Genomic DNA, 115,343 nt, shown 5'->3' on the forward strand with positions numbered 1-115,343 from the left:
CAGTTGCAAAACCCGGATCCGGCGACTGATTCCCTTCGCAAAATGCCGCCCACCGGCATTCCATCACCGATGACCAAGAGAGGAGGAATACGAATGTTCACAACGTCCGCCTATGCCTGTGACGATGGTTCATCGCCCTTGAAGCTGGCGACGATCAAGCGTCGCGATCCCGGCCCGCACGATGTCGAGATCGAAATCGAGTTCTGCGGCGTCTGCCACTCCGACATTCACACCGCCCGGGCCGAATGGGCGGGTTCGCTCTACCCCTGCGTTCCCGGTCACGAGATTATCGGCCGCGTCGGACGGACTGGTTCACAGGTCACGAAATTCAAGACCGGCGACCGTGTTGGCGTGGGCTGCATCGTAGATAGTTGCCGCGAATGCCCAAGCTGCGCCGACGGGCTGGAGCAATATTGCGAAAACGGCATGACCGGCACCTACAACTCACCGGACAAGGCCATGGGCGGCGGCGCCCATACACTTGGCGGCTACTCCGCGCACGTTGTTGTGGATGACCGTTACGTGCTCAATATCCCCGAAGGGCTCGATCCGGCAGCAGCAGCCCCACTGCTCTGCGCTGGCATCACCACATACTCGCCGCTGCGTCACTGGAGTGCAGGTCCCGGAAAGCGCGTTGGCGTCGTCGGCCTGGGAGGCCTGGGTCACATGGCCGTCAAGCTTGCCAATGCCATGGGCGCAACGGTGGTGATGATAACCACCTCTCCCGGCAAGGCGGAAGATGCCAAGAAGCTCGGCGCCCATGAGGTCATCGTATCCCGTGATCCCGCGCAGATGAAGAATGCGGCATCCAGTCTTGACCTGATCATCGATGCCGTTGCTGCCGATCACGACATCAATGCCTATCTCGCCCTCCTGAAGCGCGATGGTGCACTCGTTCAGGTTGGCGCGCCGGAAAAACCCCTCTCCGTGCATGCTTTCAGCCTCATCCCCGGCCGCAAGACCTTCGCGGGCTCGATGATCGGCGGCATTCCGGAAACGCAGGAGATGCTGGATTTCTGCGCTGCCAACGGCATAGCCGCAGAGATCGAAATGATCGACATCGATCAGATCAACGACGCTTATGAACGCATGATAAAAAGCGATGTGCGTTACCGCTTCGTCATTGATATGAAGAGCTTGCCGCGCCAACAAGCTGCCTGAGCCACAAGGCTTCAGCAGAGAGGAGGCGCCGGTTGGCGCCTCTTTTTTTGCAACGTCCCGGCAGACCCCCCAAGGCAACAGATGACCACAAATTCCGGCTTCAGCGAAACGGTTAGAGGCATGATGATCATGGCCGGCTGCATGATCGTGCTGCCCGTCATGGACGCCATCGCCAAATATATGGCGGTCAGCGGCGGCATGTCGCCAGCCCAGGTGACGTTCTACCGATTCTTCTTCCAGCTGCTTTGCACCCTGCCCTTGATTCTGGTGGTGTCGCCGAAAGCGCTCTTCACCGCCAAGCGCCCATGGATGAACTTTCTTCGCGGTATCCTCCACGCCGCCGCCAGTCTGACGTTCTTTGCCGCCGTCAAATACATGCCGCTGGCAGACGTCTTCGCCATCTATTTCGTCGAACCCTTCATGCTGACCATGATGTCGGCGATTTTCCTAGGCGAAAAAGTCGGCTGGAAGCGCTGGACGGCCATTGCGGTCGGCTTTGGCGGCGCAATGATCGTCATCCAGCCGAGTTTCGCGATCTTTGGCTGGACATCGCTCCTGCCCGTCGTCTGTGCCTTCCTGTACACGCTCTATCTGTTCATGAACCGCGCCATCGGTGATGCCGACAGCCCGCTCACCATGCAGACGATGGCAGGCATCGCCGGTACGGTTTTCATGGGCGCGGCCCTGCTGATCGGCGACAGCTTCGGTGACAAGGATTTTGCGATCTCGCTTCCGCAGACAGGCTGGCATCTTGTCCTGCTCGTGCTGCTGGGTTCGATATCGGGCTACATGCACCTGCTGATCGTTCAGGCGTTCCGATTGGCGCCGCTGTCTCTGCTGGCGCCGTTCCAGTATTTCGAGATCATTTCCGCAACCGTGCTGGGTTACGTCTTTTTTTCCGACTTCCCCACCCCGTCGAAGTGGCTGGGTATCCTCATCATCGTCGCATCGGGCCTGTTCATCATCTGGCGCGAACGCAAGCACGCTGGAGTGCCTCAGCCGCTCACCACCCAATAGGCTGACGGCATGGCGTCAGGCGTGCGGGGGCGGAAGATCATGCGCATGCTGATCCTGCGCCTCTACGAGGCTGCCCAGCAGCCAGAGCGAAACCTCGGCGGCTTCGCCGGCCGATTTGAAGCGATAAGCACCGCTGTGTTTCGGCGTGTCTTCGAAGGTCACAACAAAACCGTCGCCACTTTCGAGGCTTTCCACACGAATACGCTCAGGATCGATGAGGAGGCACGCGTAATGTGATCCCATGTTGCGCAGGAAGCCTGCCTTGTTGTCGTGCAAGCGGACAAATGCAGCCTGCCCGTCAATTGTCATGTGCAGGCTGCGGATCGCCTCGTTCGGAAAGGCCCGGGCGAAATCAATGATGGCCTGCCCGACATCGTGACTATTGTCTTCTTCTGTCGCCCGCGACATCCGTAGCGCATAAAAAGCGAAGACTGCAAGCAGTACGAAGACGATGATCCAGATCGTCAAACTCATCCGCGACGCTCCTCCTGGCAATTGTCCAATGCGATTCGCGAGTCTGAACGCACGAACCCGATGCCCGGTTCATACCAGCCGAGGCTTGCGTGGAGTTTGGCTGTGAAAAGTATTCCCTCAGAATCTCTTGAGAAAGGATGCCTTCGCGAGAAGCCATTGCCGGCGCAACTGAGACAGCTGCACTCCGCCATCCAGCAGATCGGGGCCGGCCTTCCTGGCAACCGCGATCACCGGACCGGCCAGCGCGACGGGCAGATACGCAGGAAGAACCGGGCGTGGGATCTGCTGACGCCTTGCCTTGGCAAGATGATCGAGCGCGTGAACGGCAAACAGTTCGATCGCTATGCCGATGCGCTGTTTGTCGTCGCCTTCGAGGAAGGTCTCACGGTTTAGACCCGCCGCAGCCAGCATGTCGGCGGGAATATAGACCTGTCCACGACGACGATGCAGCGGCATGAGCAGCAGCAACCCTGCCATGACCTGAGCCACACCGGCATGACCGGCGGCTTCTGCGCTGGCAACGGCATCCTCCGGCGAAAGAACAAGGCTCGCCAGCTGTATCAGCGCAGACGCGGTTTCGCCCGCATAACCCTCAAGCGCATTGCGATCCTCGAAAACGTCGTCGTAGAGATCGAAAACGCGCGCCTCGATCATGTTGATGAGAACCGGACGCGGCAGACGATGTTTTTCGACGGTTTCGAGAAGTGCCGATGCAACCGGATGGGACTGGCTGTCACCATGCGGGTTCCCCTCCAGGAGATCCCTCCACCACTGCATGCGTACCTCGCCGGGCAAGGCTTCACGCACCAGATCGCGGATACGGGCGATTTCGGCATTGAATGCGTAAAGAGCCGCCAGAGAGGGACGCTTGTCCTCCGGGGACAGCAGGCATGCCAGATAGCGGTCACGGTCTGTGTCGCGCAGCGTCGCAAGGCAGATGTCGAGATTTTCTTGGCGCGCCATCATTCCCCGCGAGGTCCGTCTTTAGACCCTGATCTGCTTTCTTGGGAAAAGCGGATCATGTTCTTTATTTTGTTTCACGCATATCCGGACGAAAAGCCGGATTACGCTTCTCCTGGAAACGCACTAACCTTCGACTGCGATCAGAGCAGCCGCCACGGCGCGCGATTCCGAAAGCAGAATATTGTAGGTTCGCACTGCGGCCCCCGTGCTCATTGGGTCAACAGAGATGCCCGCATCCTTGAAGACGGCGCGCAGTTCCTTCGGAACCACCCGCATGCCATCCCCCATGCCGATCAACAGTACCTCGATGTCCTGAGCTTCCGCCAGAACCTTTTCGAAATGCTCAAGCGTCAGGTCATTGTACGTCACCGGCGCCCAGCCGTTGATGCCCGAAGGTAGACACAGAAGCGAACCGCGATGCGACATGTCGGCAAAGCGAAATCCGCCATTGCCATAAGCATCGATGGGCGCCCGGCCGGGAAAATGGGCCGGGCGTATTTCGATCCCGCCAGCCATCAGACGGCAGGCTTGCCGCCGATGGTGCCACCCTTGGCAACATCTTCCTTCTCGTCTTCGGCGTCAGCGCTTGCAGGACGCAGCTTGAAGGCGATCAGGACCGGAGCGGCGATGTAGACCGATGAGAAGACACCGATACCAATACCGAACAGCATCGCGAAGGTGAACGACCGGATGACTTCGCCACCGAAGAGATACAGCGCCAGCAGGGCCAGAAGAACCGTCAGACCCGTCAGGATCGTGCGCGAAAGCGTCTGGTTCAGCGACACGTCGATAATCATCGACAGGGGCATTTTCTTGTAGCGACGCAGGTTTTCACGGATGCGGTCATAGATGACGACCGTATCGTTCAGCGAGTAACCGATGATCGTCAGGATCGCCGCGATACTCGTCAGGTTGAATTCTATTCCAAGGAACACGAACAACCCGAGCGTGAACACCACGTCATGCACCATCGAGATGACCGCACCGAGCGCGAACTGCCATTCGAAACGGAACCAGATGTAGACCATGATCGCCACCATCGCGAGCACGATACCCACGGTGGACGTGAACGTCAGGTCGCCCGAAACAGCCGGACCCACAACTTCGACACGGCGGAAGTCGTATTTGTCTTCCAGCTCGCCACGCACCATGGTGATGGCGGACTGCTCTGCATTTTCGCCGCCTTCCTGCGCCTGGATACGGATCAGGACGTCCTGAGGCGTGCCGAAGTTCTGCGCCTGAATCTCACCAAGGTTGAGCTGGCTCAGACGGTCGCGAATATCCGCGAGATCCGCATCGCCCTGCTTGGCGCGTACTTCGATGACGGAGCCGCCCTGGAAGTCGATGCCGAGGTTAAGGCCCTTTCCGACGAAACCGCCAACGCATGCAAGCATGATTGCACCGCTGATGATGAACACCACCCGGCGATAACGCATGAACGGGATATCGCGACCATCGAACATGGCGGTGCGAACGCCCTTCGGCAGATGCTTCGGACGGCTGCGACGAACCCAGAAGCCGAACATCCAGGCCGTCAGCGTGTAGGCTGTGAAGACGGTGGTGATGATACCGACAGCCAGCGTGACCGCGAAGCCCTTGACCGGACCCGTACCCATGTAGAACAGCACGCTGGCGACGATAAGTGTCGTTAGGTTGGCGTCGATGATCGTCGCGAAGGCTCGTGAGAAGCCGTTCTCGAGTGACGATATCAGTGGTTTTCCGCTCTTCACCTCTTCACGTATGCGCTCATAGATCAGAACGTTGGAGTCAACCGCCATACCGATGGTCAACACGATACCGGCGATACCCGGTAGTGTCAGTGTCGACCCGATAATACTGAGCACCGCCAGAAGCATCACGATGTTGACGATGAGGGCGATGTTCGCCAGCAGGCCGAAGAAGCCGTAGAAAACGAACATGAAGAGCAGGACGCCGACCGCGCCGATGGCGCTAGCCGTCAGACCGGCGGTGATGGAGTCGCTACCGAGGCTCGGACCGACGGTGCGTTCCTCAACGACCGTCAGCGTTGCCGGAAGTGCGCCGGCGCGAAGAAGCACGGCCAGATCGTTTGCACCCTGAACGGAGAAATTGCCGGAAATCTGACCCGAACCGCCGATGATCGGCTCACGGATGACCGGAGCGGAAATCACCTGGTTGTCGAGTACGATGGCGAAGGGCTTGCCGACGTTCTGCTGCGTTGCCTGTGCGAAGCGCTGAGCACCACGGCTGTCGAACCGGAAGGTGACGACCGGCTCGTTGTTCTGCTGGTTGAAGCTTGCCTGCGCATCGACCAGGTTGTCACCCGAAACGAGAGCGCGGCGTTCGACCAGATACGGAACCGGAGGATCGTCCTGGGAATAGAGAACTTCAGAGGTTGCGGGCGGACGGCCATTCATCGCCTCCTGCACCGGCATGGTCGTGTCGACCATGCGGAAAGAAAGCTTCGCAGTCTGGTTCAGAAGCGATTTCAGGCGCTGCGGATCCTGAAGACCTGGCACCTGCACGATGATGCGGTCGCTGCCCTGCCGTTGGATGAGCGGCTCGGTCGTGCCGACTTCATCGACGCGGCGGCGTACAACCTCGATCGACTGCGATACAGCCGACGACAGACGGTAATCGATACCCTCGTCGGTGAGGTTGAGACGTAGGGAATTGTTGTCGCCGTCGTTCATCGTGACTTCGGTCACGGTGCCGCCGACAAGTGTCCCGTGGGATACCGGCAGCGTCAGGTCACGAAGCGCGGTTTTCGCGGCCTCGTACTGCGCCGGATCGCTGATGCGAACCAGAACCTGCTGGCCGTTACCCGTCAGACCGGAATAGCGGATGTTGGCGTCGCGGAGCTGCGTGCGAACATCACCCACGATGGTTTCGAGACGTTCCTTGACGATGTCGGAACGCTCGATCTTGAGCATGATGTGCGAACCGCCCTGGAGGTCGAGACCGAGCGTTACCTTGTTGTCCTTGTACCAGGCGGGCATGCTGGCCAACTGCTTGTCAGTAAACAGGTTGGCGGAGGCGATGACGACGCTTGCCAGAACAAGCAGCCATATAAAGACTGTTTTCCAACGGGAAAAATGAAGCATTTCGATCTCGGTCAGGGTTGGGGTCGCGGAAGCCGCAACCCGTCAAAGGTTCGTTATTCCGGCGGGATCAGGAAGCGGCTTCCGTCTTGACCACTTCGCCCTTTACACGCACTTCGGCGATATAGGCACGCGCTGCGCGGATCTTCACGCCTTCGGCGATTTCGACTTCGAGTTCGTTGTCGTCGATAACTTTTGTCACCTTGCCGACGATGCCGCCACCGAGAACGACCTGATCACCACGACGAATGCTGGTGAGCGTTTCCTGACGCTTCTTCATCTGTGCGCGCTGCGGGCGGATAAGGAAAAAATACCAGACCACCATGAGCGGCGCAAACAGGAAAAGCATCTCGAGGCCGGAGCCGAGTGCCGACGTGCCGCCTGCTGCATCCTGGGCAAAAGCGTGACTAATGAACATATAAAACTCCTCAGATTACAGCACCGTCTATGGATGCGCCCCAGCTTTCAAGTCGCCGGAATATAGTGGGGAACGCCGTGAATGCAACAGATGCAAGGAACACGCCGTACCGATTCCGGACCTCTTAACCTTTATGCACTGGAAACGCCATGCTAGGCGGGGCCGAAAACATCGTTTTGAACATGGCAATACCGGGAGAAACATCATGATTCAGGAAGAAACGGCATCCCTTCTTCTTGCCGAACTGCGCAGGCTGGCAACGGCCGTCGAGCGGCTTGCCGGGCCTGCCCCTGCCGTAAACGACTGGAATGCCGCCGACTGTTTCGTCTGGGCGCCTGCCAATGCGTGGCTCCAGCCCGTCGCCCGCCCGAACCGCGTAGCGCTGAAACTCATCCGCGGCGTCGATCACGTACGCGACATCCTGCACGAAAACACATTGCGTTTTGCCGAAGGTTTCGCCGCCAACAACGTGCTGCTCTGGGGCGCGCGCGGCATGGGAAAATCCTCTCTGGTGAAGGCAGTTCACGAAGATGTGCGCGCCGCAAGCAGCGTGGCGCTGAAGCTCGTGGAGGTTCACCGCGAGGATATCCACACCCTGCCCGCCTTGCTCGACATTCTGAAATCGACGCCACACCGCGTCATCGTTTTCTGTGACGACCTGTCCTTCGACCACGATGATACCGCCTACAAGTCGCTGAAGGCAGCGCTCGATGGCGGCATTGAGGGGCGGCCAGACAATGTTCTGTTCTACGCCACCTCCAACCGCCGTCATCTGCTGCCCCGTCACATGATGGAAAACGAGCAGTCGACGGCCATCAATCCGTCTGAAGCGGTCGAGGAGAAGGTTTCGCTGTCGGATCGTTTCGGCCTGTGGCTCGGTTTCCACAAGTGCGGCCAAGAAGACTACCTGACGATGATCGACAGCTACGCTGCGCATTTCGATCTCGGCCTCGCGAAGGAAACGCTGCACCACGAGGCGCTCGAATGGGCGACAACACGTGGGGGACGTTCCGGCCGCGTAGCGTGGCAATATATTCAGGATGCCGCCGGTCGTCTGCGCAAGCCGCTGGATCGATAATGTCACCGACGAGGTGACACCATTCCGACCAGATAAAAAACCGCCCGTAACGACATCGCTACGGGCGGCTTTTTCTATCAATATTCTATTGTCACCTTACGGAGACAATCAGAGATCCACGTCGAGGATCGCCATGGAAAAATTGTAGGAACGGTCGCCGTCTTCGTCGTCGATATAGACAACACCCAGAAACTCGTCGCCGAGATAAACTTCAGCGGAATCGTCCTTGCGGGGACGCGCCTTCACAACCATCTCCGGATTGAAGGTACGCTTGAAATAGGCGTCGAGCTTTTTGATTTCGTCGGCTTTCACCACTGTTCTCCTGTGCGGTTTTCACGGCGCCGCGCACCTATTCAAGGCGCGTCGCAGGGACGCCGTGCTTCTAAAAATCCACGCCGCTTTTGGCATGGCTTAACGGCGAAAGTAAAGTGAAAGCGGGATGAGCGTCCGCATGTTCCACACAGACGTTCATCAAGACAGCGAGATCAGATATCGGCGCCGATGATCTGGTCCATGATGCGCGACGGCTCATTGCAGCCAGCCTCACCAACCACCTTGGCGGGTACGCCTGCGACTGTCGCGTTGGGCGGAACGGGCTTGAGAACGACCGAACCGGCGGCAATGCGCGAGCAGGAGCCGATCTCGATGTTGCCGAGGATTTTTGCACCTGCGCCGATCAGCACGCCGCTGCGGATTTTCGGGTGGCGATCAGCCCCTTCCTTGCCCGTACCACCGAGAGTGACGCCGTGCAGGATGGAGACGTTGTCGCCGATAACCGCGGTTTCGCCCACCACAAGCCCGGTAGCATGGTCGAGGAACAGGCCCTTGCCGATCCGTGCCGCGGGGTTGATGTCCGTCTGGAAGACGCTCGAGGCGCGGCTCTGCAGGTAGAGCGCGAAGTCCTTCCGTCCCTTGTGCCACAGCCAGTGCGCCAGACGGTGTGTCTGGATGGCATGGAATCCCTTGAAATAAAGCACAGGCTCCATGAAACGGGTGCATGCGGGGTCACGGTCATAGACCGCCTGAATGTCGACACGCAGAATTGCGCCCCACTCCGGCCAGTCTTCCAGCATTTCATCGAACGTCTGGCGCAGCAGCACGGCCTGCATGTCCGGGTGATCCAGAAGCTCGCAGATGCGGTAGATGACACATTCTTCAAGCGAATGATGGTTCAGGATCGTGGAATAGAAAAAGGCGGACAGCAGCGGATCCTGCGATGCAGCTGTGCGTGCCTCGTTCTGCAGGCTTACCCAGATCGGATCGACGATGGACAGCTGATCCTGCTGACGGGCCTCGGTACGTGCGACCATGAATGGTGTCCTCACTTGCGGTGGTCGTTCTTTATACAGAAAAAGACGTCGCTTAGAAATGGGATTCGAACGATGACTTTAAAGGCAGGAAAGCATCAGTTTTTCTTCATCACGGATGAAAAAACGTTTCGCTCTCGGCAATCAAAGGCCCGCGTAAAATTCGAGAACCGCCGCCTTGAACACCCTGTCGCCAACGGCAAGCATGTGATCGCGGCCGGGAATGTCGATTGCCCGCGCATGCGGCATGATATCGGCAAGTTCCTGACCGGAACCGGCGATATCGTCTCTGGTGCCAACGGCAATCAGTGTCGGGGCGTCGATTTTCGCCGCCTCTTCCCGGCTGACGAGAACACGCGAGGTTTCGATACAGGCGGCCAGCGCCAGCCGGTCGCTTTTCGTCTGATCGGCAAAGGCCCGGAACATGCGGCCGCGTTCATGGGTCACCACATCGATCGAAGGCGCAAGCAATGCCTCGGCGATCGGGTCCCAGTCGCCAACACCGTCGACCATGCCGATGCCAAGACCGCCGAACACGAGGGAGCGTACCCGTTCAGGATGCGCCATGGCAAGAAATGCAGAGATGCGCGCGCCCATGGAATAGCCCATGACATGCGCTTCGGGAATGCCGAGATGATTGAGCAGAGCAACGGCATCTTCCGCCATCACCGGCGGGTAATAGGCCTCTGAATCATGCGGTTTGTCGCTCGCGCCATGTCCGCGATTGTCGATGGCGATCACCCGGTAGCCTGCTTCGCCGAGCGTCTTCAGCCAGCCGGGATGAACCCAGTTGACATTCGCACTGGAGGCAAAGCCATGGATCAGAAGAACCGGATCGCCCGCAGGATCACCTTCATCGAAATAGGCCAGACGCAGGCCATCGTGAAAAAAATCGGAAAATTGTGGCGTATTGAGATTCATGGAAGGAACTCTTGTCAGTTGCGCAGGTGCCTCATTGATCTTCATCAAAGACATCCGTTTTGCCGGACCATATGGCAGGAAATCGCAAGGTTGAACATGTTTTCCTGACGATTTTTATGGAGATGCAACGCGTTTGAGGCTACATATCCGCAACAGTGAGCCGGGTCGCGATGACGACGCAGCGCTCAATCACAATTTCGCATTTGGAGACAAGCATGGCCGGGCATTCCATTCCCCACTTCCAGAACGACGGCGGACACCGCATGATCGAGATCGGCGTCAAGGAATTCATGTGCACCGGCGCTTCGGTTCCTTACGACCACCCCCATATCTTCATCGACATGGGCGATGATAATGAAAAGGTCTGTTCGTACTGCTCCACGCTGTATCGGTACAATCCGTCGCTGAAAGCCGAGCAGACCAACCCTCCGGGTTGCGTCTTCCACGTGAAGGCGGCCTGATCCTCTTTTCTGATTTCTGATCGGGGCGGCCAATGCCCGTAAATTCCGTTGCAATCATCGGCGCCGGCATAGCCGGCCTTGCCGCCGCTCTTTCTTTTGCCCGCAAAGGCGTCAGATGCGACATTCTCGAACAGGCGCCCGAACTCGCCGAAGTCGGCGCCGGTCTGCAGGTATCGCCGAACGCGGCACGCATTCTGGCCGAACTCGAAATCCTGCCACGCCTCGAAGAGCGCTGGACCGAGCCGGTCAGTATCGATCTCGCCTCGGGAAAATCCCTGGCCACGCTTCTGTCCCTGCCGGTCGGCAGGGTGGCACGCGCGCAATGGGGCGCTCCCTATGGCGTGCTTCATCGCGCCACTCTGCAGCGAACACTTTATGAAGCGGTGATGCGAAATCCACTTTGCCACCTGCATCTTGGCAAGAGGATCGAAAGCGCACGGCCGGAAACGATTTCCGCCATCACCTTCCGCGATCACGACCTGATTGTCGGGGCTGACGGCGTCTGGTCCGCCGCACGCTTTGCGGTACCGTCCGCGCCATTGTCGACCTTTTCGGGAAATGTCGCGTGGCGCTTTACGATCGATGACCGGGATGTACCGTCTTCCATGAACAAAAGCGCCGTGACCGCCTATCTAGGGCCGCGCGGGCATATCGTCGCCTATCCGGTCAGAGAGGTCGGCGGCCTCAACATCGTTGCCATCGCACTCGGGCCCGATCCCGGCGCAACCTGGCGGGCGGAATCGAGCGGGCAGCAAAAGACCATGCTGATGCAGCAGTTCCGCGACTGGAATCCCGAAATCGTGCGATTGCTGGCATCGGCGCAGCAGCCCACCTTCTGGCCACTTTATCAGGCTGGCGAAGGGCGCTGGCATAACGGTCGCGATACGGTGCTGATCGGCGATTCGGCCCATGCCATGATGCCCTTCGCCGCACAGGGCGCGGCCATGGCTATCGAGGATGCATTTGAACTGGCAGGCATCGTGACCGGCGCCCTGCCCTTGCCACAGGCGCTTGCCGCTTTTGAAGCAAGACGATTGCCGCGCATTGAAAAGGCCCGCAAGCGGGCCTCCATCAATCGATTTGCCTATCATGCGCGTGGTCCCTTCCGTCTTGGAAGGGACTTTGTTTTCGCCACGCGCCCGACGCAGGCCTTTCTCAAGGACTTCGACTGGCTTTACGGCTACCGCGCCGAAGGTTGACGGTGGCGGTCAGACCGCCGCCGCTGCCGCAAATCCGATCTCGAGATCCTTCTTGAGGTCGGCAATGTCCTCGAGACCGATCTGCAGGCGGATAACCGGCCCCTCGGTCGGACCTTTGGCGATGGTCCTGTCGGCGAGCGACACTGCGACGGCCAGAGATTCGTACCCGCCCCAGGAATAACCGAGGCCGAAGAAGGTCAGCGCATCGAGAAATGCCTGCGCCGTCTCCTTGAACTTTCCTTCGCGCGCCTTCAGCACGAATGAAAACACGCCGCTTGCACCCTTGAAGTCGCGTTTCCAGAGCTCATAACCCGGAAATCCCGGCAGAGCCGGATGCAGAACCTGCAGCACATCCTCGCGGCCTTCCAGCCATGTCGCGATGTCGAGTGCGCTTTTTTGATGGTGTTCCAGCCGCACCCCCATCGTGCGCAGGCCGCGCAGGATCTGGTAGGCGTCATCGGACGTCACGCAGATGCCGAGATTGGCGTTCGCCTGATAAAGCGCCTTCCAGTGCTTTTCGTTGGCGGAGACGAATCCCATCAGAACGTCCGAATGACCGGACGGATATTTCGTCGCCGCATGGATCGACACGTCGACCCCGAAATCGAGAGGCTTGAAATAGAGCGGCGTGGCCCAGGTGTTGTCCATGGTGACAACGCAGTCATGCCTGTGAGCGACCGTCGTGATCGCACGGATATCCTGAATATCGAAGGTATTGGAACCGGGCGCCTCGGTGTGGATCAGCTTTGTGTTCGGGCGAATGAGTGCCTCGATACCCGCACCAATCGCTGGGTCGTAATAGTCGATCTCCACGCCGAGCTTGCGCAACATCACATTGCAGAAACGCCGTGTCGGGAAATAGACCGAATCTACGATCAGGGCGTGATCACCCGCCGAAAGGTAGGCAAGAAACGGAACAGTGACCGCAGCCAGACCCGACGGCACAAGAATTGTGCCCGCCGAACCCTCCAGCTCGTTGACCAGATTACAGAGTGCATCAGTAGTGGGCGTGGCATGCGTGCCGTAGGTGTATTTCTGGTCCTCCGTGGCAAGCGTCTTCGCATCGGGAAAAAGGACCGTGGAACCACGAACGATGGGTGGGTTGACGAAACCGAAGCAGTCATACGGGTCGTTGCCGCCATGGGCCAGGCGGGTATTCACACCTGCGCCCGCGCGCAGGTCATTTTTCTTGGTCATTGCGGATCAGCTTTCGAAGATGTTTGACGCGAGCGACAATGCTGAGCGCGAAACCCGAGGTCAAGCCCTCAACGAGGAGGCCAAACGGTGCCGTTTTTCCACAATAACAGCACGCAAAAAGTATACAAAAAATATGCAGGTGTAAATTTTTGCCAAAACCTGATTACTTTTTCAGCCTATGCACTGTTTGAAGTCAAATTTTGGAAAATTCCTTTTTGTAGGCACAATTATTGCTCGCAAGTCTTGACCCAAGCCGGAATGTCGACTGTGATGTACAAGGCGGATCAAAAAGATACGTCGAAGGGGGAACTGGGGGACACAATCACGCAGACCCTCTTCCAATTAGATGAGAACAAACAAAGGTTGGGAAAAATGAAAAAGGCAATTCTGTCAGCCGCTGTTGGCGCTGCGGTTTTGGGGGGAGCGTCATTCGCTTCGGCTGCGACTCTGGACGACGTTAAGGCAAAGGGTTTCGTTCAGTGCGGTGTCAACACAGGTCTTGCAGGTTTCGCATCTCCGGATTCCGCAGGTGAATGGACTGGCTTCGACGTCGATTACTGCCGCGCTGTCGCGTCTGCCATCTTCAACGATCCCAAAAAGGTAAAATTCACGCCCACAACCGCACAGAGCCGCTTCACCGCTCTGCAGTCTGGCGAAATCGATCTCCTGGCACGTAACACCACTTGGACCATCAGCCGCGACACCGCGCTCGGCTTCAACTTTCGTTACGTCAACTATTACGACGGCCAGGGCTTCATGGTCCCGAAGAGCCTGAACGTTAAGTCCGCTCTTGAACTGTCCGGCGCAGCCGTCTGCGTTCAGTCCGGCACGACCACCGAACTCAACCTCGCCGACTACTTCAAGGCCAACAACCTTCAGTATAACCCGGTCGTCTTCGAAAAGCTCGAAGAAGTGAACGCTGCCTACCAGGCTGGCCGTTGCGACGTTTACACCACCGACCAGTCGGGCCTGTATTCGATCCGCCTGTCGCTGAGCAATCCGGATGACCACGTCGTTCTGCCGGAAATCATCTCCAAGGAGCCGCTTGGCCCGGCCGTCCGCCAGGGCGACGACAAGTGGTTCGATATCGTCTCCTGGACCGGATATGTACTCGTACAGGCTGAAGAATTCGGCATCACCAAGGCCAACGTCGACGAGATGAAGAACTCGACCAACCCGGACATCCGCCGCTTCCTCGGCGCGGAAGCCGACACCAAGATCGGTACGGACCTCGGCCTGACCAACGACTGGGCCTACAACATCATCAAGGGCGTCGGTAACTACGGCGAAGTCTTTGAGCGCAACATCGGTACAGGGACCCCGCTCAAGATCGAGCGCGGTCTGAACGCGCTGTGGTCGAAGGGCGGCCTGCAATACGCACCGCCGATCCGCTAAGCGATCGCATAAAAAACCAAGCAAGGCGGCCGCTGGCCGCCTTGTCTGCCTATAAAAACAAAACAATAGGCCAAACCAGGCCATATCTTTCGGGGACCGGGCAAGCATGACTGATCAGGCTACAATTGCGCCTTCCGGCGGGCGAACGACCCGCTCATTGATCTACGATCCCAAAATTCGTTCTATCGCCTTCCAGATTCTCACCATCGTGATCCTGGTGATCTCCATATGGTGGATCGGACACAACGTGGCGACGAACCTCGCGCGCTCCAACACCGCGTCCGGTTACGGCTTTCTCGCTGGCCGCTCGGGTTTTGACATCGGCGATACGCTGATCGAATACAGCAGCAACTCCACCTACGGCCGAGCGCTTGTCGTCGGCTTCCTCAACACCCTGATGGTCGCCGCGATCGGTATCGTGACGGCAACGATCATCGGCTTCATCGTCGGTATCGGTCGCCTTTCCGGCAACTGGCTGATTGCCAAGCTGTGCACCATCTATGTTGAAGTATTCCGCAACATCCCGCCGCTGCTGGTTATCTTCTTCTGGTATTCGGGTGTCCTGAGAGCGTTGCCGAACGTGCGCGACTCCATCGCGCTGCCATTCGATGTTTTCCTCAACAACCGCGGACTGGTGTTCCCGAAGCCGATCTGGGGTGACAACGCATGGATGATCGCGGTCGCGATCCTCATCGGCATTCTGGCAACCGTCGCCGTTTACAAATGGGCAACGAAACGCCAGATGGCCACAGGCCAGCGTTTCCCTGTTCTCTGGACGGCGATCGCACTGATTGTTGGCCTCCCGCTCGTCACCTTTCTGGCGCTCGGCGCACCCATCACGTTTGACGTTCCCGTAGCCGGACGTTTCAACCTGACGGGTGGCGGCACGATCCTGCCGGAATTCTTCGCGCTTTACCTTGCGCTGTCGTTCTATACGGCCGCCTTCATCGCGGAAATCATCCGCGCAGGTATTCGCGGCGTCTCGAAAGGCCAGACGGAGGCATCAACGGCACTCGGCGTTCAACCTGGATTGACAACGCGTCTCGTCGTCGTTCCGCAGGCGATGCGCATCATCATTCCACCTTTGACGAGCCAGTATCTCAACCTTACGAAAAACTCCTCGCTTGGCGTTGCAATCGGTTATCCGGAACTCGTTTCCACCGGCGGCACGACCATGAACCAGACCGGTCAGGCCGTCGAGATCGTCTCGATCTGGATCATCGTTTATCTCAGCATCAGTCTCGCGACATCGCTGTTCATGAACTGGTTCAATGCCAAGATGGCTCTGGTGGAGAGATAAGACATGGAAACCAGAAACATTCACTTCGTTCGTTCGAACATGCTTGCGCCGGAACCGCCGCCGCACAGCGAAAAGAACATCGTCGGCTGGATCCGCGCCAACCTCCTCGCAACGCCGAAGGATGTGGTTCTCACCATCGTCGGGCTTCTGATCGTGTTTGCGATCCTGCCCGGTGCGTTGAACTGGCTCTTCCTGCAGGCAAGCTGGTTTGGTGCGGACCGTACGGCATGCCTCAGCGTCTCGCAGGGTGGCGTCCAGCCGGATGGCTGGAGCGGTGCCTGCTGGGCCTTCGTGCAGGATCGCTTTTCGCAGTTCATCTTCGGCCGTTATCCGCTCGATGAGCGCTGGCGCCCGATGCTGGTCGGCATCCTGTTCATCGCCCTTCTTGTACCCCTGCTCATCCCCAAGCTGCCGCACAAGGGTCTGAACGCCCTTCTGCTGTTCGTCATCTTCCCGGTCGTTGCCTTCTTCATCCTGCATGGCGGCTTCGGGCTGGAAGTAGTCGAAACCCCGCTCTGGGGCGGCCTGATGGTGACGCTGATCCTGTCTTTCGTGGGCATCGCGGTATCCCTGCCCCTCGGCATCCTGCTGGCGCTCGGCCGCCGGTCGAACATGCCCGTCGTGAAGATGCTGTGCGTCACCTTCATCGAAGTGGTGCGCGGCGTGCCGCTCATCACCGTGCTGTTCATGGCCAACGTGATGTTGCCGCTCTTTCTGCCAACCGGCTGGACGATCGACAACTTCCTGCGTGCACTGGTAGGCGTGGCTCTTTTCGCCTCTGCCTACATGGCGGAAGTGATCCGCGGCGGCCTGCAGGCGATCCCCAAGGGACAGTCGGAAGGCGCCGATTCTCTCGGCCTCGGCTACTGGCAGAAGATGCGCCTCATCATTCTGCCTCAGGCGATCAAGCTAGTCATTCCGGGCATCGTCAACACCTTCATCGGCCTGTTCAAGGATACCTCCCTCGTGTCGATCATCGGCATGTTCGACCTGCTCGGCATCGTGCGGCTGAACTTCACCGATACGACGTGGATCACGCCTGTCACGCCCATTACCGGCCTCATCTTCGCCGGTTTCATTTTCTGGATATTCTGCTTCGGCATGTCGCGTTATTCTGCCTTCATGGAACGGCACCTCGACACCGGACACAAACGATAAGGGAACGCTCAAATGGCAGAGACCCAAGCAAAAAAACTGGCCGTTTCGGCAACCGACGTGGCAATCGAAATCGTCGGCATGAACAAGTGGTACGGTGATTTCCACGTACTGCGTGACATCAACCTCAAGGTCATGAAAGGTGAGCGCATCGTCATCGCCGGCCCGTCGGGCTCCGGCAAGTCCACGATGATCCGCTGCATCAACCGCCTCGAAGAGCACCAGTCCGGCAGTATCGTCGTGGACGGTATCGAACTCACCAACGATCTGAAAAAGATCGATGAAGTTCGCCGCGAGGTCGGAATGGTGTTCCAGCACTTCAACCTCTTCCCGCACCTGACCATTCTGGAAAACTGCACCCTTGCGCCGATCTGGGTCCGCAAGATGCCGAAGAAGGAAGCCGAGGAAATCGCGATGCACTACCTGAAGCGCGTCAAGATTCCTGAGCAGGCGCACAAATATCCAGGCCAGCTCTCCGGTGGTCAGCAGCAGCGCGTGGCGATTGCCCGCTCGCTCTGCATGAAACCGAAGATCATGCTGTTCGATGAGCCGACGTCGGCGCTCGACCCGGAAATGGTCAAGGAAGTGCTCGACACGATGGTGAGCCTTGCCGAGGATGGCATGACCATGCTCTGCGTCACCCACGAAATGGGCTTTGCCCGTCAGGTGGCAAACCGGGTTATCTTCATGGACCAGGGCCAGATCGTCGAGCAGAACTCTCCGCAGGAGTTTTTCGACAATCCGCAGCACGAGCGCACCAGGCTCTTCCTCAGCCAGATCCTGCACTAGGATCGAAGACAATCCAACAGTGATCAGACGGGGCCTCTACGGCCCCGTTTTTTATTGGCCAATCGCAGTTTTCAGCGATTTTTCTGGAAGGCAGCGATTCCGAAAGTTCGAATCCGATGAGGCGATTCAAGCCGGAAGACGGTCGCAACACCGCGGAAACTCACCTCGGCGGCATGAATTAACTATCTGTTACGAAACGAAAATCCTTGTTTTTCAGGGGTTTTGGAGTGCCTTGTCATTTTTTTGTCAAATCATGCAATTTTCCGCTTGCGGACATTCAAGAGCCTGACTATAAGGGCGCCACACCACAAGCGCACGCGCCCTTCGTCTATCGGTTAGGACGTCAGATTTTCATTCTGAAAAGAGGGGTTCGACTCCCCTAGGGCGTGCCACTTGTGGGGTTAGACTCTCTCCCCGGACAATTTGATATCTCTTCAAACATCGCCCTGATGTATCGATTTACGTCGGCGGTTTCTTGCATATCTCCAAGAATGTCGAACGGCAGGGACAACGCGCCGCAGTCACCTCACGCAACGTAAGTATTCTCCATGGCGTGTTTCGCCGGATCGCAGGCTATAAATGTGGCCGTGCGGAAAATATATGCGCCTTCAGCAGACCCGCACCCTTCTGACTTCAATAAATATCCACATATTTTCAACGATTTACCGCTTGAAGAGCGAGTTTTCCACAGGCTTGGACGACCAATTGAAAAAAACATCGTTCAGAAGAAAAAAATGCATTTTCCCGCTTGCGGAGAATCCGGAGCCTGACTATAAGGGCGCCACACCACAAGCGCACGCGCCCTTCGTCTATCGGTTAGGACGTCAGATTTTCATTCTGAAAAGAGGGGTTCGACTCCCCTAGGGCGTGCCACTTGCTTCCCTCATAAAATCATAGAGTTACAGCAACGTCTTGAACGTCGCGACATACGTTTGCGATCAAACGTAACGTGAACCGTATCGCAATATTTCGGTCCTCCTCCCCTCCGCTTGAATACCTTTTCAGACGCAGACCAGCGCCGCAAAACCGCGCAGCGGTTTGGCGTGTCAGGCTCTCTGCAGGAAGAGTGCAATCTACGGGCCTTGCGGCCCGTCAGGACACCGCCGGAGCGCTATCAGGCTGACTTGTCAGGGAGACAGAGCGGCATCCAGAAGGCGAAGCTGCACCCGCCTCTGTCCCTGCCACAGATCCGCGCCAAGCGTACCTGCAACGTGCAGCAGCTTGCCGCGCGAATTGAGCAGCAATTGACCCAGAGGCGCTTCTGCGGCGCGGAATGCGATACCATCCAGCCGTGAGCCATCCATCGCCTCCAGCGTCACCTTGACGTGCGAGGTGCCAACCAGGCGCACGTCGCGCAGACGATGGGCCGGAATGGCAAATATGGGCTGCGAGTGGCCGGAACCATAAGGCCCCGCCTGCTCCAGCTGGTCGATCAGCTGCAATGTCGCACCGGAGGCACCGATGGCACCGTCGATCTTGAGAACACTGTTTTCCACCAGCGTACTGACAGTTTTTGCCGCCGCTTCCTCAAAAAACGCCCTAAGCTTGCCGAGATTGGCGCGCTCCACCGTCAAACCGGCAGCCATGGCATGCCCGCCGCCCTTGACCAGCAGACCCGTTTCCACCGCCGTGCGTACCATCTTGCCGAGATCGAACCCGTTGATGGAGCGGCCTGAGCCGGTGCCCATGCCAGACGGATCGAAGGCAATCGCGAATGCAGGACGGCGAAAACGATCCTTGAGGCGCGATGCCAGAAGACCGACAATGCCCGGATGCCAGTTTTCCCGTGCCGTGACGATCACTCCGGCACCCGTGCCGTCTCCATATTCGAACAGCGCCTCGGCCTCGGCTTCGGCCAGCATGGCCGCCTCCATCGCCTGACGCTCGCGGTTGAGTTCGTCCAGCTTCTCCGCAATGACCTCGGCCTCCACCGTGTCGTCCAGCGTCAGAAGCCTGCTGCCGAGGGCAGCGTCGCCGATACGGCCACCGGCATTGATCCTCGGACCGATCAGAAAACCGAAATGATAGGGTGTGACTGGCCCGCCAAGCCCCGCCTTCTTGAACAGCGCGGCAAGTCCGGCGTTGTTCATATGGCGTGCAGCAATAAGTCCCTTGACCACGTAAGCGCGGTTCAGCCCCTTCAGCGGCACGACATCGCAGACCGTGGCCAGCGCAACGATATCCAGATAGGACAGGAGGTCGAGCGTGAAGGCCTGCCGGTGCTTGCGCTCTTTCAGCAGACGCAACGTTGCGACGAGCACGAGAAAAACCACGCCCGCAGCACAGAGATGCCCCTGCCCCGACAGATCGTCCTCCCGGTTCGGGTTGACCAGCGCAACGGCATAGGGCAGTTCCGTGCCAACCTGGTGGTGGTCGATGACCACGACATCGGTCCCGGCCTCACGGGCAGCGGCAAGCGATTCATGGCTGGTCGAGCCACAGTCAACGGTGATTATCAGCGTTGCGCCATTGGCGGCCAGCTGCTGCATGGCAGCCGGGTTCGGCCCGTAACCTTCGAAAATACGGTCGGGAATGTAGATTTCCGGCGTCAGGCCGAAATGATGCAAAAAGCGATACATCAGCGCCGAAGACGACGCGCCGTCCACGTCGTAGTCGCCAAAGATCGCAACCTTTTCGCCGCGTTCGATGGCCTGTACGATACGCTCCGCCGCCTTGGCGCAGTCCGTGAGGCCATGCGGATCGGGCATAAGAGAACGGATGGTCGGATCGAGAAACGCCATGGCGTCATCGACAGCCACACCGCGCCCGGTCAGAACGCGCGCGATCAGTTCGGGAATGCCATGAACCTGCGTCATCGCAAGCGCTCGGTTCTGTCCGGCCTGATCGAGCCGCGACACCCAGCGCTGTTCCGTCGCCGATCGCTCCACGCCAAGAAACGCGCGGGCTACTACATCGACCGGCTCATTCATCGACATTCTGTCCATTGTCCTGCCCTGCGCCTTTCCATCAAGGCGCATGTTGTCTCAACAATGGGCTAGAGCGCAGACCGGCGTTTTTCAAGCAAAAATGCCGGACGCCGGTCTTACAAAGCCAGAATCGACAAAAACGGACTTGCTATCGAAAGCGTGCCGACCAGCAGCAGCGACGAGAAAACCGCCAGCGAACACCAGTTCCGCTCCTGCACGACGACATCGAACTCCATGCTACGGATATTGTCGTTGGCGCCATGACGCGCCTTGCAACGGCTGGCAGCGACATGAGTCGGATTCGTATCCTTGAAAAGAATGATGGATGTCACGGCCGCGCCTCCCTCGCTTTGGTGAACGTCATGAACGCTATTCCGAAAGCCGGGTATTTTCCAGTGTCTTCATTCGTTCACAAACGGAGATTTTGCAGAAATCCCGTCATTCGAAGGCTACGGTCGACAATAGGGACAAAAACAAAAAACGGCGACATCTGCGCGATGCCGCCGTTTTTCTGAAATTCATCCGTTTGCGACGGGGACTTACGTCCGCTCGATTCGGATAACCTGTGGTTCGCTGACGAGATACTTCTCGTTCTTGATCGCCTTTACCGCCTTGCGGATCGCATCTTCCATCGTCGCATGGGTCACGAGGATGATGGTCTTCGCACCGCCTTCGTCGGGAACGCGCGAATGCTGGACGATCGATTCCAGCGAGATGTTGTTGTCCGCCATGCGGGTGGCGATCGAGGCGAACACGCCGGCCTTGTCCTTTACCGTCAGCCGGATGAAGTATCCGCCCTCGTGGCTTTTCATCTTGGCACGACGATATTCGGTCAGCGACCTGGCAGGACGGCCGAGCACCGGCACCTGCTGCGCACCGGGGCGGCTCTTGGCAATGTCGGCGATATCGCCAAGCACGGCCGACGCCGTGGCGTTGCCGCCAGCACCGGGACCAACCATCAACAACTCGCCGAGAATATCGGACTCGACGGCAACCGCGTTGGTAACGCCATCCACCTGCGCGATGACGGAATCCAGCGGCACCATCGTCGGATGAACGCGCTGTTCGATACCGGATTCGGTGATCTGCGCCACGCCCAGCAGCTTGATGCGGTAACCGAGGTCGGCCGCTGCCTGAATATCCTCGATGGAAATATTGGTGATACCTTCGAGATAGATGTCGTCAGCCGAAATCTTGCTACCGAACGCGAGCGTCGTCAGGATCGCCAGCTTGTGCGCCGTATCGTTGCCCTCGATGTCGAAGGCCGGATCGGCTTCGGCATAACCGAGACGCTGGGCTTCCTTCAGGCACACCTCGAACGAGAGGCCTTCCTTCTCCATCTTGGTAAGGATGTAGTTGCAGGTGCCGTTCATGATGCCGTAGATGCGCGACACATGGTTGCCGGTCAGCGATTCACGCAGCGCCTTGATGATCGGAATGCCACCGGCCACGGCCGCTTCGAAGTTCAGGAGCGCGCCCTTTTCTTCCGCCAGAACCGCCAGCTCGACGCCATGCTTGGCAAGCAGCGCCTTGTTGGCCGTCACCACATGCAGCCCCCTCGCCAACGCCGCACGAACGGCGTTTTCAGCCTGCCCGGAAGCGCCGCCGACGAGTTCGACGAACACGTCGATATCGGCTTCGCTGGCCAGCTGCTCCGGCGTGTCGAACCAGGTAATACCCTTGAGATCGATGCCGCGGTCGCGCGAACGGTCGCGCGCGCTGACGGCAATAATCTCAATCGCACGTCCGCAGGTAATCGCAAGTTCGTTGCTTCTCTGCTGGAGGATGCGCACGAGCGAAGCGCCGACAGTGCCGAGCCCCGCTATGCCGATTCTCAATGAATCTGCCATGGGTATGTTCCTGATTTGCTGGTGATGGTGGCGGCCGGGACCGGCCGCCTTCGGGTGCCCTTATCTGTGGGCGTTCAGCGAAACGACGTTGTGCATCGTTTCGTCTGCAGTCGACAGGAAGCGCTTCAAATTGCGCGCTGCCTGGCGAATTCGATGCTCGTTTTCAACAAGCGCGAGGCGGACGTAATCATCGCCCATCTCGCCGAAGCCGACGCCGGGAGCGACGGCGATATCGGCCTTCTCAATCAGGAGCTTGGAGAACTCCAGAGAGCCGAGATGGCGGAATTTTTCGGGAATTTTTGCCCATGCAAACATCGTCGCGGCCGGCGGCGGAACCTCAAAACCGGCCTTGCCGAACGTATCGACCATCACATCGCGACGGCGGCGATAGACGTTGCGGACTTCCGCGATGTCGGACCCGTCGCCGTTGAGCGCGTGTGTCGCGGCAACCTGGATAGGCGTGAACGCGCCGTAGTCGAGGTAAGACTTCACACGCGTCAGCGCCGCGATCAGGCGCTCGTTGCCCACCGCAAAGCCCATGCGCCAGCCGGGCATGGAGAAGGTTTTCGACATGGAGGTAAATTCCACCGTCACGTCGATTGCGCCCGGTACTTCCAGAACGGAAGGCGGCGGATTGTTGTCGTCGAAGTAGATTTCCGAATAGGCAAGGTCGGAAAGCACGATCAGCTCATGCTTCTTCGCGAATGCGATGACGTCCTTGTAGAAATCGAGCGATGCAACATGCGCTGTCGGGTTGGACGGGTAATTGATGATCAGCGCCAGAGGCTTCGGAATGGAGTGACGTACGGCGCGCTCCAGCGGGCCGAAGAAGGTTTCATCCGGCTCGACATTCATCGAACGGATAACACCGCCAGCCATCAGGAAGCCGAAAGCGTGGATCGGATAGGTTGGGTTCGGGCAGAGGATGACATCGCCCGGCGCAGTGATGGCCTGCGCCATGTTGGCGAAGCCTTCCTTGGAGCCGAGCGTCGCAACGACCTGCGTGTCCGGGTTCAGCTTCACGCCGAAACGGCGGGCGTAATAAGCCGCCTGCGCGCGGCGAAGGCCGGGAATACCCTTGGACGAGGAATAGCGATGGGTGCGCGGGTCCTGAACCACTTCGCAGAGCTTGTCGACGATCGCCTTCGGCGTCGGCAGATCCGGATTACCCATGCCAAGGTCGATGATGTCCGCGCCACCCGCTCGCGCGCTCGCTTTCAAACGGTTGACCTGTTCGAAGACGTATTGCGGCAGACGCTTGACCTTGTGAAACTCTTCCATCTCTTTCCTCATGGAAATGGACCGGATCAGCCGGTCCATAACGAAGGTTCGTTTTTGTTGGTAAACGTCGCCGACACGAACCCAACCGGCAGACGTTGTTCATTGTAACGCAAAGCACCGGAAAACATAAAAGGGTTTTCTTCCGCAAAGCGGTTGTGCGATTTCCTGCCCTGCCCGAGTGGTACCGGCGCTATCCGCCGATGCGAGCCACATGGACATAGATGGAAAATCGAAGAACCTGCATAACGCCAGATTCTTGGAAAATGCAAGGCAGGCCATGCGCAAGGCCGTCGCAACGATTCAACTTTTATTCCGCGACACGCGAAATCGTCACGACGGGCCTCGAACCGACGTTTAAAGCCTCAGCCGCGCTCGCCACGAACGATGACCGTCCTGATGAGATCAAGCACGCGTTCCGGCTCGATATCGGTGCAGATGAGCTGGCTCGGATGCCCATCCCAGTGGCCCGGCGGGAAACCACGTCCGTCCGGCTTCTGAATGGTCTGACCATCGGCAATACCGCCGCAGACGACACGGATAGGACCGCTTCGGGTCTGGAACAGCTCAGGAGCAACGAGGTAGACGCAGGCGCAGCTGTCATGCACCACCATGCCGTCACCCGTGCGGGTCTTGTAGAAATCGATGTAGAACTGCGACAGATCGGAAAGAAGCTGAACGGGCTTGCCGCCTTCCTTCGCCATATCGTCGAGAAACGCGCTCGTCATGACCGTTTTCGTGGTCACGTCGAGGCCAACGACCGTGACGCGCCAGGGGGCGGTGAAAACCAGGTCGGCTGCTTCCGGATCGCCGTGAATGTTGGCTTCCGCCGCGGGTGAAACGTTGCCGTTCATGTCGAACGCGCCGCCCATGATGATGACGTCTTTCACAAGCGCGGCGAAGTCCGGCTCCTGACGCAGCGCGAGTGCAAGGTTGGTCATGCGTCCGACGGCGATCAGCGTTACCTCGCCGGGATTGGCCTTCACCGTTTCGATGATGAAATCATGCGCCGGACGAGGATCAAGCGGAAGGTCGATGGTTTCGGGAATATCGATATCGCCAAGGCCGTTCTCGCCATGAATGAACGTCGGCCAGTGGCGCTCAGGCCGGGTCGGGTCGAAGGTCACGCCGGCACCTTTGGCCACCGGAGCGTTCATCTGCCATTCCCTTTTGAGGAAAAGGGCGTTGCGCGTCGTGATATCGATCGGCGCGTTGCCGAAAACCGTCGTCACGCCGATGAGGTCAATATCGGGATGGCGATGCAGGAACAGCAACGCCATGGCATCGTCCACACCGGGGTCCGTATCGAAAATCACTTTATGCATTGTCGTCCTGCTCCAGAATTCCAGCACGGCCGGAACCGTCCGGCGGCGCGCCTCGCACCATAGCCATAAGCGACGCCTCTGCAAGCCGGGTAGGTTCCGAATATCGATGCCACTGCCGTTATAAAACCGTTGCACGGGGGTCATTTAGGTGAAAAGAAGAAACCTCCTCCCGCCCGCCCGAATTCCGGACTTCTTCAGTGCAAGACATCGCCCTCCACGTTTTCCTCATCCTCATTCTTGTTGCCGTTTTTGCGGGGTTCATCGATTCAATCGCAGGCGGCGGCGGCCTCATCACCATTCCGGCCATGCTCATCATGGGCATCCCGCCGCTGGATGCGCTCGGGACGAACAAACTGCAGGGCCAGTTCGGCTCCGCCTCGGCGACCATCGCCTATGCCCGTCGTGGATACGTGGACCTCAGACAACAGTTTCCCATGGCGTTCATGGCCTTCCTCGGTGGAGTACTGGGGGCTGTCACCGCGTCCTACGTACCGTCTGACGTCCTTCGTGCAATCATGCCGTTTCTGTTGATCGCAATCGCTGTGTATTTCGCGTTCAAGCCGAACCTCAGTGATATCGACAGCCATCGGCGCATCACGCCGTTTATCTTCGGCGTGGTGGTGGCACCACTGGTCGGCTTTTACGATGGCGTGTTCGGGCCAGGCGCCGGATCGTTCTACATGCTTGCTTTTGTCGCGCTCGCTGGCTTCGGCATGCTGAAGGCAACCGCCCATACCAAGCTTCTCAATCTGGGATCGAATGTCGGCGGGTTTGTCGTGTTTGCGCTGGGTGGCGCGGTTATGTGGAAACTCGGCCTCGCCATGGGCATCGGCCAGTTCATCGGTGCGCAGATCGGCTCGCGCTTCGCCATGAAGAATGGCGCGAAGATCATCCGGCCGCTGCTGGTGTGTTCATGCATCGCCATGGCAGCAAGGCTGATGATGGACACGTCATCCGCCTATTCCGTTGCGGCAATGTTCAGGACGATTTTTTCAGGTTGAGAGGCGAGCTCTTCAAGCCATGGCGCGGCGTCTGCGGTCGGCGATTTCGCGTATGACCACCATGGCACCAACCAGCTTGTAGGACGACGAATAGCACGGCGACATCTGCAGCGACTTCACGACGGTATGGCCGTTCGAATCTTCGGCATAGGTGTATTTAGACCCATCGCCCTTGAAGCAGTTATCGAGCTTTTCGCGCAGATCGTTCTGGAAACGATGGACACCGACGAGTTCCGCGATATGACAACCGACAAGCCCTTCGGGCGCGTTGCGCTGGAACGAATCGAGCCCGTTTGCATAGGCAACCCTGTAGCCGGGAGACACGACAACAACGGGTTCCCCGAGATCGGACATCATGTCTTCATCGAAAATGAGATGACGGTGCTGCCACTCGAAGCTGCTCGTGTCGCCCTCATCGTCGCCCTTTGACTTCGATTTCACCCGCGACAGGCCAACGTAGCGATCCACCAGCGTTCTGAGGATTTCGGAGTTGCGCTGCACGCAACCAAGGTCTTCAGCCTCGTGGTTAAGAAGGTCAATCGCAAAACGGAACTGTTCGCGTATCTCTTCAGAACTCTCCGTCTGACGCCCGGCGATCCTGTCAAGAAGCTGCTCCAGTTCGCGCTCCAGCACAGCAATCTTGTTGGCTTCGTTGTTGCCGACAGCAGATTGCAGTTCCGTGTAGCGCAGCCAGAACAGCTCGATCAAATCTTTCAACCCGACTCTCCCTGAACGGGCAAAAGCCCATTCTCAAACCGAACGCATATACCCTGTTCTCCTCGTTATATCAGCCGGTCCTTTAAAAATGCCGTAACGAGATACGAGAACGCCATTCAGAATATCAGCCAAAATATCACAGCCTCGGCGGTTGTTTCAATTTCGATAATCCACGAGCAAAAAATCAGGTTCGCCGCAACCGGCGAACCTCACGGAAAATTGGTATTTGTCAAAAAATCATACAAGACAGACCGGCCAAACGCCTATTCGGCCGGCACGTCACGCTTGATGTTCCAGCGGTCGTGATACCAGAGCCATTGCCCCGGATATTCGCGTACCCAGCTCTCCACCTTGTCGTTCAGCATCTGGGCGGTTGCCTGGACATCGACGTTACCTTTTGCATCGCGCGGAACCGCGATCTTGGGCTCGATCTCGAGACGATAGCGATTACCCGGCAAACGCACGCAGCGCGCAGGATAGACATCGCAGCCGAACTGCCGCACAAGCTTGGCGAGCAACGGATTGGTGCGGACCTCGAGGCCGAAAAACTCGGTCGGCAGCCCCTTTGCAAATTTCTGATCGACGAGAACGCCGACGCCGCCGCCTTTTTCCAGCTGGCGTGCCAGCGCGAATGACGAGCCCGCATGCGACGGCACGAGGTTCCCCATGCGCTCCTTGCGGAAATTGAAAACTTTTTCCGCAACATACGGGTTATTCGGCGGTCGGAACAGAACCGTCACCTCCAGCCCGAAGGCCGAACCGGCGACCGGCAGCAATTCGAAATTGCCGGTATGGGCGGTAAAAACGATGAAAGGACGCGGGTTGTCACGCAGTTCGAGGAATGACGGGATACCCACCACCTCGATGCGGCCTGGCGTCTCGTTTTCCGGATCGAAATCGAACAGGCGGTCGAGGAAGACGTATTCCGCCGCAAGGCGGCCCATGTTGCCCCAGCTGTCCATGGCGATCGCAGCCCGCTCTTCATCGGTCTTCTCCGGGAAGGCCCGTGCCAGATTGTAGAGCATCAGCCGGTGGCGCCCGGTTTTCGGGCCCACCCAGCGCGCAAGCCTGTCTGCCGCATTGATCCCCGCATCGGCGGGAAAAAGTTTCAGCAGATTAAGAAAGCCGAAGGCCAGTGTCGCTATCAGCCACAGCCGGAAGTGCTCCAGCTTCAGGACGATGCGCGTAATGAACATCTTCACGGGCTTCAGTCCATCCTGAGGACGATTTTGCCGAAGACCTGACGGGTTTCCATACGCTCCAGGGCCCGGTCGATGTCATCGAACGTCACTTCGGTGTCGATCACAGGATGAACGATGCCACGCGCCATCTTCTGCATGGCGTTTGCCATGTTCTCCATGCGGCATCCGAAGGAGCCGAGCAGCTTCAGCTGCTGCTGGAAGAGCATCATCAGGTTGATATCGGTCGAAACGCCCGAGGTGGAACCGCAGGTCACGAGACGTCCGCCACGCTTCAGCGAGAACATGGAACCTGCCCAGGTGTCCTTGCCGACATGTTCGAAAACGACGTCGACGCCCTTCTTTTTCGTCAGCTTGCGCACGACGCCCTCAAAGCGGTCGACGCGGTAGTTGATGACGTGATCGGCACCAAGCGCCTTGGCGCGCTCGATCTTGTCGTCGGAGCCGACGGTGGTGATGACGGTGCAGCCCATCCGCTTGGCAAGCTGGATCGCCGCCGTGCCGATACCGGAACCGCCTGCGTGAACGAGGATCGTTTCGCCCGGCTGGAGTTTGGCGTTGTCGAACAGCATGTGTTCCACGGTTCCGAAAGTCACCGGTGCAAGTGCAGCCGCAACGCCGTCCACGCCCGGAGGCGCAAGAACGAGCTGACGGGCCGGAATGTTGATCTTTTCCTGCGCAAAGCCGTCCAGATGGAAACCATGCACGCCTTCGACGTTCTCGCACAGATTGTCACGACCGGCCACGCAGTGATGGCAGCGGCCACAGATGCGCGCGCCGTAGATAGACACGAGCTGGCCGGGAAGGACGTTGGACACGCCGGGGCCGATGGCCTCGACCACGCCGGATGCCTCGGCGCCGATGGTAAGCGGCATCTTCCGCTTGGCAAACGCCATGCCGCGCCAGCCCCAGACGTCGATGTGGTTCAGCGCGACGGCCTTGACGCGCAGCGTCACCTCACCGGCAGCCGGTGCTTCGGGTTCCGGCAGGTCCACTTTTTCAAGCTTACGGTCATCGACGAGTTGAAGAGCGCGCATAATAAAAGTCCTTCGCCATTCGGCGTTATATCGTTTGAAGTTGGGGAACCGATTAAGCCGGTTCCCGCGTCATGACAAGGCTTGCGTTCTGTCCGCCGAATCCGAAGGAATTGGACAGCACGGCGTTGACCTGGGCGTCGCGTTTCACATTCGGCACCACGTCGAGCACGATGGCCGGGTCGGGATTGGTGTAGTTGATCGTCGGAGGCAGCGTTCCCGTCAGCATCGTCTGCAACGAGAACACGGCTTCCACGGCACCTGCTGCCGTCAGCGTGTGGCCGATCATCGACTTGTTGGATGAAAGCGGAATGTCCTTGAGCCCCTCCCCGAAAACCGCCAGCATGGAACCGTATTCCATCTTGTCGTTTTCCGGCGTCGACGTGCCATGCGCGTTGATGTAGCCGATATCGCTTTCAGCAACACCTGCGTCTGCAAGCGCTGCGCGGATCGTCGCGATTGCCGGGCCGCCATCCGGCGAAGACCGGGTGCGGTGGAAGCTGTCGGCCTTTTCGCCTGCGCCCTTGATGATGCCCAGAACCTTTGCGCCACGGGCAACGGCGGCCTCGAGCGATTCCAGAACGAGGGTCGCGGCGCCTTCGGCGATCACGAAACCGTCGCGATCCTTGCTGAACGGCTTGGATGCCTTTTCGGGCGGGTCGTTCTGTGTCGAGAGAGCCGACAGAAGCGAAAAGCGGATCAGTGCCTCGGCGCTCACCGAACCGTCGGTCGCAACGGTCAGTGCACGGTCAGTGCGGCCCTGACGGATCGCCTCGACACCAAGCTGAATGGCCGTGGCGCCGGAAGCACAGGCCGTCGAAAGCGTAACCGGCAAACCGCGTGTGCCGAAGCGGTCGGAAAGACGCTCGGAAATCGCGCCGAACAGGGCCGCTTCCTGAAACGCCGGGTCCGGACGCTGACGCAGAGCCGCCATGAACCGGTCATAGGCGTCGCCCGGTTTTGCTGCGGGCGGAGAACGGTCGCCAAGCTCGAATCGGGCGCTCCATTCCGGCTCGATGGGAGGCGCGGCCAGAAACAGCGGGCCTTCAAAATCACCGGAGATACTGGCCTGCGCCAGCGCTTCGATGGTCGTTTCACGGGCAAAGGCGTAGGAACGCTCGACCGAATTCGGCACGGGAATATCGATGAAATCGACCGTGCCGCTGATGCGGGTCGAAAGCTTGTCGGTCGGGAAACGGGTGATCGCATGAATGCCCGACTTGCCGGAGGTCAAAGCCGCCCAGTTATCCTGAAGGCCCTGCCCCAGCGACGTGATGATGCCCATGCCGGTAACGGCGACGATCGGGCGACCGAGATGATCCTTGAAACTGGAAGTCATACCTTCACTCCTCAAACGTCGCGCGACAGCACGGCGACACCTTCGCCGCGTACATGACCGACGGTCGTCACGACCGCTTCGCTGGCGGACTGCGCCATTGCCTTTTCAGCCTTCGCATCGAATACCGGAACCTGGGCGCCGCTTTCGAGCGTCAGCGCGGCGAGCGCCAGCCCGAGCGGGAACTGCGCCTCAAGTCCGTGACCGGTGACACCACCGAAACCGCGGATAACAGCCTGCGGCAGAACCTTTTCCAGAACATCCTTCTCGCGTGCCGTCACGGCGTCGTAGCCGCTGGCGCCTGAGAAAACGACCGTCGACGCGCTGTCAGTGGCGGGAGCCAGCATCCGCTCGAGACGCTTCTCCATACGCCCCTCGTCACGACTGCCGCGATCACCTTCGATGGCGTCGATACGGGCATAGATGCGCGCACCGCGCTCGGTGGCGCGTTTGCGCGATTCCAGAACGAGGAATGCACCGAGGGAACCGATGACGATGCCGCCGCCTGCGGCCTGCGAACGCGACCACAGCGGCTGCCAGTCACCCTGCGCATGTGCGCCGATGGCTTCGAACAGCAGGATCATGTCGGGGCGCTCGGCGGAAAACGCGCCGCCCACCAGAGCGTGGGTGGATTCGCCGGAGCGGATGCGATGGAACGCCGTCTCGACGGCGGAAATGCCTGCCGCCTCTTCGCCCATGAAGGTGCGCGACGAACCCGTGACCTTGTGCACAATGGAAATGTTGCCGGCCATCAGGTTTGAAAGCTGCGCCAGGAACAGCGTCGGGCGCAGTTCCGTCGTCAGCTTTTCATTGAGCATGACTTCACGGTCGTTGCGCTTCAAACCTTCGTCGACGATCTGCGTATCGACATTGATATCGCGCTCACCGCCACCGGCGGCCACGATCATGTCCATGGTGCCGCAGGCGTCTGCGTCTTCCTTCAGGCCCGCATCATCCAGTGCGACGCCGGCGGCATATACGCCAAGACGCTGCCAGTTTTCCATCTGGCGCTGATCCTTGCGGCCGATCTGGGTAGACCAGTCGATTTCCGGCAGCGGATGGATCGGGTATGGCGCAAATTTTTCGGTTTCGACAATCGCGTCCGGCGCGGAACCGGCGGAAAGCAATGCAATATGGGCGTCTACACCAACACCATGACAGGTCACGATACCGACCCCGGTAATCACCACATCATTGTCAGACTTCATAATCCGTCATCCTTCGTCGCTTGCCCGTAACGGAATGGAAACAGGCCAGCTTTCCAAAGCGGCCAAATGACCGCACTTGCCATGCGGAATAATGCGCGCGATGCGGCTTTGCAATGGCGAAGGCTGCAAGACCCGCCGCAATGCATGACTTTTCGTCGTTTAAGGTGAGTACGCCGCGGGGATCAGGCCGAGGTGTCCGCCGCAATCGCCGCCATCAGGCCAACTTCCTCGGCCCTCTTCTTGACAATGGGACCGAGCGGAATTTCGCTGAACGGCATGGTACGCAGCTTGAGTTGCGCATCACAGACCTTCTTGCCGCCGGACGTGATCTTCGCCTTGGTCACAGCAAACCCCGAACCGTCGTGCTCCAGCACCGCCTCGATATCGAGGACCGCGCCGGGCTCCACGAAGGTACGCATCTTGGCGCCGTCAACCGACATCAGGAACGGCATCGCCGCGAAATCGCTGAACGCCAGAACCAGCATGCCGGAGGCCTGCGCCATGGTTTCGATCAGAAGCACACCCGGAACCAGCGGCATGCCAGGGAAGTGGCCTTCGAAAACCGGGCTTTGATCCGGAACGACAGACTGCGCCTTGAGCGTGCGCGTCGCCATGTTCACGGCTTCGACCTTGTCGATCATCTGGAAATATTCAAGCAACATTCGTCCGGCCTGTCTCTGGTCGGTTGGTTCTGGCCCCGCAAGCGTGGCGTCCAACAAGAAAAATGCCCGCCGAAGCGGGCATCTAAAGCAATCAGCCCTTGGCTGCGCGCAGTTCGTCGATCTTGGCGCAGAGGTTCTTCAGCACGAAATATTCTTCCGTGGAAACCTTGCCCTCGTTGACTTCCTGCGTCCACTGCTCGAGCGGAATCTTGATGCCGAATTCCTTGTCGATCGCGAAAACGATATCGAGGAAGTCGAGGCTGTCGATACCCAGATCGTCGATCGTGTGGCTCTCCGGCGTAATGGTTTCGCGGTCGATTTCGCTGGTTTCAGCGATAATGTCGGCAACCTTGTCGAATGTAGCTGTCACGCCCATAATCCTTATTGTCGTTGTATAAAATTTCTTTTCTGACGCTCCACATAGGCAAGTCGTGTGAAAAAGCCAATGGTTTCGTGAGGTGACAGTCGAATTTGGCGCAAAACTGTTGCCTAAACAGCAACCGAATGGCGCCCTCGCCCGCTTCCCAGATAACTGTCAAAGGTTGCCGCAACGCTTCTGGCAAAAGGCTTGCCGATATCCGTCAGGCTGAAAACGTCGCCGTCGAGCACAACAAGACCGTCCCGGTCGGCTGCGGCAAAAAGCTGCGCCTCCACGATCACCGCATGGCTCGCCCGCCCGAAGGCATTTTTCAGATCGACAAGATCGAGCCTGAACTCGCACATGATGCGCTCTATGGCAGAAGCGCGAACCCGGTCGTCATCGGAAAGGGCGATACCCTTAGCGACGCATAGCCCTCCCTCACCCACGATCCGCTGGTATTCTCCTGTCGCCACCGTGTTCTGCACATAACCCTGCGGCAACTTGCCGATGGACGATGCGCCAAGCCCGATCAGCGCGTCCGCCGTATCCGTTGTATATCCCTGAAAGTTCCGCCGCAGACCCCCCCCCTCCGCAGCCCTCGCCAGCGTATCGTCCGGCTTGGCGAAATGATCGATTCCGATTGCCTTGTATCCCGCCTGCAGGAGCAGGTCAGCCGCGAGCATCATCTGGCGATACCGCTCCATGACATCCGGTAGCGCGTCCTCCGGTATCATCGTCTGGTGCTTCTTCATCCACGGTACATGCGCATACCCGAACAGGGCAATGCGGTCAGGATCGAGGGAAACGATCTGGTCGACGGTCCGCTCCAGCGTCTCAAGTGTCTGATAAGGCAGGCCATAAAGAATGTCGCAATTGACCGAGTTGACGCCCCGCACCCGCACCGACTCCACAACGGAACGCGTCTGCTCGAAGGTCTGGATGCGGTTGATCGTCCTCTGGACCTGTTCATCGAAGTCCTGCACCCCAAGGCTGGCCCGCGTCATGCCGATGGCGGCCAGCGCGTCGTAACGCGCCTCGTCCAGGTCGTTCGGGTCCATCTCGATGCTGACTTCCGGTTCGATGCCAAAGGTGAAGTGCTGTTTCAGACAGTCCATCAGCCCGATCATGTCTTCGGGCTTCAGCATCGTCGGCGAGCCGCCGCCGATATGCACGGCGCTGACCACCGCATCGGGCGATACGCGATCCCCAATAGCGGCAATCTCGCGTTTCAGCGCCTCCACATAAGCGGCGATCGGCTCGTATTTCAGCGTATGCTTCGTGTGGCATGCGCAGAACCAGCAAAGCCGATCGCAGTAGGGAATGTGCAGATAAAGCGACAGCCGGTTCGTTCGCCCGAGTGTCCCAAGCCAGTCCGCATAGGTTTCTGATGTGATTCCCTCATGAAAATGCGGTGCGGTCGGATAGCTCGTGTAACGCGGCACGGCACCCGAATATTTTCTGAGAAGTTCGCCCGTCATGTTCGTTCTTGCCTTTTATCAAGAAAATGTCGATTTCATTCCCTTGAGTAGCGGCTGCGACAGTTTGCAACTTTGACTTCAATCAAATAGCGACTTAAGTTCTATGCAAATTCGTTGAGGGGCGGCGACGATGGACAGCAGCCCGAAACAACGCACTTTTTGCACGCACGGTTTGACGTTTGCAAAGCCATCACGGGAAACATCGGCTTATGGATACGCTGCAGAAAACCATCCACAATTCGGAAGAACCGGTGGTCTGCCGCTCCTGCGAGGCGCGTCATGGCGGACTTTGCAGCGTGTTGACCCCGCAGCAGCTGTGTGACCTGAACCGCCATTCCACCCGCAAGAAGCTCGAAGCCGGCATAGAGCTGCTCGGCCAGGGCGAGCTCGTGACCTCCTACGGCAACATCCTCAAGGGCGTCGTCAAACTTTCCAAGATGATGTCGGACGGTCGCCAGCAGATCGTCGGCTTGCAATTCGCCCCGGATTTTCTTGGCCGCCCCTTCATGGCCGAAAGCAAGATGACGGCCGAGGCCGCCACCGACCTGGAGATCTGCCTCTTCCCGCGCCGTGTGGTCGATCGTATGGCCGCCGAAGTCCCCGGCATGGAACGCAAGCTGCACGATCAGTCCCTCAAGGAACTGGACGAGGCGCGTGACTGGATGCTTACCCTCGGCCGCAAATCGGCGCAGGAAAAGGTGGCGAGCTTCCTTCACATGATCGCCACGCATATCGATCCGGAAAACGACGACAAGTCGTGCTTCGACCTGCCGCTTTCACGCGCCGATATCGCCGACTTCCTTGGCCTGACCATCGAAACCGTCAGCCGTCAGATGACCAAGCTGCGCAAGGACGGCATCATCCGCATCGAAAACAACCGTCATATCACGGTCCCCGATCTTCAGGCGCTCAGCGAAGCGGCCGGCAACGACTGATCTCGTGCCTCAACGTGCCTGAAACGCGTGCATGCCGCCGTAGATAAGCGGCGCACGCGCCTGCGCGGGATTCAGCGCAAAACCGGCAAGAACCAGCAGAGCGGCGATGCATTTCATGATATTTCACCCTGAACACCGCTTTTTCGGCGGCCTGTTTGTTATGGCCACACCATAGCGGACAAACAGCATCCATCCGCTTAAGATGTTGGGTAAGCGGATGGTTGAGCGACAGGGTAAAGAAGGCGTTGCGAAACATAGCGCTGGGAAAGACTGACGTCAGGCGCGCAACGTCACCTTGGGGCTAGACGCGAGACTCCGTTCCGCCGCCACTCGTGCGGCAGAAACCTACGATATCAACAGAAAAATGCGTCGATCTTACTGCGAAGCGGCAGGCGTCGGAACCGGCTTCTGGTTTTCGGCAATGGCGCGCAGTTCGGCCACGCGGCGATTGTATTCGGCTTCCGAAATCTGGCCGTTGCGGCGGGCCGCGCCCAGACGCGAGAGACTGGTTTCCATATTGGACGCCTCGTCATCGGTCATCTGGCTGCCGGCGGCCGTCAGGGGCTGGCTGAATGTCGGATAGCTACCGGTATCACGCTTCTGGCTGACGGCATCACTGTTGACCGGTCGCGGACCGACGATTTCGGCCGTTGGCCGGCGCATGTGCTCTGGCGCGACGATCGGCTCCGGCGCCTTGCAGGCGGCCAGCACCACGGCGGAAAGGGACAGGACAGCGATTCCTCCCATGTATTTCCCGTACTTGCCCATCTGCTTGCCCATCCGTATGTTCCGCCTCTAGAGATATCTGCCGATACCGAATTCCAACGTGAAGGGGCGTTCACCGCCTCACCCCTGCTGGTGGAACTTGTATTCGTTTTCATGCAGAATGTGCAAACACAAAGATAACAAAAATGTGCAGGAAGGACGGGTGCATGGCAGGCGTTGATGGCACAGGCGAGGACAAGGACGGAAAAGCGTCCGGCTTCGATGCCAGAAGCGCCGAGGCCTACCTGATCCGCGACCCGCAGGAATTTGCGCTCAACATTGCGCGGGCGCTGGAAAATCTGGGAAAGGCAGCATCCGAATGGCTCGCCCCGCGTGAACGCGGCGACATTCCGCAAAACGGCGCAAGCCCGATGACCGATCTGGTAAAAACGCTCTCCGATGTCGCGGAATACTGGATGGCGGAGCCGAAACGGTCGCTGAAAGCCCAGACCCATCTGCTTTCGACCTATTACGATCTGTGGGCGAAATCAGTCGCACAGTTTTCCGGCACGACGCCGCCAGACGCACAAGAAAAACCGGCCCCCGGCAACACGGGCCGGGGCAACCGGCGTTTTGCCGATGAGGACTGGCACGCCAATCCGTTTTTCGATTTCCTGCTGAAGACCTACCGTACAACCGTCGCCTTTGCCGACAAAATGGTCAACGAAGCCGAAGGGCTGGACGACCACACCCGCGAAAAGGCGCTTTTCTACATGCGGCAGATGACGGACGCGATCTCGCCCGCCAATTTCGTCTTCACCAATCCGCAGGTCTTCCGCGAAACGGTGGCGACAAGCGGTGCCAATCTGGTCAAGGGCATGGCGCAGCTGGCGGAAGATGTCGCCGCCGGCAACGGCCACCTGAAACTGCGCCAGACCGACTACAGCAAGTTCGTCATCGGCCAGAACATCGCCATCACACCCGGCAAGGTCATCGCCCGCAGCCCGCTCTGCGAGATTATCCATTACACACCGGACACGCAGGAGACATTCAAAAGGCCGCTGCTCATCATCCCGCCGTGGATCAACAAGTTCTACATTCTCGATCTCAACCCGCAGAAATCCTTCGTCAAATGGTGTGTCGACCAGGGACACAGCGTGTTCATGGTGTCCTGGATCAATCCGGACGCACGCCTCGCGGACAAGGGCTGGGAACATTACATCCGCGAGGGCATCGGATTCGCGCTCGATACGATCGAAAGCGCAACCGGCGAAACGGACGTCAACGCCATCGGCTATTGCGTCGGCGGCACCCTGCTCTCCTCGGCGCTGGCGCTTTATGCGCAGGAAGGTGACGAACGTATCCGCACCGCCACGCTTCTGGCGGCTCAGACGGATTTCGTGCACGCTGGCGACCTCAAGGTCTTCATCGACGAGAACCAGCTTGCCGCACTCGACCAGCACATGAAGGCGGTCGGTTATCTCGATGGCTCGATCATGGCGACCGTCTTCAACATGCTGCGCGCCTCGGATCTCATCTGGCCCTACGTGGTGGACAACTACCTTCGCGGCGAGCAGCCGTTGCCCTTCGACCTGCTGTACTGGAATTCCGACTCGACCCGTGTGACGGCCGCCAGTCACTCCTTCTACCTGCACAACTGCTACCTGAAGAACAATCTTGCCCGGGGCCTGATGACGGTTGCCGGCAAGCGTATCAATCTCGGTGACGTGAAAATCCCGGTCTATGATCTGGCGACGCGTGATGATCATATCGCACCCGCAAGATCGGTCTTCACCGGCGCTGCTTTGTTCGGTGGACCGGTTGATTTCGTACTTGGCGCCTCCGGTCATATTGCCGGTGTCGTCAATCCGCCCGAGCTTGAAAAATATCAATACTGGACCGGACCATCACCGTCCGGAGACTTTGACGACTGGCAGGCATCAGCCACGGCCCACAAAGGTTCCTGGTGGGTGCATTGGCAGAACTGGATCGAAAGCCATGACAGGCAGAAGGTAAAGGCAAGAACACCGGGTGACACGGGCAAGCCCGTGCTCGGTGATGCGCCTGGCACCTATGTTCTGGGATGATTTTTCGCAAATCCTGGATGCGCTTGCCATCCGCGTCGCCGAAGCTCAATAAGTCGCCATGCTGTTTTCGTCTCCCCTGATCCCCGCCACCCTGATTGCCCGCTACAAGCGGTTTCTCTTCGATGCCGTGCTGGAAGATGGCACCGCTATTACCGGCTCGTGCCCCAACACCGGCTCCATGCGTGGTTTGACAACACCCGGCTCCCGCATATGGCTGTCCGAACACGACAGTCCGACCCGCAAATACCGGCACATGCTGGAACTGGTCGAGGCGGACGGAACCGTCGTCGGCATCAATACCGGCATGCCGAACAGGCTGGCGGAGGAAGCGATCCTCAACGGACGCATCGAACCGCTGACCGGTTACACGACGCTGAGGCGCGAACAGAAATACGGCAGGAACTCCCGCATCGATTTCCTGCTTTCAGCCCCTGATCGCCCCGACGCCTATGTCGAGGTCAAGAATGTGCATTTCATGCGCCAGCCTGGCCTTGCCGAATTTCCCGATACGGCCACCAAACGCGGCGCAAAACATCTTGAAGAACTCGGCGATGCGGCTGAAGCCGGTCACCGGGCGGTGATGCTCTATCTGATCCAGCGAAGCGACTGTGACCGCTTGCGCATCTGCGGCGATCTGGATCCGGTTTACGCGGTTGCCTTCAGGCGCGCCATGCAGCGCGGCGTCGAGGCTTATGCGGTGAAATGTGATGTTTCTCCGGCACAAATTGCAGTCAGTGAGGCAGTTGCGATGGACGAAGGCCACCTCGCTGTTTTATGAACGGAGATAAGAAAGAACAGAAAGTACGATCATGGTCACCTATATCGACGCAGCCTCGGCTCCCCTGAAGAATACCGGCGTCATCCGCCTCTACAACGCGGATGATTTTGCCGGAATGCGCAAGGCATGCCAGTTGACGGCCCGCTGCCTCGACGAGCTGGCGTCCATCGTCAAACCTGGCGTCACGACCGATACCATTGACCGTTTCGTTTTCGAGTTCGGCGCAGACCATGGCGCGCTGCCGGCAACGCTGAACTATCGCGGTTACACAAGGTCCGTCTGCACCTCGATCAACCACGTGGTCTGCCACGGCATTCCCGATAACAAGCCGCTGCGTGAGGGCGATATTGTCAACATCGACGTGACCTATGTGGTTGATGGCTGGCACGGAGATTCGAGCCGGATGTACCCCGTCGGCCAGATCAAGCGCGCCGCCGAGCGCCTGCTGGAAGTCACCTACGAGTGCCTCATGCTCGGCATCGCCGCCGTGAAGCCCGGCGTGCGCACCGGTGCCATCGGTGCCGCGATCCAGGCCTATGCGGAAGCCGAGCGCTGTTCCGTGGTGCGCGATTTCTGTGGCCACGGCGTCGGACGCCTTTTCCACGATACGCCGAACATCCTGCACTACGGTCGCCCGGATGAAGGTCCTGAAATCCGTGAGGGCATGATCTTCACCATCGAGCCGATGATCAACCTCGGCAAACCGCATGTGAAGGTGCTGTCCGATGGCTGGACGGCGGTCACACGCGACCGCTCGCTGTCCGCCCAGTACGAACACGCCGTCGGCGTCACCGCGACGGGTTGCGAAGTCTTCACGCTTTCGCCCGGTGGCTTTGACCGTCCGGGTCTGCCGCCCCTTCCCCAAGCTTGAGGCAACGACCGCCCGATGGCAAAACGCCCCGCCCCGCCTTCCGCTGATGCATCGACGATATCAGGCACCAGGGCGGGCGAAGGTGACCTGTTCGGGCAGAACGACGAGCGCGGCTTCTTTGCCGAACAGCGTCCAACGGCGAAAAAGGTCGTTCCGGCTCCTCAACAGGAACAGGAAGAAGCGCATTATCATGGCCATCGGGACCGCCTGCGCGCCAGATACCGTGACGGCGGCGATGGTGCGCTTGCCGACTACGAACTGCTGGAACTTCTGCTGTTTCGGCTGATCCCCCGCCGCGATACGAAACCGATCGCCAAGGCGTTGATTGCCCGTTTTGGGACACTCGGCGGTGTGCTGGGCGCGCCGCTTGCGCTTTTGCAGGAAGTCAAAGGCGTCGGCGAGGCCGTAGCGCTCGACCTCAAGCTCGTCGCTTCCGTCTCGCAGCGCATGCTGAAAAGCGAAATCCGCAACAAGCAGGTTCTTGGCTCCTGGTCGTCCGTCATCGATTATTGCCACGCGGCGATGGCCCACGAAGCGCGTGAGCAGTTTCGTATTCTGTTCCTCGACAAGCGAAACGTCCTGATCGCGGATGAGATACAGGGGCGTGGCACGGTCGATCACACGCCCGTCTACCCGCGCGAGGTCGTCCGCCGCGCGCTTGAGCTTTCCTCTACCGCTTTGATCTTGGTCCACAATCACCCGAGTGGGGACCCGACCCCTTCGCGTGCCGATATTGAGATGACGAAGACCATCATCGATACGGCAAAGCCTCTCGGGATCGCTGTCCACGACCATATCATCATCGGCAAGGACGGCCATGTCAGCTTCAAGGGATTGCGTCTGATCTGACGACCCATCCTGACGCAAGAGCGGGAAAATTGACTGACGCGCAACCTTTAGGCGTCTCCGCAACCAAAAATTAACATCTTAAAATTAGCATTTCCGAAAATAATAATATCAGGCGCCTAACAATAGCGCCGACAACACGGGAGTGTGCAATGCGTAAGGGGGTACGTTTATTCCGTGACCGGTCCGGCTCGTCAGCTGTCGAGTTTGCGATTGTCGCACCGATATTTTTCCTCGTTCTTCTGACGATGATCGCCTACGGCATCTATCTGATGGCCGCTTATTCGGTCCAGCAGGTTGCTGCCGACGCGGCACGAACAGCCGTAGCGGGGCTCAACACCGCGGAACGCCAGAAGCTGGCACGCGATTTCGTCACCCAGAGCAACCTGAACTACGCCTTCATGGACAAGAACCATTTCACCATCAGCGTCGATGGCGATCCGGGCAATGCCAACCAGTTCACGGTGAAGGTCGAGTACGACGCTCGCGATCTGCCGATCTGGAGCCTCTACAGCTACACGCTGCCGGAACCCGTTATCCGGCGTTTCTCCACCATCCGCATCGGAGGAGTTTGATATGAAAAACACGTCTCCGCTCCTTACCCGCCTTTTCAGCGACCGCTCGGGCAATATCGCCATTACGGCAGGTCTGACCGCGCCCTTGTTTGTCGGCATTCTCGCGCTCGGCGTGGATTACGGATATCTGACCCTGCAGAAGCGTCAGTTGCAGCAGACCGCCGATCTCGCTGCCATCTCAGCCGCCGCCGCGACCAATCCCGAACAGGCCGTACAGCAGTATTTCCAGATGAATGGCATGAAACTCGGCGTAAAGACCCCGCAGGGGCTGCTGACCGAAAACGGCCTTGAGCCCTTCGACCCCTTGAAGGCCTTCACCAACCGGGATGGCTACGCGGAAGTGGTCAAAGGCCGCTACGAGCCGGATGCCACCCTCGCCGTTGACAAGCGCTTTGTCGAAAATGCCCTGCCCACCAATGCGGTGAAGGTCAACATCGTCGAAAAGGGCAAGATCTTCTTCGCCTCCGCCTTCACGACGCCGCCCACGGTTGGCGCTGTCGGAACGGCAGCATCGCAGAGAATTGCCGCCTTTTCCGTTGGCTCGCGCCTTGCAAGTCTCAATGACGGCCTGCTGAACAGCCTGCTCGGCGGCCTGCTTGGAACCACAGTCTCGCTCAAGCTGATGGACTACCGCGCCCTCGTGGACGCCGATATCAACGCGCTTCACATCATCGAGGCGCTGGCGCTGGATCTCGGCCTCACCGCTGGCACCTACAAGGAAGTGCTGAAGACCGAAATTACCTACGGCAAGTTCCTCAATGTGCTGACCAAGACCACAGGCATTCAGCCTGCCGTCGCCAACGTCTTGAAGACGCTTGAAAAAACGGCCAACAAAACCAATGTGAAACTGCGTCTGGAGGAAATCGTCAATCTCGGCCCCTTCACGGAGAAGCTCATCGGTAGCGGTGAAAACCTGAAAGTCACCGCAGGCGTCTTCGACCTCATCTCCGCAGCCGCCGTCGCGGGCAATGGCGGCAACCAGATCGCTCTTGATGCAGGCGCGGTTATCCCAGGCCTTGCCGCCGTGAAGATAACGCTTGCCATCGGCGAACCGCCCGTCGAAACGCCGCCTCTGGCCGTTGGCGGTCAGGGAACGGTCGTGCGCACCGCCCAGACCCGCCTGTCGGTCAATGTCACCGTCGATGGACTTCAGGCAATAGCCGGGCTGAAGATCAACCTTCCGCTTTATGTGGAGGTCGCCAATGCCGAGGCACGGCTGGCTGACCTTCGCTGCACGGGCGGCGGACAGGGAAGCGTCGATGTCGAGGTCGTTCCGGGTGTTGCGGAAATCGCCGTCGGCAAGGTCGATATGGCGGCCTTCAATCACTTCGGCCAGGACCCGCGCGTCACCAAAACCGCACTGATCGATTCCGCCCTGCTCAGCGTCAACGGCAAGGCGCAGATCAACGTCGGCAACATGACAAAAACCAAGCTGACCTTCCAGCAGTCGGATATCACCCAGGCGAAGATCAAGAACGTCTCCACGAAAAACACCGTGACCTCGCTCGTCAGTTCGCTGCTCACGAACCTCGATCTGGAGATCAAGGTGCTGTTCCTCAGCCTCGGCACCCCGACGCTGATCCAGCAGGCGCTCGCCAATACGCTGTCGCTGGTCACCGCGCCCGTCGATACCCTGCTCTACAACACGCTTCTGGTGCTGGGTGTGAAGATCGGCGAAGCCGATGTACGCGTCACCGATATACGCTGCCAGCAGCCAGCACTGGTGCAGTGAACCTGCCCCTCCCCGAATGCAAAAAAGCCGCCGGATATCGATCCGGCGGCTTTTTCGTTTTTATCGACTGACGAAATCAGGCGTTGGCGATTGCCAGACGCTTCTCGTCGCGGCCGCTCTTCATGCGCTCGGACAGCAGGAACGCCAGTTCCAGCGCCTGATCGGCATTAAGGCGCGGGTCGCAATGCGTGTGGTAACGGTCGGACAGCGAGTCCGCCGTCACGGCGCGCGCACCACCCGTGCATTCCGTCACGTCCTTGCCGGTCATCTCGATGTGGATGCCGCCCGGATGGGTGCCTTCCGCACGGTGAATCTGGAAGAAGCTCTCCACTTCCGACAGGATGCGCTCGAACGGGCGCGTCTTGTAGTGGTTGAGCGTGATGGTGTTGCCGTGCATCGGATCGCACGACCAGACAACCTTCTTGCCTTCCTTTTCGACGGCGCGGATCAGCTTAGGCAGGTTTTCGGCAACCTTGTCATGCCCGAAACGGCAGATCAGTGTCAGGCGCCCGGCTTCGTTGGTCGGGTTCAGCGCATCGATCAGCTCGATCAGGTTGTCGGGCTGCAGGGACGGGCCGCACTTCAGGCCGATCGGGTTCTTGATGCCGCGGAAATACTCCACATGCGCGTGATCCAGCTGGCGCGTACGGTCGCCGATCCACAGCATGTGGCCGGAGGTGGCGTACCAGTCACCAGAGGTGGAGTCGACGCGAGTCAATGCCTCTTCGTAGCCGAGAAGCAGCGCTTCATGGCTGGTGAAGAAATCCGTCTCACGCAGGCTCGGATTGTTGTCCGCAGAGATACCGATGGCCTTCATGAAGTCCATGGTTTCGGAGATGCGGTCGGCCAGCTTGCGGTAACGGTCCGCCTGCGGGCTATCCTTGATGAAGCCGAGCATCCACTGATGCACGTTTTCAAGGTTGGCGTAGCCACCCATGGCGAAAGCGCGCAGCAGGTTCAGGGTCGCGGCCGACTGACGATATGCGTCAAGCTGGCGCTCCGGGTTCGGAATGCGCGACGCTTCGTTGAACTCGATACCGTTGATGATGTCACCACGGTAGGACGGCAGTTCCACGCCGTTCTGCGATTCAATGTTCGAAGAACGCGGCTTGGCGAACTGACCGGCGATACGGCCAACCTTGACGACGGGAAGCTGTGCGCCATAGGTCAGGACAACAGCCATCTGCAGGAACGCGCGGAAGAAGTCGCGGATGTTGTCCGCGCCATGCTCCAGGAAGCTTTCGGCGCAGTCACCGCCCTGAAGCAGGAACGCGTTGCCTTCGGCCACGTTGGCGAGCTGCTTCTTCAGACGGCGCGCCTCACCGGCAAACACCAGCGGCGGATAGCTTGCGAGCTGGGCTTCCGTTGCAGCGAGAGCCTTAGAATCCGGATATTCAGGAACCTGCTGGATCGGCTTGTGTCGCCAGCTGCTTGGGGTCCAATTCTGTGCCATCTTGTTCACCTGGTGTTAACGCCCACTCCATCCCGGGCGGCGATCTCGGAAGTTGCGCGGCTTATAGCTCCAAGGATCGGCTTTGCATAGCCGATCCTTCGGCGGCCCCTTGCTTTCAGCCCGTTTTGTGCCTCATGAGGAAAGAAAAACGAATCTAAACGATTTAAATTCGGCTGCCTTCCGTTAGAGCATGTACCGCGTCTGAAAGCGCCAGGATACCACGCCAGAGTGCGGACTACACGCGCTCGCCGTTTACCACCCGGTAGCTCGGCGAATACATCGTCACGAGTTCTTCCGCAGCCGTCGGATGAACGGCCATGGTGCGGTCGAAATCGTCCTTCGTGCAGCCTGCCTTCAGCGTGATGCCGAGAAGTTGCGCCATCTCTCCAGCCTCATGACCGAGGATATGCGCGCCGACAACCTTGCGGTCCGCCGCATTGACGATCAGCTTCATGATCGTCTTTTCCGTACGGCCGGAAAGCGTCGCCTTCATCGGCCGGAACTGGGCGCGGTAGACTTCGAGTTCCGGATATTTCGCACCCGCCTCTTCTTCCGAAAGACCGACGGTGCCGATTTCCGGCTGCGAGAACACCGCCGTCGCGATCAGCTCATGGTCCGGCTTGGTCGGGTTGTTCTTGTATTCTGTTTCGATGAAGCACATGGCCTCGTGGATGGCCACCGGCGTCAGCTGTACGCGGTCGGTGACGTCGCCAAGCGCGAAGATGTTCGGCACGTTGGTCCGTGAATAATCGTCGACGATGATCGCGCCCCGCGCATCCAGCTTCACACCGGCGTTCTCGAGCCCCAGACCCTTGGTGTTCGGATCGCGGCCGAGCGCCAGCATGACGGTTTCGACGGAAAGCGCGCCATTGTTCTTGGTGCGCGCCTGCAGAAGACCATCCTCGCCCTTCGTCACTTCTTCGATAACGTCGGTGAGCAGGATCTTGATGCCCTTGGCTTCCATCGCCTCATGCAGCCCGCGACGCATGTCGTGATCGAAACGCGACAGGATTTCCTTGCCGCGATAGATCAGCGTGGTTTCAACGCCGAGGCCATGGAAGATGTTGGCGAATTCAACGGCAATGTAGCCGCCGCCAGCAATCAGGATGGACTTCGGCAACGCTTCCAGATGGAAAGCCTCGTTGGACGAGATCGTCAGCTCGTGGCCTGGCAAAGCCTTGTGTTCGTTTGGCGTGCCACCGACCGCAATCACGATCCGTTCGGCGGTGAAGGTCTGCCCGGTCTTGGTCAGCTTTACCGTATGCGCGTCGACGAGTTCGGCACGGCTGTCGAAGATATCGGCCTTGGCGTTGTCCAGTCCCTTGCGGTACAGCCCTTCAAGGCGAGTGATTTCCTTGTCCTTGGCTTCGATCAGCTTCTTCCAGTCGAAGGTGCTTTTGCCCACGCTCCAGCCGAAACCTTCCGCATCCTCGAAGTGCTCGGGATATTGCGAGGCATAGACGAACAGCTTCTTCGGCACACAGCCGCGTATGACGCAGGTTCCGCCGTAACGGTATTCCTCGGCGATTGCGACGCGCTTGCCGAGCGAGGCAGCCACGCGGGCGCTGCGCACACCGCCGGAACCACCACCGATGACGAAAAGGTCATAGTCATAAGCTGTCATAGTCAAAACCCCTGCTCAAAATAACTGGCCGGCCGCCTCCAGACGGGCAGCGGCGCATTCGTGGCACATATAGGTGCTGCGACGCACAAATGAAAAGCCCGGTCTTGCGACCGGGCTTTGAATATTTCTGAACGAAACGTCAGCCGATTATTGCTTCGGAGCAGCAGGCGCACCGCCCGTGGCGTTCTGGTCCGCGGGAAGCGGCGTCAGATCGGCGCCGGCAACTTTCTGCAGTTCGGCCATGCTGGATGCGTTGAGATCACGGTTGATGCCGGCAGCCCAGATGTCGGCAGCCTTCATGAGTTCGCGCGTGGCGATCGGGCCGTCCTTGAGGAGCTTCTTGCCTGCTTCGCTGCCGTAGAATGCAGAGATGGCCTTCAGTTCTTCCACGGTGAAGGCGCGTGCGTAGGTCAGAGCAGCCTCACGCTCTAGATCGGCGCGGCGCGGTGCAAGCTCGAGCGCCTTGGCGTCGACGGTCGCGCTGATCGCATCCTGAACGTTCGGGGAAGCCTGAATCAGCTCGGCCTTCAGGCGCTCTGCCAGACCCGGCAGAATGCCGTCGAAACGGTCGGTTACGCCAAGCGAGGCGATTGCCTGCCGTGCGGCAGCGATGTGCTCTTCCGAAATTTCCTGCGCCCGTACGGCAGTACCGAATACGATACCGGAAATGAGGATCGAAGCAGCGGCAGCCTTGCCCAGTCCCGCTAGTTTGACCATGAAAATCTCGCTCCTGTTATACTGCCTGCATCACGCGGGCGCCGTCCGGGCCTGCGATGATGGCAAGCGATGCCAAATTGATGAAAAGTCCGTGCTCGACGACACCGGGAATCGTGTTCAGCTCGCGTGCAAGCGCTTCTGCATCAGGAATACGGCCAAAAGATGCGTCGAAAATAAGGTGGCCGCCGTCCGTCATGAAAGCGTGGTCACCCTTTGAGCGAAGCGTCAGTTCGCCGGTCAGACCGAGACGCGACGCCAGTTTTTCGATGGCAATCCGTGTCGATACCTGCCCGAAGGTGTTGACCTCGATGGGCAATGGAAAAGCACCCAGCGTTTCCACCACCTTGGTCTGGTCGGCGATGACGATCATGCGCGAGGAAGCCGCCGCGACGATCTTTTCACGCAAAAGCGCGCCGCCGCCGCCCTTGACCAGCCGCAACGCGTGGTCAACCTCGTCTGCGCCATCGATGGTCAGATCCAGTTCCGGCAGTTCGTCGAGGGATTTCAGCGGTACGCCAAGTTCGACGCAAAGACGCGCCGTCCGCTCGGAGGTCGGAACGCCCTGCACCTTCAGACCGCCTGCAACCTTCTCGGCCAGCAACCGGACGAATTCCTCCGCCGTCGAGCCTGTACCGATACCGAGACGCATTCCGTCTTCCACGTAGGACAACGCGGCCTCGGCGGCCTTGATCTTCATCTGGCGGGCATCCATGTGCCTGAAACTCCGTCCTCTTTATCGTCGGGTGCTGTTTACACGGGTCGAAAGCCAAACGAAAGCCTTTTTGCGCAGAAGAAACAGAACACTTGCCCCACGATTGCAAAGAGGTCGGCGATTGCCTACGGTTCGAGGCAGCAACACATCAGTACAATACCGAAAGAGGCGTTCTCTTGACTTCCCCGCTTGCCATCTTCGATCTCGACGGCACCCTGGTCGACACCGCCGCCGATCTTGTCTCAAGCCTGAACCATACAATCGCGACGGCGGGGCTTGCTCCGGTCACTTACAACGACCTTACCCATCTGGTCGGTCAGGGCGCGCGGGTCATGATAAAGCGGGCTTTCGCGCTGCGCGAAACCGAATTGCCGGACAGCGAGGTCGAACCGCTCTATGAGCGCTTCATCGTGCACTACAAACACGAAATGCCCGGTGACAGCCGCCCCTATCCGGGCGTCGTCGACGTGCTCGAAAACCTCTCGGCGGCAGGCGTGACACTCGCCGTCTGCACCAACAAGACAGAGGTTCTTGCCCTGCCACTGCTGGAAAAACTCGGCATGACAAAATATTTCGCGGCGATTACCTGCGGCGATACCTTCGAGTTCCGCAAACCTGACGCGCGCCACATCCTCGGCACCATCGAGAAGGCGGGCGGAGATCCGCTGCGTTCGGTTATGGTGGGCGACAGCATCAACGACATTCTGGCGGCAAAAAACGCCGACGTGCCATCAATCGGCGTGACCTTCGGCTACACGGACGTGCCGATGTCAGACCTGAATCCGACCGTCATAATTGATGACTACAAGACACTGACGCCAGCCCTGTTCAACAAGCTGATTGTGAGCCGCGCCGCGGCCTGACGATCGGCTGCATCAAACATGCAAAAAGCGCCGTTTCCGGCGCTTTTTTTCTCTCTGACAAGCAGCTCAGATCGAAGAGCCACGGGCTTTCGTCGTTGCGGCAAACGCCTTCTGCACGTAGCTGTCGCGATCGTAGACATCGTTGAAATATTCGACCTTGCCGTCCTTGTTCGGCCAGGCGGTGAAATAGGACACGTAAACCGGGATCTTCTGCGGTACCTGAACAGCGCGGTTTTTGCCCGATGCGATCTGCTCGCTGACCTTGTCCACGCTCGTTCCCAGAACGGCGGCCGCCATCCGGCGCGGATCGACGAGACGGATACAGCCATGGCTGAGCGCCCGGTTGTCGCGGTTGAAGAAGCTCTTGGCAGGCGTGTCGTGCATGTAGATCGCATGCGCGTTCGGGAACAGGATTTTCAGATCGCCCAGCGCATTGTCACTACTCGGTGGCTGACGGACGGAAATGGCGTTCGTCGAGCCGTACCAGTCGACGTTGCTGGAGGAAACCGCCCGGCCACCAACCTGAACCTCGTAACCGAGACGGTCGAGATAGGAAGGATCGCGACGCAGCTTCGGCAGCATCTCATTGACGATGATCGACTGCGGAACGCCCCAGTACGGGTTGAATTCGACCGTCTGGATTTCGTCCTGGAAGAAATAGGTCTGGTTCGCCTTCGAGCCGACGACCACCTTCATGCCGAACTGTTCCTGACCGTCATTGTGGTAGTAGGCCATGAAAGCAGGCTGGTTGATGAACACGTAGCGCTGGCCAAGATCGGCAGGAAGCCAGCGGATCTGCTCCAGGGCAACCTGAACCTTGGCGATACGCGCATCGTTGCTTTCGCCGACCATGGCGCGAACCGTTGCCGGACCGATGACGCCATCCGCCTTCAGACCCTGCTCGCTCTGGAACGCCTTGACCAGATCGACCAGTTCCGGAGTGTATTCCGCTGTCTGCTGGTAGCCGGAAATGATCGCGGCATGCTCGGTCTTGAACGACGGTGAGGCGCGATGTTCGATTGCCTTGACCACATTCGCCAGCTCGACGCTGCTGTTGCCGGGCTTCAGCACCAGATTGGCGGGAATGGAAACCGAATGCGCCGGGTCCGTTTCGGCGCGCAGCCTCGCAAGCTCCGCCTTCAGGGCCTGATATTCGGCGCTGGACGGCTCACGGCTGCGCAGATAGGCGGCGATATCAGGGCTTAGCGAGGAGAGCTTCAGCACCGGTGCAAGGTTCACGGTCTTGCGCTTGAAATCGTGATACCCCGAAAGACGGTTCGGATCGACACGGCCGCGGTTGATATCCTGCACATAAGCCAGAACCTTCGCCGAAAGCGTCAGTTCGAACTGCATCAGGCCGCGCTGATAGGCATCGGGCGTCGAGGAAGAAGCAGCATCCTGTGGCTTTGCCGCAGCTTCGGTGATGCTGGCTGTCACATCCCTGGCTGGAACGGAAACGGAATAGTCGGCTGGATCGAGGCCGCTGTCACCAACCATTTCGAGGAATGCCATAGCAGCGTTGGCGCGGTCCGTAAGTGCACCTTCCGAAACCCACAGCGGCTTTCCGCCTGCCGCATAATAGCCTTCCAGCGCCTTGGCGATCTCGGCCGTCGCGGTGAACTTGACGCCGGCAAAGGCGTCACCGAACCTGCTCGTATCGACAGCGCGCGCAGCATCGGCCTTGTAGGTGTAATAACGAGGGCCGGAAACGCGCGGCAGAGGCTCGGGATCGGAGGCGTCGGCGCTCATCGATCCTGACGGAGACGTGACGATGCCTGCGGGCGGCAGCTCGCCACGGTCACGGGCGATCTTGCCCGGACCACCGCGCAGCATATCCATGAGAGTGATTGCGTCCGCAGTACCGGGAAGGGCTGTGGAGAAGGAAAGACCGAGAGCCAGCATGACTGCTGCTGATGTTTTTCCAGATGTAGCTTGCAATTTGATCCTCGTAGCACCCGGCATGTCCATCGACAGACATGCGCCAGTTTCATGCTTTGTCTAGCCGATCGGCGGCCTGTTGAAAAGAAAACGCGCGAAGCACAGACCGACGGCGGAATGAACTTCATGTTACAGCCGAAACCATAAAAGCGTAATTTCCAGAATTGGTCAGAACGGTTAAATTTTCATTTATTTCATTAAGTTTAAGACAACACTTCGAAGATTGGCAAAGCGTGTCCCAATGGCTTTTTTACGTCCGACGGCCGCGTAGTAAAAATGCCACTGCGCCTCCTTTTTCTCAAAGTCGGGAAATATATGCCGCAGCTCCACGCAACGCTTTCATTGGCGGCACGATGATTCTATATATCGGCGCGCGCGAAGCGGGCAGAGGCGCCGTCTTGGCGGAGGAAACGAGTAAAAAAGGCAAGATTGATGACAGCCACACGCACGGAAACCGATACTTTTGGACCCATTGAAGTTCAGGCCGACCGCTACTGGGGCGCGCAGGCACAGCGCTCGCTCGGCAACTTCAAGATCGGCTGGGAAAAACAGCCAGCTTCCGTCGTTCGCGCGCTCGGCATCGTCAAGCAGGCAGCAGCCCGGGCCAACATGGCGCTCGCCGGCCTCGACCCCAAAATCGGCGACGCAATCATTCAGGCTGCGCAGGAAGTCATCGACGGCAAGCTGACCGAACATTTCCCTCTGGTCGTCTGGCAGACGGGCTCGGGCACGCAGTCCAACATGAACGCCAACGAGGTCATCTCCAACCGTGCGATTGAAATCCTCGGCGGCGAAATGGGCACCAAGAAGCCTGTTCACCCGAACGACCACGTCAACATGAGCCAGTCGTCGAACGACACCTACCCGACTGCGATGCACATCGCCTGCGTCGAGCAGATCGTTCACCACCTGCTGCCGGGCCTCAAGCACCTGCACGCGGCGCTCGAAGCCAAGGTCAAGCAGTTCGAACACATCATCAAGATCGGCCGCACCCACACGCAGGATGCAACGCCGCTGACGCTCGGCCAGGAATTCTCCGGCTACGCAGCCCAGGTTGCTTCCGCGATCGCCAACATCGAAACCACCCTGCCCGCGCTGTCGAAGCTCGCACAGGGCGGCACGGCGGTCGGCACGGGTCTCAATGCGCCCATCGGTTTTGCCGAAAAGGTTGCCGACGAGATTTCCAAGATCACCGGCCTGCCTTTCGTGACCGCGCCGAACAAGTTCGAGGCGCTCGCCTCGCACGATTCCATGGTCTTCTCGCACGGGGCGATCAACGCCGCGGCGGCAGCCCTGTTCAAGATCGCCAATGACATCCGCTTCCTCGGCTCCGGCCCGCGCGCCGGTCTTGGCGAACTGTCGCTGCCGGAAAACGAACCCGGCTCGTCGATCATGCCGGGCAAGGTCAATCCCACGCAGTCGGAAGCACTGACGCAGGTCTGCGCGCACATCTTCGGCAACAACGCGGCGCTCTCCTTCGCTGGCTCGCAGGGGCATTTCGAGCTGAACGTCTACAACCCGATGATGGCGTACAACTTCCTGCAGTCGGTCCAGCTTCTCGGCGACGCAGCCGTCTCCTTCACCGACAACTGCGTTGTCGGTATCGAGGCCCGCGAAGACAACATCCGTAAGGGCGTCGAAAACTCCCTGATGCTCGTCACCGCGCTGAACGGCAAGCTCGGCTACGACATCTGCGCCAAGATCGCCAAGACCGCCCACAAGAATGGCACGACCTTGCGCGACGAGGCGGTCGGTGGCGGCTACCTCACCAACGAGGAGTTCGACCAGTACGTTCGCCCGGAAAACATGATCGGCCCGAAGTAAGACGGTCAGGATTTTGTTGAGAGTTAAGAACGGGCCTTCGGGCCCGTTTTTTGTTTGTCGATGGAACAGACTGGGAGGGCGCCCCTTGAGGGATAATCACGTCTCTCCGCACTCGGCGTCATCCTCCGGATCGACCCGAGGACCCAACAATCCCGCCGCATGGAGCCTCGTCTCAAGGGCGAGAGTGACCGCAGAGGGGCGCGCACGCAACAACAAAAAAAGGGCCGCTGTCGCGGCCCTCTTCATCTCATTCAAACCATCAAACCAGACGGCTCTGTTCCAGCGCCGCTTCAACGAAACTGGCAAACAGCGGATGCGGATCGAGCGGGCGGCTTTTCAGTTCCGGGTGGTACTGCACGCCGATGAACCACGGATGGTCGGGATATTCCACCGTTTCCGGCAGAACGCCGTCCGGGGACATGCCGGAAAACACCAGACCACAGCTTTCCAGACGGTCCTTGTAGTCCACGTTCACCTCGTAGCGATGACGGTGGCGCTCGGAAATATCCGTCGAACCGTAGATTTCGGCAATCTTCGTGTCCTTCTTGAGCGCCGCCTTGTAAGCGCCAAGGCGCATCGTGCCGCCGAGATCGCCCTTGGACGACCGCTTTTCCAGCTCGTTGCCCTTCACCCATTCGGTCATCAGACCGACAACCGGCTCCTGCGTGGGACCGAATTCGGTCGACGAAGCTTTTTCGATGCCGGCGAGATTACGAGCTGCTTCGACGACGGCCATCTGCATGCCGAAGCAGATACCGAAGTAAGGCACCTTGCGCTCACGGGCGAACTGCGCCGCCATGATCTTGCCTTCGGAACCGCGCTCGCCGAAACCGCCCGGAACGAGGATCGCATTGACCTTTTCAAGATACGGAGCCGGATCTTCCTTTTCGAAGACTTCCGATTCGATCCACTCAAGCTTGACCTTGACGCGGTTTGCGATGCCGCCGTGATGCAGCGCTTCGATCAGTGACTTATAGGCATCCTTGAGGCCGGTATATTTGCCGACGATGGCAATGGTCACTTCGCCTTCAGGCGTATGGATGCGGTCGCAGACCTCTTCCCACTGATCCAGACGCGGCTTGGGCGCAGGTTCGATGCCGAACGCTGCCAGAACCTCGTTGTCCAGTCCTTCCTTGTGGTAGGCCATCGGCACATCGTAGATGTTCGCCACGTCCAGCGCCTGGATGACGGCGGATTCACGAACGTTGCAGAAAAGCGAAAGCTTGCGGCGTTCCGCTTCCGGGATTTCCCGGTCGGCACGCACCAGCAGGATGTCGGGATGGATACCGAGCGCCTGCAGTTCCTTGACGGAGTGCTGCGTCGGCTTGGTCTTGAGCTCGCCGGCTGCCGGAATGTAAGGCATCAGCGTCAGATGAACGAAGATGGCCGTGCCACGCGGCAGGTCGTTCTTCGTCTGACGAATGGCTTCCATGAACGGCATCGCTTCGATGTCGCCCACGGTGCCGCCGATTTCGCAGATGACGAAATCATAGTCGTCATTGCCCTCGACCACGAAATCCTTGATCTCGTTGGTCACGTGCGGGATCACCTGAACGGTCGCGCCGAGATAGTCGCCGCGGCGTTCCTTGTCGATGATGTTCTTGTAGATGCGTCCGGTGGTGATGTTGTCGGTCTTGGTCGCCGAACGCCCGGTAAAGCGTTCATAGTGGCCAAGATCGAGGTCCGTCTCGGCACCATCGTCCGTCACGAACACTTCACCGTGCTGTGTCGGGCTCATTGTGCCGGGATCGACGTTCAGATAGGGGTCGAGTTTACGAAGTCGCACCCGATAACCACGGGACTGCAACAACGCTCCGAGTGCTGCGGCCGCAATGCCCTTCCCAAGAGAGGAGACCACGCCGCCTGTGATGAATACATATCGCGCCATGGGATTCACCGGTTACCTTTTTACGATTGATTCCGCCAGCCCAAATTTCATTCAACGCTCCATTACTGTTGATAAATGGAGCGGGCCGGCCGGAATACGGACAAAAGAAAACCGGCAGGCTTTTGGCCTGCCGGAGCGTTAGATCAGGACCGGTCTTATTGTCCGGTCGGAACTGCGTTCGGATCCGTCTGCGGAGCAGGTGCCGGAGCCGGAGCGGCCGCGCCGCCAGCGGCCGGAGCCTGGCTGGTGGAGGGAACGCCATTGTCGGCCGGAGCCGGTGCAGCAGGCGTCGTCGTTGCCGGGCCGAGCGTATCGAGAATGCCGTTACCCTGGCCCTGCGTGGCCGGAATACGGTTCAGGATGTCGGTCGGACGTGCCTCGTAGCGGGTCAGAAGACCAAGGCCGAGCGACGTCAGGAAGAACAGCGCGGCCAGAATGCCGGTCGTACGCGTCAGCGCATTGGCCGTTCCGCGTGCCGACATGAAGCCCGATCCGCCGCCGATACCAAGGCCGCCGCCTTCAGAACGCTGGATCAGCACCACGCCGACGAGCGCCAGCACGATCATGAGGTGAATAACAATCAAAACGGTCTGCATGACAATCCATTCCATGCCCCGAAAGGAGCACCATAAAGAAGGTTTTGCGGCTCTTTACATGAGGTGGCGGCTTATTCCAAGCCCTTTCCAGTCATCGGGGACAGGAAAGCTTGTCTCAAGCCGTCAGTTGCTCGTATGCCGCATAGATGGAAAGGAAATCCGACGCTTTCAAGCTCGCCCCGCCAATCAATGCACCATCGACATTTTCGACGCCCATCAGCTCCAGCGCATTGGAGGGTTTTACCGAACCGCCATAGAGGATTCGCATCTTGCCGCCTTGGCTGCCGAAGCGCTTCGTCAGCTCCTCGCGCATGAAGGCGTGTGCTTCGCGCACGTCCCCGACCGTCGGCGTCAGGCCGGTACCGATCGCCCAGACCGGCTCATAGGCGATGACGGTGTTTTCCGCCGTCGCGCCATCCGGCACGGAACCGGCAAGCTGGCGCTTGAGGATATCGAGCGTCTGGCCTGCCTTGCGCTCGTCCGCCGTTTCGCCAATGCAGATGATCGCGATCAGTTCGGCCTCATAGGCGGCAGCCGCCTTGGCGCGCACCAGATGGTCCGTTTCGGCGTGGTCGGTGCGGCGCTCCGAATGGCCGACGATGACGTGGGTGCCGAAGCAGTCGGCAATCATCTCGGCGGAAATGTCGCCCGTATGCGCGCCAGACACGCTCTGATGGCAATCCTGCGCGCCGATCATCAGCGGGCTGTCGTCGCAAAGCGCCGTCGCCACGTAAAGAAGCGTCGAGGGCGGGCAGATCAGCGTTTCCACCTTTTCGGAAAGCGCGCCCTTGACGCCCTCTGCCATGGCCTTGATCTGATCCAGCGACGAACGGGTACCGTTCATCTTCCAGTTTCCGGCAACGAGCGGTCGAACATTCGGCGTCATGCTTATCAATTCCTCTGCTGAAATGAGGTCCCCGCCGCCGTAAACGACGCTACCCCTCCCCTTGCCCCGATCGCGGCGAGCCCCTGCGACGGACAGACTGTCAAACTCCGACACTCCCTTTAGCCGCAGCCAATCGCAATTGGTATAGAAAATAGCCGTTTTGGTTCAGAACCATGGTTAATTTTGCCGAAATCACGCAAGTTTCATCGACAACGGCAAGAAAATATCCGTCATCGGCTCAAAATCCAGTTCAGCACCGCACGCCAGTCGGTCATGCGGACCGGCGTTCCATGCCCACCCGTTTCGAAAACGGAAAACCGCACCGGTTGCCCGGCCTTGAGCATCGCGCGGAAAATCGTTGCCTGGCTTTTAGCCGAATAGACCTTGTCCACGCTGCCATGGGTGAACCACACCGGCTTTTTCGCCTTGGCGAAGGCGCTCTTGGGAAATTCGGGATCGACCGCGCCGCCTAGGATCGCCATGCCCTTGAGGTCCGCGACGGCATTGGCGTCACGGCTGATACCGTAGCAGATGAAGCTGCCCATAGAGGCGCAGGTCAGAATGACCGGCTTGCCGCCGGAACTGCGCTTCGCTTGGGCAATCAGCGCGGCGACATCTGCCACGCCCTGCGCATCGAAGGAGCGGACACTCGGAACATAATAGGTACCGCCATTGGCAACCGCGAGGTTCTTCAGCCGGTTGAAATTACCGCCGAACGTATAGTCGTTCATGCCAAGCCGCCGGTCGCCGCCGCGCCCGTGAATGAAGATCACCGTGAAGGCCTGTCCCGAAGCAGGCCCGACCCGCCCGACTTCGAGCGCCCTGCCCCCGACAGTCACGGTTTCGAGCGCCTGCGCGCGCTTGATGCCCATATCGACATATTGCCGTTTCACCCGGCGCTCCGGCACCTCGTCGCGGCCGTTGATATCCCGCATCTCATCGTAATCGATGACCTCTGACGCACCGCCATCACCGGAGGAAACAACCCTCCGGCTAGAGAACAGGTCATCCTTGAAGGGCTTGAGCGGCCCGTCCGGTGTCTGTGCCGCGACCGGCATCGCCGCAACAGTCAGGCAAAAAAGAGTACAAAACGTGAAATGAGCTGTGGACATGCCTTGCTGAACCGTTCATTCGTTGCGCCAAGACTTGCCATCGCGCTGGCGGCGGCGCAATCCTCCTGTTGCGAAACCCTGACATATTCGTGGCGCAGGAACGTCGCCTCTGGCCAAACGGGCGGTTTACAGCGTTTCGCGCTATACTCACGCCGATTCGCATGGCGAAATTCTGACGACACGATAAGACTTGAACCTTGGGCACGATGGACGACAGCAACGATCTTTTTTCCGGTCTACCGGCAGCACGGCGCGATGAAACGGACACGCAGGGCGAACCCGCGCATCCGGCCAACGCCAATACGCAGCCGAAGCCCGCAGCCGTAACGCCTGCCGCACCGCAGGCGGCGGCACCTGTTGCCCCCACCTCTCCCCCTCCTCCCGTGTCCTCATCCGGTGACGATTACGGCGCATCTTCGATCCGCGTCCTCGAAGGTCTGGAGCCGGTGCGTATGCGTCCCGGCATGTATATCGGCGGCACAGACGAGAAAGCTCTGCATCACCTCTTTGCCGAAGTCATCGACAACTCCATGGACGAGGCCGTTGCTGGCCACGCCAATTTCATCGAAGTCCACCTTGACGCAGAAGGTTTCCTGACGGTCAGCGACAACGGCCGCGGCATTCCGGTTGAGAACCATCCGCAGGTTCCCGGCAAGTCGACGCTCGAAGTCATCATGACCAAGCTGCATGCGGGCGGCAAGTTCGACGGCAAGGCTTACGAGACGTCGGGCGGTCTGCACGGCGTCGGCGTATCCGTCGTCAACGCGCTGTCCGATCTGCTCGAAGTGGAAGTTGCGCGCAATCGCAAGCTCTACCGCCAGCGATTTTCACGCGGCCTGCCGCTCGGGCCTCTGGAAGAACTGGGCGACGTGCATAATCGCCGTGGCACCCGCGTCCGTTTTCATCCGGATCCGCAGATTTTCGGCCCGCATGCGAAGTTTGAAGCTGCCCGCATCTTCCGCATGGCGCGCTCGAAAGCCTATCTGTTCGGCGGTGTTGAAATCCGCTGGAGCTGCGATCCCGGCCTCGTGCAGCCGGGCGGCGAAATCCCTGAAAAGGCGGTTTTCCATTTCCCCGGCGGCCTGAAGGATTATCTGTCCGCCACGCTCGGCAAGGAATTCACCGTCACCCGCGAAATCTTTTCTGGGCGCACCGAAAAGACCGGCGGTCACGGCGCACTGGAATGGGCCGTCACCTGGTATGGCGGCGATACGCAAATCCACTCCTACTGCAACACGATCCCGACACCCGAAGGTGGCACCCACGAGGCTGGTCTGCGCATCGCGCTGACCAAGGGCCTCAAGAACTATGCGGAGATGACGCAGAACAAGCGCGCCAAGGAGATCACCACCGATGACGTGATGATTTCCGCCGTCGGCATGCTGTCGGTCTTCATCCGCGAGCCGGAATTCGTCGGCCAGACCAAGGACAAGCTGGCAACCGTCGAGGCGCAGCGTATCGTTGAAAACGCCCTGCGCGACCCCTTCGACCACTATCTGACCGGCAATCCTGCCGAAGCGGACAAGCTGCTGGAATGGGTTATCGAGCGCGCCGAAGAGCGCCTTCGCCGCCGCAAGGAAAAGGAAGTCAACCGCAAGACGGCGGTGCGCAAGCTGCGCCTGCCCGGCAAGCTGGCTGACTGCGCCCAGAACACCGCGGAAGGCGCTGAACTGTTCATCGTCGAGGGCGATTCGGCTGGCGGCTCCGCCAAGCAGGCGCGCAACCGCGCCAATCAGGCCATCCTTCCCTTGCGCGGCAAAATCCTCAACGTCGGTAGCGCCAGCCGTGAGAAGCTGTCTGCCAACCAGCAGATCGCCGATCTCATCCAGGCGCTCGGTTGCGGCACACGCACGAAGTATCGCGAGGAAGATCTGCGTTACGAGCGCATCATCATTATGACCGATGCCGATGTCGACGGCGCGCATATCGCATCACTGCTGATTACCTTCTTCTATCAGGAAATGCCGGAACTGATCCGCGGCAATCACCTGTATCTCGCGGTCCCGCCGCTTTACGTCATCCGCCAGGGTGCAAAGACCGCCTACGCCCGCGACGACGCCCACCGCGCCGAGCTGATGGAAACCACCTTCAAGGGCCGCAAGGTCGAGATCGGCCGCTTCAAAGGTCTTGGCGAGATGATGGCCGCGCAGCTGAAGGAAACTACCATGGATCCGGCAAAGCGCACGCTGCTGCGCGTCGAGATCGATGACGTGGATTTCGAAGGCACGCGTGAGGCCGTGGACAACCTGATGGGAACCAAGGCAGACGCCCGTTTCCGTTTCATTCAGGAACGCGCCGCCTTCGCCGAAAACCTCGACATCTGATGAGAAATCCAACCGGACAATGGCCAGTTTTGTAAGCCAAAACTGGCCAACACCGGAATGTGGTTATCTGCTCGCTTGCATCACCGGCTGGATTGCCTCCGCTTCGCCCGTGCTAACCCGTTATTGCCTTGTTCTCGAACCGGACCCGGAAATTTCGCCTTTGGAAATCTTCTTTGAAACAGACAAAGACGAGTTCAAGATCTTCAGAAGCGTCGTGTCTTCCAAGAAGACTGAGTGAAGCGACGATAACGCCGTTGTAACCGCGGGTAAGTCGAAAAGCTGCATTGCGCATCTCTGTCGCGTCAGCATCTCTGCGGTCTTCACGGCGTTCGTAAATGACCCAGAACCGCGCCGCATCCCAGGTGAGTTGCAGCATTTCCCGGATTGTTGCAAGAAACTCCTCGGCGCTCATCGACGGCCCCCACGGCAAGGGTGTCTCACCGTCCTCACCGGCAGCGTTGAAATAACCGTCATACTCGCGACCGCCCGTCAGCGCCCGCTCGATCATTTCGAATGCAGTGTTTTCGGAGATTGCCGTCTTGAAGAGAATTGCCATGGGATCGATCAGGTCTGCGATTACATTTGCTGGTGGAGCCGACGGAGAACACGAGATGATATCGAGTTTCCAGCTCCATGCCCATGTATCACGACGCCTTGCTCCGAGGCCAGTCGTGCTGGACCGGATGTGCGCTTCGAACCCTAGTCATTCGATGTTAAGCACGGAGGCCGCACGGAATTATAAAATGGCCGGCAGCCTCCTGGCCGTCGAAATCCTGTCCAGCCTGACAGAGCCTCAAAGCACCATCAGACACCTTGGCGTGAGATTCCATTGAAAAAACTTGGCGATGTCGCTCGCCAAGGTTTCAGATGACCGCTTGTCAAGCCGTCTTGAGCTTCGGCTCCTGCCGATTGGCGAACGACGCCTCGCTGCGGTCGTGGGTCGCGTTGAGTTGTCGAGCGACGATATCGTGATTGAGCCATTGCACCGGTCCGCAGGGTGCACTGGACGATCTGAAAATCAACTGCCCGGTTGCTTCCACCACGAGTGTGCTCAGATGGTCGCTGATCAGTGCCTTTCCATCCCGGTGCATCTGCGTGATCTCGTGTGATGTTCCGATCGTGAGATCCGCCTGAGCCTGGCTGTTCGGCATAGGCCAGGCCGAGAAATTGTAGAACGGGATCATCACATCGCTGGCCTGCATGGTCCTGATCTTGTCCATAACGTCGTCGAGCGTGACGTTGTCAGCCAGCAGAGCCTCACATGCCTGCCATTGTTCCTCTGCCCATTCCGCACCGCCTTCTTTTTTCAAAGCCAGCAGAAGCGGTATCAAGGGCAGCTCGATACCTGTGAACACGTCCGAGGAATTCGTCCGGATTTCCGGGCAGTTATAGACGCTTGCCTTGATGCCAGCCGCCCATGCCCGCTCGGCGATACCCTCGAGCCGCATCTTCGCGTAGCCCTGCGTATAATTGGTGTAGGTCTGCCAGCGATACTCGCCGTCGATCAGAATCTCGGATCCGTGATATCCATAGGCCGTATAGCGAACCTGACCGCCCGACGCCTCGACGCGTTCACGAATAGCCGAGCTGAAGTCGATCAGGTGGCCGAAAGTATCCGCCGATACCGCATCGAAATTCTTCAGGATCAGCTTGCCCAGGTCGCTCTCGATGAGCGCCTGAGACGACATGTGCCTGGTGCCGGTGCCCTTGTAGATACGATTCGCAAGAACCAGAAACACCTTTGCCTTGGGTATGCCACCCGCCATCGTGTGGGCGAAGAACACATTCTGACCCTTGCCGATCATCCCGTCGAGTTCGGCCATCACCTGCGTCAACGCTTCCGTGAAACGCCTAGTGGAAATGTGCTGGCATTGCTCGATATGGCTCCAGTCGAGCTTGTCGTCTTCCCAGCTTGTGAGCGACATGTCTGCCAGAAGATCGGTCGGCGTCTTGCCGCCTTCCGGGGCATCGAGATCAAAACCTGCCATGAGGGGAATATTGATGATCTTGCCACCCAGCCGCTGTTCGGCCGCTGCAAGCTCGTCCGCGTCAAGCGGGCGCAGAACGTTGTCTTCGTTGCGACGCCCGACCGTGATGCCGACGATCTTCATTCCGGCCTTGCGCGCTTCGTCGAGCAGTCCCGTGGCATAACCACGTCCGAAAAGTTCGCCGAAAAGGACGAAGACGTCACCGCTCTTGAAGACCGTGTTTTCGGGAAGCTGCTGCGGAGAGGACGAGTTTTTCATTTTTCAACATTCTTCATTCAGGACTTCGAGCGTCGGCTGGCCGACTTCTGGATCATGTGATGCCTAAATTCGCGCGTCTTGGGAATTCATATTGGGTTACAGAGCATCGCATAACGTGAGTGCAGCTGTCGTTTCTTTCCTTATCGAGGATCGGCCGCAGGACGGATCATGTCCCCTCGAACCCCGTTATGATCGACACTCAAGGACAACACCGCGCGGTTTCTTCACCCGATTTCAACACTCTCAGGCGTTCTGGGTTGAGCCCGCTCGCGTGTCTTCGTTTGGGGATTGGTGGCGGTTCATTTATTGATCTGTCTATTGGCAAGATAGGCAAGTGCCGCCGAAGAGCAGAAAACATAAGGGCTGAGGAGCAGTATATCTGAATACGCTATCTGAAACAGCTTTGAAGCCGACAACCCAAGAATGACAAACCATGTGAAAAGAGCGATACACACGATGAGCGTGGAGGCTCTTAAAGGAGCATTTGGCATGACACGCCTGGACATCACGACTGTGGGTATTCCGACCAGTAGACAGCCCGGAACGGTTCCAGCAAGGCTCACGGAAATTGCGAAAACGTAAAATATGATGTGGAACATCTCCAGCGATTGATCCGCATCCGGATGCGTTGCAAACAGGTACGACACCATTAAAAAGGACCCTGTTACGCTTCCGATCACCGCCGAGAGCAATGAAATTTCCACCAGTTTAAGCGTGTTGCCTTTCAAGAAATCCTCTCCGCAAACTGCCTGCCTCAATCACGAGAGATCTCAGCTTTAGCCCGTCTTTAGGTAATTTTACCTTCCCTTACGTGAACACTTTATCCTCTCGCGCGTTTTAGCCCGGCCGATCAGCTTAGCGTTGCGTTTTTGGACGCATATCAGGCGATCTGAAATCGGTGAACCACGCATCGTTCCCGTCGAAAATCGATTCCGATTTTCGGGCCGATGCGTTAGTGTCGGGGCGGGAGCAAAAAAAGACGTGACTGCAATCTGGGTCGTCATAGCCATTCTGTTGCTGGTCCTCGGATCCAGCCTTTTTGTCGTTGTCAGCAAACAGCTCGAGAAAACCAGCCCGAAACGCCCGTCCAGAGCCCTGCCCGTCCATGAAAGCCGTACGGCGCTCGATCGTCACTGGCAGGTGATACACAACGGTCGCAACGAGGGCAACGCGCTCTGCCTGCTGCAATCCAACCTCGACGCTTTCGCAGTGCGTGTGGCAACGGCGCGCGCGGCGGGGCGAAGCCTCGACCTCATGTATTATATGTGGAATGCCGATCTCGCCGGACGGCTGATGATGCGCGAAATCATCGCGGCGGCAGATCGTGGCGTCAGGGTCCGCCTGCTGCTGGATGACCTTGGCGTCTCCATATCAGATCGCGTCTTCCATGCCATAGACAGGCACCCCAACATCGATCTTCGTCTTTTCAACCCGACGAGAGCGCGAGAAAACGCGCTGCATCGCGGCCTGGAACTCATCCTGCGGTTTGGCAGCGTCAATCGCCGCATGCATAACAAGGCGTGGATCGCCGACGGGCGCGTTGCGATCGTCGGCGGGCGCAACATCGGCGACGCCTATTTCGATGCGGACGAGCGGGCGAATTTCAGGGATTTCGACATTCTCGGCTTCGGTAAGGTGGTGGAGGATGCATCGAACATTTTTGACGATTACTGGAACAGCAGTGCCGCCGTTCCGGTACGCTCGCTGCTGGCCCGAAGGCCAAACAAGCTTGCCAGATTGCGGCGCGACTTCGCCGTACTGCCGAAAAGCGAAGCTGCGAAACCCTATCTGGCCCGCGTCAAGAAACAGTACGATAACGGCAACTTCCTGATGTCGGATCGCCTGCATTGGGTCGATACCGCCGACGTGCTGGCGGACCCGCCCGAAAAGGCGATGGGAAAGCGCAGGCAAGGCCACAACTTCCTGATGGAAAGCCTCCTGCCTCTGCTGGAGACTGCGCGTCAAAGACTGCACGTCACCTCGCCCTATTTCATCCCCGGCAAGCAGGGCGTCGCCACGTTTTCGCGGCTGGCGCAAAGTGGTGTCTCGGTCAATATCCTCACGAACTCGCTGGGCGCGACCGATGTTGCGGCGGTTCATGGTGGATATGCCCGCTATCGCAAGCCGTTGCTTGCAGGGGGCGTCAACATTCATGAGCTGCGGCCGCGTGCCGATCACCAGCCCATGTCACTGCGCGGTTCAGGTCAGGCAAGCCTGCATACCAAGGCGTTCACGCGGGATGGAGAGACGGGCTTCGTCGGCTCATTGAACCTGGATCCACGCTCCATGTCGCTGAACACGGAAATGGGCGTGCTCTTTTCATCGCCCGCCCTCGTCAGCATGATGGACGCTGTTTTTGCCGAGGAAACACAGGGCACTATGAGTTTCCGGCTGGAACTCGCCAAGGGCGGCCGCCTCGTCTGGACCTGCGTGGAAAAAGGCGAAACCCGGCGCTACGACCGGGAGCCGAATGCAGCACCGGCGCGCCGGTTGCTCGCGTGGATCATGGGCCTGTTGCCGCTCGAATCACAGCTTTGATCGACCGGCGGCAACCTGCTGAGTGTCAGGCCGCAGCAGCTTTCGTTCCAGCCTTGGCAAGCTGGATCTGTACCAGCGTGTCGAGGTTCTGGTTGACGCGGCAATAGAACTCTTCATCGATGAACGGCCGCAGCATGAAGTCGTTGCCGCCAGCCTTGAGGAACCGCGCCGACAGCAGCCGGTTCGTCGAGGATGAAACACCGATGATGCGCAGCTCGTGCGATCCGCGCATGGTGCGGATGCGGCGTGTCAGCTCGAAGCCATCGATATCGGGCATGTTATAGTCGGTCACGACCAGACCGATATCGGGATTGGCTTTCAGGATTTCCAAAGCCTTGGCACCGCTGTCTGCAAGGCTGACGCGGAAATTGTAGCGCTTCAGGCGGCTCGACAGCAAAGCGCGCGCCGTTGGGCTGTCATCGACGATCAGGACGTGGTGACGATGGTTCGTCAGGAACCGGCAGACCGATTCCGTCAGCATGTCGACCGCGAAGATGTTGTCTTTCAGAATGTAGTCGACCACATCCTTGGCGATCAGCGTTTCGCGCGTCGCCTCATGGAAGGTGCTGGTAAAAACGATGGTCGGGATCGACAGGTCGATCAGATATTCCAACGCCTCACCCTTTTCCGCCCCCGGAAGGTTGATGTTGGAAATCGCCAGCGTCACTGGATCGGAAGAACGTTCATAGCACTCCTGCAACTCTTCGAAAGAGCGGCAGATTTCGACCGACACGCCAAGCAGCTCTCGCAACCGCAGGCTCACCATCTGGGTGAATACATTTGAATCTTCCGCCAGCAGGATTCGGCTGTTGGTGAAAGGCACGCCGGAATATTGCATTCCGGTAATTCCGAGAAAGTTCATGTTGTCCCAAGCCCCCGTATTCTTGCGGGAAAAATAGCTGAGGCGGTTTTCAGAATGATTAATCGGACTTTCATTCGAAACCGAGTTTGCCGACATGCTTACTCAAAAGAAAATACGGCCCCGAGGCGCGGCTTTAAATGATAGCGTTTACCCAAACTCGACGTCATCCTCGGGCTTGACCCGAGGATCCACGGTTCACTCACGCGTGCATGCTCGGCGCAGGGCCGAGCATGCTGGCTTCATACTTTTCGCGTTTGCAACGCCTCAAGCGCGCAGGACCGCATTGTCCGTATCGAACGGGCTTTCCTGCACCACCTCTGCGTCGTAGAGCACGCCCAGAATGCGAACCTTCAGCTTCGTACCAATGGCCGCATGGGCAGGCGCCAGCATGGCGAGCGCCACTGACTTATTGATGCGCCAGCCGAAGCCGCCGCTCGTCACGCGTCCTACGAGCGCGCCGCTCTCGTCATAGATAGCTTCCGACCCGCGAGCATCGACATCCGTGTTGCCGGAGACGATCAGCGTCGAGAAGATCGATTTCAGACCCGCATCCTTGTAGGCCACCAGCGCATCGCGACCGATGAAGGTTTTTTCCGGGCGCAGGAACCGGTCGAGGCCGGATTCGTAGGCGTTGTACTCCACCGAAAGTTCACGCCCCATGTTGCGATAGGACTTTTCGACGGACATCGAAACCATCGCCCGTATACCGAACGGCTTGATGCCGAATTCGGCACCGGCCTCCATAAGCCGATCGAAGATGTAGGTCTGCATCTCGATGGGATGGTGCAATTCCCAGCCGAGCTCGCCGACAAAGTTGACGCGCAGCGCATGCGCCGTCGCCACGCCGACGGAAATCTGCTTCGCCGTCAGCCACGGGAAATCCTTGTTTTCGAGGCTGGTGCGCGTCAGCTTCTTCAACAGATCGCGCGACTTCGGCCCGGCCAACACCAGCACCCCGTATTTCTGGGTGATGGGCTGCAATACCACGGAGCCATCCGGCGGCGCCAGACGGAACAGCACGTCATGGTCATGCGCCTCGAGCCCGCCTGCCGACACCAGATAGAACCGGCCTGGCGCCCATTCGTACACCGTGAATTCCGCCTTCACGCCACCATTCGGGGTCAGAAGATGCGTCAGAGCGATACGGCCGCGTTTCTTCGGCACGGCATTTGCCAGAATGCTGTCCAGCCAGGTGCGTGCTCCGGGACCGGACACTTCCATCTTTGCGAAGGCCGACATGTCCAGCACGCCGACGTTGCGGGTGACGTTCTTCACCTCGTTGCCGACATGCTCGAAGTAGTTGGAGCGGCGGAACGACCACTTTTCAACAAAACGGCCATCGTCCAGTGCCGGCGCATAATTGTGGTTGGTGATGACATCGACACCGACGCCCTTTTCGCTCTCCGGCAGTTCGTACCCTTCGGGCGCGTACCAGTTGGCGCGCTCCCAGCCGTAAACGGAACCGAACACGCCGCCGAGCTTTTTCAACCGGTCGTAAACCGGCGTCGTCTTCAGCGGACGGGCGGCGGAGCGCTCTTCATCCGGATAGTGCATGGTGAAGACGTTGGCGTAGGCTTCCTCGTTCTTGGCAATGAGGTATCCTTCCGTCGCATAAGGTCCGAAACGGCGCGGATCGACGCCCATAAGGTCAAGCGTCGGCTCGCCATCGACGATCCACTCGGCCAGTTGCCAGCCAGCCCCGCCAGCCGCCGTGATGCCGAAGGAGTGCCCCTCGTTCAGCCAGAAGTTCTTAAGGCCCGGAGCCGGACCGACGATCGGGTTTCCATCCGGCGTGTAGGCGATTGCGCCGTTATAAACCTTCTTGATACCCACTTCGCCGAAGGCCGGCACGCGCACCATGGCGGCTTCGATATGCGGCATGAGACGGTCGAGTTCTTCCTGAAACAGCTCATATTCGCTGTCGTCGGACGGACCGTCGACATAACAGACCGGCGCGCCGACCTCATAAGGGCCGAGGATCAGGCCACCGGCTTCCTCGCGCATGTACCAGGCAGAATCCGACTCTCGCAGGACGCCCATTTCAGGAAGACCCTGCTTGCGGCGTTCTAGAATGGCAGGATGCGGCTCGGTCACGATGTACTGATGCTCGACAGGAATGACGGGAATGTTGATGCCGACCATCTCGCCTGTCTTGCGGGCAAACGAGCCGGTGCAGGAGATGACGTGCTCGGCGATGATCTCGCCCTTGTCCGTCGTCACCTTCCAGTGACCGTCCTCGAGCTGCTCGATGGCGGTGACGGACGTGTTGCGGTAGATGGTGGCGCCGTAGTCGCGTGCGCCCTTGGCCAGCGCCTGCGTCAGATCGGCGGGCTGGATATAGCCATCATCCGGATGCTGGATGGCACCGAGAAGCCCATCCGTCTCGCACAGCGGCCAGATTTCCTTCACCTGCTCCGGCGTGAGGATGTTGACCTTGATGCCAATGGTTTCGGCAATACCGGCATAATACATATATTCGTCCCAGCGATCCTTGGTGCGGGCGAGACGAATGTTGGAGACTTTCGAAAAACCGACATTCATGCCGGTTTCTTCCTGAAGCTCCTCGTAGAACTTCACGGAATATTTGTGGATCTGGCCAACCGAGTAGCTCATGTTGAACAGCGGCAGCAGACCCGCCGCATGCCACGTCGAGCCGGACGTCAGTTCCTTGCGCTCTATCAGAACGCTGTCGCTCCAGCCCTTTTTGGCAAGATGATAGAGCGTCGAAACGCCAACGACGCCGCCGCCGATCACCACTGCCCGTGCATGTGTCTTCATTTGCAGAACCTCTCAAGAACGCCGGGCACGACTGATGGTGCCGACAAATCGCTGAGGGGAATATGAAGCGCCTGCCCTGCGTTCAGCCGCCTGTTTGCGACATGGCCCATGGGTGCTGCGACAGCGGCGAAAATGCCGGCATGCGCCGGTTGACCCGCCATACCGTTCCTTTGGGAGGAGTGGCGGGAGGCCAGCCTTGGGGGGAACGATCAGCCTGCATTCGAGGTAGCCTTCGCCGGTTGCCCGGGAACCTTAGCGTCGGCCGCTTTTTCCTTCGGTTTCCTGGCATCCGAGGTTTCAGCGGCAGCGGCCGTATGCGATACGACGGCCTTGTCGCCTTCTTCAGACAGCATCGCCGCCAGCATTTGCGGATTGTTTTCACCCTCTACATGAATATTGAGGTTACGTTGCGGAAACGGGATGGCGATCCCCTCTTCCCGGAAGCGTTGCAGGATGGCGATGCGAAGCGCATTTTTCACCCCGAGCCCGTTGGACAGGTCGGCGAGATGGAAACGCAGTTCGAAGTCCAGCGAAAAATCGCCGAACCGCATGAATTCCACGTGCGGCTCCGGATTACGCAAGACCGACGGCTGCGCACGCACCAGTTCCAGCAGAATGTCCATCACCTGCTGCGGATCTGAATCATAGGCGACAGAGACGGGGATTTCCGCCCGCATGATGCGGTTGCGATGCGTCCAGTTGCCGACCGAGGAATTGATGAATTCAGAGTTCGGCACGATGATCGATTGACCACGGAAGGTTTCGATTTCGGTCGCGCGCACCGAGAGGCGCTTGACGGTACCTTCCGTCGTGCCTGTCACCACCCAGTCACCCACCTTGAACGGACGCTCGACCAGAAGGATGAGGCCGGACACGAAGTTGGAGACGATGTTCTGCAGGCCGAAACCGATACCGACCGACAGGGCCGAGGCGACCAGCGCCAGACTGGAAAGGTTGAGGCCCGCCGACGAGACGCCGAAGATCGCGGCAACGGCGATCCCGAGATAACCGATGCCCGTCTTGACGGAGTTGCGCACACCCGCGTCCACCTGGCCACGCGCCATGACATTGTTGTCGAGCCACTTCTGGAACCAGCGTGTGACGATATAACCGATGGCGAAGACAAGCACGCCGCCGAACAGGCCAAGCAGCGAGATCGAGGCGTTGCCAACCGTGATACCGGTCAGCAGACGGTAGCCCCAGCTTTCGATATCACCCGGCTGGAAGCCCCAGGAGAACAGGATGAGCGGCACACCGAAGGCAAGCGCGATCGCATAGATGCCGAGGCCCGCCACAAGTCCGGCCTGATCGAGCGGCACCGGACCGAGATTATAGCGCCGTTGTAGGAAACGGCCTGCAAGGGATTCGGCAAAGGCGCCCTGCCGGGAAATGGCCTTGCCGGAAAGAATGCCGATATACATCGTTGCCAGCACAGCACCGGTCGCAACGATCTGCGTGGCCAGAAAGCGCGCAAGGCCCACGTAACCGGTCAGGCAGGCTCCGATGAGAACCAGACCGCCGACACGCAGCAGAATGACGAGCCAGCGCGGCAGGCGCTGGTTGCCGGTATCGTGGTCCTGCCCCTCACCGATGACCGGTCGCAGGAACGACACGGCGAGAAGAATGATACCGATGGTCACAGACGCAATGAAGCTCTTGGCCACAGTGACGATCAGCGGCGAATAGAGCGTCTCGCTGATGGTTCCGAACAGATAGTCGAGGCCATTCACCAGCGCCATCAGCACAACGGCCGTCGAGAGCGTATGTGCCCCCTTGTTCGAGACCTGGAGCAAACGCCATTCCGGCTGCGTCGGCGCAAAAATCGCGTAGCTCAATCGTGATACGAAATAGACGAAGCCGATGACTGCCATCGCCCCGAACAGGATCGGCGCGATATCGGACCGCAGCACGTTGAAATTGTCGAGGAAGAAGGCAGAAGTGACGAGGAACAGGAACAACGAGAGCGACTGCACCATCGTTGACCAGAAGGCCACCGACAGACGGCGCAGATAAGAAGGCTCGCCCGTGAATGCCCGCCGGTCCATACGGCTGCCGAAAAAGCGATATCCACCGACCAGGAACAGCATGGCCGCCATGACGGACAGCGCCACCGCGCCGAACATCGGCAGTCGCTTGTAGTTCCAGACGAAGGCGACCCAGCTGCCGAGCGCATTGTTGAGATTGGACAGCTCATCAACAAAGGCGGATGTGGCCTCAGAGAATGTCGCCGCTGACAGGTCGGCACGTTTGAACAGGGTCGCGGCAAACAGCGCACGTCGAACCGCAGTGATATTGTTGGAAATCTGCGCCGCGTTGTTGGCAATGCTGTCCACTTCGCCGGCAATGGCATTCACTTCAGCACGCTCTGCCGTCAGGCGATTACGCTCTTCCGTGACAACGCCCGCCTCCGAAGGCTGTCCTTCAGCGGGGGGCTCGCCGAGAGCCTCCAGACGGCTCTTGATCTGATCGAGACGCTCACGCAGTTTGCCGTTGCTTGCGGCAGCATCCGTGGCGATCTGATCGGCATGTCCTTTCAATTCCACCAGTCTGGCGTCATCGCTACCGCCCGCCTCGATCTGGCCGGTCACATTGGCTATGTCCCTCTTCCATTTCTCGAGATCGGTTTTTGACTGTTCCAGCGCCGAAGGCTGAAGTCCGACGGCTGGCGGCGGCGTTGCATCCTGGGCGGACGCGGGAAGAGCGGAAAGAAACAATCCGCCGATAAGGGCCAGCATGATCGCCCCGATAAATCCACGCCGTCTATTGAACATCAACCACACTCCGTTCCGTCTCCGTCGTCTTGATCATAGCGCCGGGTCAGTCAATGCCCGACATACGGAAAACCACGCGTAAAAAGCGTGTTTCCCCAAGGATCACCTTGTGTTGTACTCCCGGAATCACCACTTCTGATATTGCAGCAAACATGGGAGGAAATCATGGAATCTGCTGGTATCGGCTGGATTTCAGCCATCATCATCGGTGGCGTCGCCGGGTGGCTCGCCGAACAGTTCATGAAAAGCAATATGGGTGTTTTCATGAACATCCTGCTTGGAATCGTCGGCGCGGTCGTCGCCAACGCCATTCTAGCCGTGTTCGGCATCATTCTGATGGGTTGGCTGGGTTATCTGATTGCAGGATTTGTCGGTGCCTGCATCCTGATCGCCATCGGACGCATGTTCCGACGCGGATAACGAATCCCGCGTAAAAAGTTTCGCGACTGCTTCACGATAACGACCAGCGGCAAAACAAAACCGCTGGGCGGGTCGCACAAATACGCAAAATGCCCGCCGAAATCTCAAAAAAAGCAAAAGCCGAAAACCCCGGGTTTCCGGCACTTTCCGAAGCTGCTGAAATTTTTCCGTCACAAAAATGAAAGAAAATGCATTTCGCCGCTAGACAATCAGAATGATCCTCTTTATACGCCCTCTCACACCACCAGACGGTGGGCGGCGGGTGATTAGCTCAGTTGGTAGAGCAGCTGACTCTTAATCAGCGGGTCGTAGGTTCGAGCCCTACATCACCCACCAAATTCCTCTTCAAAGACAATACGGTAGACGAAAAAGTTAAGAAAGTTTCTTAGCGTTTTGGATCGATTTCCTGCATTTTTTCGGGGTTCGAGAATGGGCTGCTGCTCGGCAATTTCCCGTCCTCCATATTTTCCCCTTTGTCCTGCCCCATCCGTTAAAAATTGCCCGCCACGCCGGTTTTCCCCAAAGCTGTCTTAATCGTACCTATGATTGAGATCATGAGACTGATCGCCAATATATTGCTGCTCGTTCTCGGCATCGTCGGAAGTGGAACGCTTGCTTTCCTGGCGTCATCGGCACTTGCTGAAAATGGCTTCCTCGGCTCCTGCTTCGAGGGTGGCTGCGGTTACGCCGCTATTTTCATGGTTCTGCCGCTGACGTGGTTCGTCATGTTTGCGCTCTACGTGATGGCGCTGCTGATCTGGCGGAAAAAGCCATTTAGACGCGAGGAATTATGATGGTCACAGGCTCTCCACGGCCTGACAGACACGTAACCCGACGTGATGGTTGCAAACACCACCGGCCGTTCGTTGACAGTTGGAACGACTTGCCGCTAACGTCCGGGCTGCTGTGGGGAATCGCTGCCCGCGATGAGTACGAGATATCGATCCGCGCCATCACGGGCCTCTGAAGAGACATGTCGCTGCTTTGTTTGGCGTATGGGACATGCGGGATAACAGGGAGACTTGAACGATGCGGGCCGCCATAAACCCACCATCGCTTTCTATCGGCACGCTGGATTATCAATCGGAATGCCAGTTCGCACTGGAGCCATCCATTTATGGGCTGATTGAAAAGGCCGAAGGCGCCGGATGGAACCGTCAGCAGGCCGCCATGGCCATCATTGCGCTGGCAAGCGAACACGTCGGCGACATAGCAACCGACATCATTCTCGGGGATCAGCGCCCTCTCTCCTGAGGTTGCCTGAGGGCGCAAGGCGGGCGATGCCCGCCATTTGCGCCTTCCAGCCTCACACAACGCGCCCGGCGCGGTTTCCCTGACATACCTGCCGACTTCCAGAGCCGCCTCGCGGCCAGACAGCAAAGCCTTTCCTGCCAATTCATGACGACTCCAGCCATCGTGTTGACATCTGCGACCAAAAATGAGAACATAAAGTGAACATTATGGAGGTCAGCATGAACAGGCCAGACATCACCATACAGGATAGCACGATCGAAAATGCACTTTCCGTCGTGGCACGGTCGCAGGATATGCGTGAGCGGGCGCTTGAGAGAAGACGCGAATTACAGCGACGTACGGAGGTTATCACCACCCGTCCACTGTATGTCCTCAAGAAGCAATCTGGCGAACGTCAGCTATCGCTGAAACTGGACAGCTGAAACAAACGCAACGATCCCGCGAGAACGTGAAGCCCGCGCGGGATGACTGGTTCGAAGCTTTTGCATGTCTATTGCATGCGCTGCAGCGCAGCTTCCGGTTCCCCCACCGTTTCCGACGAGGGAAGACGATCTGTCTTTTTCAGAACAAGGATCGGTTTTTCCACCGGATCAGAGGGCGGCACGATACTGGCAGTCTTGAATTCACGATCGACGGCTGGGACGGAAGCGTTGATCTGTTTATGACCTGCGCACTCCGCAAACGCTGCGCTGGCGGAAAAACCAAATACAGCGGCGATTATGAGAACTGATTTCATGTCATTCTCCCTTCGCTATTATGGCGATCTCCAGTCTATGTGGAGATTATGATGATTGAAAATCACACTTTAGTGGGCACTTGAAAACGGAAATACAGTCTGCGCATGGACTTTCTCTTGCCGGAGGCAAGAAAATCCGGATCGAACACCGCTACCCTTTTTGCACGTCATGTGGTTTCGGGCTTCGAGGACGTCGGAATATCATCGCGGCAAAACTTCCCTTAAGGGGAATGATGATCGGATGATAGGTCGACACCGTTTCCTTGTTCGCGGCCTTTATCGTTCTTCCGGCGGTGGAATTCTGCTGCATGGCATGCCTCCTTCCGAGGCGTTAACGGCGAAAGCAGCGTCTTGTTCCCGATCGCATCTCTTCGAACGCTTGAAAGCATCGCTGCAAGGCTTTATATGGCTCCTGCGAGGACGACCTCGGCCATCATGGCAATCGCATCGGGACGGCCCGGAAACCAACCGGAGAACACCATGCGTTCCCTTGCAGATCGTATCCGCCACGCGCTCAGCTTCGAAATCATCGGCCTTTTGCTGATCGTGCCACTCGGCGCACTCGTTTTCGGCATGCCGATGGAAGACATCGGCATCGTCGGCGTCGTCAGCGCCACCCTGGCAACCACATGGAACTACATCTACAACCTGATCTTCGATCATGTCATGCAGCGGGTAAAAGGCACGACGCTCAAAACCCCGGCGATCCGCGTCGCCCACGCCGTGCTGTTCGAGATCGGCCTGCTGATCGCGCTGATGCCGTTCATCGCCTGGTATCTCGGCATCAGCCTCATGCATGCGCTGGTGATGGATATCTCGTTCGCACTGTTCTATGTCGTTTACGCTTTCGCTTTCAACTGGGGCTACGACCGTCTGTTCCCGCTGCCGGAATGGAAGACGCAGGCTCCTGCGCAATAACCGGCGGCGTTAAAGCGCTCACAGGCATTCGTGCCATCGCCCCGTCATCCCGGCCTTGAGCCGGGATCCAGTGCGATCAAATCTTTGGCCGCGAAAAACTTTTCCCACCGCACATTCGTGCGGCTGTGTTCCGGCTCAAGGTCGGAGTAACGGGAAAAGAATGCCGGCCAGCGATTCTCAGCTTCTCATTCGGCTCAGATTCCCGACATCAAAGCGACTTCAGCGTCCAGTTCACGATGTCGCGTGTCGCCGCCGCAAAGGCCTGATCCAGCGCCTTGACGAAGTTCGCATTGCCCGCACCGCTCACGCGTGCACCGGCGCGGAAAACCTCCTGCGCCTTCACCGTACCGTTTCGGTCGTTGAGAAGCTTTATCGAGATTTCAATATTGGCGACATTACGCACCGTGTCGACCTCGAAGGCCCGGATGTCGGTCACGACCTGATAGTCGATGGCCAGCCCCTGCCCCGGCCTGCCAACGCCGCCAAGCCTGCCCGTATCCTCGAAGGCCTGCACCAGCTTCGACTGCACCATGCGCGGCAGGCGGTCGCTCCATTGCGAACTGGCGAGATACTGCACTTCCGATCCTGATAGCCTGACAACGATGTTCTCGCTGTCCAGCGCCTTCAGCGCGGTCGGATCGGCAATCAGCAATTGCCTGCTTTTCAGCGACGGCCCCTGCGTGACGGCGGCGGACGACACCGAAAGGTCGAACGTATCGTTCTTCGGGCTTCCCGCGCATCCGGCAAGCAGCGCGGAGATCAGTGGAACCAGCAAAAGGCCACGGTACACCTTGCCGCTCATTGATTGTCTCGTCACCCCTGCACCCCTTTTAACGCCGCGTTCTGCCATCATACTGTTTCACGGTTTCGCCCCCGAAAATCAACCGCTGCGGATCGCGGTCGATATTGGTGATGGCATTGTTGAGATTATCGACCGTCTCGCGCGTGGTCCCGATCAACGCCTGCAGATCCTTCAGGCCCGAACCGGAGAAGCGGGCAAGATTGTCGGCAATCGGACCGATGCGCGCATTGAGATTATCGGCAACGGCCTTGAAGGACGCCAGCGTTTCACGCGCCTTGGCGAACAGCGAATTGGCATCATCCGTACCGAGCATGGTGTCCACCTTCGCCAGAATGCCGTCGACACGGCTGGAGGCAAGGTTCAGCTTGCGGCCCATTTCGGTGAAATCGGAAACGGCCTGATCGATATCGGCGCGGCGTGCACCCACATCGTCGGCAATCCGCTTGAAGTTGGCAACGGCGTCACGGGCATCGGCCGTGGCGGTGGAAACGTCGTCCACGACAGTACCGACTTTGGCCGGATCGACGGATGCCAGAAGCTCGTCGGCGCGTTTCACGACCGTCTGCACCTCGGTGCTGGCTGCCTCGAAATTGCGCGCCGTGGTCTGCACCGTTTCCATGATGCCCTGAATATCGCTCGAGGCGTTGGCCACGTCCTTCGTCACCTTGTCGACATTGGTGAGAATGGAATCGATCTTGCCAGCATCGACGGCCTTAACCAGATTCTCCACCGCCGTCAGCGTGCTGTCCAGGCGCACCGAAACGGATTGAACCGTCGTGGAAAGCGAGCTCAGGCTGGCGATGAACGACTTGATGCCATCGGAGTTGGCGGCCAGCGCATCGGAAAATTTCTCGGCGTTGCGCACCGTCTGCGTCAGCGGACCGCGCGCATCCTGCACGAAGCCCTGCAGTTCGCCGATTGCGCCGTCCGCCCTTTTCAGGATCTTGTCGGCGGTGGCAAGCAGGTTGGTCACACTCGAAAGATCGGCCGTCAGCTCTGCCGGGACGCCGGTATCCACGGCCTTCTGCAGAATGCGCTCGCCATCCTTGTTCCCGCCGGAAAGCTCGATATAGGCAGCACCCGTCAGGCCCTGGATTTCAAGAACGGCACGGGTCGATGGGAAAACCGGAGCATCCGCCTGCACCTCGGTAAAGGCGATGGAATAGGCCGGATCGTCACGGTCGATGGAAAGTCCCCGCACGGTTCCCACCGGAATACCGTTGAACCGCACCGGAGAGCCGACCGAAAGACCGTTCGCGGAGCCGGGAATGCGCACGACAAGCTGCGCCGTCGGTCCGCCACGGCCGAATTCCGCCATCCAGTAGACGAATCCGAAAGCGGCGGCGATCACGATCAGCGTGAAAATTCCGACAATGGTGTAGTTCGCCTTGGTTTCCATACTGTTCGTTACTCCACCGGATTTCCCTGTCTGCCGTCCGGAAGAACGACAGAACGCGCCCGCTTTCCGCGAAAATAGGACTGCACCCAGGGATCGTCACAGGCAAACATGTCCTGAAGCGTTCCCTCGACCAGAACCTTCTTCTGTCCCAGCACCGCAATGCGGTCGCAGACGGAGAATAGGCTGTCGAGATCGTGCGTCACCATATACACGGTCAGACCGAGCGAATCGCGCAAGCGCGAAATCAGCATATCAAATTCCGCCGCCCCTATGGGATCGAGGCCCGAGGTCGGCTCGTCGAGGAACACCAGATCGGGATCGAGCGACAGAGCGCGGGCCAGTGCGGCGCGCTTTATCATGCCGCCCGACAGTTCCGAAGGGTACTTGTCGCCCGCATCAGGTTTCAGGCCGACCATCTCGATTTTCAGATAGGCAAGCTCGTCCATCAGCTTCTGCGGCAGATCCAGATATTCCCGCATCGGCAGCTGGATGTTTTCCTTCACCGTCAGGCCGGAAAACAGCGCGCCTTGCTGGAACAGCACGCCAAGACGCGTATCGAGCTTCACCCGTTCATCCTCGGTCGCCTTGTCGTAGTCGGTCCCCAGAATGCGGATCGTGCCCGCCTGACGCGGCAGAAGACGCAGCACGGCGCGCATCAGCACCGACTTGCCGGCACCGGACGGGCCGATGAAGCCGAGGATCTCCCCGCGATAAACGTCGAGGTTGAGATTTTCCAGCACGTTCTTGCCGCTGAAACCGACCGTGACGCCTTCCACGGAAAGCACCACTTCGCGGTCGCTCTGCGCTTTCCCGGTCGGCTGGACTTGTGTGTTCGGCTGGTTCAACGCGCCCTCCTCAAAAATCGATGGCGGCGTAGAAGATGGCAAACAGACCATCGACCAGAATGACGACGAAGATCGATTTCACCACGGAAGAGGTGACGTGCTGGCCGAGCGATTCCGCCGAACCGCCGACCTTCATGCCCTCTACCGCAGCCACGATTCCGATGATCAGCGCCATGAACGGCGCCTTGATCATGCCGGCCGCGATGGTGGACTGTTCGACCGCCCCGTGCAGACGCGACAGGAACACCTCGAAGGTGATGCCGGAGTAAAGCAGCGCCACGACCGCCGCCCCGAAAAGTGCGGCGAAGTTGGCAAGAATGGTCAGGAGCGGCAGCGCGATCGTCAGCGCCACGAGACGAGGAAACACCAGCACACCGACGGGATTGAGGCCGATCACCTTCAGCGCGTCGATTTCCTCACGCATCTTCATGGAGCCGATTTCCGCGGTGATGGCGCTGCCCGAACGGCCGGCGATCATGATCGCCGTCAGAAGAACGCCGATTTCGCGCAGCTGCAGAATGCCGACCAGATCGACGACGAACACTTCCGCGCCGAAATAGCGAAGCTGGAACGCCCCCTGCTGGGCAATGATAGCACCGATCAGAAACGACATCAGCGTGATGATCGGCACGGCGCGTACACCCATGTGATCGATCTGGTTGACGATGGCTGCCGGAGAAACGCCACGTCCGCGCCCGAGCTTCATCTGCGCACCGCGCACGGCGGAGCCGAGAATATACATGCCCGCCAGAAAATCCGCGCCGCTCTGGATGACCGTCTCGCCGATGGGCGCGAAGATGCGCTCCGACCAGCCGCGCTTCTGCGCTGGCTCGCTCGGCTGCGGCGAGTGGTCAGGCAACTGGCCTATCAGGTCTTCGACACGGCTATTGCCGCCGAGGCTTACGGTCGCGCCACGCGCCTCAAGCTCCTGCCGCAACCGGTGAATGATCCATGCGCCGGTTGTATCGATTGCCTCGACACCCGAAAGATCGATGTCGGCTGCACCGCCTGGCGCAACCTTCGCAATCTTCTCCACCGCCTCGAAAACATGCGCCAGATCGCTGTTGCGCCAAGAGCCGGTCAACACATAGCGAACGCCGTCACCGTGGACATTGCTGTCCTCGGATATCGCGGCCGGGTTCGCCTGTTGCCGTCTGTCCTGTTCTTGCATAATGCTCCGAGCGAATGCAGCCTTCGTGAGATTCTTAAAGGTTTCATAACGTTTTAGCCTTTGACAGGCCACAGTGGGGGCTGACAATTCGTAATAAATTTGGCGTCATCCCCTCTTTTGCCGCTCATTCGGAAGTGAAAAACATGCCCCGTTACCTTCAAGCCACAACTGAACGCTTCCCCGTTGCCGGAAGCTTCACCATCTCGCGCGGCACCCGCACTCACGCAGATGTCGTAACGTGCACGATCCACGACGGTTCCGTCACCGGGCGGGGAGAATGCGTACCCTACCCGCGTTATGGCGAAAGTATCGAGGGCGTCATCGCCGATATCGAAGCCGTGGCTGATACCGTGGCGGCAGGGTTGACCCGAGCCGAACTGCAACGTCTGATGAAACCGGGCGCTGCCCGCAATGCGGTGGATTGCGCGCTCTGGGATCTGGAAGCCAAGGCAAGCGGTAAAAACGTGGCGGATCTGGTGCTGGGCGCCCCGGCAATGCCGCTCGTCACCGCCTATACGATATCGCTCGGCGATCCCGAAACCATGGCGGCGAAGACGGCAGAAAATGCAAACCGCCCGCTTCTGAAGATCAAGACCGGTACGCAGGATGACGAGCCGCGCCTGCGCGCCGTTCGCGCTGCCGCCCCGAACGCCCAGATCATCATCGATGCCAACGAAGGCTGGAACGACGGCAACATCGAATATTACCTGCGTCTGGCGGCCGAACTGAAGATCTCACTGATCGAACAGCCGCTTCCCGCCGGCAAGGACGATATCCTCGCGCGCATCGACCATCCGGTGCTGATCTGCGCCGACGAGAGCGTGCACTCCACCGAAGACCTTGAACAACTGCGCAACCGTTACGATGCCATCAACATCAAGCTCGACAAGACCGGCGGCCTGACGGAAGCGCTGGCCATGAAGGCGGAAGCCGACCGGCTGGGTTACACCGTCATGGTCGGCTGCATGCTCGGCACCTCACTGGGCATGGCGCCCGCCATCTTCGCAGCACAGGGCACGGCCTTCGCCGATGTCGACGGCCCTCTGCTGCTCGCCGAAGACCGCCAGCCCGGCCTCCTTTACGAGGGCTCGCTCGTCTACCCGCCAAAACCGGAATTGTGGGGGTAATGGTGCGCGGCAGGCACAGCAGGCTGTGGAATGGGGCAAAGTGTTTCTGTTTTAGTCCATCAACGAGGTCCTGAGCGTGCCTACCATCTATCTGTTGAGACATGGCGAAACCGTCTGGAACACCCTTGGGCGGTTTCAGGGTCAGAAAGATTCTCCGCTGACGGCTCACGGTATCGAGCAGGCAGATCTGGTCGCGCGCACACTTGGTCGCGAAATTTCTAACGGCCATCAGTCTTATGAAATGCAGATAAGTCCTCTCGGCAGAACACGCGAGACGGCGCACAGGGTTCAACGCGTGCTGCCACTTCGTACCACCGAAGATGGACGCCTCATGGAGGTCACGGTCGGCTCATGGGATGGAATGACCAGATTTGAAATCGACTCCGAATTTCCCGGCCATCTCGATGGCTCGGATGCCTTCGACTGGTATTTCAGATCACCTGACGGCGAAAGCTTCGATGATGTCTGCAAACGTGCAAAGGACTGGATTGCCGGTATCCAGCGTCCAACGGTCGCTATATCTCACGGTTTGTTCGGCAGGATTATCAGGGGTGTCTACCTCGGCCTATCGAAACGGGAGATGCTCGAACTCCCGGTCCCCCAGGACGGCTTTTATCGCCTCAGTGAAGGCGTTGTTTCCGCTATAGATGCGTCATCATCTGCCGCCGCTCAATCGTCCCCATGATGCTGAACGGCTTCAAGCCGCATGGAATGAGGTCACAGGGCATAATCACTGGCGTTATCATCCCCGGGCTTGCCCCGAGGACGACCTGAGTTCGATCACGCGGCCTGTTGGCCGATAAGGCCGGGAATGTTGACCGGCTCCATCTCGTCCGATGCATGTTCGGATGCAATATCGCTCGCCTGCATCCAGGTAATCAGCTCGAAGCTGCCATCCATGTTTTCGGCAATAGCCGTGCAGCTTTCCACCCAGTCGCCGGTGTTGATGTAGCGGATGCCCTCGATCTCCTCCATCACCGCATGGTGGATATGGCCGCAGATCACCCCGTCCACATTGTTGCGGCGCGCCTCGTCGGCAACGACACGCTGGAACTCGCCGATGAAGTTGACGGCATGTTTCACCTGCAGCTTCGCCCAGGCGGAGAACGACCAGTATGGCAGGCCGATACGGCGGCGCACGGCAGCGATTGCGATGTTGAGCGCGATCGCAGCATCATAGGCCCAATCGCCAAGATAGGCGAGAAGCCGTGCGTTGCGCACCACCACGTCGAACTCGTCGCCATGGATGACGAGATATTTCTTGCCGTCCGCCGCCTCGTGGATCATCCGCTCGGCCACTTCGATGCCGCCGAAGTGGGTGCCGGGAAACTCACGCAGGAACTCGTCGTGATTACCGGGAATATAAACGATCCGCGTGCCCTTGCGCGCCTTGCGCAACAGCTTCTGCACCACGTCGTTGCAGCCCTGCGGCCAGTACCAGCTGCGCCGCAGACGCCAGCCGTCGATGATGTCACCGACCAGAATGAGCGTGTCCGCTTCGTGATGTTTGAGGAAGTCGAGCAGGAAATCCGTCTTGGCCGCCTTCGAGCCAAGGTGGACATCCGAAATGAAAAGCGTTCTGAACTGTCTGGGCTCAATTTGACCGGCCACGGAATTCATCCCCCTGTTCGGCTTGCGTCTCTTGCGACTTTCATGCCCCTCAGAACCAGACTCGTGTTTCAGCAAAATGACAGACAGACTTTTTTGTGACGAAACCGCCTTTCTTCGTCACGAAAATGCGAATAACCCATGCCCTCAATTTGCATGACGCAGCGGCAAATAACGGCTGTACGCGCTGACTGTTTGTTGTATGCAGGTGCCACAAGAAAAACAGATATGACGGTGAAAAGCATGACGTCTCAGGATAAGAACAAATCGCCCGCCACCACGGCAAAGGCCGACATTGAGGAACAGGCGCTCTTTTTTCACCGCTATCCGCGTCCCGGCAAACTGGAAATCCAGGCAACCAAGCCGCTTGGCAACCAGCGCGATCTGGCGCTTGCTTATTCGCCGGGCGTTGCCGCACCCTGCCTCGCCATCCATGAGAACCCGGAAACGGCCGCCGACTATACGGCCCGCGCCAACCTCGTCGCGGTGATCTCGAACGGTACGGCTGTGCTTGGCCTCGGCAACATCGGCCCTCTGGCCTCCAAGCCTGTCATGGAAGGCAAGGCCGTCCTGTTTAAGAAATTCGCCGGTATCGACGTGTTCGACATCGAAATCGACGCGCCCGGCATCAACGACATGGTGTCCACCATTTCCGCGCTGGAACCAACCTTCGGCGGCATCAACCTTGAGGACATCAAGGCGCCGGAATGTTTCGAGGTCGAGCGCCAGCTGCGCGAAAAAATGAACATTCCGGTGTTCCACGACGACCAGCACGGCACGGCCATCATCGTCGCGGCCGCCGTCACCAACGCGCTGGAACTGACCGGCAAGTCGCTTTCGAGCGTCAAGATCGTCGCCTCGGGCGCCGGTGCGGCAGCGCTTGCCTGCCTCAATCTGCTCGTCTCCATGGGCGCGAAGAAGGAAAACATCTGGGTCCACGACATCGAAGGCCTCGTCTACGATGGTCGCAACACGCTGATGGACGAGTGGAAGGAAGTCTACGCCCAGAAGAGCGACAAGCGCGTGCTTGCCGAAACCATCGATGGCGCTGACGTCTTCCTCGGCCTCTCGGCCGCGGGCGTGCTGAAGCCTGAACTCTTGGAGCGCATGGCGGAAAACCCGCTGATCCTGGCGCTTGCCAACCCAAACCCGGAAATCATGCCGGAAGCTGCCCGCGCGGCCCGTCCGGACGCGATGATCTGCACCGGCCGTTCGGATTTCCCCAACCAGGTCAACAACGTTCTCTGCTTCCCCTATATCTTCCGTGGCGCGCTGGATTGCGGCGCAACGACGATCAACGAGGAAATGAAGATGGCCGCCGTCGAGGCCATCGCAGCGCTGGCGCGTGAAGAAGTCTCCGAAGTCGCCGCGAAGGCTTACAGCGGCGATACACCGGTCTTCGGCCCGAACTACCTCATCCCCTCGCCGTTCGATCCGCGCCTCATTCTGCGCATCGCGCCGGCCGTTGCCCGCGCAGCCGCGGCAAGCGGTGTGGCTGCACGCCCGATCACGGATTTCGAAGCCTATCTCGACCAGCTGAACCGCTTCGTGTGGCGTTCAGGCTTCATCATGAAGCCGATCTTCAACGCGGCCAAGGTCGCTGAAAAGAAGCGCATCATCTTTGCTGAAGGCGAAGACGAACGCGTGCTTCGCGCCGCCCAGGTTCTTCTCGAGGAAGGCACCGGCGTTCCGATCCTGATCGGCCGTCCGCAGATCATCGAAACGCGCCTCAAGCGTTTTGGCCTGCGTATCCGTCCGCACACCGATTTCGCCGTCGTCAACCCGGAAGACGATCCGCGTTACCGTGAATATGTCGATGACTATTTCGCGCTCGTCGGCCGCGTCGGCATCAACCCGGAAGCAGCCCGCACCATCGTGCGTACCAACTCGACCGTCATCGGCGCACTGTCGGTGAAGCGCGGCGAAGCGGACGCCCTGATCTGCGGCCTGGAAGGCCGTTACGATCGCCATCTGCGGGACGTCAACCAGATCATCGGCAAGCAGGAAGGGGTTCGCTCCTTCGCGGGCCTCAGCCTGCTCATCACCCAGCAGGGCGCACTGTTCCTGACGGATACCTTCGTCAATTACGACCCGACCTCGGAAGAAGTGGCCGAAATGGCGGTGCTTGCCGCCAAGGAAATCCGCCGCTTCGGCATCACGCCGAAGATCGCGCTCGCCAGCCACTCGAACTTCGGCTCCCGTGACTCCGAAAGCGCCCGCAAGATGCGCCGCGCTCTCCAGATCATTCAGGACGCAGCGCCGGAACTCGAAGTGGACGGCGAAATGCAGGGCGGCTCGGCACTCTCTGAAGCATTGCGCAAGCGCGCCATGCCGAACAGCGCGCTGACCGGCGAAGCCAATCTTCTGGTCTTCCCGAACCTCGATGCCGCCAACATCACGCTCGGCGTCACTCGCACGCTGACGGAAGGCCTGCATGTCGGCCCGATCCTGCTCGGCACGGCCCTACCGGCACATATCCTGTCTCCGTCCGTCACCTCGCGCGGCGTCGTCAACATGGCGGCTCTGGCCGTTGTTCAGGCAGCGCACCCTTCGGTGTGATGGCGTCCTGACGGGATATTAACGCAATTTTGAACGCGCTGTTGCCGCCTTGCGGCAACAGCATATGCTAAAGTCCGAAACAGACACCCTTTGGACGGGCCATGCCGATGGCATTGCCTGCAAGACCGGACGGAACGGACAAATTGATCTGCCGCAGCCGCATGACCGGCTTTCTTTTCGCGATATTCCTTGCAGCGCCCGTCGCGGCTTTCGCCAACGAGGTCTGCGACACCCTCAACGCGCAACTGCGTGAACCGCCGCGCGTCATCGGCAATACGGCTGAAGTCCGCTTTTACGCCAATGCGCTCGCACGCCAGAACATCGCCATTCGCCGCATACGGAACGATATGCGCAGCTATGGCTGCTCATCCGACAACATCGTCACTTACGGCAATCCCAATGCCGGTATCTGTGCGGAAATCGGCGATGCGCTGCTGGATGCCGAGGGGGAACGCGATGCCATCATCCGCGACCGTGACGAGGCGATGGCGACACAGCACGACAACGATGCCGGCATCCGACGCGAACGCATTCTGGCCGCCCTCGACGCCAATGGCTGCACCACGGCATCGGCCGAGCCACCTCCCGTAACGGAACGTGACGTTACGATATACGGAACCGCACCGCGCCCTCAGAACCCAGGCTTGCCATCCTATCCGGACCCGTCGCAACAGGCGGGCCTCAGAACCCTGTGTGTGAAGACCTGCGACGGCTCATTTTTCCCGATAGCCTCCAACGCCTCGCCGCTCGATTTTCGCGGACAGGCCGAACAGTGCCGCAACATGTGTCCCGGCACGCAAACCGAACTCTATTTTCATTCCATGAAGGATCAGGAGACGTCCGACATGGTGTCGGCCGAAACCGGCAAACCCTACAAGGAACTGCCGACCGCCTTTGCCTATCGCAATGCCTCCGCCAGACAGGAGGGCTGCTCCTGCAACATGGCAGCCTATCAGGAAGAGATGAAAAGCCGGGAGGCGGCGGTAACGCCACAGGCGGAACAGCCCTATTCCAGCATCACGACCATCACGTCACCACCCGCCGACAAGATCACGAAGCCAATAGAGCCGGAAACGGCAAAGGTGCCTGAACAGCCTGTAGCGGAACGCGACTACGATCCGCACAATGACAGGGTGCGCGTTGTCGGCCCCAAATTTCTGCCGGACGAGACAAGCCGCATCGACCTCAAAAACCCCGCCCTCAAGGGCATACAGCCGCAGCAGCAGTGACGAGATCCTGTTCACCGCCCTCTCCTTCGTCATCCTCGCCCTTGAGGCGAGGATCCACGTTGGGAAGTGGTGATGGTTTTCCCGGTCACATCCGAGGATGACGTCGAGGGTGCAAGGCCCTTCAAGGTCGAGTCAGCTTTTCTACCTGCGCAAGGCTTTCATCCCGCTCCGCTCTCAACGATTTCCCCAGCCGTTCCTGAACACCAGTTCCTCGAGCGGCAGGCGCTGCCGCCAGCCCTTCACCGCAAGCTCCGGCTCGGCATAAAGCTCGTTGACGCGGCCGACGCAGAGCCATGCGACAATTTCGATGTGATCGGGGATATCGAGAATGGCACGGATATCGCTGTCGTGGAAAATGCTCAGCCAGCCGACGCCGACACCTTCTGCACGCGCCGCAAGCCAGAGGTTCTGAATAGCGCAGACGGTGGAATAGACATCGGTACGCGGGTTATGGGTGCGTCCCAGCACCACCTCTCCGCCACGCGTCGGATCGCAGGTGACGCAGATGTTCAGCGGCGCCTTGCGAACGCCCTGCAGTTTCAGCTGGCGGTACAGCGCCTGCCGCTCGCCGGAAAACATCGCCGCCGCTTCCTCGTTGGCACGGCAGAACGCCACCCAGGCCGCCTGCTTGATCGCGCCATCGGTGACAAGCGTGAAATTCCACGGCTGCATGAAACCGACGGACGGTGCAGCATGCGCGGCATTCAGCAACCGCTCCACCAGATCGTCCGGCAAGGGATCGGGCAGGAACTCGTCGCGCACGTCACGGCGCGTTTCGATGGCGCGGTACACCGCCGCCTTGTCGTCTTCGGAAAATTCACCGGCCGGGCGCATGGCCCTGCGGACGTCATCGTGTAGCATCGTTTATCCCCAACAATGCAGCGGCACGGCGCGCTCGCGACGCACCAGCCTCAACAACCTTCCGCCGTCCGCGCGGGTCGGTCTATCGTATCAGGCCGGTCTTCTGACTTGGCTTCATCCGCCCGCTTCGCCTTCCCGAATTGACTTCAGTGGCATGAAAAACTGGCGTCCGCCTTACAGCGCTGGGCACGTTCCGGATCTGCACCGGATTCCCGATTCTCCCGCCGCTTGGCAGGCACCTGATGCCCCGGGTTATGGACATGATAGAAAAGGAATGCAAGCGTCATGCGGGATAGGCTCCGGCATGACGGAAAGAACGCCTCACCGAACCGGGAAATACCGCACATAGGCGAACTCATCGCCATCCGGAGACCAGTTGGGAGAATTCATCGTGCCCTGCCCGCCAAACAGCTCGAACAGCGTTTCCACGTTGCCGCCATCAGGGTCCATCAGCCGCACCCGCACATCGAGATCGCGGGGATGGTCGAACACATCGCCATCATAGGAAATGAACACCACCTTGTCGCCTTTCGGTGACGGGTGCGGGAACCAGTCGCCGTACTGGCTGTCGGTGATACGCTCGACCACCGACCCGTCAGTTCTCACGCGCCAGATCTGCATCCGCCCGGTGCGGCTGGAGTTGAAATAGATCCAAGCACCGTCCGTGGAATAATCCGGCCCGTCGTTGCGGCCCTCGCCATGCGTCAGCCGCGTCTCAATGCCGGTTTCGATCTCCATGGAATAGATATCAAAAACCTGATCGCGAATGCCGCAGTACGCGAAGCTTTTTCCATCCGGCGACCAGCCATGCCAGTAGGACGGCAGATTTTTCGTCATCAACCGTGGCACGCCGCCGGAGGACGGCAGCAGATAAATGGCGCTTTTGCCGAACTCCACCTTGTCCGAAATCGCATAAAGCGACCCGTCAGGCGAGATGCCGTGATCATTGTTGCAGATCGTCGCAAAACCGGTATCGACCTTTTGCGGGGGAACATCACCGGAAAGAGACAGGCGGTAAAGCAGTCCGTCGGCATTGAGCAGCAGGTATTGTCCATCCGGCGACCAGTTCGGTGCCTCGAAAAGCTCCGGCGTCTGCCAGACCATCCGCGCTTCACGGGTACGGATATTGTAGATTTCGATCGAACTGCGCATGCTGCCTCCACTTCGTCATCGCCGCGCACTATGGCCGAAACATTTGCCGCTTGCATAGCCCATCGCGGGCGTTATGGTCGCAACATCGCAGGCACCGCCCTGCAAATCCACACAAGGAGCATGGCAGCGCACCGGCACCGTCCGCGTCCCTCGCCCTCTCTCCCAAATCCAGAGGTTCGCGATGAACACCATCGCCGATCAAGGCATCCGGTTTGGCCGGATCGCCGCAATGCTTCCGGTCAAGAACATCGAAAAGGCCCATGATTTTTACGTGGGCGTACTCGGCTTCACCAAAACCTTCGAGAACGGCAATCCTGTCGGCTTCATGATCCTGAAGCAGGGCAATGCGGAACTGCACCTCACTTTGCAGCCATCGCACAAGGCAGCCCCCTTTAACATTGCGCATATGATGGTGAGCGATGTCGATGCGCTGCACGCCCTCTGCAAACAGCACGGTCTTCGCATCATCAAGGGTCTGCAGGACAAGGACTACGGCCTGCGCGCCTTCGTTTTCGAAGACCCGGACGGCAACCGCATCGATGTGGGACAGGTCGTTTAAGCGACATGATTGACGGCGCGGAGAAACTCGTGCCGTTGATCGGATCTAAAGCGCCCCCGCCCACTCCGTCACCCCGGACTTGATCCGGGGTCCAGTGCGATCAAGTCCTTGATCGCGGAAGACTCCTCTCATGGCACAGACGCGCCATGGCTGGATGCCGGATCAAGTCCGGCGTGACGGTGTAAATTTCTATCCAGCAGCCAGCATCACCGATCCCGGAACCGGTTCGTGATCGGATAACGTCGGTCGCGACCAAAATTCTTCTTGGTGATCTTCACGCCCGGCGCGGACTGGCGACGCTTGTATTCGGCGAGATAGAGCAGATGCTCGATGCGATGCACAGTCGCGACGTCATGCCCGCGCGCCACGATGTCCTCAACCGACATTTCCTGCTCGACCAGGCATTCGAGAATATCGTCCAGCACCGGATAAGGCGGCAGCGAATCCTGGTCGGTCTGGTTGGGGCGAAGCTCGGCGGACGGCGCCTTTGAAATGATGTTCTGCGGAATGACCTCGCCCGAAGGCCCGAGTGCACCCGGCGGCACATGGCCGTTACGCCATTTCGAGATCGCATAGACCTGCATCTTGTACAGATCCTTGATCGGGTTAAAGCCGCCGTTCATGTCGCCGTAAAGCGTGGCGTAACCTACCGACATTTCCGACTTGTTGCCGGTCGTCACCACCATGGAACCGAACTTGTTCGAAACGGCCATCAGAATGGTGCCGCGTGCACGGCTTTGCAGGTTCTCTTCGGTGATGCCCTCTTCCGTCCCTTCGAACAGATCGGAAAGCGCCGACATGAAACCATCCACCGGCTCGGCAATCGGCACGATATCGTAACGGCAGCCCAGCGCCTTGGCGCATTCGGCGGCATCTTTGAGCGAATCTTCCGAGGTATAGCGGTACGGCAGCATGATGCAGCGAACACGCTCCTCGCCAAGCGCATCGACGGCGATCGCCGCACAGATAGCCGAATCGATACCGCCGGACAGACCAAGCACGACGCTCTTGAAGCCGTTCTTGTTGACGTAATCGCGAAAGCCGAGCAGGCAGGCGCGATAATCGGCTTCCTCGCCTTCCGGAATTTTCGAGAACGGGCCGCTTTCGCAGTGCCAGCCATCGTCCGTGCGTTTCCAGTCCGTCACCGCCAGCGTTGCCTCGAACTGGCTCATCTGGAAGGCGAGCGTCCTGTCGGCATTGAAAGCGAAGCTCGCGCCGTCGAAGACAAGCTCGTCCTGCCCCCCAAGCTGGTTGGCGAAAATCAGCGGCAGGCCGCTTTCGATGACCTGTTTCAGCGCGACCTGATGGCGAACATCGAGTTTGCCGCGATAATAGGGCGACCCGTTCGGCACGAGCAGAAGCTCGGCGCCGCTTTCGGCCAGCGTCTCGCACACGCCCATGTCGTTCCAGATTTCCTCGCAGATCGGAATACCGATCCTGACACCACGGAAATTATAGGGACCGGAAATCGAACCTTCGGAAAAGACGCGCTTTTCATCGAACTCGCCGTAGTTCGGCAGATCGATCTTGTCGCGCAGCGCAATGATGTTGCCGCCATCGAGAAGCGCCACCGAATTGTGCCGCCCCGTTTCGCCCTGCCGCGGAAAACCGATGATGACGCCCGGACCGCCATCGGCCGTGTCCGCCGCCAGTTCCTCGACCGCCTTGAGGCAAGCCTTCAGGAAAGCGGGTTTCAGCACAAGGTCTTCCGGCGGATAGCCGGAAATGAACAGCTCCGTCAGAAGCAGAAGATCAGCGCCTTGGCTGGCAGCATCGGCTCTTGCCTCACGCGCCCTGGCGAGATTGCCCGCCACGTCGCCGACTGTGGGATTGAACTGCCCGACGGCAATCCGGAGATGGTTCGGAGTGGTCTGTCTGTCGCTCATGGCTCTTCATTACCCCGCCCGCGCCTGCTCCGCAACGCGGCAAATGCATGGTCCGCATCATCATCGGCGTTCACGCAGAGGTTATCGCCGCATCCGTACCTGAACGCAAAGTTCATGTCGCATTCATTCCGCTTATGTGACAGTTACATGACACTTTTGCGACATCCGATTCATTCTGTTTCGTGACGTCGCGTACGCATACCGGAGTTTAAGAGTTTGAGAAATTCGGCGCCAGAAACAACGGCTTCCGAAAAGGCTAGGTCTGTCTTTTCCTTTGCCGTGACACGCGGCCTTTCGAAAGGCGCGACAGTCGCCACCGCAGCGGTAAACCTGACGGTGGCGGCTATTCTTGCAATCATCGCGCTGGAATGGATCGCACGCGGCACGCTGAACGATGTCGGCACGTTTCTGACATCCGCCGCCCGCCCCGGCCTCACCACCATTGCCGCGCTGGTTCTCCTTCTAGCAGCACTCGATGCCGTTTTCGGCCGTCGTTATCTCTCGCTTGTCATCGTGGCACCCACACTCTTGCTGATAGGGCTGATCTCCGCGCAGAAGCAGACATACCTGTCCGATCCGCTGTACCCGTCGGACCTGTTGTTCGGCCGCCAGATCGTCGAACTTCTGCCGACCATGCTGAAAGCCCAGCCGCTGATGGCCGCACTCGTCGGCCTAGGCATCGTTGCCGCCGTCGCTCTCCTCGCATCCCTCTGGATCGCCGTTCGCAGATACACGCCTGCGCTGCGCTGGCGCGAGCGCGCCTTCAGCCTTGCACTTGCCCTGCCGCTGCTGACCGGCCTCGGCGCGCTGATGGACTATTCGCATTATTCCTGGCTGCGCGACCGTCTCAACATCATTCCCATGATGTGGGACCAGAAAGAAAACTATCGCCACAACGGCTTCCTGCTGGCCTTTGCCTTCAACATTCCGATGGCAAACGTTTCCGCGCCGGAAGGTTACGGCGAAAATACCATCGCCGACCTGATGCCGGATTCCTCGGCCTTTGCGGCCAACACAAGCGATTACCCCGACATTATCATGCTGATGAGCGAATCCCTTTGGGATCCGACCCGGCTGACGAACGTCGAGTACTCCGCCGACCCGATGCCGACGATCCGCGCCAGACAGTCCGGCAACGTCTTCTCGCCGGAGTTCGGCGGCATGACCGCGAACGTCGAATTCGAGGCGCTGACGGGCTTCTCCAACGCCTTCCTTCCCTATGGCAGCATTCCCTATCAGCAATATATCCGCCGTCCCGTACCCTCGCTCGCCAGCTTCTTCCGTGGCGAAGGGTATTCGGCCATTGCCGTGCATCCGTTCCAGGAATGGTTCTGGAACCGCAAGGAAGTGTACAAAAACTTCGGCTTTGAGGAGTTCCGCTCGGAAGAAACGCTGCCTGCCATGGAAAAGCGCGGCAACTTCGCCTCCGACGACGCGCTGATGGACGAGATCATGGCGACCGCCGACAAGGCGTCGAACCCGCTGTTCCTTTTCGCCGTCACCCTGCAGGGACACGGCCCCTACGAGGCAGACCGTTATGCCGCCAACACCATCGGCATCAACGGCAATCTCTCCGCACCCGCATCGCAGGCGCTCGCCACCTATACGCAGGGCGTGGCAGAAGCCGACGAGGCTCTGGTCAAGCTGATGAAGTGGGCCAAGAAACGCGACCGTGAAACCATCATCGTCCTGTTCGGCGATCACCTTCCGCCGCTTGGCCGCACCTTCATGGAAAGCGGCTACATGCCGGGCATGGTGGCAAGCCGCCGTGCGCCGCTCGATGTGATGAAACAGGAACATGAAACACCGCTCGTCGTCTGGTCCTCGACCAAGGGCGTGCGCAAGAACATCGGCACGATCAGCCCCGCACTGCTGCCTTACCACATCCTGAAGACTGCCGGTTTTTCCGATCCCTTCTACACAGGCACGCTGGGCAAGGTTCAGGACAAGTTCTCCGTCATCGACCGGCATATGCTGGTGACGAAGGATGGCGATGCCCTGCCCGACTGGTCGACCGCCCCCAACGACGTGCCACAGACGGTCAGCGATTATCGCCTGCTGCAGTTCGACATGATGTTTGGCAAGCAATATGGCCGTGAACGCTTCTTCCCAGGCTTCAACTGGCTGAACGACGCGGCTCCATCCGTCTGATACCAGTAGCCGGATGACAGATCGGCGAGGGACGCCGGCCCGCATGGCACGGAAATCAATTGAATTCCGCTGCCATGCGGGCTTATGTCTTGGTACATTAAAAAGCCAAGCGGGGTTCCGCCGTGTCAGATATCTCCGACTATATCATTTCGCATTTCAAACGCTCGTCCCGCGAGATCGGTGAAGTGGAGCGGCGCATCCTGGAACTGTCGCATCGGAAGCAGTTGATCTCGACGGACACGAATGCGGCGTTTTCCGCTGGTGCAAGCTTCGGCGACAGGCTGGCCGACGGCATTGCCAGGGTCGGCGGCTCCTGGGGCTTCATCGTCAGCTTCTGCCTGTTCCTGATCTTCTGGGCAGTCGTCAACACTATCGTTCTCACCACCGGCGCCTTCGACCCCTACCCTTTCATCTTCCTCAACCTTCTCCTGTCCATGCTCGCCGCCATTCAGGCGCCGATCATCATGATGTCGCAGAACCGGCAGGCGGCGCGTGACCGTTTCGAAGCGGCCAAGGACTACGAGGTCAATCTCAAGTCCGAACTGGAAGTGCTGTCGTTGCACGAAAAGATCGACATGAAGGTGTTGGCCGAACTTGCAGCACTCCGGCAGGAGCTGGCGCATCTTCACAGCAAGGTCGCCGACAGGAACGGCTGACCCCGGATCATCCCCGCTTTTCCACGGCTCCAGCCGCGATGTTAGTCTGGCATCAGTCCTGCCGGATGCATGCCAGACGTGGCGAGCATCGAGGGATAGTCCTGATGGGAACGGTGGCGCGTTCGTGACGACAGGGCAATTTCGTGACAGGCGGTGCACAGCCTGTTGCGAGATACGGCAATCGTGACAGTGCCCGGTTGCGCGACAGCATCCGATCCACACCAGTCCATATCCCGCGCAGCCGGGTCATTCCCGTCCGCCAAAGATCGCAAAACCCGCACGATGATATCGTGGCGGGGTAAACGCGCACGTTGCCTGTGCACCTCTTTTCTCCCTCGCAAGACAGCGATTGCCCGTTCCGGTTACGAATCCGTCAGAATCTTCCGCTACACATTGACGCAGGCGTTTGTTGCATTGCACTCTTGCGGGCAAGGCTCATGGGAATCGTTCCCACCGTCGAAGGGGCATCATGCCCGTTTCGCAGCGACGCCAAGGCCGGACAGCAGCTCCGGTCATCTCAAAGCATTTTATGTCCGGGGTTTTTCATGCACCAGTTCGATCTGATTGTTGTCGGTAGCGGTCCGGCGGGAAGGCGTGCCGCCATTCAGGCCGCCAAGCTGGAAAAAAAGGTTCTGGTGGTGGAGAAGGGTACCCGCGTCGGCGGCGTCTCCGTTCACACCGGCACCATTCCTTCCAAGACCTTGCGCGAAACCGCTCTCAATCTCACGGGCTGGCGCGAGCGTGGCTTTTACGGCCGCTCCTACCGCGTCAAGCAGGAGATCGATGCGGAAGACCTGCGCCGCCGCCTGCTGATCACGCTCGACCATGAAGTCGAGGTTCTGGAACACCAGTTCGCCCGCAACCGTGTGCAGCACATTCGCGGCACGGCAAGTTTCGAGGATGCCAACACGCTGAAGATCGTCAAGAACGACGGCGAGATCATGAGCGTCACCGGTACCTCTATTCTTCTGACCATCGGCACCCGTCCCTATCGCCCGCCGCACATTCCCTTCGACGGCGAGGCGGTGCTCGATTCGGATGAAATCCTCGAGATCAAGGAACTGCCGCGCTCGATGATCGTCGTCGGCGCCGGCGTCATCGGTATCGAATACGCCACCATCTTCAGCGCGCTCGACACCCAGGTCACGGTGATTGAGCCGCGTGATACGATGCTGGAATTCATCGACAAGGAAATCGTCGAGGATTTCACCTACCAGCTGCGCGACCGCAACATGAAGCTGATCTTCGGCCAGAAGGCGGAAAAGGTCGAGCGCGACGCCAGCGGCAAATGCCTGGTATCGCTGGGCAACGGCCGCGTCCTGAAGGCGGAGACGGTACTGTTTGCGGCAGGCCGCGTCGGCGCAACCGATACGCTGAACCTTGCTGCCTGCGGGCTGGAGGCGGACAATCGCGGCCGCCTGAAGGTCGATCCGGTCACTTTCCAGACCTCGGTGCCGAACATCTATGCCGCAGGTGACATCATCGGCTTTCCAAGTCTTGCCTCCACCTCCATGGAACAGGGGCGCCTCGCTGCCCGCCATGCCGTCGGCGCTCCGGCTGGCGAACCGCCGCAGTTCTTCCCCTACGGCATCTATGCCGTGCCGGAAATTTCCACCTGCGGCCTGACCGAACAGGAAGTGCAGGAGCGCGGCATTCCCTATGAATGCGGAATCGCCCATTTCCGCGAGACGTCACGCGGCCACATCATGGGCCTCGACAGCGGCCTGTTGAAAATGATCTTCTCGCTGAAAACCCGCCGCCTTCTCGGCGTTCACATCGTCGGCGAAGGCGCGACTGAACTCGTGCATATCGGTCAGGCGGTACTGAACCTCAAAGGCACGGTCGAATATTTCGTCGAGAACACCTTCAACTACCCGACACTGGCCGAAGCCTACAAGATTGCCGGTCTGGATGCCTGGAACCGCATGGGTGAAAAGCTCGACTGAGGCTATCTTCGGCGCAGATGCGCCAACCTGTCCGCAGTTATCCTCGGGCTCGACCCGAGGATCCACAACGCGCTGAAACATCGATCCTCGACTCAAGGGCGAGGATGACTTGAGTGAAACGAGTTTTCAAAACAACCGTGATGCCGGCATAGCTTACCAACGAATACTGTAACGCGCACTCACGCCGGGACGGAAGCGATCCTCGAAACCCTGATTGAGCGTACCGCTGACCGACAGGTGATCGCCGATTTTCTGCTCCACCGCCACGCCGGTCGAGAACTCCTCGAAGCTGTTGCGGCTGGCCCCCGTCAGCACGAAGGCGGTGCCGGTTTCCGAGCGCGTCAGGCGCAGCGATTGCGACACATCAAGTCCGCTCCATTGTTGCGCCGAGCCATCGTAACGCACCGTGAAATTGCGGTTCGCCTCGATATCGAGCTCCGGCGTGACGATGTGTTTCTGCTTCGAGGTCATGGTGACGCTGCTGGAACCGTTGAGCGCGTTGAACATCACCGCCACGTCACGCGCCAGAGACACGCCCGGCAGGTTGGTCGAGGCAATCGACATGTTACCCCACAAACGAAGCGGCGTATCCACCACCCGCCCGGTCTGCGAGGCGTTCATGCCCATTTCAAGACCGGCGCGAATGGGCGTCTCGACCGGCAGCTTCGCACCCAGCCTCGCCGAATAGGACCGGCTGGAATTCTTGACCGGCTTCCAGATCAGCTGTGCCTCGTCGGCATTGGCCGGTGTTGCGGCTCCCCAGAACGCGACGAGCGACAGGCACAAAATGGTCATCGATGTGCGGAACGGCATATCTTGTCCCCAGGCCATTTAAGGGCGTGCCGGTTCAACCCGGCAAGCGCGGTAAAAGTCTGCTCCAACGAGATTGTCGGCGTGACGGCCATCCATCAGGACAGCCCGCATTCCCCTTTACGGCCACGCGAAGCAGCCGGGAAATCATGTGCACAATTGTGCCAGATGAACGGGAGATGAACAAGCGCACATGCAGCAAAAATGATGTGCGGTGCGATCACACTGCAGATGAGAACTGCGCCTTCTGGCTGCTTTGCGGACCAAACGGTCGGTCGTCTAGTTGTTCAGCCTGTCGAAAACCTCCCGGCAGAACTGATCCAGCGTTTCAGTATCGTCCGACTCCGCGACCCAGATATGGTCCAGTTCCAGTGCTCCGACCGGGACGATTCTTTCAGCGATGTCGGCTGGAGTAGTCTCGTCGAAGCGCCCACCGGCCCAATCATGAAAGGCTGAAGAATATCGAACAACCGCTCTGCTTGACGATAGATCGATTGTTCCCCCTTCCGCAAAGAATGTCAGCCCGTCCCCCATCTCTTCTCCAATAAGCACGAGCCGTTCTCCTAGACGGTGCTTCAGGATTGAGACAAAGACGATCGCGGCGGAGAAGGTGAATTTGTCGACAAGTAAACCAACCCGGCGATCTTCAATGCTCGCTGAGATCGCATCGATCAAAGGCATGGTCCGCAGAAAGTCGCCGCCCGTATTTCCGCGAACGTCAATAAGCAAGGAACTTACCGGACGCGATCTTACGAATTCTGCTGCCTCGGCAACCGCATCCGAAAGTGCAGTTTCACCGGGATCGAAAAAACTCGGAAGGACCATGAGCATCCCGGACTGGCCGAAGTCTTTGATCTTCCAATAGGACTTGGGTGACCAGAATGCGTTGGCTTTTCCATGCTCATTTCGCGGGTAGAATGTGGATGCGCGAACCAGATTTGCGGTATCGAGAGACAATTCGCTGATCCGTCCCGTCTCATTTCGTATCCGGTACTCGATTTTGTCAGCACCCGAAAAAACTCCCAGGCGCTGCAGTGCACCTGGCCAGGCGAAAAGGATTGGACCGATAACGCGTTTTCGTTGCGGCGTCCCCGCCAGATATTTCTCTGCGGCGAGTTCGATTTCGCCGGTCGGAACGCTATTGACGGATATCAACTCGCCCCCGATCGCCTCTGAGAAATCTGACATGGCATCAAGCAGTCGTATAACGGTTCCGATGGTCACGAGCCTCAGAGGCAGAATGGCAATGGCATCGTTTGGGATCAACCGCGTGTGTCCGTTCCCCGGAAGTGCGAGAAGGCGCATCAGGGAAAGCAGGAAATCGTCCTTCGAGTTTGCGAGTGCGCTCTGACGGGCCTCGTTGATGTGACGATCCAATTCCTCGCGTCCGATCGATCGGAAGCTGGGGTCGGTCGGAAGGACCGTTGTCACTATTTGCTCAAGGTCTTCGATCATCGACATACGCCAATGTGTATTCATGGGCGCCGCAATGTTCAAGATGGACCAAAACCATCACTGATCCGTCCCACCATGCAAAAAAACAAAACAAAAAAGGCCGCAGCTTTCGCCACGGCCTTTCGTATATTCAGCGTGTGCTGAAGAAGATTATTCGGCGTCGCCTTCAGCGGCCTTCTTCTTGGCAGGAGCCTTCTTCTTCGGAGCGGCTTCTTCGCCTTCGGCAGCTTCAGCCTTGGCAGCCTTCTTCTTCGCAGGCTTCTTTTCAGACTTTTCGCCTTCTTCGGCGTCGTCAGCCAGCAGCTCTTCCTTGGAAACGGTCTTGTCCGTTACCGAGATTTCGGAAAGCAGCTTGTCGATGACCTTTTCTTCGAAGATCGGAGCGCGCAGCGAAGCGGAAGCGCCGGGCGTGTTGCGGAAGAAATCGAGGATTTCCTTCTGCTGGCCAGGGAACTGCTGCAGCTGCTGGAACAGGGCGCGCTGCATCTCTTCTTCGGTCACTTCGACGCCGGCCTTTTCGCCGATTTCGGAGAGAACGAGGCCGAGACGAACGCGGCGTTCAGCAAGCTTGCGGTATTCGGCGCGAGCTTCTTCTTCGGTCGTGTCTTCGTCAGCAAAGGTCTTGCCGGACTGTGCGAGATCGGTGTTGATCTGGCGCCAGATGTTGTCGAACTCGGCGTCCACGAGGCCAGCCGGGGTTTCGAACTGGTACATCTCGTCGAGCTGGTCGAGGATCTGACGCTTGACCTTCTGGCGGGTGATGTTGCCGTACTGGCTTTCGATCTGACCCTTGACGATTTCCTTGAGCTTTTCAGCGGATTCGAGGCCGAGCTTGGTCGCCAGTTCGTCGTTGATTTCAACGGCGGCGGCAGCAGCGACTTCCTTGACGGTGATGTCGAAGGTCGCGTCCTTGCCAGCAAGGTTTGCAGCCGGGTAATCAGCCGGGAACGTTACGGTGATGGTCTTTTCGTCGCCAGCCTTGACGCCGACCAGCTGGTCTTCGAAGCCAGGGATGAAGCGGCCGGAACCCAGAACCAGTTCGGCATCTTCGGCAGCGCCGCCGTCAAAGGCAACGCCGTCAACCTTGCCGAGGTAGTTCATGGTGACGCGGTCGCCGTCAGCGGCCTTGCCCTTCTTGGTTTCGTAGGAGCGAGCGCTTTCGGCGATCTTGAGGATCTGCTCGTTGATCTCGTCTTCGGAAACTTCAACAACTTCGCGGGTAACCTTGATGCCGTCGTTGGACTTCAGCTCGATTGCCGGGATGATTTCGTAAGCCACCGTGAATTCGAAATCGACTTCGGCTGCGAGGATCTTGTCCGCTTCCTTCTCGTCTTCGGTCATGGCGATTGCCGGCTGCGTTGCAGACTTTTCGCCGCGGCTGGAGAGAATTTCAGACGGCTTTTCGCGAACGAGTTCGTTGACGAGGTCAGCCATGATGGACTTGCCGTACATCTTCTTCAGATGAGCGGCCGGTACCTTGCCCGGACGGAAACCGTTGATGCGAACCTTGTCCTTGGCCTCAACCAGGCGCTCATCCAGACGAGCCTTCATGTCGGCAGCCGGGATAACGACCTTGAGTTCGCGCTTCAGCCCTTCAGAGAGCGTTTCGATAACCTGCATTTTCTCAAACCTTCACAATCATGGCGGCGGTGCTCAGACAGCCGTTGGTTTACTTTCGAGCACTGCGCCGGAAACATGGATACCGGCCGTGACTTCAATTCTCATTGCACAAACAGACGCCGGACACCTGACATGTGCTTGGGTGGGGGAAATTTTAAACGGCATCTTGCGAACCGTCAGACCTCCCGCGCAGCAAAATGCGCTGGACAAGACCTGACGCCCTGCCCTGCATGACCGGAAACCGGATGCCGAACCGACATCGCACTGTTCCAGCCTGCATCTCGCCGACCCATGCCTATATCGGCATACTCTGGCGCAAGCGTGGCACCGCCAAGCTTTGCTTGTGGTGCGGGTAGAGAGACTCGAACTCCCACGCCGAAGCGTTGGTACCTAAAACCAATGCGTCTACCAATTCCGCCATACCCGCACGTTGGGCGGCGGTATGTCACAATGTTCAGGAAGGGTCAAGCGCGGCTTTCCAGCCATATTCGTTTCAGGCTTACTTTTCGACATCTTACGAATGAGATCAGCACCTGAAGCCCTGCAATAGCAGGAAACCGGGGCCAAAAAAAACCGAACCGCAGGGGTATCGCTGACGCTATATATATGGCCGCGCACGCGCAACACGCACGGCCAGACCAGCATCTGTCGGCCATGCGTGAAAGACAGAACGGGAATCATCTTCCGGCCACGATCGCACGCCCGACCAACACGCCGGTTGTTGACCGTTCTCGACAGTGATGCTGCGCCAAACGCTGCACCCGACATGGCGAACGGTCTCGCAACGGCCTAAAACGGCCAATATGGCCACAAATTAGGCACAGAAACACAGAATGCGACCGGACACGGCCCTTGCCATGCAACTCGTGCATAGGTGACATCTCGCTTTGTCTGTTTTTGTTTCGATTAAAACGATTATATCTCCAGTCATACAGAGATCGAAGTCCAGCGCAGGCCACATCCTCCCAAGACGGGCCGCGGACTGGACAACACGAAAAGGAAGATGACCATGAACATTGCACGCTCGCTCACCAACTGGCGCAAGTACCGTCAGACCGTAACCGAACTCGGCCGCATGACCGACCGTGAACTGAACGACCTCGGCATCGGCCGTCAGGACATCCGTCGCGTCGCTCGCACCGCTGTCGGCATGTAATATCGAACGCCGCCAGCATCTGGCGGCGTAAGAATACGACCTCCCAAAAAGGCCAGAGGCTTCCCGCCTCCGGCCTTTTCTGTTTCTGGCGCCCACGCCACCACGCGTCCATGATGCAAATGGCATCAGATACGTGCGCGATCAGCAGAGCTAGCCGGTTCACGGCGCCCCGCCTAACCGCCTCCTCGCCCTCCATTTCCTTTTTTTGACACCATGCTGTGCGGCAAAACAGGCCGAACGCCCCTGCCCGGCCTCCAAATGTCCATTCAGCAGGCATTTTCGCTTAAAAAACGCTCATCCCACATCAATAGCCGCAAAATTAGCCGACACTCTGCACAAATGCATGGCAGTCGCTTAAAATCTGCACTCCAAAACATGGCTGGTTGCCTCTATATACACCTCAACAGCCGAGAGCGCAGAACAACCCCTGAGCCGGCCGCGAAATTCAGACAACCAACACCACAAAGATTGAGGAAAAGACCATGAACCCGATTCGCATTGCAAAGAACTGGATCAGCTACCGTCGCACGATGAACGAGCTCGGCAGCCTCTCCAACCAGGCTCTGAACGACATTGGCCTGACGCGTTACGACATCCGTAACGTTGCTGCCCGTTCGTTCCGCTAATCAGCGTCAAGCGTCATCTCGCTGCCCGACCTCCAGGGCGCGATGACTGAGCGACAGGTAAAGAAACGGCGCCTCTGGCGCCGTTTTTGATTCCGGGCGGGCTCACCTCCCGATGTATCCGCCGTCCTTCCGGCCTCGACCCGAAATCCACGGCGATCAAGTCTTTGATCACACAAGAGCCTTTTCACGGCATATACGTGCATGACCGGCTTCCGGCTCATGGTCGGAATGTCGGGGTGCGGATGCAACCCGACGTGAAGCTTCACGCGCCGTTTTCGCTTCTGGTCACACGGCCCGTTTCCGCAAAACCATTTGGCTGAAACAACCACCCTGTGCTACTGCATCGGCACGAAGACGCACCTTTGAGGATTGCGCGAAACACTCAAACTTATAACACGCCGTGTCATGGAGGCTTTGAGCTTCCCGGCGGCATATGGGCTGACGATGCAAGACAAGATTTATTCCCCCATTCACGTTGTTGGTGGCGGACTGGCCGGCTCGGAAGCCGCGTGGCAGATTGCCCAGAGCGGCGTTCCCGTTATCCTGCACGAGATGCGCGGCGTGCGCGGCACGGATGCCCACAAGGGCGACACGCTGGCGGAACTCGTCTGCTCGAACTCCTTCCGCTCCGACGATGCGACCGCAAACGCCGTTGGCGTCATCCATGCGGAAATGCGTCTTGCTGGCTCACTCATCATGGCCTGCGCCGACCGACATCAGGTTCCGGCGGGCGGCGCGCTTGCCGTCGATCGCGACGGATTTTCCGAAGCCGTCACCGCTGCGCTTGAAAGTCACCCACTGGTGACGATCGTGCGCGAAGAGGTGAACGGCTTGCCGCCGAAGGAATGGGGCAACACCATCATCGCCACCGGCCCGCTGACCTCGCCGGATCTTGCCGCCGCCATCCAGTCGGAAACCGGCGAGGATGCGCTGGCCTTCTTTGACGCCATCGCCCCCATCGTCCACCGCGACAGCATCAACATGGATATCTGCTGGTATCAGTCGCGCTACGACAAGGTCGGCCCGGGCGGCACGGGCAAGGACTACATCAACTGCCCGATGACGCAGGAGCAGTACAACGCCTTCATCGACGCGCTGATCGCGGGCGATACCGTCGGCTTCAAGGAATGGGAAGGCACGCCCTATTTCGACGGCTGCCTTCCGATCGAGATCATGGCGGAGCGCGGCCGCGAAACCCTGCGCCACGGTCCGATGAAGCCGATGGGCCTGACCAACGCCCATAACCCGACGGTGAAAGCCTATGCCGTCGTGCAGCTGCGGCAGGACAATGCGCTCGGCACGCTCTATAATATGGTCGGTTTCCAGACGAAGCTGAAATATGGCGCGCAGGCGGATATCTTCCGCATGATCCCCGGCCTGGAAAACGCGGAATTTGCCCGCCTCGGTGGCCTGCACCGCAACACCTACATCGATTCCCCGATCCTGCTCGATCCGTTCCTGCGGTTGAAATCGCGCCCTGACCTGCGCTTTGCCGGCCAGATCACCGGTTGCGAGGGTTATGTCGAAAGTGCCTCGGTCGGGCTGCTAGCCGGTCGTTTCGCCGCTGCCGAACGCAAGGGCGAAGACCTCATCGCACCGCCGGTGACAAGCGCGCTCGGCTCGCTTCTCAACCACATCACCGGTGGCCACCTGTCCTCGAACGATGAGCCGGGTAAGCGTTCCTTCCAGCCGATGAACATCAATTTCGGCCTGTTCCCCGAACTCGCGCCCGGTTCCATCGTCAAGCCGGAAGGCGTCAAGCGCTTCCGCGGCAAGGACAAGACCATCATGAAGCGCCAGCTGATGGCAGCGCGCGCGCTCAAGGACTGCGCAGGCTGGCTGGGTGTGGAAGCCCCAACCGCCGCCGCTGACGAACAGGTCGCCGCGTCTTAACGTTCGGCTGCACCGCAATCTTTGAACGACATGCGGGGTGCGTTCGCCACGTGCCCCGTCTTGGTTCCGCACACCGTATTTTTATGACCGACGCCCTTGTCGCACCCGGCTGGCTCAGGCAGAAAACGTTTCAATTCAAAAAGGCAACCCAAGGAGATCACCAATGGATGTTCGGGCCGCTGTCGCCATTCAGGCAGGCAAACCACTGGAAGTCATGACCGTTCAGCTCGAAGGACCACGCGCTGGCGAAGTGCTGATCGAGGTCAAGGCAACTGGCATCTGCCACACCGACGATTTCACCTTGTCCGGAGCCGACCCGGAAGGCCTTTTTCCTGCCATTCTCGGCCATGAAGGCGCGGGCATCGTCGTCGATGTCGGCCCCGGCGTCACCTCGGTCAAGAAAGGCGACCACGTCATTCCGCTCTACACGCCGGAATGCCGCGAGTGCTATTCCTGCACGAGCCGCAAGACCAACCTCTGCACCTCGATCCGTTCGACGCAGGGCCAGGGCGTCATGCCAGATGGCACCAGCCGTTTCTCCATCGGCAAGGACAAGATCCATCACTACATGGGCTGCTCGACCTTCTCGAACTTTACGGTCCTGCCGGAAATCGCCGTCGCCAAGATCAACCCGGACGCACCGTTCGACAAGGTCTGCTACATCGGATGCGGTGTGACGACCGGCATCGGCGCCGTCATCAACACGGCCAAGGTGGAAATCGGTTCGACGGCCATTGTTTTCGGCCTCGGCGGTATCGGCCTCAACGTACTACAGGGCCTGCGCCTTGCAGGTGCCGACATGATCATCGGCGTCGACATCAACCCGGACCGCAAGGCCTGGGGCGAAAAGTTCGGCATGACGCACTTCGTCAATCCGGAGGAAGTTGAAGGCGACATCGTGCCTTACCTGGTCAACATGACCAAACGCAACGGTGACCTGATCGGCGGCGCCGACTACACCTTCGACTGCACCGGCAACACCAAGGTGATGCGTCAGGCCTTGGAATCCTCGCATCGTGGCTGGGGCAAGTCCGTCATCATCGGCGTAGCGGGTGCCGGTCAGGAAATCTCCACGCGTCCCTTCCAGCTGGTCACCGGCCGCAACTGGATGGGTACGGCCTTCGGCGGCGCACGAGGCCGCACCGACGTTCCGAAGATCGTCGACTGGTACATGGAAGGCAAGATCCAGATCGACCCGATGATCACCCACACCATGCCGCTCGAAGATATCAACAAGGGCTTCGACCTGATGCACAAGGGTGAATCGATCCGCGGCGTCGTGGTTTACTGATCGGCCTCAAACCGATCCGAATTTGGCAGGAGGCGCGTGTTTGGCGCCTCTTCGCCTACGATCATAAAAATGTGATCGGAAAAGCGCCCTTGCAGCCACGACGTTTAACGGCCCGGTAAATTTGTCGTTATAGTCCATTGCATGCGCGGCACGGTTGAAAGTGTTTCCGGCCCGGCGAGACGAAAAACCGGAGAACATCCCTGAAAGCCGTGGCCATAGACAAGGACAATATCGACGCGGCGCTTGCGCTGCTCGTTAAAGGATTCCCGGAAAGAACGGTCGCCTTCTGGTCCGAAGGTCTCAGGCGTGTCAGCGCCCACCACGAACGGCGCAATCTTGGCAGTGTCGGTCAACTTCTGTTGAAAGGCGAGGACGCAGTTGGCGTTCTCCTGACACTCAAAAGCCATCTGCCCGGCAGCGACAGGACGGTCGTGAACCTGTCGAGCTGGTATCTCGAGCCATCCTGCCGCTGGTTTGCACCGCGCATGCTGCAACTGGCCTCCGCCTCGCCCGATGAAACCTACACCGACCTCACGCCCTCTCCGGAAGCTGCGAAACTGAACGACAGGCTCGGCTTCAAGACGGTGACGGACTGCACGCTGTTTTATCCGCTTCCGCTCAAGGCGCTGTTTCCATCGAAGGCCTCGGTCGTTGATCTGTCCCATGTGCCAGCAGATGCATTTTCCGATCATATCCGCGAAATACTGAGCGACCATGAGCGGCTCGGCTGCATCACCGCAGCGCTTTCGCTGGATGGGCGCTACCACCCGCTGGTCTTCCTGAAAACCACGACAAAACGACTGCCATCCGCACGCCTCGTCTTCTGCGAGGACCGCCACATCGCGCAGGAAAATATAGGCACAATCGCGCGCTTTCTTCTGGCCAAGGGGCGGCTGGCCATGACCCTGCCCTGCCCGGAGGAAGAAAAGAACAGCGGCGGATTTGCTTTGCAAAAGACTGCGAAGACACAAGTAAAGGGCGAATGGAATACCCGTCTTGTTAACGAAACATACTCAGAATTGGTGCTATTACCACTCTAGGATGTCGGGACGGCCTGGGTTTTATTCAGTTATAGATGAACCTGCCTCGGCATCAGGATTTGAACAGACCATTTGAACCGCCTGCCGGTGTTGTGCAGACACGATGAAATCCTGGCTTACATGAGGTAACTGCGGGAGATTGGAGACGAGACATGCTTGCAGCGAAAATGAACGAAGACGATGTTGCAGACACCATCTACACCTATCTTGGCCAGCGCTTCCCCGCACACGCTCCATTCGGCGCCGATACCGCCCTCCTCGAAGGTGGCGTGATCGACTCTCTCGGTTTTCTCGAATTGATGGTCTTCCTGGGCGAAGAGTTCGGCATTCAGCTCGACGACGACCACTTCACCCCGGAGAACCTGGGCACGCCCGCAGACCTCATCGCCTTTGTGACGCGGGAAAAGAGATGACATCACCCTACCTCCTGCACCACCTGCTGGTCGCCCGATCGCAGAATGACGGTCAGGCGATCGTCCACAACGGAAACACGCGAACCTATCGCGAATTTTCGCTGGCAGCCACGCGTTGTGCCGGGGCTTTGCGGGAGGCAGGACTGGAACGCGGCGACCGCGTGGTGATCTTCCTGCCGCGTGGGCTGGAGGAATGCTGGGCGATTTTCGGCGTCAGCGCCGCATCCGGCGTTTTCGTACCGGTCAACGCCCTGCTGAAAGCACCACAGATTCGCCACATCGTGCAGGATTCCGGCGCAAAGATCATCATTTCCACAACGGACATGCGCGCGGAACTCGATGCCGCGGTGAGCGGCCTTTCCGGTGTGACGGTTCTTCTGGCCGAAGACATCGATGCACGCAAAGACCTCCCCGCCAAACCCTCGACCGCCATCGGCGAGGATCTTGCGGCGATCCTCTACACATCCGGCTCCACGGGCGCCCCCAAGGGTGTCATGCTCTCGCATCGCAACCTTCTGGCGGGCGCACGCATCGTGCGCACCTATCTGGGGATCACGGCCAGCGACCGCATTCTCTCGCTCCTGCCCTTCAGCTTCGACTACGGCCTGAACCAGCTGCTGACCGCCGTCGAACAGGGCGCAGTGACGGTCATGTCGACCTTCCGGCTGGGTGACGATATCGTCAAGGCGCTGCGTGACAACGACATCACCGCGCTGGCGGGCGTGCCGACCGTCTGGGCGATCCTGACGCGGGCAGCGCCGCTTCTGGCCAAAACACCGCTGCCGCACCTGCGCTACGTTACCAATTCCGGCGGCCGCGTGCCGCAGGAAACGGTCAGGGCGCTGCGCGAAAAGCTGCCAACCACGAAAATCTTCCTGATGTACGGCCTGACCGAAGCGTTCCGCTCGACCTACCTGCCGCCGGACGAGATCGACACTCGCCCGACCTCCATCGGCAAGGCAATCCCGGAATGCGAAATCTTCATCGTCACCGCAGAGGGACAGAGAGCAAAGCCCGGCGAACCCGGCATTCTCGTTCATCGCGGTCCGACCGTTTCCATGGGCTACTGGAACCGGCCGGAAGAGACGGCGAAGGTACTGCGTCCTCACCCGTTCATTCCGGCAACGCAGGGCGGCGAGACGGTCTGCTATTCCGGCGACCTGGCCATCGAGGATGAGGAGGGCTTCTTCAGCTTCGTGGCGCGCAATGACGCGATGATAAAATCATCCGGCTATCGCATCAGCCCGACCGAGGTCGAGGAAAGCCTGATGTCGACCGGCCTGTTTCATCAGGTGGCCGTCATTGGCCTGCCCGATCCCTTCGCGGGCGAAAAGGTACATGCGGTGGCGACGGCCGCCAACCAGAACATCGACGTGTCGGCAGCTCTCAAAAAGGCAGCCGAAATGCTCGCCCCCTTCATGATCCCCCGCGCCATCGAACTGGTGGAAGCACTGCCCGTCACGGCGAACGGCAAGGTCGACTACCGCGCCCTGGTGCGTGAACGAACGGAAAAATAGACGAAACGATGGCCACGACGCTCAAGACCGCAAGCCACGGCATGGACCTTACCACAACATGGTTCGAGGTGAACGGACGCGATGTGGTTGCGGGTGGCTGCACCGTCCGCGATATCGTCGCGAAAACGGGAACGCCCGCCTTCATCTATGACGCGAGCGTCATGCGCCGAACCTATCGCGATCTCCGCAAGGTGCTGAACGGATTTGCCGACATCTATTATTCGGTGAAGGCCAATCCCCTGCCCGCCATCATCGCGCTGTTTCATGCCGAGGGCGCGGGTGCCGAAATCGCCTCGATCGGCGAATATCACGCCGCCCGCAAGGCGGGCGTACCGCCTGAAAACATCATCTTCGCCGGTCCCGGCAAACGCGAAAGCGAACTGCGGGCAGTGATCGAAAACGGTATCGGCGAAATCCACGTCGAAAGCGCGGAGGAAATCGCCCGCCTCGCCATCATCGGCAGGCCGGTCAAGGTTTCCATCCGCATCAACCCCGTGCCAGATACGCAGGCAGGCGCGATGCGTATGGGCGGCAAGGCAACCGCCTTCGGTTTCGATGAAGAAGAGCTGGAAAACGTTCTGCCGCTGTTCAAGACCGCACCGAATGTCGATCTGGTTGGCATCCATGTCTATGGTGGCACGCAGATCCTCGATGCCGACGCCCTTGTCTCTCAATGGAGACATGCCATTTCTCTCGCCGGACGGGTTGCCGCCATGCTCGGCAGACCGCTCGAAACCATCGACCTTGGCGGCGGGCTGGGTATCCCCTATTTCACAGGCGAAACACCGCTTGACCTTGATGCTGTCGCAGCCGCTATCCCCGACCTCAAGGCCATGCTTGCCGCCGATCCGAACCTCGCCGCAACGCGGGTGATCGTGGAACCGGGCCGTTATCTGGTCGGTCCGGCGGGCATTTATGTCTGCGAGGTCAATTCGGTCAAAGTCTCGCGCGGCACGACGTTCCTCGTGACCGACGGCGGTATGCACCACCATCTGGCGGCATCCGGCAATCTCGGCCAGATCGTCAAACGCAACTACCCGGTTGTTGCCCCTGCCCGGATGAACAAGTCGGCTGACGACACGGTGACGGTGGTCGGCCCGCTCTGCACACCGCTCGATACGCTCGCCCGCAACGCCACCTTGCCGAAGCTGAAGGCAGGTGACCTCGTCGCTTTTCTGCAATCAGGCGCCTATGGCGCTACCGCCAGCCCCTCCGGCTTCCTCAGCCACCCGAACGCGGTCGAAGTGCTGGTGGAGAGTGGCGTTTTTGAAGTGGTTGGGCGCTGAGGTCTTGGAATAAGGCAAGAGCGGGGTTGTTTTCCTACGGGCACGTAGATGGACGTCCAGATTGGCGCTTTCTCCAACCTCCCTCATTCCTGTGACAAGCACAGGAATGAGGGAGGTAGAGTTCTGAGCTATGGCTTGAGCAACCTGTCGCCCACCGCAAAACGCGACTTCAGCAAGCACTCGTCATATTCCGCATCGGCCTGCGAATCGAACACGATACCGCCGCCGACATTGAACACGGCATTCCCGTCATCGAACAACGTCATGGTGCGGATCGCCACGGAAAATCGCATCTCACCGCTCGGAGACATAACGCCGATGGCACCGCAATAGACATCTCGCGGCGTCTGCTCCAGTTCGCGCAGGATCTTCATCGCCCACATCTTTGGCGCACCGGTCACAGAACCGCAGGGAAACAGCGCCGCGAAAATATCCTCCACCGTCATGTCGGGCAGAAGCTTTGCCCGTACATGGCTGACCATCTGGTGCACGGTGGGATAGGTTTCGATCTCGAACAGCTTCGGCACATGGAGACTGCCGACCTCGGTGATGCGCGAAATATCGTTGCGCAGAAGATCGACGATCATGCGGTTTTCGGCAAGCGTCTTCTCATCCGCAAGCATGCCCGCGACGATCTCGCGATCTTCCGCATCCGACGCACCGCGCTTCGTCGTGCCTTTCATCGGATGGGTTTCGATCCAGCCGTCGGCATCGACCGAGAAGAACAGTTCCGGCGAACGCGACAGAACGACCGGACCACCGAGATCGATGAGAGCTCCGTATTTCACCGGCTGCCGCTCGATCAGCGACCAGAAGGCGGAAAGCGGATCGCCCGACCAGCGCGCATGCACGGGCATCGTCAGATTGCCCTGATAACAGTCGCCCTTGCACAGATGCATGTGCAGCCGCTCGAAACGCTGGCGATATTCGGCAAGCGTCCAGCCTGGCTGCGGGTCGGAAAGAAACGCATCGGCGTCCGGTATGGTCAGCGGGCGCGCGAATCGGCTATCATCGCCCGGCGGGCTGGAAAACACGCCGAACAGCAGAAGTGGCACCTTCCGCGGCACCTCGGCGAAAGTCGCGAGTTTAGGCTCAAAAAGATAGCCGGCTTCATAAGATACATATCCGGCTAAGTATTTCCCCGATTTTCGCAGCGTTTCCATGCGCCTCAGAGCAGCGAAAAATGCCTCCGGCTCATCTGCAAGGATGATCTCTTCCGGATCGGTGAACGCCGTCACCGTGCCGGTGCTGTCATCCCGGAAAAGAACATAAGGCGCGTGTGCCAAGTCATGCATCCGATGAAAATATATCTGGGAAAGAGGATATAGCTGGCGGCGTCATTGCGGCAAACATCCCATCTCTGCCGTCATCTTCGGGCTTGAGCCGAGGATCCAGCGCTCGGTCCATTGATCCTCGGGTCAAGCCCGAGGATGACGTCGAATATGGAACGCGCCGAACGACACCTCAGACCGGATCGATATCGCCCCTCGCCCACATGTCTATGGTTTCGGCGTAGAAATCCGCAAAGCGGCCTTCCTCGATCGACTTGCGGATACCCTGCATCAGCTCCTGATAATAGGCAAGATTGTGCCAGGAGAGCAGCATGCCGCCGAGCGCCTCGTTGGAGCGGACGAGATGGTGCAGGTAGGCCCGGGAATAATCGCGGCTGGCCGGGCAGTTGGACTGCTCGTCCAGCGGGCGCATATCCTCGGCATGACGGGCATTGCGGATGTTGACGCGGCCCCGGCGGGTAAAGGCAAGTCCGTGGCGGCCCGAACGCGTCGGCATGACGCAATCGAACATGTCGATGCCACGCGCCACGGATTTCAGGATATCGTCTGGCGTGCCGACGCCCATCAAATAACGCGGCTTTTCGGTCGGCAGCACCGGCAGCGTGATATCCAGCATGCCCAGCATGACGTCCTGCGGTTCGCCGACCGCCAGACCGCCGACGGCATAACCCTTGAGATCGAGCTGCTTCAGGCCTTCCGCCGAACGGATACGCAGGTCCGGCTGGTCACCGCCCTGCACGATGCCGAACATGGCCTTGCCCGGCTGCTCGCCGAAGGCGACACGGCAACGCTCGGCCCAGCGCAGCGACATTTCCATGGCGCGCTCGATTTCCTTGCGCTCGGCAGGCAGTGCGATGCACTCGTCGAGCTGCATCTGGATATCCGAATCGAGCAGCCCCTGTATCTCGATGGAGCGCTCCGGCGACATGTGGTGCAGCGAGCCATCCACATGGCTCTTGAAGGTCACGCCCTGTTCATCCAGCTTGCGCAGACCCGACAGCGACATGACCTGAAACCCGCCCGAATCCGTCAAAATCGGATGCGGCCAGCGGATCAGCTCGTGCAGACCACCGAGACGCGCCACGCGCTCCGGGCCGGGCCGCAGCATCAGGTGATAGGTATTGCCGAGAATGATATCGGCGCCAAGCTCGCGGACCTGATCCAGATACATGGCCTTGACGGTGCCGACGGTGCCAACCGGCATGAAGGCGGGCGTGCGGATGACCCCACGCGGCATCGCCACTTCGCCGAGACGGGCGCCGCCGCTGGTTGCTTTCAGGGTGAAGGTAAAGTTCTCGTGCATCAGTTTTTCCGGAACAGCAGGCTGGAATCGCCATAGGAATAGAAACGGTAGCCGGTTTCGATGGCATGGGCATAAGCCGCCCGCATCGTTTCCAGCCCGCTAAAGGCCGAAACCAGCATAAACAGCGTGGATTTCGGCAGGTGAAAATTGGTCATCAGGATATCGACCGCCTTGAAGCGGTAACCGGGCGTGATGAAGATGCCGGTCGCCGCAGACCATGGGCGGATCTGCCCATCCTCGCCCGCTGCACTCTCGATCAGGCGCAGCGACGTGGTGCCGACGCAGACGATACGCCCGCCCCGTGCCCTGACGGCATTCAACTTGTCGGCCGTCTCCTGCGAAACGTAACCGATCTCAAGATGCATCTTGTGGTCTTCAGTATCATCCGCCTTCACCGGCAGGAACGTGCCTGCCCCTACGTGAAGCGTCACGAAATGGCGCTCGATGCCTGCTTTATCAAGGGCTTCGAACAGTGCGGGCGTAAAGTGCAAACCTGCGGTGGGTGCTGCGACAGCGCCTTTTTCGCGGGCATAGATGGTCTGGTAATCGGTCTGGTCCTGCGCGTCTTCCGGACGCTTGGCAGCGATGTAGGGCGGCAGCGGAATATGGCCGACGGAGGCGATCGCCTCATCCAGCACCGGGCCGGACACATCGAACAACAGGGTGATTTCGCCCTCGTCGCCCTTTTTCTCGACGGTCGCCTCGAGGAGGGCAAGGCCGCAGGCATTCTCCCGCTCGTAGCCAAAACGGATGCGGTCGCCCTGCTTGATGCGCTTGCCGGGGCGGGCAAACGCCTTCCAGCGGCTGGCATCGGCGCGCATGTGCAGCGTGGCCGAAACCGCCGTTTCCTGCGCGCCTTCCCGCAGGCGAACGCCTTCGAGTTGGGCGGGAATGACGCGTGTGTCGTTGAACACCAGCGCATCGCCGGGCTTCAGGAAGGACGGCAGGTCGAAAACGTTTTGGTCCGTCATGCTGCCCGCATTCGGATCGACCACGAGCAGGCGCGCACTGTCGCGCGGACTGGCCGGGCGAAGGGCGATGTTTTCCTCGGGAAGATCAAAATCGAACAGGTCTACGCGCATGATGGGTGGTGCTCTTGAATATCAAAACCCGCCTGCAATCCGGAGGCGGGTGAAGGATGATGACAAGGCGGCCTCTGTTTCAACGCCATCCTCACCGCATCCCGGATCCTCGGGTCAAGCCCGGGGATGACGGCAAAGAGGCAGCGCCTTCGTCATCAATGTTAAACCGCCCCGCAGTCGCCTGCGAGGCGGGTCGATCGCTTATATCCTATGCTCAGGCCGCGGAGGCAAGCTTGATGGATACGATGGAATCGGGATCCTTCACAGGCTCGCCGCGCTTTACCTTGTCGATGGATTCCATGCCTTCGATGACCTGGCCCCAGACGGTGTACTGCTTGTTCAGCCAAGGAGCGTCGGTGAAGCAGATGAAGAACTGCGAGTTGGCAGAGTTCGGGCTCTGCGAACGGGCCATCGAGCAGGTGCCGCGAACGTGCGGAACAGCCGAGAATTCAGCCTTCAGGTCCGGCTTGTCGGAACCGCCCATGCCAGCGCGGGCCGGGTTGAAGCTTTCCGAACCCTTCTTGCCGAACTTGACGTCGCCGGTCTGGGCCATGAAGTCTTCGATGACGCGGTGGAACACAACGCCGTCATAAGCACCTTCGGAAACCAGTTCCTTGATGCGGGCGACGTGACCCGGAGCAACGTCGGGAAGCAGCTGGATGACAACCTTGCCAGCCGTTGTTTCCATGATGAGGGTGTTTTCCGGATCCTTGATCTCGGCCATGATATCTCTCCTTACTTATTGCCGACGGTGACCTTGATCATCCGGTCGGGGTTGGAAACTTCACCATTGCCGCCTGCACCACGCTTGATCTTGTCCACGGCTTCCATGCCGGACACGACCTTGCCGACGACGGTGTACTGTCCGTTCAGGAAAGCACCGTCGGCAAACATGATGAAGAACTGCGAATTGGCGGAATTCGGGTTCTGTGAACGGGCCATGCCCACGGTGCCGCGCTCGAAAGGAACCTTGGAGAACTCGGCCGGGATATCCGGCAGGTCGGAGCCGCCGGTACCGGCGCGCTGGGCACTGAAGCCCTTCTCCATATTGCCGTACTGAACGTCGCCGGTCTGCGCCATGAAGCCTTCGATGACGCGGTGGAAAGCCACGTTGTCATAAGCGCCCTTCTTGGCCAGCGCCTCGATCTGCGCCACATGCTTCGGCGCGACGTCCGGCATGAGTTCGATAACGACCGGACCGTCTTTCAGCTGAATGGTCAGCAGTTCGGCAGCGGACGCAAGCGTGCTGGCGGTGAGCGCGCTGGCAAACATGGCGCCCGCGAAGGCAAACTTGAGCAGTTTCATCGGATTGGCTCCCGGATATGACACTGAAACTAACGTTTCAGTTTGCTGTTGAGGGCTTCGAGCACGGCTTTGGGTACAAATGCCTCCACATTGCCGCCCATCGCGGCGATCTGGCGGACCAATGTGGCCGTAATGGGTCGCGACGATGAACCTGCCGGCAGGAACACCGTCTGGATGTCCGGCGCCATCTGGCGATTCATGCCGGCCATCTGCATTTCGTAATCGAGATCGGTGCCGTCGCGCAGGCCGCGCAGCAAAAGCCGCGCGCCGTGGGTACGGGCCGCATCGACCACGAGATTGTCGAAGGAAACGACGTCGATGCGTCCAGCCTCCCCCGGCAGGGTTTCGGAAAGCGCCCGCCTGATGAGCGCGGCGCGTTCCTCGAAACTGAACAACGGCGCCTTGCCGGGATGAATGCCGACAGCAACGATGACCCTCGACGCAACGTTCAGCGACTGGATCAGCACATCCAGATGTCCGTTGGTCATTGGATCGAACGATCCGGGATAAAAGGCAATCGTCATATCGCTCTCGATATTGCGCAGGTACTTGCGCCGATACACGGCATTGTTGAGCCGCCTTTTGTCATGGAGAGCGGCGCGGCGCAAGACTTTACCACTCCACTCACCCGCGCAAACGCCCTGAACCTCGTATGAATGACCCGTTCAGGGGTGTTTCAGGGCCGTTCAATTAAATCGACACCATCGGGAAACCGAAAGGCACTTTGGCTCGTTGAGCATCCGGAGAAACACACATGCTGGCTTTCATGATCGTCGTTTCGATCGTCACGTCATTCGCAGCCGAGTACCTTTTTCTCGATTGACGTAAGCTGCCAGCTTCCTGAACGCCAGATGAACGGACCATTCAAGGAAGTTTCAGAGGCGCGATGCTAATCGATTTTTATGATTGACGCGGAGCATGCTTCGACATGGCGCGTTCGGATCAAGTGAACAAGGAACGGACAGATGTTTGTAAAAGAGAAACAGTCTACCTCGGCGAAAATCAGCGTCATCAGCACCGCCTGGACAATGCTGGTCATCGCAATGGTGGCAACGACGTTTAGCCTTTATGAACAGAAGGCCGAACACCAGGGTCCGGATTACCCGCAACTGACCGCCCGTTATCAGCACCTGAACTACAACTGATAACCGAGGCTCAATTCCCCCGTCCAGAAAACGGAGATCTGCCATGACCACAGTTCTGACAGCGCTTCTTGCCCTTATCAGCGCCATGTTCGTGGCATCCATGATCTCAGCAGTCGGTGAAATGCGACGCGACGGAGAGAAATTGAAGGCAGCCATCAAGCGCAACCGGGCTTTCTAACAGGGGTTGGAGCCGGCAAAAGCGTGATTCCCATTCGACCGCCCGGCTTGCCGGGCGGTTTTGTTTTGTCGACACGTTTGGATAGCACAACAGAAATGCCCGGATGAGGGATGCCTCCTTGCTGAGCTTGTCATAGGAACCCGGGCGACGCACGTCTGCGCGGCGAAAAACTCTCTTTAGCCCAAAGACTTGGCCTGCCCCCATTCCCGTGAAAAGCACGGGAATGGGGGCAAGAGAGAACGCTCCAGACGCCTGAAGGCTCTGCCCGTAGCCTGCCAATCGCGAATCCGTACGGCGCTCTGCGCACGAGATCACAGAACCGTTTTTGCCAAACCCCGTTTTTCCAAGGGAAATTCCCTTCAATTTCCGTTTGGATTGTTTTAAGGAACCCCGATACGGTGCAGTCGGCTATGAACGCCGCTGCGGCCATGCCCGGCGTTATCGTGGTGCATTGAAGATGCCCTACGCGACGCTTCAGCGGCAAACAATGTTCTTTTGAGGTTTGCATAACGATGCTCGATTCCCTGAGAAATGCTTCTCGAACCATGGCGGCAAAGCTGCTGCTTCTCCTGCTTGTCGTTTCTTTCGGGGTCTGGGGTGTCTCTGCATCGCTTGTCACGTCAAATTCCCATGCGGTCGTGACCGTTGGCGACCAGACCGTCGGACCGGAAGAATTCCGCCTTGCCTACCAGCGGCAGATTTCCGACCTCAGCCGCCAGTTCGGAACGCGTCTGACGACAGAACAGGCAAAGGCGTTCGGCATCGACCGGCAGGTCTTCAGCCAGCTGGCCGCAGGTGCCGCGCTGGACGAGCTGGCCTCGAAGATGAATCTCGGTCTTTCCGAAGACCGCCTTGCGAACCTGATTGCCGAAGACCCGGCGTTCCGTGCCACCAACGGCCAGTTCGACCGAAACCTGTTCAGCGAACGCCTGCGCAACTCCGGTTTCCGCGAGGATGACTACATCAAGGAGCGTAGCAAGGTTGCCGTCCGCAGCCAGATCGTCGAGGCCGTCTCGGATGGCTTCCAGGCGCCGCAGGTTCTGGTCGACGCGCTCAAGCAGTACCGTCACGAACAGCGCTCGGTCGATTACGTGATCCTCTCCAACGCCGTCATTCCGCCGTTCAAGGCACCGGGCGATGACGTGTTGGCTCCGTGGTTCGAAACCAACAAGTCCAAGTACCGCGCACCAGAATTCCGCAAGTTCACCTATGTGAAGCTCGAGCCGGCCGACATCGCCGACACGACCGCGATCACCGACGCGCAGATCGCCGAGTATTACGACAGCCACAAGGACAGCTTCCGCACCGCCGGCCGCCGCACCGTGGAACAGCTGACCTTCCCGAACAAGGAAATGGCTGAAGCCGCTGGCGAACAGATCCGCCTCGGCAACACCACCTACGATCAGGTCGTGAAGGATCAGGGCAAGACCGCATCAGACGTCATGCTCGGTGAATTCACGCGCGACACGCTGCCCGACGCGTCCCTGGCGGATGCCATCTTCGCCGTCCAGAAGGACGGCGGCGTGACGCCGGTCGTCGAGGGCGCTTTCGGCCCGGTCATCCTGCGCGTCACCGGCATCACCCCGGAAACGGTCAAGACGCTGGACGAGTCCAAGGAAGAAATCCGCAAGGATCTCGCAACGGCTGCCGCCGCGGAAGAAATCACCAGCGTTCATGACCGTTACGAAGATCTGCGCGCCGGTGGCTCCTCGCTGGCCGATGCCGCCAGGGAACTCAACCTGAAGCCCGTTACCATCGCAGCCGCCGACGCATCCGGCCTCGATGAAAAGGGAGACGCGATCCAGGGCCTTCCATCGCCGCAGCTCATCACGGGTGTCTTCAAGACCGAACCCGGCAACGAAGCGCTGCCGATCAACCTCGGTCGCGAAGGCTACATCTGGTTCGACGTTGACGAAATCATCCCAGCCCGTGACCGCACGCTTGCCGAAGTTCGCGACGACGTTGTCGCCGACTGGACGGCGGAGCAGCAGCGCACCGCGCTTGCCGCCAAGGCGGACGAACTGAAGGCGCGCGTCCAGAAGGGCGAGACGCTGGAAGCGATCGCTGGCGAACTCGGCCTTGCCGTCGAGCAGAAGTCCGGCCTTCGCCGCAATGCGGATGATGCGATCTTCGGCCAGCAGACCATCACGGCCGTTTTCTCCGGCGCGGAAGGCACCGTCGGCGCGGCCGCGGACGCCGACGGCTCCAGCCGCATCCTCTTCAAGGTGACCGGTGTGGATGCGAACGCCCCCGCAGATGCGCTTGCGAACGACGACCAGCAGCTGACGGCAATCGCTTCCGCAGCCGGTGACGACATGCTCGACCAGATGGTCAACCGCCTGCAGAACGACTATGGTGTCACCATCAATCAGGCCCTCGCCGATCAGGCGATGGTCGGCTTCTAAGCGGGGGGCGCAAAGATGTCCGAACTGAAGCCGCTGATTGCCAAGGTCGCCAATGGCGAAAGCCTAGATCGCGAAGAAGCCCGGGCAGCTTTCGACATCCTGATGTCGGGCGAAGCCACGCCATCGCAGATCGGCGCGTTTCTGATGGCGCTGCGCGTCCGTGGCGAAACGGTAGACGAAATCGTTGGCGCAGTATCCTCGATGCGCGCCCGCATGCTGCCCGTCAAGGCGCCTGCGGACGCCATCGATATCGTTGGCACCGGCGGCGACGGCATCGGCACCTACAACATCTCCA

At 59.1% G+C, this 115,343-nt stretch carries 103 protein-coding genes, 4 tRNA genes and 1 riboswitch (2 of these 108 running past the window's edge); of the genes, 50 read left to right on the forward strand and 57 right to left on the reverse strand.

Translation table 11 applies throughout. From position 1 onward, the window contains the following. The 3 genes from lipB to N7578_RS16305 form a co-directional block, all read left to right on the forward strand. On the forward strand, positions 1-29 hold the end of the coding sequence (gene lipB / locus N7578_RS16295) for a lipoyl(octanoyl) transferase LipB (protein ID WP_311111324.1). The gene continues 703 nt to the left of window position 1, outside the view; 29 of the gene's 732 nt are visible here — the last part of the coding sequence; its start codon lies off the left edge, out of view; its stop codon occupies positions 27-29. Between the two features lie 64 nt (positions 30-93). Next, on the forward strand, positions 94-1,161 hold the full coding sequence (locus N7578_RS16300; RefSeq protein WP_311111325.1) for an NAD(P)-dependent alcohol dehydrogenase: 1,068 nt from the start codon (positions 94-96) through the stop codon (positions 1,159-1,161). A gap of 81 nt (positions 1,162-1,242) precedes the next feature. Beyond that, positions 1,243-2,178: a DMT family transporter gene (locus N7578_RS16305; RefSeq protein ID WP_311111326.1), complete on the forward strand. Its 936-nt coding sequence runs from the start codon at positions 1,243-1,245 to the stop codon at positions 2,176-2,178. Positions 2,179-2,193: 15 nt separating this feature from the next. Here the strand turns inward: N7578_RS16305 and N7578_RS16310 are convergent, their stop codons facing one another. The 5 genes from N7578_RS16310 to yajC form a co-directional block, all read right to left on the reverse strand. Continuing rightward, the gene (locus N7578_RS16310) at positions 2,194-2,652 is read right to left on the reverse strand and encodes a hypothetical protein (RefSeq protein ID WP_311111327.1); all 459 of its coding nucleotides are present in this window, start codon (positions 2,650-2,652) and stop codon (positions 2,194-2,196) included. Between the two features lie 117 nt (positions 2,653-2,769). Next, the gene (locus tag N7578_RS16315) at positions 2,770-3,615 is read right to left on the reverse strand and encodes a phytoene/squalene synthase family protein (RefSeq protein ID WP_311112532.1); all 846 of its coding nucleotides are present in this window, start codon (positions 3,613-3,615) and stop codon (positions 2,770-2,772) included. A 123-nt stretch (positions 3,616-3,738) separates the two neighbouring features. Beyond that, a complete protein-coding gene (locus N7578_RS16320) occupies positions 3,739-4,131 on the reverse strand; it encodes an Mth938-like domain-containing protein (protein ID WP_311111328.1) in 393 nt (130 codons plus the stop codon). Next, the gene (gene secDF, locus N7578_RS16325; protein WP_311111329.1) at positions 4,131-6,698 is read right to left on the reverse strand and encodes a protein translocase subunit SecDF; all 2,568 of its coding nucleotides are present in this window, start codon (positions 6,696-6,698) and stop codon (positions 4,131-4,133) included. The genes N7578_RS16320 and secDF overlap by 1 nt, the downstream gene beginning before the upstream one ends. A 67-nt stretch (positions 6,699-6,765) precedes the next feature. Continuing rightward, positions 6,766-7,113, reverse strand: a complete 348-nt coding sequence (gene yajC / locus N7578_RS16330; RefSeq protein WP_311111330.1) for a preprotein translocase subunit YajC — start codon at positions 7,111-7,113, stop codon at positions 6,766-6,768. Between the two features lie 205 nt (positions 7,114-7,318). Here yajC and N7578_RS16335 point away from each other — a divergent pair, with 205 nt between their 5' ends. Next, the gene (locus N7578_RS16335) at positions 7,319-8,191 is read left to right on the forward strand and encodes an ATP-binding protein (RefSeq protein WP_311111331.1); all 873 of its coding nucleotides are present in this window, start codon (positions 7,319-7,321) and stop codon (positions 8,189-8,191) included. Positions 8,192-8,299: 108 nt separating this feature from the next. On the opposite strand, the gene N7578_RS16340 is transcribed toward N7578_RS16335, so the two are convergent. From N7578_RS16340 to N7578_RS16350, 3 genes are all read right to left on the reverse strand, one after another. After that, positions 8,300-8,503, reverse strand: coding sequence for a DUF3126 family protein (locus N7578_RS16340; protein WP_138792547.1), 204 nt, complete (start codon positions 8,501-8,503; stop codon positions 8,300-8,302). Positions 8,504-8,676: 173 nt separating this feature from the next. Beyond that, on the reverse strand, positions 8,677-9,501 hold the full coding sequence (gene cysE, locus N7578_RS16345; RefSeq protein WP_311111332.1) for a serine O-acetyltransferase: 825 nt from the start codon (positions 9,499-9,501) through the stop codon (positions 8,677-8,679). Between the two features lie 141 nt (positions 9,502-9,642). Beyond that, positions 9,643-10,419, reverse strand: a complete 777-nt coding sequence (locus tag N7578_RS16350; RefSeq protein ID WP_311112533.1) for an alpha/beta hydrolase — start codon at positions 10,417-10,419, stop codon at positions 9,643-9,645. Between the two features lie 215 nt (positions 10,420-10,634). On the opposite strand from N7578_RS16350, the gene N7578_RS16355 reads away from it, so the two are divergent. Together N7578_RS16355 and N7578_RS16360 are read left to right on the forward strand one after the other, a co-directional pair. Continuing rightward, a complete protein-coding gene (locus tag N7578_RS16355; protein WP_035261222.1) occupies positions 10,635-10,880 on the forward strand; it encodes a zinc-finger domain-containing protein in 246 nt (81 codons plus the stop codon). A 32-nt stretch (positions 10,881-10,912) separates the two neighbouring features. Next, positions 10,913-12,079, forward strand: a complete 1,167-nt coding sequence (locus N7578_RS16360) for an FAD-dependent monooxygenase (protein ID WP_311111333.1) — start codon at positions 10,913-10,915, stop codon at positions 12,077-12,079. A gap of 9 nt (positions 12,080-12,088) precedes the next feature. Here the strand turns inward: N7578_RS16360 and N7578_RS16365 are convergent, their stop codons facing one another. Continuing rightward, the gene (locus tag N7578_RS16365; protein ID WP_311111334.1) at positions 12,089-13,276 is read right to left on the reverse strand and encodes a cystathionine beta-lyase; all 1,188 of its coding nucleotides are present in this window, start codon (positions 13,274-13,276) and stop codon (positions 12,089-12,091) included. A gap of 372 nt (positions 13,277-13,648) precedes the next feature. Here N7578_RS16365 and N7578_RS16370 point away from each other — a divergent pair, with 372 nt between their 5' ends. The 6 genes from N7578_RS16370 (at position 13,649) to N7578_RS16395 (ending at position 18,788) form a co-directional block, all read left to right on the forward strand. Next, complete coding sequence (locus tag N7578_RS16370) at positions 13,649-14,671, forward strand: amino acid ABC transporter substrate-binding protein (RefSeq protein ID WP_311111335.1); 1,023 nt, start codon at positions 13,649-13,651, stop codon at positions 14,669-14,671. Positions 14,672-14,777: 106 nt separating this feature from the next. Beyond that, positions 14,778-15,971 (forward strand): amino acid ABC transporter permease, encoded by a 1,194-nt coding sequence (locus N7578_RS16375; protein ID WP_311111336.1) that lies wholly within the window; start codon positions 14,778-14,780, stop codon positions 15,969-15,971. A 3-nt stretch (positions 15,972-15,974) separates the two neighbouring features. Continuing rightward, positions 15,975-17,129 (forward strand): amino acid ABC transporter permease, encoded by a 1,155-nt coding sequence (locus N7578_RS16380; RefSeq protein WP_311111337.1) that lies wholly within the window; start codon positions 15,975-15,977, stop codon positions 17,127-17,129. Positions 17,130-17,141: 12 nt separating this feature from the next. Next, the gene (locus tag N7578_RS16385; protein ID WP_311111338.1) at positions 17,142-17,915 is read left to right on the forward strand and encodes an amino acid ABC transporter ATP-binding protein; all 774 of its coding nucleotides are present in this window, start codon (positions 17,142-17,144) and stop codon (positions 17,913-17,915) included. Positions 17,916-18,232: 317 nt separating this feature from the next. Continuing rightward, positions 18,233-18,307, forward strand: a tRNA-Glu gene (locus N7578_RS16390). A 406-nt stretch (positions 18,308-18,713) separates the two neighbouring features. Continuing rightward, positions 18,714-18,788: transfer RNA gene (locus tag N7578_RS16395), tRNA-Glu, on the forward strand. A 254-nt stretch (positions 18,789-19,042) separates the two neighbouring features. Here the strand turns inward: N7578_RS16395 and recJ are convergent. The 5 genes from recJ to N7578_RS16420 form a co-directional block, all read right to left on the reverse strand. After that, entirely contained in the window at positions 19,043-20,845 is a 1,803-nt protein-coding gene (gene recJ / locus N7578_RS16400; RefSeq protein WP_311112534.1) for a single-stranded-DNA-specific exonuclease RecJ, read from the reverse strand. 113 nt (positions 20,846-20,958) lie between these two features. Further along, entirely contained in the window at positions 20,959-21,174 is a 216-nt protein-coding gene (locus N7578_RS16405; RefSeq protein ID WP_311111339.1) for a hypothetical protein, read from the reverse strand. 207 nt (positions 21,175-21,381) lie between these two features. After that, on the reverse strand, positions 21,382-22,692 hold the full coding sequence (locus N7578_RS16410) for a homoserine dehydrogenase (RefSeq protein ID WP_311111340.1): 1,311 nt from the start codon (positions 22,690-22,692) through the stop codon (positions 21,382-21,384). Between the two features lie 60 nt (positions 22,693-22,752). Continuing rightward, positions 22,753-23,973, reverse strand: a complete 1,221-nt coding sequence (locus tag N7578_RS16415; RefSeq protein ID WP_311111341.1) for an LL-diaminopimelate aminotransferase — start codon at positions 23,971-23,973, stop codon at positions 22,753-22,755. Positions 23,974-24,335: 362 nt separating this feature from the next. Beyond that, positions 24,336-25,295 carry a nucleoside hydrolase gene (locus tag N7578_RS16420; protein WP_311111342.1) on the reverse strand — a complete coding sequence of 320 codons (960 nt, stop codon included), beginning with the start codon at positions 25,293-25,295 and terminating at the stop codon, positions 24,336-24,338. Positions 25,296-25,492: 197 nt separating this feature from the next. Here N7578_RS16420 and N7578_RS16425 point away from each other — a divergent pair, with 197 nt between their 5' ends. Next, entirely contained in the window at positions 25,493-26,296 is an 804-nt protein-coding gene (locus N7578_RS16425; RefSeq protein ID WP_311111343.1) for a TSUP family transporter, read from the forward strand. 12 nt (positions 26,297-26,308) lie between these two features. Here the strand turns inward: N7578_RS16425 and N7578_RS16430 are convergent, their stop codons facing one another. The 8 genes from N7578_RS16430 to hemN form a co-directional block, all read right to left on the reverse strand. Beyond that, positions 26,309-27,013: a hypothetical protein gene (locus N7578_RS16430; RefSeq protein WP_311111344.1), complete on the reverse strand. Its 705-nt coding sequence runs from the start codon at positions 27,011-27,013 to the stop codon at positions 26,309-26,311. 263 nt (positions 27,014-27,276) lie between these two features. Next, the gene (locus N7578_RS16435; protein WP_311112535.1) at positions 27,277-28,209 is read right to left on the reverse strand and encodes a lipid A biosynthesis lauroyl acyltransferase; all 933 of its coding nucleotides are present in this window, start codon (positions 28,207-28,209) and stop codon (positions 27,277-27,279) included. Positions 28,210-28,220: 11 nt separating this feature from the next. Next, positions 28,221-29,249, reverse strand: a complete 1,029-nt coding sequence (locus N7578_RS16440; protein WP_311111345.1) for a zinc-binding dehydrogenase — start codon at positions 29,247-29,249, stop codon at positions 28,221-28,223. Between the two features lie 52 nt (positions 29,250-29,301). Continuing rightward, complete coding sequence (locus N7578_RS16445; RefSeq protein WP_311111346.1) at positions 29,302-30,585, reverse strand: beta-ketoacyl-ACP synthase; 1,284 nt, start codon at positions 30,583-30,585, stop codon at positions 29,302-29,304. Between the two features lie 11 nt (positions 30,586-30,596). Next, a complete protein-coding gene (locus tag N7578_RS16450; protein ID WP_311112536.1) occupies positions 30,597-31,793 on the reverse strand; it encodes a beta-ketoacyl-ACP synthase in 1,197 nt (398 codons plus the stop codon). 179 nt (positions 31,794-31,972) lie between these two features. Next, complete coding sequence (locus tag N7578_RS16455; RefSeq protein ID WP_311111347.1) at positions 31,973-32,452, reverse strand: 3-hydroxyacyl-ACP dehydratase FabZ family protein; 480 nt, start codon at positions 32,450-32,452, stop codon at positions 31,973-31,975. A 91-nt stretch (positions 32,453-32,543) separates the two neighbouring features. Next, positions 32,544-32,828: an acyl carrier protein gene (locus tag N7578_RS16460; protein WP_003495848.1), complete on the reverse strand. Its 285-nt coding sequence runs from the start codon at positions 32,826-32,828 to the stop codon at positions 32,544-32,546. A gap of 113 nt (positions 32,829-32,941) precedes the next feature. Then, positions 32,942-34,291 (reverse strand): oxygen-independent coproporphyrinogen III oxidase, encoded by a 1,350-nt coding sequence (gene hemN / locus N7578_RS16465; RefSeq protein WP_311111348.1) that lies wholly within the window; start codon positions 34,289-34,291, stop codon positions 32,942-32,944. A gap of 209 nt (positions 34,292-34,500) precedes the next feature. Here hemN and fnrN point away from each other — a divergent pair, with 209 nt between their 5' ends. Beyond that, positions 34,501-35,226 (forward strand): transcriptional regulator FnrN, encoded by a 726-nt coding sequence (fnrN, locus tag N7578_RS16470; RefSeq protein ID WP_311111349.1) that lies wholly within the window; start codon positions 34,501-34,503, stop codon positions 35,224-35,226. Positions 35,227-35,601: 375 nt separating this feature from the next. Here fnrN and N7578_RS16475 read toward each other — a convergent pair whose 3' ends face one another. After that, complete coding sequence (locus N7578_RS16475; protein ID WP_311111350.1) at positions 35,602-36,006, reverse strand: hypothetical protein; 405 nt, start codon at positions 36,004-36,006, stop codon at positions 35,602-35,604. Between the two features lie 152 nt (positions 36,007-36,158). On the opposite strand from N7578_RS16475, the gene N7578_RS16480 reads away from it, so the two are divergent. From N7578_RS16480 to N7578_RS16505, 6 genes are all read left to right on the forward strand, one after another. Continuing rightward, positions 36,159-38,018: a class I poly(R)-hydroxyalkanoic acid synthase gene (locus N7578_RS16480; RefSeq protein WP_311111351.1), complete on the forward strand. Its 1,860-nt coding sequence runs from the start codon at positions 36,159-36,161 to the stop codon at positions 38,016-38,018. A 58-nt stretch (positions 38,019-38,076) separates the two neighbouring features. Next, a complete protein-coding gene (gene sfsA / locus N7578_RS16485; RefSeq protein ID WP_311111352.1) occupies positions 38,077-38,796 on the forward strand; it encodes a DNA/RNA nuclease SfsA in 720 nt (239 codons plus the stop codon). Positions 38,797-38,827: 31 nt separating this feature from the next. Continuing rightward, positions 38,828-39,667 (forward strand): type I methionyl aminopeptidase, encoded by an 840-nt coding sequence (gene map, locus N7578_RS16490; protein ID WP_311111353.1) that lies wholly within the window; start codon positions 38,828-38,830, stop codon positions 39,665-39,667. A 15-nt stretch (positions 39,668-39,682) separates the two neighbouring features. Next, positions 39,683-40,516, forward strand: a complete 834-nt coding sequence (gene radC / locus N7578_RS16495) for a RadC family protein (RefSeq protein WP_311111354.1) — start codon at positions 39,683-39,685, stop codon at positions 40,514-40,516. A gap of 149 nt (positions 40,517-40,665) precedes the next feature. Then, positions 40,666-41,088, forward strand: coding sequence for a TadE/TadG family type IV pilus assembly protein (locus N7578_RS16500; RefSeq protein ID WP_311111355.1), 423 nt, complete (start codon positions 40,666-40,668; stop codon positions 41,086-41,088). A 1-nt stretch (position 41,089) separates the two neighbouring features. Continuing rightward, the gene (locus tag N7578_RS16505) at positions 41,090-42,820 is read left to right on the forward strand and encodes a TadG family pilus assembly protein (RefSeq protein ID WP_311111356.1); all 1,731 of its coding nucleotides are present in this window, start codon (positions 41,090-41,092) and stop codon (positions 42,818-42,820) included. Positions 42,821-42,896: 76 nt separating this feature from the next. On the opposite strand, the gene N7578_RS16510 is transcribed toward N7578_RS16505, so the two are convergent. The 4 genes from N7578_RS16510 to rpiA all read right to left on the reverse strand — a co-directional run bounded on the left by N7578_RS16510 (position 42,897) and on the right by rpiA (position 47,326). Beyond that, a complete protein-coding gene (locus N7578_RS16510; RefSeq protein WP_311111357.1) occupies positions 42,897-44,273 on the reverse strand; it encodes a class II 3-deoxy-7-phosphoheptulonate synthase in 1,377 nt (458 codons plus the stop codon). 235 nt (positions 44,274-44,508) lie between these two features. After that, entirely contained in the window at positions 44,509-45,897 is a 1,389-nt protein-coding gene (gene gor, locus N7578_RS16515; RefSeq protein ID WP_311111358.1) for a glutathione-disulfide reductase, read from the reverse strand. A 147-nt stretch (positions 45,898-46,044) separates the two neighbouring features. Further along, positions 46,045-46,614, reverse strand: a complete 570-nt coding sequence (locus N7578_RS16520) for a DUF2059 domain-containing protein (protein ID WP_311111359.1) — start codon at positions 46,612-46,614, stop codon at positions 46,045-46,047. A gap of 16 nt (positions 46,615-46,630) precedes the next feature. Continuing rightward, positions 46,631-47,326 carry a ribose-5-phosphate isomerase RpiA gene (gene rpiA, locus N7578_RS16525; RefSeq protein WP_311111360.1) on the reverse strand — a complete coding sequence of 232 codons (696 nt, stop codon included), beginning with the start codon at positions 47,324-47,326 and terminating at the stop codon, positions 46,631-46,633. 176 nt (positions 47,327-47,502) lie between these two features. Between rpiA and N7578_RS16530 the strand changes: the two genes are divergently transcribed. After that, positions 47,503-48,189 carry an HAD family hydrolase gene (locus tag N7578_RS16530; RefSeq protein WP_311111361.1) on the forward strand — a complete coding sequence of 229 codons (687 nt, stop codon included), beginning with the start codon at positions 47,503-47,505 and terminating at the stop codon, positions 48,187-48,189. A gap of 66 nt (positions 48,190-48,255) precedes the next feature. Here the strand turns inward: N7578_RS16530 and N7578_RS16535 are convergent, their stop codons facing one another. Then, positions 48,256-50,091 carry a murein L,D-transpeptidase gene (locus N7578_RS16535; RefSeq protein ID WP_311111362.1) on the reverse strand — a complete coding sequence of 612 codons (1,836 nt, stop codon included), beginning with the start codon at positions 50,089-50,091 and terminating at the stop codon, positions 48,256-48,258. Between the two features lie 468 nt (positions 50,092-50,559). On the opposite strand from N7578_RS16535, the gene fumC reads away from it, so the two are divergent. Then, positions 50,560-51,951 carry a class II fumarate hydratase gene (gene fumC / locus N7578_RS16540; RefSeq protein WP_311111363.1) on the forward strand — a complete coding sequence of 464 codons (1,392 nt, stop codon included), beginning with the start codon at positions 50,560-50,562 and terminating at the stop codon, positions 51,949-51,951. Between the two features lie 259 nt (positions 51,952-52,210). Here fumC and N7578_RS16545 read toward each other — a convergent pair whose 3' ends face one another. From N7578_RS16545 to N7578_RS16560, 4 genes are all read right to left on the reverse strand, one after another. Further along, positions 52,211-53,839 carry a CTP synthase gene (locus N7578_RS16545; RefSeq protein ID WP_311111364.1) on the reverse strand — a complete coding sequence of 543 codons (1,629 nt, stop codon included), beginning with the start codon at positions 53,837-53,839 and terminating at the stop codon, positions 52,211-52,213. Positions 53,840-53,994: 155 nt separating this feature from the next. Beyond that, entirely contained in the window at positions 53,995-54,435 is a 441-nt protein-coding gene (gene secG / locus N7578_RS16550) for a preprotein translocase subunit SecG (RefSeq protein ID WP_311111365.1), read from the reverse strand. A gap of 115 nt (positions 54,436-54,550) precedes the next feature. Beyond that, positions 54,551-55,321: a triose-phosphate isomerase gene (tpiA, locus tag N7578_RS16555; protein WP_311111366.1), complete on the reverse strand. Its 771-nt coding sequence runs from the start codon at positions 55,319-55,321 to the stop codon at positions 54,551-54,553. A gap of 230 nt (positions 55,322-55,551) precedes the next feature. Continuing rightward, on the reverse strand, positions 55,552-56,433 hold the full coding sequence (locus tag N7578_RS16560; RefSeq protein WP_422646708.1) for a dienelactone hydrolase family protein: 882 nt from the start codon (positions 56,431-56,433) through the stop codon (positions 55,552-55,554). Between the two features lie 206 nt (positions 56,434-56,639). Here N7578_RS16560 and parE point away from each other — a divergent pair, with 206 nt between their 5' ends. Continuing rightward, entirely contained in the window at positions 56,640-58,757 is a 2,118-nt protein-coding gene (gene parE / locus N7578_RS16565; protein ID WP_311111368.1) for a DNA topoisomerase IV subunit B, read from the forward strand. A gap of 112 nt (positions 58,758-58,869) precedes the next feature. Here parE and N7578_RS16570 read toward each other — a convergent pair whose 3' ends face one another. The 3 genes from N7578_RS16570 to N7578_RS16580 form a co-directional block, all read right to left on the reverse strand. Continuing rightward, a complete protein-coding gene (locus tag N7578_RS16570; RefSeq protein WP_311111369.1) occupies positions 58,870-59,313 on the reverse strand; it encodes a hypothetical protein in 444 nt (147 codons plus the stop codon). Positions 59,314-59,635: 322 nt separating this feature from the next. After that, the gene (locus N7578_RS16575; protein WP_311111370.1) at positions 59,636-61,003 is read right to left on the reverse strand and encodes an enoyl ACP reductase FabMG family protein; all 1,368 of its coding nucleotides are present in this window, start codon (positions 61,001-61,003) and stop codon (positions 59,636-59,638) included. 299 nt (positions 61,004-61,302) lie between these two features. Continuing rightward, complete coding sequence (locus N7578_RS16580; RefSeq protein WP_311111371.1) at positions 61,303-61,731, reverse strand: hypothetical protein; 429 nt, start codon at positions 61,729-61,731, stop codon at positions 61,303-61,305. Between the two features lie 253 nt (positions 61,732-61,984). On the opposite strand from N7578_RS16580, the gene N7578_RS16585 reads away from it, so the two are divergent. Next, complete coding sequence (locus N7578_RS16585; RefSeq protein ID WP_311111372.1) at positions 61,985-63,541, forward strand: phospholipase D family protein; 1,557 nt, start codon at positions 61,985-61,987, stop codon at positions 63,539-63,541. Positions 63,542-63,566: 25 nt separating this feature from the next. On the opposite strand, the gene N7578_RS16590 is transcribed toward N7578_RS16585, so the two are convergent. The 3 genes from N7578_RS16590 to N7578_RS16600 form a co-directional block, all read right to left on the reverse strand. Further along, complete coding sequence (locus tag N7578_RS16590) at positions 63,567-64,403, reverse strand: response regulator (protein ID WP_311111373.1); 837 nt, start codon at positions 64,401-64,403, stop codon at positions 63,567-63,569. A gap of 264 nt (positions 64,404-64,667) precedes the next feature. Beyond that, positions 64,668-67,181, reverse strand: coding sequence for an FAD-dependent oxidoreductase (locus N7578_RS16595; protein WP_311111374.1), 2,514 nt, complete (start codon positions 67,179-67,181; stop codon positions 64,668-64,670). A gap of 209 nt (positions 67,182-67,390) precedes the next feature. Beyond that, positions 67,391-69,952: a mechanosensitive ion channel family protein gene (locus N7578_RS16600; protein WP_311111375.1), complete on the reverse strand. Its 2,562-nt coding sequence runs from the start codon at positions 69,950-69,952 to the stop codon at positions 67,391-67,393. 165 nt (positions 69,953-70,117) lie between these two features. Between N7578_RS16600 and N7578_RS16605 the strand changes: the two genes are divergently transcribed. From N7578_RS16605 to N7578_RS16625, 5 genes are all read left to right on the forward strand, one after another. Continuing rightward, positions 70,118-70,372, forward strand: a complete 255-nt coding sequence (locus tag N7578_RS16605; protein ID WP_311111376.1) for a GlsB/YeaQ/YmgE family stress response membrane protein — start codon at positions 70,118-70,120, stop codon at positions 70,370-70,372. A gap of 260 nt (positions 70,373-70,632) precedes the next feature. After that, positions 70,633-70,708: transfer RNA gene (locus N7578_RS16610), tRNA-Lys, on the forward strand. A gap of 206 nt (positions 70,709-70,914) precedes the next feature. Further along, positions 70,915-71,166 (forward strand): hypothetical protein, encoded by a 252-nt coding sequence (locus tag N7578_RS16615; protein ID WP_311111377.1) that lies wholly within the window; start codon positions 70,915-70,917, stop codon positions 71,164-71,166. Between the two features lie 235 nt (positions 71,167-71,401). After that, on the forward strand, positions 71,402-71,626 hold the full coding sequence (locus tag N7578_RS16620; protein WP_311111378.1) for a hypothetical protein: 225 nt from the start codon (positions 71,402-71,404) through the stop codon (positions 71,624-71,626). Positions 71,627-71,844: 218 nt separating this feature from the next. Continuing rightward, on the forward strand, positions 71,845-72,048 hold the full coding sequence (locus N7578_RS16625) for a hypothetical protein (protein WP_311111379.1): 204 nt from the start codon (positions 71,845-71,847) through the stop codon (positions 72,046-72,048). A gap of 68 nt (positions 72,049-72,116) precedes the next feature. Here N7578_RS16625 and N7578_RS16630 read toward each other — a convergent pair whose 3' ends face one another. Further along, positions 72,117-72,362 carry a hypothetical protein gene (locus N7578_RS16630; protein ID WP_311111380.1) on the reverse strand — a complete coding sequence of 82 codons (246 nt, stop codon included), beginning with the start codon at positions 72,360-72,362 and terminating at the stop codon, positions 72,117-72,119. A 480-nt stretch (positions 72,363-72,842) separates the two neighbouring features. On the opposite strand from N7578_RS16630, the gene N7578_RS16635 reads away from it, so the two are divergent. After that, entirely contained in the window at positions 72,843-73,280 is a 438-nt protein-coding gene (locus N7578_RS16635; RefSeq protein WP_311111381.1) for a PACE efflux transporter, read from the forward strand. 208 nt (positions 73,281-73,488) lie between these two features. Here the strand turns inward: N7578_RS16635 and N7578_RS16640 are convergent, their stop codons facing one another. The 4 genes from N7578_RS16640 to N7578_RS16655 are packed head-to-tail and all read right to left on the reverse strand — an operon-like array spanning position 73,489 to position 77,497. Then, a complete protein-coding gene (locus tag N7578_RS16640) occupies positions 73,489-74,082 on the reverse strand; it encodes an ABC-type transport auxiliary lipoprotein family protein (protein ID WP_311111382.1) in 594 nt (197 codons plus the stop codon). 28 nt (positions 74,083-74,110) lie between these two features. Then, on the reverse strand, positions 74,111-75,481 hold the full coding sequence (locus tag N7578_RS16645) for an MlaD family protein (protein ID WP_311111383.1): 1,371 nt from the start codon (positions 75,479-75,481) through the stop codon (positions 74,111-74,113). Positions 75,482-75,489: 8 nt separating this feature from the next. Continuing rightward, positions 75,490-76,326 carry an ABC transporter ATP-binding protein gene (locus tag N7578_RS16650; protein WP_311111384.1) on the reverse strand — a complete coding sequence of 279 codons (837 nt, stop codon included), beginning with the start codon at positions 76,324-76,326 and terminating at the stop codon, positions 75,490-75,492. Between the two features lie 10 nt (positions 76,327-76,336). Beyond that, entirely contained in the window at positions 76,337-77,497 is a 1,161-nt protein-coding gene (locus N7578_RS16655; protein WP_311111385.1) for an MlaE family lipid ABC transporter permease subunit, read from the reverse strand. A gap of 143 nt (positions 77,498-77,640) precedes the next feature. Here N7578_RS16655 and dgcA point away from each other — a divergent pair, with 143 nt between their 5' ends. Then, complete coding sequence (dgcA, locus tag N7578_RS16660) at positions 77,641-78,624, forward strand: N-acetyl-D-Glu racemase DgcA (protein ID WP_311111386.1); 984 nt, start codon at positions 77,641-77,643, stop codon at positions 78,622-78,624. Between the two features lie 58 nt (positions 78,625-78,682). Next, entirely contained in the window at positions 78,683-79,309 is a 627-nt protein-coding gene (locus N7578_RS16665; protein ID WP_422646729.1) for a histidine phosphatase family protein, read from the forward strand. A 95-nt stretch (positions 79,310-79,404) separates the two neighbouring features. On the opposite strand, the gene N7578_RS16670 is transcribed toward N7578_RS16665, so the two are convergent. After that, positions 79,405-80,244, reverse strand: a complete 840-nt coding sequence (locus N7578_RS16670) for a UDP-2,3-diacylglucosamine diphosphatase (RefSeq protein ID WP_311111388.1) — start codon at positions 80,242-80,244, stop codon at positions 79,405-79,407. A gap of 231 nt (positions 80,245-80,475) precedes the next feature. On the opposite strand from N7578_RS16670, the gene N7578_RS16675 reads away from it, so the two are divergent. Together N7578_RS16675 and N7578_RS16680 are read left to right on the forward strand one after the other, a co-directional pair. Then, positions 80,476-82,791: an NADP-dependent malic enzyme gene (locus N7578_RS16675; RefSeq protein ID WP_311111389.1), complete on the forward strand. Its 2,316-nt coding sequence runs from the start codon at positions 80,476-80,478 to the stop codon at positions 82,789-82,791. Positions 82,792-82,892: 101 nt separating this feature from the next. Then, positions 82,893-84,020 carry a DUF2865 domain-containing protein gene (locus N7578_RS16680; RefSeq protein WP_422646709.1) on the forward strand — a complete coding sequence of 376 codons (1,128 nt, stop codon included), beginning with the start codon at positions 82,893-82,895 and terminating at the stop codon, positions 84,018-84,020. Between the two features lie 174 nt (positions 84,021-84,194). Here the strand turns inward: N7578_RS16680 and bluB are convergent, their stop codons facing one another. Both bluB and N7578_RS16690 read right to left on the reverse strand, forming a co-directional pair. Next, entirely contained in the window at positions 84,195-84,881 is a 687-nt protein-coding gene (gene bluB / locus N7578_RS16685) for a 5,6-dimethylbenzimidazole synthase (protein ID WP_311111390.1), read from the reverse strand. A 75-nt stretch (positions 84,882-84,956) separates the two neighbouring features. Next, a riboswitch (cobalamin riboswitch) is annotated at positions 84,957-85,139 on the reverse strand. A gap of 63 nt (positions 85,140-85,202) precedes the next feature. Next, a complete protein-coding gene (locus N7578_RS16690) occupies positions 85,203-86,033 on the reverse strand; it encodes a TolB family protein (protein WP_311111391.1) in 831 nt (276 codons plus the stop codon). A 181-nt stretch (positions 86,034-86,214) separates the two neighbouring features. Between N7578_RS16690 and N7578_RS16695 the strand changes: the two genes are divergently transcribed. Next, a complete protein-coding gene (locus N7578_RS16695; protein ID WP_311111392.1) occupies positions 86,215-86,592 on the forward strand; it encodes a glyoxalase superfamily protein in 378 nt (125 codons plus the stop codon). 206 nt (positions 86,593-86,798) lie between these two features. Here N7578_RS16695 and N7578_RS16700 read toward each other — a convergent pair whose 3' ends face one another. Further along, positions 86,799-88,478, reverse strand: coding sequence for an NAD+ synthase (locus tag N7578_RS16700; RefSeq protein WP_311111393.1), 1,680 nt, complete (start codon positions 88,476-88,478; stop codon positions 86,799-86,801). Between the two features lie 216 nt (positions 88,479-88,694). On the opposite strand from N7578_RS16700, the gene N7578_RS16705 reads away from it, so the two are divergent. From N7578_RS16705 to sthA, 3 genes are all read left to right on the forward strand, one after another. Then, positions 88,695-90,629 carry an LTA synthase family protein gene (locus N7578_RS16705; RefSeq protein ID WP_311111394.1) on the forward strand — a complete coding sequence of 645 codons (1,935 nt, stop codon included), beginning with the start codon at positions 88,695-88,697 and terminating at the stop codon, positions 90,627-90,629. A 122-nt stretch (positions 90,630-90,751) separates the two neighbouring features. Next, a complete protein-coding gene (locus N7578_RS16710; RefSeq protein ID WP_311111395.1) occupies positions 90,752-91,285 on the forward strand; it encodes a DUF1003 domain-containing protein in 534 nt (177 codons plus the stop codon). Between the two features lie 545 nt (positions 91,286-91,830). Then, the gene (gene sthA, locus N7578_RS16715; RefSeq protein ID WP_311111396.1) at positions 91,831-93,231 is read left to right on the forward strand and encodes a Si-specific NAD(P)(+) transhydrogenase; all 1,401 of its coding nucleotides are present in this window, start codon (positions 91,831-91,833) and stop codon (positions 93,229-93,231) included. Between the two features lie 153 nt (positions 93,232-93,384). Here sthA and N7578_RS16720 read toward each other — a convergent pair whose 3' ends face one another. The 4 genes from N7578_RS16720 to N7578_RS16735 form a co-directional block, all read right to left on the reverse strand. Beyond that, positions 93,385-94,044, reverse strand: coding sequence for a hypothetical protein (locus N7578_RS16720; RefSeq protein WP_422646730.1), 660 nt, complete (start codon positions 94,042-94,044; stop codon positions 93,385-93,387). Positions 94,045-94,320: 276 nt separating this feature from the next. After that, positions 94,321-95,496 (reverse strand): peptidase S41, encoded by a 1,176-nt coding sequence (locus N7578_RS16725; RefSeq protein ID WP_311111397.1) that lies wholly within the window; start codon positions 95,494-95,496, stop codon positions 94,321-94,323. 150 nt (positions 95,497-95,646) lie between these two features. Continuing rightward, the gene (gene tig, locus N7578_RS16730; protein WP_311111398.1) at positions 95,647-97,116 is read right to left on the reverse strand and encodes a trigger factor; all 1,470 of its coding nucleotides are present in this window, start codon (positions 97,114-97,116) and stop codon (positions 95,647-95,649) included. 344 nt (positions 97,117-97,460) lie between these two features. Then, positions 97,461-97,543, reverse strand: a tRNA-Leu gene (locus N7578_RS16735). 582 nt (positions 97,544-98,125) lie between these two features. Here N7578_RS16735 and N7578_RS16740 point away from each other — a divergent pair. The 8 genes from N7578_RS16740 (at position 98,126) to N7578_RS16775 (ending at position 106,338) form a co-directional block, all read left to right on the forward strand. Further along, positions 98,126-98,272, forward strand: a complete 147-nt coding sequence (locus N7578_RS16740) for a DUF1127 domain-containing protein (protein WP_178340833.1) — start codon at positions 98,126-98,128, stop codon at positions 98,270-98,272. A gap of 482 nt (positions 98,273-98,754) precedes the next feature. Continuing rightward, positions 98,755-98,898, forward strand: a complete 144-nt coding sequence (locus N7578_RS16745; RefSeq protein WP_311111399.1) for a DUF1127 domain-containing protein — start codon at positions 98,755-98,757, stop codon at positions 98,896-98,898. 444 nt (positions 98,899-99,342) lie between these two features. Further along, entirely contained in the window at positions 99,343-100,791 is a 1,449-nt protein-coding gene (gene trmFO, locus N7578_RS16750) for a methylenetetrahydrofolate--tRNA-(uracil(54)-C(5))-methyltransferase (FADH(2)-oxidizing) TrmFO (RefSeq protein ID WP_311111400.1), read from the forward strand. Between the two features lie 163 nt (positions 100,792-100,954). Beyond that, positions 100,955-102,082: an S-(hydroxymethyl)glutathione dehydrogenase/class III alcohol dehydrogenase gene (locus tag N7578_RS16755; RefSeq protein WP_311111401.1), complete on the forward strand. Its 1,128-nt coding sequence runs from the start codon at positions 100,955-100,957 to the stop codon at positions 102,080-102,082. Positions 102,083-102,291: 209 nt separating this feature from the next. After that, positions 102,292-103,122: a hypothetical protein gene (locus N7578_RS16760; protein WP_311111402.1), complete on the forward strand. Its 831-nt coding sequence runs from the start codon at positions 102,292-102,294 to the stop codon at positions 103,120-103,122. Positions 103,123-103,274: 152 nt separating this feature from the next. Beyond that, positions 103,275-103,535 carry an acyl carrier protein gene (locus N7578_RS16765; protein ID WP_311111403.1) on the forward strand — a complete coding sequence of 87 codons (261 nt, stop codon included), beginning with the start codon at positions 103,275-103,277 and terminating at the stop codon, positions 103,533-103,535. Next, complete coding sequence (locus N7578_RS16770) at positions 103,532-105,052, forward strand: AMP-binding protein (RefSeq protein ID WP_311111404.1); 1,521 nt, start codon at positions 103,532-103,534, stop codon at positions 105,050-105,052. Before N7578_RS16765 ends, N7578_RS16770 begins: the two co-directional genes overlap by 4 nt. 8 nt (positions 105,053-105,060) lie before the next feature. Then, positions 105,061-106,338: a type III PLP-dependent enzyme gene (locus tag N7578_RS16775; protein WP_311111405.1), complete on the forward strand. Its 1,278-nt coding sequence runs from the start codon at positions 105,061-105,063 to the stop codon at positions 106,336-106,338. A gap of 128 nt (positions 106,339-106,466) precedes the next feature. On the opposite strand, the gene N7578_RS16780 is transcribed toward N7578_RS16775, so the two are convergent. The 6 genes from N7578_RS16780 to coaD form a co-directional block, all read right to left on the reverse strand. Next, positions 106,467-107,624, reverse strand: coding sequence for an aminodeoxychorismate synthase component I (locus N7578_RS16780; protein ID WP_311111406.1), 1,158 nt, complete (start codon positions 107,622-107,624; stop codon positions 106,467-106,469). A 178-nt stretch (positions 107,625-107,802) separates the two neighbouring features. Then, positions 107,803-108,933 carry a tRNA guanosine(34) transglycosylase Tgt gene (gene tgt / locus N7578_RS16785; protein WP_311111407.1) on the reverse strand — a complete coding sequence of 377 codons (1,131 nt, stop codon included), beginning with the start codon at positions 108,931-108,933 and terminating at the stop codon, positions 107,803-107,805. Then, positions 108,933-110,015, reverse strand: coding sequence for a tRNA preQ1(34) S-adenosylmethionine ribosyltransferase-isomerase QueA (queA, locus tag N7578_RS16790; RefSeq protein ID WP_311111408.1), 1,083 nt, complete (start codon positions 110,013-110,015; stop codon positions 108,933-108,935). The genes tgt and queA overlap by 1 nt, the downstream gene beginning before the upstream one ends. Positions 110,016-110,229: 214 nt before the next feature. Further along, on the reverse strand, positions 110,230-110,739 hold the full coding sequence (locus N7578_RS16795; RefSeq protein WP_311111409.1) for a peptidylprolyl isomerase: 510 nt from the start codon (positions 110,737-110,739) through the stop codon (positions 110,230-110,232). 11 nt (positions 110,740-110,750) lie between these two features. After that, complete coding sequence (locus N7578_RS16800; protein ID WP_311111410.1) at positions 110,751-111,320, reverse strand: peptidylprolyl isomerase; 570 nt, start codon at positions 111,318-111,320, stop codon at positions 110,751-110,753. Between the two features lie 29 nt (positions 111,321-111,349). Beyond that, positions 111,350-111,844: a pantetheine-phosphate adenylyltransferase gene (gene coaD / locus N7578_RS16805; protein WP_311112539.1), complete on the reverse strand. Its 495-nt coding sequence runs from the start codon at positions 111,842-111,844 to the stop codon at positions 111,350-111,352. Positions 111,845-112,285: 441 nt separating this feature from the next. On the opposite strand from coaD, the gene N7578_RS16810 reads away from it, so the two are divergent. The 4 genes from N7578_RS16810 to trpD form a co-directional block, all read left to right on the forward strand. Next, positions 112,286-112,465, forward strand: a complete 180-nt coding sequence (locus tag N7578_RS16810) for a hypothetical protein (RefSeq protein WP_311111411.1) — start codon at positions 112,286-112,288, stop codon at positions 112,463-112,465. 43 nt (positions 112,466-112,508) lie between these two features. Beyond that, the gene (locus N7578_RS16815) at positions 112,509-112,643 is read left to right on the forward strand and encodes a hypothetical protein (protein ID WP_311111412.1); all 135 of its coding nucleotides are present in this window, start codon (positions 112,509-112,511) and stop codon (positions 112,641-112,643) included. A gap of 512 nt (positions 112,644-113,155) precedes the next feature. After that, on the forward strand, positions 113,156-115,048 hold the full coding sequence (locus tag N7578_RS16820; protein ID WP_311111413.1) for a peptidyl-prolyl cis-trans isomerase: 1,893 nt from the start codon (positions 113,156-113,158) through the stop codon (positions 115,046-115,048). Between the two features lie 15 nt (positions 115,049-115,063). Next, positions 115,064-115,343, forward strand: the 5' end (the start) of a protein-coding gene (gene trpD, locus N7578_RS16825; protein ID WP_311111414.1) for an anthranilate phosphoribosyltransferase. 734 nt of this gene lie beyond the right edge of the window; 280 of the gene's 1,014 nt are visible here — the first part of the coding sequence; the start codon lies at positions 115,064-115,066; its stop codon lies off the right edge, out of view.

This window comes from Agrobacterium tumefaciens (genome assembly GCF_031801495.1).
Taxonomy (GTDB): Bacteria; Pseudomonadota; Alphaproteobacteria; order Rhizobiales; family Rhizobiaceae; genus Agrobacterium; species Agrobacterium tumefaciens_K.

Coding starts and splice junctions, on each gene's coding strand:
- cysE (WP_311111332.1), bottom strand. CDS start 9,501: ATGGTCGCACGTACCGAGGCCCGTCAGCAGGATCAGCTGTCCATCGTC.
- N7578_RS16620 (WP_311111378.1), top strand. CDS start 71,402: ATGCGGGCCGCCATAAACCCACCATCGCTTTCTATCGGCACGCTGGAT.
- secG (WP_311111365.1), bottom strand. CDS start 54,435: ATGCAGACCGTTTTGATTGTTATTCACCTCATGATCGTGCTGGCGCTC.
- N7578_RS16670 (WP_311111388.1), bottom strand. CDS start 80,244: ATGAATTCCGTGGCCGGTCAAATTGAGCCCAGACAGTTCAGAACGCTT.
- N7578_RS16590 (WP_311111373.1), bottom strand. CDS start 64,403: ATGAACTTTCTCGGAATTACCGGAATGCAATATTCCGGCGTGCCTTTC.
- N7578_RS16655 (WP_311111385.1), bottom strand. CDS start 77,497: ATGCAAGAACAGGACAGACGGCAACAGGCGAACCCGGCCGCGATATCC.
- N7578_RS16680 (WP_422646709.1), top strand. CDS start 82,893: ATGCCGATGGCATTGCCTGCAAGACCGGACGGAACGGACAAATTGATC.
- bluB (WP_311111390.1), bottom strand. CDS start 84,881: ATGCTACACGATGACGTCCGCAGGGCCATGCGCCCGGCCGGTGAATTT.
- N7578_RS16765 (WP_311111403.1), top strand. CDS start 103,275: ATGCTTGCAGCGAAAATGAACGAAGACGATGTTGCAGACACCATCTAC.
- rpiA (WP_311111360.1), bottom strand. CDS start 47,326: ATGGATGCCCGCCAGATGAAGATCAAGGCCGCCGAGGCCGCGTTGTCC.
- queA (WP_311111408.1), bottom strand. CDS start 110,015: ATGCGCGTAGACCTGTTCGATTTTGATCTTCCCGAGGAAAACATCGCC.
- sfsA (WP_311111352.1), top strand. CDS start 38,077: ATGCTGTTTTCGTCTCCCCTGATCCCCGCCACCCTGATTGCCCGCTAC.
- yajC (WP_311111330.1), bottom strand. CDS start 7,113: ATGTTCATTAGTCACGCTTTTGCCCAGGATGCAGCAGGCGGCACGTCG.
- N7578_RS16625 (WP_311111379.1), top strand. CDS start 71,845: ATGAACAGGCCAGACATCACCATACAGGATAGCACGATCGAAAATGCA.
- N7578_RS16505 (WP_311111356.1), top strand. CDS start 41,090: ATGAAAAACACGTCTCCGCTCCTTACCCGCCTTTTCAGCGACCGCTCG.
- N7578_RS16775 (WP_311111405.1), top strand. CDS start 105,061: ATGGCCACGACGCTCAAGACCGCAAGCCACGGCATGGACCTTACCACA.
- gor (WP_311111358.1), bottom strand. CDS start 45,897: ATGACAGCTTATGACTATGACCTTTTCGTCATCGGTGGTGGTTCCGGC.
- N7578_RS16770 (WP_311111404.1), top strand. CDS start 103,532: ATGACATCACCCTACCTCCTGCACCACCTGCTGGTCGCCCGATCGCAG.
- N7578_RS16475 (WP_311111350.1), bottom strand. CDS start 36,006: ATGGGCAAGCAGATGGGCAAGTACGGGAAATACATGGGAGGAATCGCT.
- N7578_RS16435 (WP_311112535.1), bottom strand. CDS start 28,209: ATGTTCATTACGCGCATCGTCCTGAAGCTGGAGCACTTCCGGCTGTGG.
- N7578_RS16320 (WP_311111328.1), bottom strand. CDS start 4,131: ATGGCTGGCGGGATCGAAATACGCCCGGCCCATTTTCCCGGCCGGGCG.
- recJ (WP_311112534.1), bottom strand. CDS start 20,845: ATGAATGAGCCGGTCGATGTAGTAGCCCGCGCGTTTCTTGGCGTGGAG.
- N7578_RS16615 (WP_311111377.1), top strand. CDS start 70,915: ATGATTGAGATCATGAGACTGATCGCCAATATATTGCTGCTCGTTCTC.
- fumC (WP_311111363.1), top strand. CDS start 50,560: ATGACAGCCACACGCACGGAAACCGATACTTTTGGACCCATTGAAGTT.
- N7578_RS16445 (WP_311111346.1), bottom strand. CDS start 30,585: ATGACTTCCAGTTTCAAGGATCATCTCGGTCGCCCGATCGTCGCCGTT.
- N7578_RS16385 (WP_311111338.1), top strand. CDS start 17,142: ATGGCAGAGACCCAAGCAAAAAAACTGGCCGTTTCGGCAACCGACGTG.
- N7578_RS16800 (WP_311111410.1), bottom strand. CDS start 111,320: ATGAAACTGCTCAAGTTTGCCTTCGCGGGCGCCATGTTTGCCAGCGCG.
- radC (WP_311111354.1), top strand. CDS start 39,683: ATGGCAAAACGCCCCGCCCCGCCTTCCGCTGATGCATCGACGATATCA.
- N7578_RS16310 (WP_311111327.1), bottom strand. CDS start 2,652: ATGAGTTTGACGATCTGGATCATCGTCTTCGTACTGCTTGCAGTCTTC.
- N7578_RS16355 (WP_035261222.1), top strand. CDS start 10,635: ATGGCCGGGCATTCCATTCCCCACTTCCAGAACGACGGCGGACACCGC.
- N7578_RS16360 (WP_311111333.1), top strand. CDS start 10,913: ATGCCCGTAAATTCCGTTGCAATCATCGGCGCCGGCATAGCCGGCCTT.
- N7578_RS16365 (WP_311111334.1), bottom strand. CDS start 13,276: ATGACCAAGAAAAATGACCTGCGCGCGGGCGCAGGTGTGAATACCCGC.
- N7578_RS16510 (WP_311111357.1), bottom strand. CDS start 44,273: ATGGCACAGAATTGGACCCCAAGCAGCTGGCGACACAAGCCGATCCAG.
- N7578_RS16300 (WP_311111325.1), top strand. CDS start 94: ATGTTCACAACGTCCGCCTATGCCTGTGACGATGGTTCATCGCCCTTG.
- N7578_RS16520 (WP_311111359.1), bottom strand. CDS start 46,614: ATGGTCAAACTAGCGGGACTGGGCAAGGCTGCCGCTGCTTCGATCCTC.
- N7578_RS16570 (WP_311111369.1), bottom strand. CDS start 59,313: ATGGCAATTCTCTTCAAGACGGCAATCTCCGAAAACACTGCATTCGAA.
- N7578_RS16460 (WP_003495848.1), bottom strand. CDS start 32,828: ATGGGCGTGACAGCTACATTCGACAAGGTTGCCGACATTATCGCTGAA.
- map (WP_311111353.1), top strand. CDS start 38,828: ATGGTCACCTATATCGACGCAGCCTCGGCTCCCCTGAAGAATACCGGC.
- N7578_RS16420 (WP_311111342.1), bottom strand. CDS start 25,295: ATGCATAAAGTGATTTTCGATACGGACCCCGGTGTGGACGATGCCATG.
- N7578_RS16635 (WP_311111381.1), top strand. CDS start 72,843: ATGCGTTCCCTTGCAGATCGTATCCGCCACGCGCTCAGCTTCGAAATC.
- N7578_RS16500 (WP_311111355.1), top strand. CDS start 40,666: ATGCGTAAGGGGGTACGTTTATTCCGTGACCGGTCCGGCTCGTCAGCT.
- N7578_RS16810 (WP_311111411.1), top strand. CDS start 112,286: ATGTTTGTAAAAGAGAAACAGTCTACCTCGGCGAAAATCAGCGTCATC.
- N7578_RS16595 (WP_311111374.1), bottom strand. CDS start 67,181: ATGAAGACACATGCACGGGCAGTGGTGATCGGCGGCGGCGTCGTTGGC.
- N7578_RS16335 (WP_311111331.1), top strand. CDS start 7,319: ATGATTCAGGAAGAAACGGCATCCCTTCTTCTTGCCGAACTGCGCAGG.
- N7578_RS16315 (WP_311112532.1), bottom strand. CDS start 3,615: ATGGCGCGCCAAGAAAATCTCGACATCTGCCTTGCGACGCTGCGCGAC.
- N7578_RS16740 (WP_178340833.1), top strand. CDS start 98,126: ATGAACATTGCACGCTCGCTCACCAACTGGCGCAAGTACCGTCAGACC.
- tpiA (WP_311111366.1), bottom strand. CDS start 55,321: ATGACGCCGAATGTTCGACCGCTCGTTGCCGGAAACTGGAAGATGAAC.
- N7578_RS16675 (WP_311111389.1), top strand. CDS start 80,476: ATGACGTCTCAGGATAAGAACAAATCGCCCGCCACCACGGCAAAGGCC.
- N7578_RS16370 (WP_311111335.1), top strand. CDS start 13,649: ATGAAAAAGGCAATTCTGTCAGCCGCTGTTGGCGCTGCGGTTTTGGGG.
- N7578_RS16480 (WP_311111351.1), top strand. CDS start 36,159: ATGGCAGGCGTTGATGGCACAGGCGAGGACAAGGACGGAAAAGCGTCC.
- N7578_RS16690 (WP_311111391.1), bottom strand. CDS start 86,033: ATGCGCAGTTCGATCGAAATCTACAATATCCGTACCCGTGAAGCGCGG.
- N7578_RS16415 (WP_311111341.1), bottom strand. CDS start 23,973: ATGGAAGAGTTTCACAAGGTCAAGCGTCTGCCGCAATACGTCTTCGAA.
- N7578_RS16375 (WP_311111336.1), top strand. CDS start 14,778: ATGACTGATCAGGCTACAATTGCGCCTTCCGGCGGGCGAACGACCCGC.
- hemN (WP_311111348.1), bottom strand. CDS start 34,291: ATGACGGGCGAACTTCTCAGAAAATATTCGGGTGCCGTGCCGCGTTAC.
- tig (WP_311111398.1), bottom strand. CDS start 97,116: ATGCAGGTTATCGAAACGCTCTCTGAAGGGCTGAAGCGCGAACTCAAG.
- fnrN (WP_311111349.1), top strand. CDS start 34,501: ATGGATACGCTGCAGAAAACCATCCACAATTCGGAAGAACCGGTGGTC.
- N7578_RS16820 (WP_311111413.1), top strand. CDS start 113,156: ATGCTCGATTCCCTGAGAAATGCTTCTCGAACCATGGCGGCAAAGCTG.
- N7578_RS16600 (WP_311111375.1), bottom strand. CDS start 69,952: ATGTTCAATAGACGGCGTGGATTTATCGGGGCGATCATGCTGGCCCTT.
- N7578_RS16795 (WP_311111409.1), bottom strand. CDS start 110,739: ATGGCCGAGATCAAGGATCCGGAAAACACCCTCATCATGGAAACAACG.
- N7578_RS16645 (WP_311111383.1), bottom strand. CDS start 75,481: ATGGAAACCAAGGCGAACTACACCATTGTCGGAATTTTCACGCTGATC.
- secDF (WP_311111329.1), bottom strand. CDS start 6,698: ATGCTTCATTTTTCCCGTTGGAAAACAGTCTTTATATGGCTGCTTGTT.
- N7578_RS16725 (WP_311111397.1), bottom strand. CDS start 95,496: ATGATCGAAGACCTTGAGCAAATAGTGACAACGGTCCTTCCGACCGAC.
- N7578_RS16630 (WP_311111380.1), bottom strand. CDS start 72,362: ATGAAATCAGTTCTCATAATCGCCGCTGTATTTGGTTTTTCCGCCAGC.
- N7578_RS16605 (WP_311111376.1), top strand. CDS start 70,118: ATGGAATCTGCTGGTATCGGCTGGATTTCAGCCATCATCATCGGTGGC.
- N7578_RS16560 (WP_422646708.1), bottom strand. CDS start 56,433: ATGTCCACAGCTCATTTCACGTTTTGTACTCTTTTTTGCCTGACTGTT.
- N7578_RS16350 (WP_311112533.1), bottom strand. CDS start 10,419: ATGAATCTCAATACGCCACAATTTTCCGATTTTTTTCACGATGGCCTG.
- sthA (WP_311111396.1), top strand. CDS start 91,831: ATGCACCAGTTCGATCTGATTGTTGTCGGTAGCGGTCCGGCGGGAAGG.
- N7578_RS16440 (WP_311111345.1), bottom strand. CDS start 29,249: ATGCGCGCTCTTCAACTCGTCGATGACCGTAAGCTTGAAAAAGTGGAC.
- trmFO (WP_311111400.1), top strand. CDS start 99,343: ATGCAAGACAAGATTTATTCCCCCATTCACGTTGTTGGTGGCGGACTG.
- tgt (WP_311111407.1), bottom strand. CDS start 108,933: ATGCACGAGAACTTTACCTTCACCCTGAAAGCAACCAGCGGCGGCGCC.
- parE (WP_311111368.1), top strand. CDS start 56,640: ATGGACGACAGCAACGATCTTTTTTCCGGTCTACCGGCAGCACGGCGC.
- N7578_RS16380 (WP_311111337.1), top strand. CDS start 15,975: ATGGAAACCAGAAACATTCACTTCGTTCGTTCGAACATGCTTGCGCCG.
- N7578_RS16695 (WP_311111392.1), top strand. CDS start 86,215: ATGAACACCATCGCCGATCAAGGCATCCGGTTTGGCCGGATCGCCGCA.
- dgcA (WP_311111386.1), top strand. CDS start 77,641: ATGCCCCGTTACCTTCAAGCCACAACTGAACGCTTCCCCGTTGCCGGA.
- coaD (WP_311112539.1), bottom strand. CDS start 111,844: ATGACGATTGCCTTTTATCCCGGATCGTTCGATCCAATGACCAACGGA.
- N7578_RS16720 (WP_422646730.1), bottom strand. CDS start 94,044: ATGCCGTTCCGCACATCGATGACCATTTTGTGCCTGTCGCTCGTCGCG.
- N7578_RS16815 (WP_311111412.1), top strand. CDS start 112,509: ATGACCACAGTTCTGACAGCGCTTCTTGCCCTTATCAGCGCCATGTTC.
- N7578_RS16575 (WP_311111370.1), bottom strand. CDS start 61,003: ATGAAAAACTCGTCCTCTCCGCAGCAGCTTCCCGAAAACACGGTCTTC.
- N7578_RS16305 (WP_311111326.1), top strand. CDS start 1,243: ATGACCACAAATTCCGGCTTCAGCGAAACGGTTAGAGGCATGATGATC.
- N7578_RS16640 (WP_311111382.1), bottom strand. CDS start 74,082: ATGAGCGGCAAGGTGTACCGTGGCCTTTTGCTGGTTCCACTGATCTCC.
- N7578_RS16545 (WP_311111364.1), bottom strand. CDS start 53,839: ATGGCGCGATATGTATTCATCACAGGCGGCGTGGTCTCCTCTCTTGGG.
- N7578_RS16410 (WP_311111340.1), bottom strand. CDS start 22,692: ATGGCAGATTCATTGAGAATCGGCATAGCGGGGCTCGGCACTGTCGGC.
- N7578_RS16755 (WP_311111401.1), top strand. CDS start 100,955: ATGGATGTTCGGGCCGCTGTCGCCATTCAGGCAGGCAAACCACTGGAA.
- N7578_RS16455 (WP_311111347.1), bottom strand. CDS start 32,452: ATGTTGCTTGAATATTTCCAGATGATCGACAAGGTCGAAGCCGTGAAC.
- N7578_RS16700 (WP_311111393.1), bottom strand. CDS start 88,478: ATGAGCGACAGACAGACCACTCCGAACCATCTCCGGATTGCCGTCGGG.
- N7578_RS16745 (WP_311111399.1), top strand. CDS start 98,755: ATGAACCCGATTCGCATTGCAAAGAACTGGATCAGCTACCGTCGCACG.
- N7578_RS16535 (WP_311111362.1), bottom strand. CDS start 50,091: ATGCTGGCTCTCGGTCTTTCCTTCTCCACAGCCCTTCCCGGTACTGCG.